97 protein-coding genes, 1 tRNA gene, 1 other RNA gene and 1 riboswitch (1 of these 100 running past the window's edge) are annotated in these 113,017 nt (G+C 66.2%); of the genes, 58 read left to right on the forward strand and 41 right to left on the reverse strand.

Going from position 1 to position 113,017, the window contains the following annotated elements:
* The 8 genes from ACW17X_RS12210 to ACW17X_RS12245 all read left to right on the forward strand — a co-directional run.
* Positions 1-1,295, forward strand: the 3' portion of a protein-coding gene (locus tag ACW17X_RS12210) for a methyl-accepting chemotaxis protein (protein WP_492097723.1). It extends 709 nt beyond the left edge of the window; 1,295 of the gene's 2,004 nt are visible here — the last part of the coding sequence; the start codon falls outside the window, past its left edge; its stop codon occupies positions 1,293-1,295.
* 82 nt (positions 1,296-1,377) lie between these two features.
* Entirely contained in the window at positions 1,378-1,881 is a 504-nt protein-coding gene (locus ACW17X_RS12215) for a DUF1993 domain-containing protein (RefSeq protein WP_492097725.1), read from the forward strand.
* Between the two features lie 151 nt (positions 1,882-2,032).
* Entirely contained in the window at positions 2,033-2,644 is a 612-nt protein-coding gene (gene rimP / locus ACW17X_RS12220; RefSeq protein WP_492097727.1) for a ribosome maturation factor RimP, read from the forward strand.
* Entirely contained in the window at positions 2,644-4,410 is a 1,767-nt protein-coding gene (gene nusA, locus ACW17X_RS12225) for a transcription termination factor NusA (RefSeq protein WP_492097729.1), read from the forward strand. Before rimP ends, nusA begins: the two co-directional genes overlap by 1 nt.
* A gap of 18 nt (positions 4,411-4,428) precedes the next feature.
* On the forward strand, positions 4,429-5,103 hold the full coding sequence (locus ACW17X_RS12230; RefSeq protein ID WP_492097731.1) for an RNA-binding protein: 675 nt from the start codon (positions 4,429-4,431) through the stop codon (positions 5,101-5,103).
* Between the two features lie 105 nt (positions 5,104-5,208).
* On the forward strand, positions 5,209-8,268 hold the full coding sequence (infB, locus tag ACW17X_RS12235; RefSeq protein ID WP_492097733.1) for a translation initiation factor IF-2: 3,060 nt from the start codon (positions 5,209-5,211) through the stop codon (positions 8,266-8,268).
* 120 nt (positions 8,269-8,388) lie between these two features.
* Positions 8,389-9,198, forward strand: a complete 810-nt coding sequence (locus ACW17X_RS12240) for a helix-turn-helix domain-containing protein (RefSeq protein ID WP_492097734.1) — start codon at positions 8,389-8,391, stop codon at positions 9,196-9,198.
* A gap of 74 nt (positions 9,199-9,272) precedes the next feature.
* Positions 9,273-10,364, forward strand: a complete 1,092-nt coding sequence (locus ACW17X_RS12245) for a serine hydrolase domain-containing protein (protein WP_492097736.1) — start codon at positions 9,273-9,275, stop codon at positions 10,362-10,364.
* Between the two features lie 71 nt (positions 10,365-10,435).
* Here ACW17X_RS12245 and ACW17X_RS12250 read toward each other — a convergent pair whose 3' ends face one another.
* From ACW17X_RS12250 to ACW17X_RS12265, 4 genes are all read right to left on the reverse strand, one after another.
* Positions 10,436-11,014, reverse strand: a complete 579-nt coding sequence (locus ACW17X_RS12250; RefSeq protein WP_492097738.1) for a CC0125/CC1285 family lipoprotein — start codon at positions 11,012-11,014, stop codon at positions 10,436-10,438.
* A gap of 98 nt (positions 11,015-11,112) precedes the next feature.
* Positions 11,113-11,763: a LysE family translocator gene (locus tag ACW17X_RS12255; RefSeq protein ID WP_492097740.1), complete on the reverse strand. Its 651-nt coding sequence runs from the start codon at positions 11,761-11,763 to the stop codon at positions 11,113-11,115.
* A 263-nt stretch (positions 11,764-12,026) separates the two neighbouring features.
* The gene (locus ACW17X_RS12260) at positions 12,027-12,623 is read right to left on the reverse strand and encodes a hypothetical protein (RefSeq protein ID WP_492097742.1); all 597 of its coding nucleotides are present in this window, start codon (positions 12,621-12,623) and stop codon (positions 12,027-12,029) included.
* Between the two features lie 78 nt (positions 12,624-12,701).
* Entirely contained in the window at positions 12,702-13,118 is a 417-nt protein-coding gene (locus ACW17X_RS12265; RefSeq protein WP_492097744.1) for a translation initiation factor IF-2, read from the reverse strand.
* A gap of 175 nt (positions 13,119-13,293) precedes the next feature.
* Here ACW17X_RS12265 and ACW17X_RS12270 point away from each other — a divergent pair, with 175 nt between their 5' ends.
* A complete protein-coding gene (locus ACW17X_RS12270) occupies positions 13,294-15,414 on the forward strand; it encodes a hybrid sensor histidine kinase/response regulator (RefSeq protein WP_492097746.1) in 2,121 nt (706 codons plus the stop codon).
* A gap of 6 nt (positions 15,415-15,420) precedes the next feature.
* On the opposite strand, the gene ACW17X_RS12275 is transcribed toward ACW17X_RS12270, so the two are convergent.
* Together ACW17X_RS12275 and ACW17X_RS12280 are read right to left on the reverse strand one after the other, a co-directional pair.
* Positions 15,421-17,820, reverse strand: a complete 2,400-nt coding sequence (locus ACW17X_RS12275; protein WP_492097748.1) for a TonB-dependent receptor plug domain-containing protein — start codon at positions 17,818-17,820, stop codon at positions 15,421-15,423.
* A 701-nt stretch (positions 17,821-18,521) separates the two neighbouring features.
* A complete protein-coding gene (locus ACW17X_RS12280; RefSeq protein ID WP_492097750.1) occupies positions 18,522-19,178 on the reverse strand; it encodes a glutathione S-transferase family protein in 657 nt (218 codons plus the stop codon).
* Between the two features lie 270 nt (positions 19,179-19,448).
* Between ACW17X_RS12280 and ACW17X_RS12285 the strand changes: the two genes are divergently transcribed.
* Entirely contained in the window at positions 19,449-20,498 is a 1,050-nt protein-coding gene (locus ACW17X_RS12285) for a ribonucleotide-diphosphate reductase subunit beta (RefSeq protein WP_492097752.1), read from the forward strand.
* Positions 20,499-20,508: 10 nt separating this feature from the next.
* Here the strand turns inward: ACW17X_RS12285 and ACW17X_RS12290 are convergent, their stop codons facing one another.
* Complete coding sequence (locus tag ACW17X_RS12290) at positions 20,509-21,009, reverse strand: hypothetical protein (RefSeq protein WP_492097753.1); 501 nt, start codon at positions 21,007-21,009, stop codon at positions 20,509-20,511.
* Positions 21,010-21,163: 154 nt separating this feature from the next.
* Between ACW17X_RS12290 and ACW17X_RS12295 the strand changes: the two genes are divergently transcribed.
* A complete protein-coding gene (locus ACW17X_RS12295; protein ID WP_492097755.1) occupies positions 21,164-21,427 on the forward strand; it encodes a hypothetical protein in 264 nt (87 codons plus the stop codon).
* 3 nt (positions 21,428-21,430) lie between these two features.
* On the opposite strand, the gene ACW17X_RS12300 is transcribed toward ACW17X_RS12295, so the two are convergent.
* Positions 21,431-22,903: a sensor histidine kinase gene (locus ACW17X_RS12300; RefSeq protein WP_492097757.1), complete on the reverse strand. Its 1,473-nt coding sequence runs from the start codon at positions 22,901-22,903 to the stop codon at positions 21,431-21,433.
* Positions 22,900-23,649, reverse strand: coding sequence for a TVP38/TMEM64 family protein (locus ACW17X_RS12305; protein ID WP_492097759.1), 750 nt, complete (start codon positions 23,647-23,649; stop codon positions 22,900-22,902). The genes ACW17X_RS12300 and ACW17X_RS12305 overlap by 4 nt, the downstream gene beginning before the upstream one ends.
* A 126-nt stretch (positions 23,650-23,775) precedes the next feature.
* Here ACW17X_RS12305 and rpmH point away from each other — a divergent pair, with 126 nt between their 5' ends.
* Genes rpmH through yihA form a run of 4 tightly spaced genes read left to right on the forward strand, consistent with a single transcriptional unit; the run spans position 23,776 to position 26,790 of the window.
* Complete coding sequence (rpmH, locus tag ACW17X_RS12310) at positions 23,776-23,910, forward strand: 50S ribosomal protein L34 (RefSeq protein ID WP_003164000.1); 135 nt, start codon at positions 23,776-23,778, stop codon at positions 23,908-23,910.
* A 29-nt stretch (positions 23,911-23,939) separates the two neighbouring features.
* Positions 23,940-24,344: a ribonuclease P protein component gene (rnpA, locus tag ACW17X_RS12315; RefSeq protein ID WP_492088330.1), complete on the forward strand. Its 405-nt coding sequence runs from the start codon at positions 23,940-23,942 to the stop codon at positions 24,342-24,344.
* Complete coding sequence (yidC, locus tag ACW17X_RS12320) at positions 24,341-26,140, forward strand: membrane protein insertase YidC (protein WP_492097761.1); 1,800 nt, start codon at positions 24,341-24,343, stop codon at positions 26,138-26,140. Before rnpA ends, yidC begins: the two co-directional genes overlap by 4 nt.
* Positions 26,137-26,790 (forward strand): ribosome biogenesis GTP-binding protein YihA/YsxC, encoded by a 654-nt coding sequence (gene yihA, locus ACW17X_RS12325; protein WP_271165477.1) that lies wholly within the window; start codon positions 26,137-26,139, stop codon positions 26,788-26,790. The genes yidC and yihA overlap by 4 nt, the downstream gene beginning before the upstream one ends.
* 80 nt (positions 26,791-26,870) lie before the next feature.
* Here yihA and ACW17X_RS12330 read toward each other — a convergent pair whose 3' ends face one another.
* Complete coding sequence (locus ACW17X_RS12330) at positions 26,871-29,720, reverse strand: M16 family metallopeptidase (protein WP_492097763.1); 2,850 nt, start codon at positions 29,718-29,720, stop codon at positions 26,871-26,873.
* Positions 29,721-29,917: 197 nt separating this feature from the next.
* Between ACW17X_RS12330 and ACW17X_RS12335 the strand changes: the two genes are divergently transcribed.
* Entirely contained in the window at positions 29,918-31,156 is a 1,239-nt protein-coding gene (locus ACW17X_RS12335) for an argininosuccinate synthase (RefSeq protein ID WP_492097765.1), read from the forward strand.
* A 23-nt stretch (positions 31,157-31,179) separates the two neighbouring features.
* Positions 31,180-31,761, forward strand: a complete 582-nt coding sequence (locus ACW17X_RS12340; RefSeq protein WP_492097767.1) for a GDP-mannose pyrophosphatase — start codon at positions 31,180-31,182, stop codon at positions 31,759-31,761.
* Positions 31,762-31,765: 4 nt separating this feature from the next.
* Here the strand turns inward: ACW17X_RS12340 and ACW17X_RS12345 are convergent, their stop codons facing one another.
* The 3 genes from ACW17X_RS12345 to ACW17X_RS12355 form a co-directional block, all read right to left on the reverse strand.
* On the reverse strand, positions 31,766-32,329 hold the full coding sequence (locus tag ACW17X_RS12345) for a TMEM165/GDT1 family protein (protein ID WP_492097769.1): 564 nt from the start codon (positions 32,327-32,329) through the stop codon (positions 31,766-31,768).
* A 79-nt stretch (positions 32,330-32,408) separates the two neighbouring features.
* Positions 32,409-32,545, reverse strand: a riboswitch (yybP-ykoY riboswitch).
* A gap of 69 nt (positions 32,546-32,614) precedes the next feature.
* Entirely contained in the window at positions 32,615-33,934 is a 1,320-nt protein-coding gene (locus ACW17X_RS12350; RefSeq protein ID WP_492097771.1) for an acetyl-CoA hydrolase/transferase family protein, read from the reverse strand.
* Positions 33,935-34,020: 86 nt separating this feature from the next.
* Complete coding sequence (locus ACW17X_RS12355) at positions 34,021-34,818, reverse strand: phosphatase PAP2 family protein (protein ID WP_492097773.1); 798 nt, start codon at positions 34,816-34,818, stop codon at positions 34,021-34,023.
* Positions 34,819-35,092: 274 nt separating this feature from the next.
* Between ACW17X_RS12355 and ACW17X_RS12360 the strand changes: the two genes are divergently transcribed.
* Together ACW17X_RS12360 and ACW17X_RS12365 are read left to right on the forward strand one after the other, a co-directional pair.
* Positions 35,093-36,982, forward strand: coding sequence for a ribonucleoside-diphosphate reductase subunit alpha (locus tag ACW17X_RS12360; protein WP_492097775.1), 1,890 nt, complete (start codon positions 35,093-35,095; stop codon positions 36,980-36,982).
* Between the two features lie 173 nt (positions 36,983-37,155).
* Positions 37,156-38,019 (forward strand): lipid A-modifier LpxR family protein, encoded by an 864-nt coding sequence (locus tag ACW17X_RS12365; protein ID WP_492097777.1) that lies wholly within the window; start codon positions 37,156-37,158, stop codon positions 38,017-38,019.
* Between the two features lie 22 nt (positions 38,020-38,041).
* On the opposite strand, the gene ACW17X_RS12370 is transcribed toward ACW17X_RS12365, so the two are convergent.
* On the reverse strand, positions 38,042-39,811 hold the full coding sequence (locus ACW17X_RS12370) for a gamma-glutamyltransferase family protein (protein ID WP_492097779.1): 1,770 nt from the start codon (positions 39,809-39,811) through the stop codon (positions 38,042-38,044).
* 147 nt (positions 39,812-39,958) lie between these two features.
* Between ACW17X_RS12370 and ACW17X_RS12375 the strand changes: the two genes are divergently transcribed.
* Positions 39,959-40,035, forward strand: a tRNA-Arg gene (locus tag ACW17X_RS12375).
* 26 nt (positions 40,036-40,061) lie between these two features.
* Here the strand turns inward: ACW17X_RS12375 and ACW17X_RS12380 are convergent.
* The 3 genes from ACW17X_RS12380 to ACW17X_RS12390 all read right to left on the reverse strand — a co-directional run bounded on the left by ACW17X_RS12380 (position 40,062) and on the right by ACW17X_RS12390 (position 42,415).
* The gene (locus tag ACW17X_RS12380) at positions 40,062-41,180 is read right to left on the reverse strand and encodes a tyrosine-type recombinase/integrase (protein WP_492097781.1); all 1,119 of its coding nucleotides are present in this window, start codon (positions 41,178-41,180) and stop codon (positions 40,062-40,064) included.
* Positions 41,164-41,361 carry a hypothetical protein gene (locus ACW17X_RS12385; protein WP_492097783.1) on the reverse strand — a complete coding sequence of 66 codons (198 nt, stop codon included), beginning with the start codon at positions 41,359-41,361 and terminating at the stop codon, positions 41,164-41,166. Before ACW17X_RS12385 ends, ACW17X_RS12380 begins: the two co-directional genes overlap by 17 nt.
* Before the next feature lie 238 nt (positions 41,362-41,599).
* Complete coding sequence (locus ACW17X_RS12390; protein ID WP_492097785.1) at positions 41,600-42,415, reverse strand: hypothetical protein; 816 nt, start codon at positions 42,413-42,415, stop codon at positions 41,600-41,602.
* 136 nt (positions 42,416-42,551) lie between these two features.
* Here ACW17X_RS12390 and ACW17X_RS12395 point away from each other — a divergent pair, with 136 nt between their 5' ends.
* The 9 genes from ACW17X_RS12395 to ACW17X_RS12435 all read left to right on the forward strand — a co-directional run bounded on the left by ACW17X_RS12395 (position 42,552) and on the right by ACW17X_RS12435 (position 52,748).
* On the forward strand, positions 42,552-42,920 hold the full coding sequence (locus ACW17X_RS12395; RefSeq protein ID WP_492097786.1) for a hypothetical protein: 369 nt from the start codon (positions 42,552-42,554) through the stop codon (positions 42,918-42,920).
* A gap of 232 nt (positions 42,921-43,152) precedes the next feature.
* A complete protein-coding gene (locus ACW17X_RS12400) occupies positions 43,153-43,527 on the forward strand; it encodes a hypothetical protein (protein ID WP_492097788.1) in 375 nt (124 codons plus the stop codon).
* Positions 43,528-44,281: 754 nt separating this feature from the next.
* A complete protein-coding gene (gmd, locus tag ACW17X_RS12405; protein ID WP_492097790.1) occupies positions 44,282-45,358 on the forward strand; it encodes a GDP-mannose 4,6-dehydratase in 1,077 nt (358 codons plus the stop codon).
* Complete coding sequence (gene fcl, locus ACW17X_RS12410; protein WP_492097791.1) at positions 45,348-46,295, forward strand: GDP-L-fucose synthase; 948 nt, start codon at positions 45,348-45,350, stop codon at positions 46,293-46,295. Before gmd ends, fcl begins: the two co-directional genes overlap by 11 nt.
* Positions 46,292-47,650, forward strand: a complete 1,359-nt coding sequence (locus tag ACW17X_RS12415; RefSeq protein WP_492097793.1) for a polysaccharide biosynthesis protein — start codon at positions 46,292-46,294, stop codon at positions 47,648-47,650. The genes fcl and ACW17X_RS12415 overlap by 4 nt, the downstream gene beginning before the upstream one ends.
* Positions 47,651-47,783: 133 nt before the next feature.
* Positions 47,784-49,427: a hypothetical protein gene (locus ACW17X_RS12420; RefSeq protein WP_492097795.1), complete on the forward strand. Its 1,644-nt coding sequence runs from the start codon at positions 47,784-47,786 to the stop codon at positions 49,425-49,427.
* Positions 49,424-50,461: a CgeB family protein gene (locus ACW17X_RS12425; protein ID WP_492097797.1), complete on the forward strand. Its 1,038-nt coding sequence runs from the start codon at positions 49,424-49,426 to the stop codon at positions 50,459-50,461. The genes ACW17X_RS12420 and ACW17X_RS12425 overlap by 4 nt, the downstream gene beginning before the upstream one ends.
* Positions 50,458-51,552 (forward strand): glycosyltransferase family 4 protein, encoded by a 1,095-nt coding sequence (locus tag ACW17X_RS12430; RefSeq protein ID WP_492097799.1) that lies wholly within the window; start codon positions 50,458-50,460, stop codon positions 51,550-51,552. Before ACW17X_RS12425 ends, ACW17X_RS12430 begins: the two co-directional genes overlap by 4 nt.
* Complete coding sequence (locus ACW17X_RS12435) at positions 51,549-52,748, forward strand: glycosyltransferase (protein ID WP_492097801.1); 1,200 nt, start codon at positions 51,549-51,551, stop codon at positions 52,746-52,748. Before ACW17X_RS12430 ends, ACW17X_RS12435 begins: the two co-directional genes overlap by 4 nt.
* Here the strand turns inward: ACW17X_RS12435 and ACW17X_RS12440 are convergent.
* The 3 genes from ACW17X_RS12440 to ACW17X_RS12450 are packed head-to-tail and all read right to left on the reverse strand — an operon-like array spanning position 52,720 to position 55,987.
* Entirely contained in the window at positions 52,720-53,316 is a 597-nt protein-coding gene (locus ACW17X_RS12440; protein WP_492097803.1) for a putative colanic acid biosynthesis acetyltransferase, read from the reverse strand. The genes ACW17X_RS12435 and ACW17X_RS12440 overlap by 29 nt on opposite strands.
* A complete protein-coding gene (locus tag ACW17X_RS12445) occupies positions 53,313-54,665 on the reverse strand; it encodes a WcaI family glycosyltransferase (protein WP_492097805.1) in 1,353 nt (450 codons plus the stop codon). Before ACW17X_RS12445 ends, ACW17X_RS12440 begins: the two co-directional genes overlap by 4 nt.
* Complete coding sequence (locus ACW17X_RS12450) at positions 54,665-55,987, reverse strand: UDP-glucose dehydrogenase family protein (RefSeq protein WP_492097807.1); 1,323 nt, start codon at positions 55,985-55,987, stop codon at positions 54,665-54,667. Before ACW17X_RS12450 ends, ACW17X_RS12445 begins: the two co-directional genes overlap by 1 nt.
* Before the next feature lie 145 nt (positions 55,988-56,132).
* Here ACW17X_RS12450 and ACW17X_RS12455 point away from each other — a divergent pair, with 145 nt between their 5' ends.
* The 7 genes from ACW17X_RS12455 (at position 56,133) to galE (ending at position 64,547) form a co-directional block, all read left to right on the forward strand.
* Positions 56,133-57,632, forward strand: a complete 1,500-nt coding sequence (locus tag ACW17X_RS12455) for a phosphomannomutase/phosphoglucomutase (RefSeq protein ID WP_492097809.1) — start codon at positions 56,133-56,135, stop codon at positions 57,630-57,632.
* Positions 57,633-57,710: 78 nt separating this feature from the next.
* Positions 57,711-59,921 (forward strand): AGE family epimerase/isomerase, encoded by a 2,211-nt coding sequence (locus ACW17X_RS12460; RefSeq protein WP_492097810.1) that lies wholly within the window; start codon positions 57,711-57,713, stop codon positions 59,919-59,921.
* 138 nt (positions 59,922-60,059) lie between these two features.
* Positions 60,060-60,656, forward strand: a complete 597-nt coding sequence (rfbC, locus tag ACW17X_RS12465; protein WP_492097812.1) for a dTDP-4-dehydrorhamnose 3,5-epimerase — start codon at positions 60,060-60,062, stop codon at positions 60,654-60,656.
* Complete coding sequence (gene rfbB, locus ACW17X_RS12470; protein ID WP_492097814.1) at positions 60,656-61,711, forward strand: dTDP-glucose 4,6-dehydratase; 1,056 nt, start codon at positions 60,656-60,658, stop codon at positions 61,709-61,711. Before rfbC ends, rfbB begins: the two co-directional genes overlap by 1 nt.
* Positions 61,704-62,606, forward strand: a complete 903-nt coding sequence (gene rfbD / locus ACW17X_RS12475) for a dTDP-4-dehydrorhamnose reductase (protein WP_492097816.1) — start codon at positions 61,704-61,706, stop codon at positions 62,604-62,606. Before rfbB ends, rfbD begins: the two co-directional genes overlap by 8 nt.
* Positions 62,603-63,466 (forward strand): glucose-1-phosphate thymidylyltransferase RfbA, encoded by an 864-nt coding sequence (rfbA, locus tag ACW17X_RS12480; protein ID WP_492097818.1) that lies wholly within the window; start codon positions 62,603-62,605, stop codon positions 63,464-63,466. Before rfbD ends, rfbA begins: the two co-directional genes overlap by 4 nt.
* A gap of 91 nt (positions 63,467-63,557) precedes the next feature.
* Positions 63,558-64,547, forward strand: a complete 990-nt coding sequence (gene galE, locus ACW17X_RS12485) for a UDP-glucose 4-epimerase GalE (protein ID WP_492097820.1) — start codon at positions 63,558-63,560, stop codon at positions 64,545-64,547.
* A 43-nt stretch (positions 64,548-64,590) separates the two neighbouring features.
* On the opposite strand, the gene ACW17X_RS12490 is transcribed toward galE, so the two are convergent.
* The 5 genes from ACW17X_RS12490 to ACW17X_RS12510 all read right to left on the reverse strand — a co-directional run bounded on the left by ACW17X_RS12490 (position 64,591) and on the right by ACW17X_RS12510 (position 68,095).
* Positions 64,591-64,935, reverse strand: coding sequence for a DUF4143 domain-containing protein (locus ACW17X_RS12490; protein ID WP_492097822.1), 345 nt, complete (start codon positions 64,933-64,935; stop codon positions 64,591-64,593).
* 314 nt (positions 64,936-65,249) lie between these two features.
* The gene (locus ACW17X_RS12495; RefSeq protein WP_492097824.1) at positions 65,250-66,548 is read right to left on the reverse strand and encodes a type II toxin-antitoxin system HipA family toxin; all 1,299 of its coding nucleotides are present in this window, start codon (positions 66,546-66,548) and stop codon (positions 65,250-65,252) included.
* Positions 66,536-66,763 (reverse strand): type II toxin-antitoxin system Y4mF family antitoxin, encoded by a 228-nt coding sequence (locus ACW17X_RS12500; RefSeq protein ID WP_492097825.1) that lies wholly within the window; start codon positions 66,761-66,763, stop codon positions 66,536-66,538. Before ACW17X_RS12500 ends, ACW17X_RS12495 begins: the two co-directional genes overlap by 13 nt.
* Positions 66,764-66,965: 202 nt before the next feature.
* The gene (locus ACW17X_RS12505; RefSeq protein WP_492097827.1) at positions 66,966-67,124 is read right to left on the reverse strand and encodes a hypothetical protein; all 159 of its coding nucleotides are present in this window, start codon (positions 67,122-67,124) and stop codon (positions 66,966-66,968) included.
* A gap of 107 nt (positions 67,125-67,231) precedes the next feature.
* Positions 67,232-68,095, reverse strand: coding sequence for a helix-turn-helix domain-containing protein (locus tag ACW17X_RS12510; protein ID WP_492097829.1), 864 nt, complete (start codon positions 68,093-68,095; stop codon positions 67,232-67,234).
* A gap of 480 nt (positions 68,096-68,575) precedes the next feature.
* On the opposite strand from ACW17X_RS12510, the gene ACW17X_RS12515 reads away from it, so the two are divergent.
* Both ACW17X_RS12515 and ACW17X_RS12520 read left to right on the forward strand, forming a co-directional pair.
* Positions 68,576-69,481 (forward strand): AraC family transcriptional regulator, encoded by a 906-nt coding sequence (locus tag ACW17X_RS12515; RefSeq protein ID WP_492097831.1) that lies wholly within the window; start codon positions 68,576-68,578, stop codon positions 69,479-69,481.
* 656 nt (positions 69,482-70,137) lie between these two features.
* Positions 70,138-70,284, forward strand: a complete 147-nt coding sequence (locus tag ACW17X_RS12520; RefSeq protein WP_492097833.1) for a CPBP family glutamic-type intramembrane protease — start codon at positions 70,138-70,140, stop codon at positions 70,282-70,284.
* A gap of 365 nt (positions 70,285-70,649) precedes the next feature.
* On the opposite strand, the gene ACW17X_RS12525 is transcribed toward ACW17X_RS12520, so the two are convergent.
* The 4 genes from ACW17X_RS12525 to ACW17X_RS12540 are packed head-to-tail and all read right to left on the reverse strand — an operon-like array spanning position 70,650 to position 76,702.
* Complete coding sequence (locus ACW17X_RS12525; protein WP_492097835.1) at positions 70,650-73,877, reverse strand: efflux RND transporter permease subunit; 3,228 nt, start codon at positions 73,875-73,877, stop codon at positions 70,650-70,652.
* A gap of 2 nt (positions 73,878-73,879) precedes the next feature.
* Positions 73,880-75,064, reverse strand: coding sequence for an efflux RND transporter periplasmic adaptor subunit (locus ACW17X_RS12530; RefSeq protein WP_492097837.1), 1,185 nt, complete (start codon positions 75,062-75,064; stop codon positions 73,880-73,882).
* Entirely contained in the window at positions 75,061-76,314 is a 1,254-nt protein-coding gene (locus ACW17X_RS12535; RefSeq protein ID WP_492097839.1) for a TolC family protein, read from the reverse strand. Before ACW17X_RS12535 ends, ACW17X_RS12530 begins: the two co-directional genes overlap by 4 nt.
* 55 nt (positions 76,315-76,369) lie before the next feature.
* Positions 76,370-76,702, reverse strand: coding sequence for a hypothetical protein (locus ACW17X_RS12540; protein WP_492097841.1), 333 nt, complete (start codon positions 76,700-76,702; stop codon positions 76,370-76,372).
* Between the two features lie 494 nt (positions 76,703-77,196).
* Between ACW17X_RS12540 and ACW17X_RS12545 the strand changes: the two genes are divergently transcribed.
* The 3 genes from ACW17X_RS12545 to ACW17X_RS12555 all read left to right on the forward strand — a co-directional run bounded on the left by ACW17X_RS12545 (position 77,197) and on the right by ACW17X_RS12555 (position 84,383).
* Complete coding sequence (locus tag ACW17X_RS12545; RefSeq protein ID WP_492097842.1) at positions 77,197-78,228, forward strand: helix-turn-helix domain-containing protein; 1,032 nt, start codon at positions 77,197-77,199, stop codon at positions 78,226-78,228.
* Positions 78,229-78,582: 354 nt separating this feature from the next.
* On the forward strand, positions 78,583-80,235 hold the full coding sequence (locus tag ACW17X_RS12550; RefSeq protein ID WP_492097844.1) for a ShlB/FhaC/HecB family hemolysin secretion/activation protein: 1,653 nt from the start codon (positions 78,583-78,585) through the stop codon (positions 80,233-80,235).
* An 11-nt stretch (positions 80,236-80,246) separates the two neighbouring features.
* Positions 80,247-84,383 (forward strand): beta strand repeat-containing protein, encoded by a 4,137-nt coding sequence (locus ACW17X_RS12555; RefSeq protein WP_492097846.1) that lies wholly within the window; start codon positions 80,247-80,249, stop codon positions 84,381-84,383.
* Between the two features lie 230 nt (positions 84,384-84,613).
* Here ACW17X_RS12555 and ACW17X_RS12560 read toward each other — a convergent pair whose 3' ends face one another.
* Both ACW17X_RS12560 and ACW17X_RS12565 read right to left on the reverse strand, forming a co-directional pair.
* Positions 84,614-86,515: a sensor histidine kinase gene (locus tag ACW17X_RS12560; RefSeq protein ID WP_492097848.1), complete on the reverse strand. Its 1,902-nt coding sequence runs from the start codon at positions 86,513-86,515 to the stop codon at positions 84,614-84,616.
* Between the two features lie 2 nt (positions 86,516-86,517).
* Positions 86,518-87,171 carry a response regulator gene (locus ACW17X_RS12565; RefSeq protein ID WP_492097850.1) on the reverse strand — a complete coding sequence of 218 codons (654 nt, stop codon included), beginning with the start codon at positions 87,169-87,171 and terminating at the stop codon, positions 86,518-86,520.
* A 187-nt stretch (positions 87,172-87,358) separates the two neighbouring features.
* Between ACW17X_RS12565 and ACW17X_RS12570 the strand changes: the two genes are divergently transcribed.
* From ACW17X_RS12570 to ACW17X_RS12580, 3 genes are read left to right on the forward strand one after another with little or no spacing between them, the layout of a single operon-like run.
* Complete coding sequence (locus ACW17X_RS12570; protein WP_492097852.1) at positions 87,359-87,814, forward strand: peptidase S1; 456 nt, start codon at positions 87,359-87,361, stop codon at positions 87,812-87,814.
* 52 nt (positions 87,815-87,866) lie between these two features.
* Entirely contained in the window at positions 87,867-88,760 is an 894-nt protein-coding gene (locus ACW17X_RS12575) for a peptidase (RefSeq protein WP_492097854.1), read from the forward strand.
* Between the two features lie 8 nt (positions 88,761-88,768).
* Positions 88,769-89,938, forward strand: coding sequence for a TMEM43 family protein (locus ACW17X_RS12580; protein ID WP_492097856.1), 1,170 nt, complete (start codon positions 88,769-88,771; stop codon positions 89,936-89,938).
* A 284-nt stretch (positions 89,939-90,222) separates the two neighbouring features.
* On the opposite strand, the gene ACW17X_RS12585 is transcribed toward ACW17X_RS12580, so the two are convergent.
* The 5 genes from ACW17X_RS12585 to ACW17X_RS12605 all read right to left on the reverse strand — a co-directional run bounded on the left by ACW17X_RS12585 (position 90,223) and on the right by ACW17X_RS12605 (position 96,116).
* Positions 90,223-90,960, reverse strand: coding sequence for an energy transducer TonB family protein (locus tag ACW17X_RS12585; RefSeq protein ID WP_492097858.1), 738 nt, complete (start codon positions 90,958-90,960; stop codon positions 90,223-90,225).
* Positions 90,957-91,565, reverse strand: coding sequence for a biliverdin-producing heme oxygenase (locus ACW17X_RS12590; protein ID WP_492097860.1), 609 nt, complete (start codon positions 91,563-91,565; stop codon positions 90,957-90,959). The genes ACW17X_RS12585 and ACW17X_RS12590 overlap by 4 nt, the downstream gene beginning before the upstream one ends.
* Positions 91,566-91,572: 7 nt before the next feature.
* Positions 91,573-94,491 (reverse strand): TonB-dependent receptor, encoded by a 2,919-nt coding sequence (locus tag ACW17X_RS12595; protein WP_492097862.1) that lies wholly within the window; start codon positions 94,489-94,491, stop codon positions 91,573-91,575.
* Positions 94,492-94,626: 135 nt separating this feature from the next.
* Positions 94,627-95,589: a FecR family protein gene (locus ACW17X_RS12600; protein WP_492097864.1), complete on the reverse strand. Its 963-nt coding sequence runs from the start codon at positions 95,587-95,589 to the stop codon at positions 94,627-94,629.
* The gene (locus ACW17X_RS12605; RefSeq protein ID WP_492097866.1) at positions 95,589-96,116 is read right to left on the reverse strand and encodes an RNA polymerase sigma factor; all 528 of its coding nucleotides are present in this window, start codon (positions 96,114-96,116) and stop codon (positions 95,589-95,591) included. The genes ACW17X_RS12600 and ACW17X_RS12605 overlap by 1 nt, the downstream gene beginning before the upstream one ends.
* Before the next feature lie 487 nt (positions 96,117-96,603).
* Between ACW17X_RS12605 and ACW17X_RS12610 the strand changes: the two genes are divergently transcribed.
* The 5 genes from ACW17X_RS12610 to ACW17X_RS12630 all read left to right on the forward strand — a co-directional run bounded on the left by ACW17X_RS12610 (position 96,604) and on the right by ACW17X_RS12630 (position 101,564).
* Positions 96,604-98,286 carry a methyl-accepting chemotaxis protein gene (locus tag ACW17X_RS12610; protein ID WP_492097868.1) on the forward strand — a complete coding sequence of 561 codons (1,683 nt, stop codon included), beginning with the start codon at positions 96,604-96,606 and terminating at the stop codon, positions 98,284-98,286.
* On the forward strand, positions 98,286-98,780 hold the full coding sequence (locus ACW17X_RS12615) for a chemotaxis protein CheW (protein ID WP_492097870.1): 495 nt from the start codon (positions 98,286-98,288) through the stop codon (positions 98,778-98,780). The genes ACW17X_RS12610 and ACW17X_RS12615 overlap by 1 nt, the downstream gene beginning before the upstream one ends.
* Positions 98,781-98,914: 134 nt before the next feature.
* On the forward strand, positions 98,915-99,511 hold the full coding sequence (gene folE / locus ACW17X_RS12620; RefSeq protein ID WP_492088276.1) for a GTP cyclohydrolase I FolE: 597 nt from the start codon (positions 98,915-98,917) through the stop codon (positions 99,509-99,511).
* Positions 99,512-99,562: 51 nt separating this feature from the next.
* The gene (locus ACW17X_RS12625; RefSeq protein WP_492097872.1) at positions 99,563-100,720 is read left to right on the forward strand and encodes an acyltransferase family protein; all 1,158 of its coding nucleotides are present in this window, start codon (positions 99,563-99,565) and stop codon (positions 100,718-100,720) included.
* 148 nt (positions 100,721-100,868) lie between these two features.
* On the forward strand, positions 100,869-101,564 hold the full coding sequence (locus ACW17X_RS12630) for a sugar transferase (protein ID WP_492097873.1): 696 nt from the start codon (positions 100,869-100,871) through the stop codon (positions 101,562-101,564).
* Between the two features lie 50 nt (positions 101,565-101,614).
* On the opposite strand, the gene ACW17X_RS12635 is transcribed toward ACW17X_RS12630, so the two are convergent.
* The 3 genes from ACW17X_RS12635 to ffs all read right to left on the reverse strand — a co-directional run bounded on the left by ACW17X_RS12635 (position 101,615) and on the right by ffs (position 104,880).
* Positions 101,615-103,459, reverse strand: a complete 1,845-nt coding sequence (locus ACW17X_RS12635; RefSeq protein ID WP_492097875.1) for a DNA polymerase III subunit gamma/tau — start codon at positions 103,457-103,459, stop codon at positions 101,615-101,617.
* Positions 103,460-103,505: 46 nt separating this feature from the next.
* Positions 103,506-104,573, reverse strand: a complete 1,068-nt coding sequence (locus tag ACW17X_RS12640; protein WP_492097877.1) for an alpha/beta fold hydrolase — start codon at positions 104,571-104,573, stop codon at positions 103,506-103,508.
* 211 nt (positions 104,574-104,784) lie between these two features.
* Positions 104,785-104,880, reverse strand: an RNA gene (gene ffs / locus ACW17X_RS12645) — signal recognition particle sRNA small type.
* A gap of 49 nt (positions 104,881-104,929) precedes the next feature.
* On the opposite strand from ffs, the gene nudC reads away from it, so the two are divergent.
* Complete coding sequence (gene nudC, locus ACW17X_RS12650) at positions 104,930-105,850, forward strand: NAD(+) diphosphatase (RefSeq protein WP_492097879.1); 921 nt, start codon at positions 104,930-104,932, stop codon at positions 105,848-105,850.
* Between the two features lie 139 nt (positions 105,851-105,989).
* Here nudC and ACW17X_RS12655 read toward each other — a convergent pair whose 3' ends face one another.
* The gene (locus ACW17X_RS12655) at positions 105,990-106,712 is read right to left on the reverse strand and encodes a 3-deoxy-manno-octulosonate cytidylyltransferase (protein ID WP_492097881.1); all 723 of its coding nucleotides are present in this window, start codon (positions 106,710-106,712) and stop codon (positions 105,990-105,992) included.
* Positions 106,713-106,871: 159 nt separating this feature from the next.
* On the opposite strand from ACW17X_RS12655, the gene ACW17X_RS12660 reads away from it, so the two are divergent.
* On the forward strand, positions 106,872-107,588 hold the full coding sequence (locus tag ACW17X_RS12660) for a c-type cytochrome (protein ID WP_492097883.1): 717 nt from the start codon (positions 106,872-106,874) through the stop codon (positions 107,586-107,588).
* A gap of 75 nt (positions 107,589-107,663) precedes the next feature.
* On the opposite strand, the gene ACW17X_RS12665 is transcribed toward ACW17X_RS12660, so the two are convergent.
* Positions 107,664-108,278, reverse strand: coding sequence for a malonic semialdehyde reductase (locus ACW17X_RS12665; protein WP_492097884.1), 615 nt, complete (start codon positions 108,276-108,278; stop codon positions 107,664-107,666).
* Positions 108,279-108,443: 165 nt separating this feature from the next.
* Between ACW17X_RS12665 and ACW17X_RS12670 the strand changes: the two genes are divergently transcribed.
* The 7 genes from ACW17X_RS12670 (at position 108,444) to ACW17X_RS12700 (ending at position 113,009) form a co-directional block, all read left to right on the forward strand.
* Complete coding sequence (locus tag ACW17X_RS12670) at positions 108,444-108,773, forward strand: YbaB/EbfC family nucleoid-associated protein (RefSeq protein ID WP_008260925.1); 330 nt, start codon at positions 108,444-108,446, stop codon at positions 108,771-108,773.
* Positions 108,773-109,390 carry a recombination mediator RecR gene (gene recR, locus ACW17X_RS12675; protein ID WP_492097886.1) on the forward strand — a complete coding sequence of 206 codons (618 nt, stop codon included), beginning with the start codon at positions 108,773-108,775 and terminating at the stop codon, positions 109,388-109,390. Before ACW17X_RS12670 ends, recR begins: the two co-directional genes overlap by 1 nt.
* Before the next feature lie 51 nt (positions 109,391-109,441).
* Positions 109,442-110,656, forward strand: coding sequence for a DNA recombination protein RmuC (locus ACW17X_RS12680; protein WP_492097888.1), 1,215 nt, complete (start codon positions 109,442-109,444; stop codon positions 110,654-110,656).
* An 81-nt stretch (positions 110,657-110,737) separates the two neighbouring features.
* A complete protein-coding gene (locus tag ACW17X_RS12685; RefSeq protein WP_292149685.1) occupies positions 110,738-111,208 on the forward strand; it encodes a hypothetical protein in 471 nt (156 codons plus the stop codon).
* Between the two features lie 10 nt (positions 111,209-111,218).
* A complete protein-coding gene (locus ACW17X_RS12690) occupies positions 111,219-111,410 on the forward strand; it encodes a helix-turn-helix transcriptional regulator (RefSeq protein WP_271165110.1) in 192 nt (63 codons plus the stop codon).
* A gap of 2 nt (positions 111,411-111,412) precedes the next feature.
* Complete coding sequence (locus tag ACW17X_RS12695) at positions 111,413-111,997, forward strand: hypothetical protein (protein WP_492097890.1); 585 nt, start codon at positions 111,413-111,415, stop codon at positions 111,995-111,997.
* Between the two features lie 40 nt (positions 111,998-112,037).
* Positions 112,038-113,009, forward strand: coding sequence for a TraB/GumN family protein (locus tag ACW17X_RS12700; RefSeq protein WP_492097892.1), 972 nt, complete (start codon positions 112,038-112,040; stop codon positions 113,007-113,009).
* Positions 113,010-113,017: the final 8 nt, after the last annotated feature.

The raw sequence follows: 113,017 nt of genomic DNA on the forward strand, positions 1-113,017 counted from the left end.
TGGGCCGCCGCGATGAACTGGGCGAGATGGCCGCCGCCCTCGTGGTCTTCCGCGACGCCGCGGAGGCCAAGCGCAAGGCTGACAACGACCTGATCGACGCGCGGGCCGCAGCGGAGCAGGAACGCCAGGCCGCCGGCGAGCTGGTCGAGCGGGAACAGCAGGCGCTGGTGGTTCGGTCCTTCGGCGTGGGCCTGTCCAAGCTGGCGGACGGAGAGCTGACCTATCGCATCCGTTGCGACCTGCCGCCGGAGTACGCCCAGCTGCGCGACGACTTCAACCGGGCCATGGACCAGTTGCAACACGCCATCGGCGTGGTGCTGGGCAATGTGGCCGGCCTTCGTTCGGGCGCGGGGGAAATCACCCAGGCCTCGGACGATCTGGCGCGGCGCACCGAACAACAGGCCGCGTCGCTGGAAGAGACGGCGGCGGCGCTGGACGAGATTACGGTCAACATCAACAAGACCGCCTCGGGCGCGCGCCAGGCCTCGGACGTGGTCCAGGCGGCCAAGGGCGACGCCGAGACCTCGGGCGTCATCGTGCGGGATGCGGTCGAGGCCATGCAGGCCATCGAGGGCTCGTCCAACGAGATCAGCCAGATTATCGGCGTGATCGACGAGATCGCCTTCCAGACCAATCTGCTGGCCCTGAACGCCGGGGTCGAGGCGGCCCGCGCGGGCGAGGCCGGTCGCGGCTTCGCCGTGGTGGCGTCGGAAGTGCGAGCCCTGGCGCAACGTTCGGCCGATGCGGCCAAGGAGATCAAGACCCTGATCTCCACCTCGACGGCCCAGGTCGATTCCGGCGTCAAACTGGTCGGCCAGACCGGCGAGGCCCTGCAACGGATCGTGGACCGGGTGGCCGAGATCGACGGCCTGGTCGCCGACATCGCCGCCTCGGCCCAGGACCAGGCCGTGGGCCTGGCCCAGGTCAATACCGCCGTCAGCCAGATGGACCAGGTCACCCAGCAAAACGCCGCCATGGTCGAGCAATCGACCGCCGCCAGCCATGCCCTGGCCCAGGACGCCCAGTCGCTTCAGGCCTCGGTCGCCCAGTTCAAGGTCGGCGATGCGGTCCCCGCCCAGGCTCCCCCCCAGGCTCCCCCCCAGGCTCCCCCCCAATCTTCCGCTGAGACTTCGGCTGAAGCCGCCCGCGTCGCGTCCAGGTCGGCGGCTAAGGCGCCCGCGCGCTCGGCCCATATGGCCGCCGCCCTGAAGACCATCGGTCGCGGCGGCGTCGCGCCTGTGTCCCAGGCTGCCGTTCAGCCCGGACCCGCGGCCGACGGTTGGGAAGAATTCTAGATTCGGCGTGGCGGGACTGGCGTGGCGGCGATCAACCGCCCAGCTATGGCCTCCTCACCAAAGCCCTGGCCGGAACCCTGGAATGACCCTCTCGATCTACGACGTCGCCGCCCCTGTCCTCGTGCGCGGCCTGACCAATCTGTCCGGTTTTCTGGACAAGGCCTTGGCGGAGGGGTTTGACGAAGCCGTCCTGATCCAGGCCCGGCTCCACGAGGACATGCGGCCTCTGCCTGCCCAGGTTCAGCTGGCGTCGGACTCGGCCAAGGGCGCCGTGGCGCGGCTGGCCGGCGTCGACAACCCGGCCATGGCCGATACGGAGACGAGTTTCGCCGAATTGAAGGACCGGATCGTCCGCACCATCGCCTTCATCGACAGCGTGGACCCCGCCGCCTTCGCCGGGGCCGAGACCCGGCCGGTGACGCTGAAGACGCCCAGCCGTGAGATGAATTTCGACGGCCTGGGCTATCTGACCAGCTTCGTCCTGCCGAACTTCCATTTCCACGTCACGACCGCCTACGCCATCCTGCGCAAGGAAGGCGTGCCGCTGAGCAAGATGGATTATCTGGGGCGGCTGGCGCTGATCTGAGGCGGACGCCCACCGCCCCCGAAACAAAGAGGGCTGACAAGCGAATGTGAAACGCCTATACGGCCCTCCACATCGTTAGACCGGCGTCCAACGGCGTCGTTCCAAGCGGCGGCCCGGACGGACCGCCGCTTTTGTTTTGGATAATCGCCGCTTGCGCGCAAGAACCGCCCAGGACCGCCAACTGCTCGAGCTGATCGACCCCATTGCGGAGTCGCTGGGCCTCGAGGTCGTGCGCGTCCGCCTGATGACCGGCTCCAAACGCCAGCGTCTGCAGATCATGGCCGAACGCCCGTCCGACCGCGACATCTCGGTCGAGCAGTGCGCCAAGCTGAGCCGCGCCGTGTCGGAGGTGTTCGACGCCGCCGACCCCATCGCCGGCGAATATATGCTGGAGGTCTCGTCGCCCGGCATCGACCGCCCCCTGACCCGGCCCATCGACTTCGACCTGTTCGAGGGCGAGGAGGCGCGGCTGGAGACGGACCGGATGATCGAGGGCCGCAAGCGGTTCAAGGGCGTGCTGGCCGGCTATGAGGACGGCAATGTCCTGGTCGACCTGGACGGCGAGGAAGAGACCGCCCTGATCCCCTTCGACTGGTTGAGCGATGCGAAACTGGTCCTGACCGACGCCCTGATGAAACGGGGCGCCGCCATTCGCGCCGCGCGGGGCGAACCTGAAGACGACGGCCTGCCCGAAGGCACTCCCGAGGACGGGGCCGCCGAAGACACAACCGACACCACGACCCCTTCTGAGGACAACGCCTGATGGCCGTCACCGGTATTTCCGCCAACCGCCTCGAACTGCTGCAGATCGCCGAGGCCGTGGCCCGCGAAAAGAACATCGAGCGCGAAGTCGTCATCGAGGCGATTGAAGAAGCGATCCAGAAGGGCGCCAAGTCGCGTTACGGCGCCCATCACGACATCCGCGCCAAGATCGACCACAAGACCGGCGAACTGGCCCTGACCCGTCACGTCACCATCGTCGAGGACGACTGGCAGCCGGAAGACGAGTTGGAAGAGTTCAACGACAGCGCCATGGTGCGCCTGACCGACGCCTCCAAGCGCGATCCGGAAGCCGTCGTCGGCAAGGAATATGTCGAGACCCTGCCGCCGTTCGAGTTCGGCCGCGTCCAGACCCAGATGGCCCGCCAGGTCGTGACCGGAAAGGTCCGCGAGGCCGAGCGCGCCAACCAGTACGAAGAGTTCAAGGATCGCGTCGGCGAGATCGTCAACGGCACGGTCAAGCGCGTCGAATACGGCAACACCATCGTCGATCTGGGCCGGGGCGAGGGCGTCATGCGCCGCGACCAGTCCATCCCGCGCGAAGTGTTCAACATCGGCGACCGGATCCGCACCTACATCTACGACGTCCGGCCCGAGGCCAAGGGCCCGCAGGTCATGCTGTCGCGCGCCCATCCGGGCTTCATGGCCAAGCTGTTCGCCCAGGAAGTGCCGGAAGTCTATGACGGCGTGATCGAGATCCGCGCCGCAGCCCGTGACTCGGGCTCGCGCGCCAAGATGGCCGTCCTGTCGAACGACAGCTCCATCGATCCCGTCGGCGCCTGCGTCGGCATGCGCGGCTCGCGCGTTCAGGCGGTCGTCGCCGAACTGCAGGGCGAGAAGATCGACATCATCCAGTGGAACCCGGACGAGCCGACCTTCATCGTCAACGCCCTGGCCCCGGCCGAAGTCTCCAAGGTCGTGCTCGACGAAGAAGCCGGCCGCGTGGAAGTCGTGGTGCCCGACGAACAGCTGTCGCTGGCCATCGGCCGTCGCGGCCAGAACGTGCGCCTGGCCAGCCAGCTGACCGGCTGGCAGATCGACATCATCACCGAGTCCCAGGACTCTGAGCGTCGCCAGCGCGAGTTCAGCGAGCGCACCGGCCTGTTCCAGGAAGCCCTGGACGTGGACGAGGTCATCGCCCAGCTGCTGGTCACCGAAGGCTTCGCCACGGTGGAAGACCTGGCCTATGTCGATCCGTATGAGGTCTCGGAAATCGAAGGCTTCGACGAAGAGACCGCTGAGGAGCTGCAGGCCCGCGCCCGCGACTTCCTGGACCGCAAGGCCGCCGAGCTGGACGCCAAGCGCGTCGAACTGGGCGTCGAGGACGGCGTGCTGCAGGTGCCGGGCGTGACCCTGGCCATGGCCGTCGCCCTGGGTCAGGGCGGGGTCAAGACCGTCGAGGACCTGGCCGACCTGGCCACCGACGAAATCCGCGGCGGCTATGAAGTGAAGAACGGCGAACGGGTGAAGGTCCCCGGCGTGCTGGAAAGCTTCAACCTGGCCCAGGAAGACGCCGAAATGCTGATCCTCCAGGCCCGTGTGGCCGCCGGCTGGATCGACGCCTCGGAACTGCCGCAGCCTGCGCCGGAAGAGGCCGAGGAAGACTTCGCCGACGGCGAATACGACCCGGACCAGGTGTTCGGCGACGCGCCGGCTGAAACCGAAGCCGACGCCGACGGTTCCGAAGACGCAACTTCCGACGATACGGAGGTCCTCGCCGAGGACGACTCCGAACCGTCGAACGCGTGATGGGAGACCTGGCCACATATGAGCTTGCGCGACGCAACGATTGATCGGGAACGCCGGGACCTCGTCTCTCACGAGGTCATGGACGAATCTCGCCTGATCCGTTTCGTCGCCGGGCCCGATGGCCAGGTGGTTCCCGACCTGGGCAGGAAACTGCCCGGACGCGGCCTGTGGGTCGAAGCCAGCCGCGCCTCGGTCGAGACGGCGGTCAAGAAGAACGGCTTCACCCGCTCGGCCAAAACCAAGCTGACCGCCCCGGCCGACCTGGCCGATGTCGTCGAACGGCTGCTGTTCCGGCGCTGTCTCGACCAGCTGGGTCTTGCCCGGCGCGAAGGCGTGCTTATCTCTGGCTTCGAAAAATCCGCCGCCAATCTGCGGGCCGGCAAGGTCGCCTGGGTGATCGAGGCCGCCGACGGCTCGGCTGACGGGCGTGGCAAAATCCTCGCCCTGGCCCGCCATCAGACCGCGAAAATCTGCGGCGCGTTCACTGTGGACGATTTGAGTTTGGCCCTTGGGCTGGAAAATGCGATACACGCCGTCCTGCTTGCGGGCGGACGGGCCGATCGGTGGACCATGGAGGTCGAACGATTGGCTGGATTTCGGCCGCTTCGCCCTCCTCACTGGGAGATTTCCGGTGTCGAAGGCGGATCGGCGGGAGCAACCCCGACTGACCTTGATAAAGGTGGGGCGAGCTAAGGATTTTGGCGGCCGAGGGCCTGTCTCCAAGGGCGGAGACGGGCTCACGGTCGTTCATGTGCATTGAGACGACGGCGGGATTTTCCGCCCTATTAAAGCGACCGTATGAGCGACGAAAACGACAAGACCAACCAAGGCCAGGGTTCGGGCCAGGGCACTCCGGGCGGCACGCCGTCCCAGACGGGGCCGCGCGCGCCGCTGAGCCTGAAGCCGCGCGTTGTGGGATCGGTCCCGACCGGAACCGTGAAGCAGAGCTTCAGCCACGGGCGGTCCAAGACGGTGGTGGTCGAGACCAAGCGCCGACCCGGCGCCGGCGGGCCGCAACGCCCGCAGGGCTTCGACGTCGCGCGCCCGCAACAGGCCGCTTCGCAGAACCGGCCCCAGGGCCAGCGTTCGTCGCAACCGGCCGGCGGCGCCCTGTCGCCTGAAGAGCAGGAAGCGCGTCGCCGCGCCATCGCCATGGCCACCCAGGCCAACGCCGCCAAGGCTGCAGCCGACGCCGCCGCCAAGGCCGCGGCTGAAGCCGCTGCGCGCGAACAGGCCGCCGCCACCGAACGCGCCGCCCAGGCTGCGCGCGACGAGGCCGCCGCCGCCAAGGCCGCCGCCGAAGCCGCCCGCGCCGAGGCCGCCAAGCTGACCGCCGCCGCGCCCGCCGCTCCGGCCAAGCCCGCGCCCAAGCCGGCCGCGCCCGTCGCCGCCGCGCCGACGCCGGCTCCGGCTCCGGCCGCCCCCACGCCGGCCCCGACGCCCGCGGCGCCCGCCGCTCCGGCCCGTCCGGCGGCTCCGGCCCGTCCGGTCGTCAACTTTGGCCAGCGCGTGCCCAAGCCGGGCAATCCGCAACGCGCGGCGCCCGAGCGTCCCGCCTTCGGCGGCCGTTCGGCCCGTGAACAGGCCATGGGCGGCGGCGAACGGTCCTATACGGATCGTCCGCAGACGGATCGTCCGCAAGCCGACCGTCCCCAGGGCGCCCGTCCGGGCCCCGGCGGCGCCGGCCGTCCGCAAGGCGCCAAGCCTGCTGAACCCGTCCGTTACTCGGCCCTGAACCCGCGTCCGGCCCCGGGCGCCGCCCGTCCCGGCGGTCCGCGCAACGGCCCTGGCGGCCGTCCGACCCCGAACGCACCCCCGGCCGAGGCCAATGTTCTGCGTCCGGCCCGTGCGCCCGGCGCGGGCTTCGGCCGTCCGGTCGGTCGCGACGACGATCGCGAGAAGCGCTTCTCCGACGCCGGCAAGGCGGTCAGCCGCACGCGCGGCGAGCCGAAGCGCCGCGAAGGCCGCATGACCATTCAGTCCGTGGTCGGCGACGGCGACGCCGCCGAGCGCATGCGCTCGCTGGCCTCGGTCCGCCGCGCCCGCGAACGCGAGAAGGAAAAGCGTAAAGGCGGCTCGACCGACGCGCCCAACCGTCCGCGCGAAGTGGTCATCCCTGACGTCATCACCGTGCAGGAGCTGTCCAACCGGATGGCCGTGCGCGGCGTCGACATCATCAAGTTCCTGATGAAACAGGGCCTGATGATGAAGATCAACGACGTGATCGATTCCGACACCGCCGAACTGGTGGCCGAGGAGTTCGGCATGGCGGTGAAGCGCGTCTCTGAATCCGACATCGAGTTCGGCTTCCTGGGCGACGCCGACGACGCCGAAGCGGCCGAAGTCCGCGCCCCCGTCGTGGCCATCATGGGCCACGTCGACCACGGCAAGACCTCGCTGCTGGACGCCCTGCGCACCACCGACGTCGCCGGCGGCGAAGCCGGCGGCATCACCCAGCATATCGGCGCCTATCAGGTGCGCCTGGACAACGACCAGAAGGTCACCTTCCTGGACACCCCGGGCCACGCCGCCTTCTCGGCCATGCGGGCGCGCGGCGCCAATGTGACCGACATCGTGGTCTTGGTCGTGGCCGCCGACGACGGCGTCATGCCTCAGACCATCGAGGCCATCCAGCACGCCAAGGCGGCCGGGGCTCCCCTGATCGTCGCGGTCAACAAGATGGACAAGCCGGGGGCGACGTCTCAGAAGGTCGTCAACGAGCTGCTGCAGCACGAAGTCATCGCCGAAAACCTGGGCGGCGAGACCCAGATCATCGAGGTCTCGGCCAAGGAGCGGATGAACCTCGACGGCCTGCTGGAAGCCATCCTGGTCCAGGCCGAGGTCATGGACCTGCGCGCCAACGCCGATCGCTCGGCCGAGGGCGTGGTCATCGAGGCCAAGCTGGACAAGGGCCGCGGCCCCGTCGGCACCGTCCTGGTCAAGCGCGGCACGCTGAAGCGCGGCGACATCGTCGTGGCCGGCGGATCGTGGGGCAAGGTTCGCGCCCTGCTGAACGAACGCAACGAGCAGCTGACCGAAGCCGGTCCGTCCGTCCCGGTCGAGATCCTGGGTCTGGACGAGGCCCCGTCTCCGGGCGACGTTTTCGCCGTGGTGGAATCCGAAGCCCGCGCTCGCGAGCTGACCGAATACCGTCAGCGGGTGAAGCGCGAAAAGGCCCAGGTCTCGGGCGGCTCGGTCTCGCTGGTCGACATGATGGCCAAGCTGGGGTCCAAGAAGGCCTCGGAACTGCCGGTCATCATCAAGGCCGACGTCCAGGGCTCCGCCGAAGCCATCATGGGTTCGCTGGACAAGATGAGCACCGACGAGGTGCGCGCCCGCACGGTCTATTCCGGCGCCGGCGGCATCACCGAGAGCGACGTCAACCTGGCCAAGTCGGCCGGGGCCCCGATCCTCGGCTTCAACGTCCGCGCCTCGAAACAGGCGCGCGATCTGGCCGAGCGCGAGGGCGTCGAGATCCGCTACTATTCGATCATCTACGACCTGCTCGACGATATTAAGGGCGTGCTGTCCGGCATGCTGGCGCCGCTGCAACGGGAAACCTTCCTGGGCAACGCCGCCGTGCTGCAGGTGTTCGACATCTCCAAGATCGGCAAGATCGCCGGTTGCCGGGTGTCGGAAGGCGTGGTCCGCAAGGGCGCCCGCGTCCGTATCGTCCGCGACGACGTGGTCGTGCTCGAACTGGGCACGCTCAACACGCTCAAACGCTTCAAGGACGAGGTCAACGAAGTCACGGCCGGCCAGGAATGCGGCATGCAGTTCCAGGGCTTCCAGGACATCAAGGAAGGCGACTACATCGAGTGCTTCACGGTCGAAGAGATCAAGCGCACCCTGGACTAGTCCGGGGTACGCAGGCGCCGACAGAGACAGGCCCGGAACCCAGGTTCCGGGCCTTTTTCTTTGCGTCAGTCCCGCGCATGATGCCAAGCGTGGCGGGAGACGCCGCGTGGGGATCGGTTCATGGCCAGACCACATCTGTCGTCCGGCGACTTCTTCGGCGCCGCCTCGCGGACGGTCGAGGCCGGTGGGTTTCGCGTCGGCCTGTGGATCGCCGACCGTCCGCCCGAGAGCGTCGTGTTTCACGCCCATGACGACGCCCATTTCATCCTGGCGCTCGACAACGGCTATTGCAGCCTGGCGCATGACCCCCTGACGCCCAAGGGCGCCGCCTTCGGCCCCGGCGCCCTGGTGTGGAATCCGCCGGGCGTGGAACACCGCGACTGTTTCACCGACGCCGGCGGCCGCTTCCTGTCGATCAGCTTCGATCCGCCGAAGAGCGCCAGGCGCGGCGACCCGATGCGGTTGCGCGGAGCCCTGGCTGAAGGCGCGGCGCGACGTCTGATCGGGGTGGCCGGCCGGTTCGCGGCGGGCGACGCCGTGGCGATGGAGGGGCTGACCCTGGATCTGGCGGCGGCGGTGCTGACCCCCGGCGACCTGAACGAGGACCCGGCGCCCGAATGGCTGCTGCGGGCCCATGAGGTTCTGCACGACCTGGCCGACCAGCCGGGGCTGGAGGTGGCGACCGTGGCCCGCATCGTCGGCGTCCACGCCGTCTCGCTGGCGCGCCGCTATCGTCGCCATTTCGGCCGCTCGCCGGCGGCCGCCATTCGCCAGGCGCGGGCCGATCGCGCCGCCGGACGACTGGCCCGGGGCGTGGATCTGGCCGAACTGGCCGCGCTCGGCGGCTATGCCGATCAAAGCCATCTGACCCGCGAGTTCGGGCATATCTACGGCCTGACGCCCGGCCGCTATCGCGCCCTGTTCGCCTGAGCCGGTTTCACCTGTTCAAGACCCGGCGCGCGCCGTCTGCGACACGTCGGGTCTCGCCTCTCTCAAGGATTGTCATGCGTTCTCTGCTTGTCGCGGCCCTCGGGCTCGCTCTCGTCTCGTCCCCCGTCGCGGCCGAACCGGCCTGGCCCGTCGCCGCGCCTGAAAGCCAGGGGGTCTCGGCCGAGGGGCTGGCGGCCATGGACGCCGCCGTCCGCGCCGGGACCTTCCAGAAGATCACCAGCGTCCTGATCGCCCGCCACGGCCGGCTGGTGCACGAGGTCTATTTCGATGAAGCGGGCCGCGAGAGCCGGCGCAACACCCGGTCCGTGACCAAGACCGTCACCGCCATGCTGGTCGGCGCCGCCGTCGCGCGCGGCGACATCGCCAGCGTGGACGCCCCGATCCTGCCGTTCGTCGCCGACCATGGGCCGTTCGACAATCCCGACCCGCGCAAGGCCGCGATCACGGTCGAGGACCTGCTGACCATGAGTTCGCTGCTGGAATGCGACGACGACAACTCCTTCTCGCGCGGCAACGAGGAGCGGATGTATCTGATCGAGGACTGGGTGAAGTTCGCCCTGGACCTGCCGATCCGGGGCTTCCCCGCCTGGATCCCCAAACCGGCGGACCAGCCCTATGGCCGGGCCTTCAGCTATTGCACCGCCGGCGTGACCTCCCTGGGCGCCGTGGTCCAGTCGGCGACGGGCGAACCGCTTCAGGCCTTTGCGCGCGACGCCCTGTTCGGCCCGCTGGGGATCGAGGGCGAGCAGTGGCAGACCTCGCCCCTGGGTCTGGCCCAGGGCGGCGGCGGCCTGGGCTTGCGCAGCCGCGACCTGCTGACCCTGGGCCAGCTGTTGCTGAACCAGGGCCGCTGGGACGGGCGCCAAGTCCTGCCGGAGGCCTTTACGAAGGCCATGACCGCCCCCCATTCCACGGTCGATCCCGAACGGGGCGATTACGGCTATCTGATCTGGCTGCCGACCTATCAGGTCAACGGCGTGGCCCACCCGGCCTGGGCGATGGCCGGGACCGGCGGCAACAAGGTGGTGATCGTTCCGGACCTGGACACGGTCGTGGTGGTGACGACCGAGAACTACAATGTCCGCAATCCGCACGGTCTGGCGGACGCCCTAATCGCCGGCCACGCCCTAGCGGCCATGAAATAGGCGGGCGCGCCCTGAAACGACAAAGGCCCGGAACCGCAGTTCCGGGCCTTTCCTTTTTGCTTACACGGCGCTCAGCGCACCGGGGGGCGGGTGACGCGCGAGGAGAGGTTCTGGACCACTTCGCGGGCGTCGAAGGCGTTGGGGTCGCCGGCGGGCTTGGGACCGCGGCCCATGATGATCTCGGCGTTGGCCTCGTAGCGGTCGATCTGCCGGGTGTCGAAGTCGTTGTCCCAGCTGTCCCACGGGCTCCAGAAACCGCCGCGGTAGTAGCGCCACGACGGACCCCAGTAGGGGCCGTAGAAGCTGTTGTAGCGGCTGTAGAAGGGGTCCGGGGTCGTGACGTAGCGGGTGTCGCGGTCGGTGGCGCGATTGACGGTGGCGAACCAGTCAAAGCCGTTCTCGACCGTCAGTTCGGCCGAGCGCAGCAGCAGGCCCATCTCGACCTGTTCGCGCGAGGTCACCGAATTGCCGGCGAAGCTGACGCGGAAGCGGTTCGACTCGACCCGCTGTTCGGCATAGCCGCCGCGCTGGCCGTTGAAGCCGGCGGGCTGATAGGGGGTGGCGGTGGCGCAGGCGGCCAGGGCCAGGCCCGCGACGGCGGTCAGGGCCAGGGCCCGGAGCGTCGTTCTGTTTCTGGGTAGGGCTTTCATGAAATCAACTCCTTGATCGCCCATTCGGGCGCGCTGGCGGCTGAACGGCGCATGAACGGCCATGTTCCCCGTCAATCTAGGAGGAAGCTCGACTGCGTCTAGAGCCTTAATACAATCAGTACGGCCGCCGTCAGCAAAAGGATCCCGACGAACAGGCCGAAGCCGCGCCGGAACCGGGGCTGTTGCATGCGCTGCGACAGGGCGGCTCCGGACAGGGCGTAGGCGCTCATCGACATCATATCCATGCCGATCACGGCCAGGGCGAACAGGGCCAGCTGCGGCGCCACGGGCCGGTCGACGTCCAGAAACGGCGGCAGGACGGCGGTGAAGAACAATATGGCCTTGGGGTTGGCGATCTGGACCGCGAACCCGTCGACGAAGGCGCTGCGGCCCTTGCGCACCGCGACGGCGTGATCGGGCTGCTGGGGGTCGGTCGGGGCGGTGTTCTGTACGGCGCCGCGCAGGGCCTTGATCCCCAGCCAGGCGACATAGAGGGCGCCGAGGATCGCGATCAGGTGGAAGGCGTCGGGAAAGGCCTTGACCAGGGCGCCTAGGCCCAGGGCCGCGGCGGCGAACCAGACCAGGGTGGCGCAATTCATGCCGACCACCCCGACCAGAGCCGAGGCCCGGCCCTTCTCCACCCCGGTCGCGACCGCGAACAGATTGGCGGGACCCGGGGTGATGGCCATCACCACCATGACCCCCAGGAAGGTCGAATAGAGGTGCGGATCGACGGGGAGGGCGGCCATGCGGCGTCGTGTCGCTGTGATCGCGCGCGCGGTCAAGGAGAGGCGTTGCTTCTTCTCTCACCTCCCCGTTCGCGAAGGCGAACGGGGAGGACCGGCGGGAGCGTCAGCGAGCGCCAGGTGGGGGCGACCAGGCGTCAGACGCTCTTGAGGTCGTCACCACTGTCGGAGTCGCCCCCGCCTGGTCGCAAGCGCGACCTGTCCTCCCCCCGCGCCTTCGCGCGCGGAGAGGTGACGCCCCCTCTTTCGTTATTTAGGGCGCACCGTCAGGCGCGCGGCGTCTCGGGCGCTTCCGGCGCTTCGGGCGCCTCCGGGGCCTCCGGCGCCTCGTCTTCGGACTCGAGGGAGTCGCTCGCCTGATCCAGGGCGTACTGGGCGATCAGGCCGTAGGTTTCGAGCTGTTCGGGATCGGGATTGGTCCAGGCGCTGTTGCGGGCGATGCCGGTTCCGGCGGCTATGCCTTGCTGGAGCCCTTCCTCCATCGCCTGCTGAACCTCGGGGTCGTTCAGGGCCTGTTCGACCAGGGCGTCGACGTCGATGTCCTTCAGGGCTTCGGCGGCCAGTTCCGAGGCGTGTTTGGTGGCCTCGGCGGTGAAGGCGGCGACGTCGGGGGCATAGTCGGACCAGAGGGCGGCGATCCGCTGGCCGCGCTCGCTCTCGCTCAGGCTCGCGTCTTCGGAAATGGCCTCGGCCCGTTTGCCAAAGGCTTCCATCCGCTTCTCGAAGGCGTCGGCGGCGGATTCCAGCCGGGCCTCGGCGGACTCGGGGCTGGCGGCGGCGGACGATGTTTTGCCGTCCTGCGCCAGGGCGGAGGACAGGGGCAGGAGCGCCAGGGCGGCGGTCAGGCTGAGAGCGCGGATCATGGGTGGCTTCCCCGTTGACGACCCGATCAAACTCCGCCCAAGGCCGCCCGGCCTCAAGTGAAATCGCGGTAAGGCGACCTATTGCGGCGCGGCGGGCGCCGGCGCAGCGGCGGCGGCCTCGATCTGAGCGCGGACCATGGCGGGGATCGCCTTGATCTGCGTCTCCGCCGCTGCGAGCTGATCCGCCGGCGCCCCCTGGGCGCTGGCGAAGGCCTGAACATCGGCGGAGAAGGCGTCGACCTGGGGCTGATAGCGCGCCTGCAGGGCGTCAAGGTCGGTCTTGGCCTTGGCCTTGTCCGTCTGGGCCGCAGCAGCCTGCATCTCGGTCGCCATCGTCTCCATCGTCTTGCCGAAGGCCTCGGCGCGCGCCTCGAAGGCGGCTTCATCGGGGCCCGGCGCCGGCGCCGACGGGGCGGCGGGCGCGGTCTGGGCGGCGGCGAAGCTGGGAGCGGCGGCCAGGATCAGGGCGGCGGCGGCGCAGGACAGAAGACGCATGGGCGGACACTCCAAAAGAGCGGCCGGTCGCCGCCAAATCCGTAGCCTCATCGTACGGTCGGTCGGGCGGGTTGAGCAAGACGAACCGCCTATGCGGAATTCTACCTATTTCTGAAAGAACGGGATTCTTACGCAATCTCCGTCAATTGAGCGGTATGGACGGGAGCAGAAGATCTTGAGACGGGGGCGCTGGCGATTTTTCCGGCATGACGCCGGTCGCGAGGCGGGGCCGCCGCCCTGGCTCTATGTCCTGCTGTTCGTCACCGCCCTGGCGCTGGGGCAGTGGAGCATGGCGGCGCTGGACGTCACCGTCATGTGGCCCGCCAACGCCGTCCTGCTGGCCGCCGTGCTGCAACTGCCCCGCGACAAGGCCCGGGGCGTCCTGATCGGCGCCGTCCTGCTCAATCTGGCCAACAATATCGTCCGCGGCGATCCGACGGTCTTCGCGGTCGCCAATGTCGCCTTGAACCTGTTGCAGGTGATGGTTGCGGCCCTGCTGGCCCGGCGCCTGTGCGGCGCGGCCCTGGACATGAGACGGCCCAAACGCCTGTTTCGTTTCGCCGTCGGCGCCGCCATCCCGGCCGTGGCCCTGACCACCTCGCTGGCGGGCGTCATTCTTCTGGTCACCGGGCGGCTGCCGCTGGAGGTGATCAATTTCCGCCTGCACCATCTGTTCGACATGGAGCTGCTGGCGATGATGATCGTCACCCCGGCCCTGCTGCTGGTGGCGCGTCGGCATCGGTTCCACCATGACGCCCAGGCCTCGCGGGTCGAGGTGGGGGTGTTGATGGGGCTGATGTGCGCCGCCGCCCTGTTTGCCTTCGGCCAGACGACGGCGCCGATCCTGTTCATCATCTTCCCGCCACTGATCCTGCTGGCCTTCCGCCTGTCCCCGCCGTGGACGGCCGGCGCGGTCGGCCTCATCTCCGTCATCGCCGTGGGGGCGACCCTGATCGGCAGCGGCCCCGTGGGGCTGACCCGGCTGAGCCAGGATCCGGCCCTCGCCTCCATTCCGGCGGTAATGCGCCAGATGAATGTGCTCCACCTCTTCCTGCTGACGGTCGTGGCGACGGCCCTGCCGATCACCACCCTGTCGACGGAGCGCCGACGCCTGTTCGCCCGTCTGCGCGACCGGACCGAGACCGCGCTCGCCGCCCTTCAGCGCGCCGAGAAGTCTGACGCCGCCAAGTCCCGCTTCCTGGCCATGATGAGCCACGAGATGCGCACCCCCCTGACCGGGATCACCGGCTACGCCGACCTGCTGTCGCGCCATCCCGAACTGGACGCCGAGGGCCGGCGTCAGGTCGAGGCCGTGCACCAGTGCGGCGAGGCCATGCTGCGGCTGATCGAGGACCTGCTGGAGGTGTCGAGCGGCGGTGGTGAGGTGGCCTCCAAACCCGTGGACGTGCACGCCCTGGTGGACGAGGCGGTGCGGCCGGCGCGCGAATGGGCGACCATCCGCGGTCTGGACTTCGTCATCGACTACCTGCCCGGCACCGACGGCCCTGCCCTGACCGACGGCCGGCGCCTGCGTCAGATTCTGCACCATCTGGGCAGCAACGCCGTCAAGTTCACCGGCCGGGGCGGGGTGCGCATCCAGGTCGAGCGGCGCGACGACCGGCTGCGGTTCGAAATCCACGACACCGGCTGCGGCATGACCGAAGACGTCCTGGCCGGCGTCTTCAGCCTGTTCGAACAGGGCGACGCCTCGACCCGCCGCGCCCATGAGGGCGCCGGCGTCGGCCTGGCCCTGGCCAAGACCCATATCGACCGTATGGGCGGCGCCGTCTGGGTCGAGAGCGCCCCGGCGATGGGCACCACCTTCACCGTCGAGATCCCCGCCCCCGCCGTGGAGGTCGCCGCGACCCCCGACGCCCTGCCGGTTCAGGACCGGCGCATGCGGGTCCTGATCGTCGACGACCATCCCTCCAACCGCGACCTGATGCGGATCATGCTGGAGGCCGCCGACTGCGAGACCGCCGAGGCCGGCGACGGCCGCGAGGCGGTCGAGGCGGTGCGGGCCGGCGCCTTCGACCTGGTGCTGATGGATGTGCGCATGCCGGTGATGGACGGGGTCGCCGCCACCCGCGCCATCCGCGCCCTGGACGGGCCGGCGGCCGAGATCGCCGTCCTGGCCGTCACCGCCGAGGCCATGCCCGAGGATGTGGCCCGCTGCCTGAACGCCGGCATGGACGCCCATCTGGCCAAGCCCATCACCCAGGCCAAGCTCTACGCCGCCATGGATCAGGCCATGGACGCCGCCGAACACCGGATCGACGACGTCCAGGCTGCATAAGGCCGCCTACCAGGTCAGGTTGACCCGCGCATAGACGAACCGCCCGTTGAAGCCGAACGGCGAGTTGTAGGGATAGCCCAGCACCCCGTTCGAGTTCAGCGAGGCCGGGGTCGCGTCCGGATATTCGTCGAAGACATTGTCCGCCCCGACCGCCAGCCCGACCCGGTCGGTCAGCTGATACCGGCCCTCCAGATCGATCACCGTCTTCTCACCCGTGCGATAGTCGTTGGCCGCGACCGACCCCGGTTGCAGCACGTCGCCGTAATAGGTGGCCCGCAGGGTCGCGCCCCACTTCTGCAGCCGCCAGTCGGCCCCGGCCGAGACTTTCACGTCCGGCGTGCCCTCTTCGATGGTCAGGATGCGTTGGCGGCCGAACAGGGTGGTCGACAGGTCGGTGTCCAGCGAGACGTCGTTGAAGTTGGCGGCCACGGTGAAGTCGAAGTCGCCCGCGCTGTCGGTCGGCAGGCGATAGCGGCCCACCACGTCCACACCCTCCGTCGTGGTCGAGACCCCGTTCAGGAAGAAGCGCGCGGCCTGAACCCCCAGCGGGGTCAGCAGGGTCGGATTGCGGATCAGCTCGGACAGGACGATCTGGTCCTCGATCTCGATCTTGTAGGCGTCCACCGTCAGGTCGAAGGCCCCCAGCCGCACCACGGCGCCCAGCGAATAGTTGGTCGAGGTCTCGGGCTTCAGCGGCCGTCCGCCCAGGGCCGTCCCCACCGCGCTGACCGACGGGAAGGTGCCGGTCTCCACCACCGCCCCGTCCTGGATCACCGACGAGGTCGAGGTGAAATAGGACTGTTGCAGCGACGGGGCGCGGAAGCCGGTCGAGACCGAGCCGCGCAGGGCGAAGTTGGGCGTGAAGTCATACCGGCCCGACAGCTTGCCCGTCTGGGTGTCGCCAAAGTCGGAATAGTCCTCGAACCGCACCGCCCCGGCCAGGGTCAGTTTCTCGGTGATCGGCAGTTCGATGTCGGCATAGGCGGCGAAATTGTCGCGATCCACGTCCACTGCGTTCGACGGCTGGAAGCCGGGGAAGCCCTGGGCCCCGCCCGACAGGGCCGTGTTCGACCCCAGCGGCCCGCGGTTGTAGCTTTCCGGCTGGCCCGCCTCGATCTGATAATTCTCCCAGCGTTGCTCCAGGCCCCAGGCCAGGTTCAGCGGCCCGCCTGACAGGCCGGCCTCGAACTGGCGGCTGAAGTCGGCGCCCAGCACCAGCTGGTCATAGATCAGGCTGCCGGAATCGAAACGGGTCAGCGACGCGGCGCCATAGGTCGAGTTCAGCGAATCCTCGGTGCGGAAATCGAGCGCATTGCGGCCATAGACCAGGCTGACGTCGGCGTCCCATCCGGCGATCACGCCGCGTAGGCCCCCGGCCAGGGATGCGTCCTGCGAATTGACCGCCACCTTGGGCAGGAAGCCGTTCGGATAGACGCTTGTGACGTTGTTGACGTTGTCCGACAGGCGCGGGAAGGCGGCGCCGGAGCTGTCGCGGTCCTGATAACCGGCCCAGCCATAGGCCTCCCAGCCATTGCCCAGACCCTTGCCGGCGTTGGCGAAGACGGTCCACTGCTCGACGTCCGGATCGCCGAACCGGGCGGTGACGGCGCCGTTGGCGGCCGCGCGGGGATCATAGTCGGAGCGGTTGGTCGACTCGCGGTTCAGATATTCCGCCGACAGGGTCAGGAAGCCGTCGTCGCCCAGGGCGAACCCTTGCCAGGCCGAGGCGGTGGTCGTGGCGCCGTCCTCCTCGTCGCGCTCGCCGCGCGCGGTCTTAACCGTGGTCAGATACTGGCCATAGGTGACGCTGGCGCCGCCGCCGCTGGAGGCTTCCTTCAGCCGCAGGTTCACCACCCCGGCGATGGCGTCCGAGCCGTACTGGGCCGAGGCCCCGTCGCGCAGCACCTCGACCCGGTCCAGGGCCGCGGTCGGAATGGCGTTCAGATCCACGGCGGCCGAGCCGCGGCCGACGACGCCGTTGGTGTTGACCAGGGCCGAGGCGTGGCGGCGCGTGCCGTTGACCAGGACCAGGGTCTGGTCGGGCGACAGGCCGCGCAGGGTCGCCGGGCGGATCGAGTCGCTGCCGTCATTGGCCGAGGGGCGCGGGAAGGTCAGGGACGGCACGGACTGGGCCAGGGCCGTCGCGAACTCGGTCGTGCCCCGGTTCTGCAGGCTCTGGGCCGTGACCACATCAACGGGCGCCAGGGTGTCGAGACGCGAGCGATTGGCCACGCGGGTGCCGGTGACGACGATCTCGTCCACGGTCGCGGCCTCATCCGGGGCCTGGGGGGCGGCGGCGTCTTGAGCGAAGGCGGGGGCCGCGCTCAGCAGGGCGACGGCGGAGACGGTTGCGAGAAGAGCGGGGGCGAGAAGGACGGGCGAGGCCGTCCGCAGGGCGGTGCGCATTGAGAGATTTCCTGATGATTGTTTCTTGGCGCGTGTAGGCGCGCGGAACCGGCGTCTTCGACGTCCGGCCGATGGGGTTGGATGTGACGGATTGGGCGGCTTCAGCCGCTACATCGTCCGCCGCGCCGATAAGGGCCGGCCTGTGTCAGGACTTTGAACATCGTCGTCTCCGACCGCGCGGTCAGGGGGAGCGCCTCGCGGTCATGGCCATATCAGGGCGGAGATGCGGCGGGTCAATGCGCGGTAGGGGCCATGTTTGCTGGGGACAGGGCGCAGAAAATCTACAGACTGTAACGCCCTGCTAAAGGGACAGACCGGCATCACCTCCCCGCGCGCGAAGGCGCGCGGGGAGGACAGGTCGCGCTTGCGACCAGGCGGGGGCGACTCCGCCGGTGGGGGTGACCGACCCAGCTTTAGACACCGAGTCGCCCCCTCCTGGCGTTCGCTGACGCTCCCGCCTGTCCTCCCCGCCGGCCTTCGCCGACGGGGAGGTGAGCGAGAGGGCGACTGTAATGGCCAAAGAAGGGGCGCGTTCAAGAACCCCTCCGTCTCTCCGCTGCGCTCCGAGCCACCTCCCCACCTTGTGGGGAGGAGACAGGCCGTTCCGTCGCACCGTCTCCTCCCCGCTTCGCGGGGAGGGGGACCGCCGCGCCTCTTTGCGCGGTGGTGGAGGGGCTCTTCGCCGCGGACTCGACCCTCGATCAGCCGGTCTCAAACGGAAACCGCTCCGCCCAGAACCCCCTGAGTTCCGGCAGTTCATCCACCCGCTTCACCACCGCCGCCATCTTCGGCGCGACCTCATAGAAACGCGCGCGGCGCGGCGTCCACCGGCTGGCCACGGCCACATAGAGGTCCAGCACCGTCAGGCTCTCGCCCAGCAGGAACCGCCCCGGTTCGATCTGGCGGTCCATGATCCCCCAGCACTCCGCGATCCGGTCCTCGGTACGTTGCAGGATGCGCGCCTGATCCTCCGCATCGTCGCCCGCCAGCCGCTCGGGCACGTCCCGCACCCAGTACATCGAATAGATGGCGGCCGGCACGAAGCTCATCCAGCGCAGGAACTGTCCGCGCCGGGCGTCGTCCGGCCCGGGCGCCAACCCCGCCCCGGCACGGCTGGCGGGATGATGACGGTCCGCCAGCCAGATCAGTATGGCGGCGCTCTCGGTCAGGATCTCGCCATCGGGCGTGACCAGGACCGGCAACTGCCGCATCGGATTGACCGGCGCCACCTTGTCCCGCTCGGCCTCCCCCTCCCAGGTCGGCGCCTCGACCACAGTGTAATCCAGGCCCAGCAGGGTCAGGGCCGCCTCGACCGGAACCGATCCGGACCCGGCGGCGCCATAGACGGTGAAACTCATCGCGGCGTTCCCTTGATCTCGATCTTCAACGCTCAGTCCGTCAGATGCTGTCTCCAGCGGGGTCTGCGATCAAGGTCCGGTGTTTGACCGGCCAAGCTTGATCTCTCCGGACCATCCCCAGGCCCGTCCCCAGTTTCCTCAATCCAAACCACAAGATGTAGCGGGTAGGACAATTTGTGATCACCAAATAGGTGATTTCCGACTTGGCGCCGGGCGTGCGGAGTCGCATGGTGAACCCCTCTCCGGAATCGCTTTCTCAGGTCCAGTTCGATGAACGCCATCACCCCGATCATCCGCCCCGACCGCGCCGGTCTTCTGACCCCGTCCGCCGCCTACAAGCCGTTCCGCTATCCGTGGGCGTTCGACATGTGGAAGAAGCAGCAGCAGGTCCACTGGATGCCGGAAGAGGTGCCGCTGGGCGAGGACGTCAAGGACTGGGCCTCGACCCTGAACGACAATGAACGCAGCCTGCTGACCCAGATCTTCCGCTTCTTCACCCAGGCGGACATCGAGGTTCAGGACAACTATATGGAACGCTACGGTCGGGTGTTCAAACCGACCGAGGTCAAGATGATGCTGGCCGCCTTCGGCAATATGGAGACCATCCATATCGCGGCCTACGCCCTGCTGCTCGAGACCATCGGCATGCCCGAGAGCGAGTTCGGCGCCTTCATGGAATACGAGGCCATGCGGGACAAGCACGACTATATGGGCCAGTTCGGCGTGGATTCAGACGCCGACATCTGCCGGACGCTGGCCATGTTCGGCGGCTTCTCCGAAGGGGTTCAGCTGTTCGCCTCGTTCGCGATGCTGATGAACTTCCCGCGCCAGAACAAGATGAAGGGCATGGGCCAGATCGTGTCTTGGTCGGTGCGCGACGAGAGCCTGCACTGCGAGGGCATCATCAAGCTGTACCACGCCTTCAACAAGGAGACGGGGGCCGTCACCAAGACTGTGGCCGACGACATCGTCGACTGCTGCAAGACGGTGGTGAGCATGGAGGACAAGTTCATCGACCTGGCCTTCGAAATGGGCTCGGTCCAGGGCATGACCCCCGAGGACATCAAGCAATATATCCGCTTCATCGCCGACTGGCGCCTGCGCCAGCTGAAGCTGCCGGAAGTCTATGGGGTGACGGAAAACCCGCTGCCCTGGCTGCAGTCCCTGCTGTCGGGCGTCGAGCACGCCAACTTCTTCGAGGCCCGCGCCACCGAATATTCGAAGGCCGCGACTCAAGGGAACTGGCACGGCGCCGACGGCGTCTGGACCGAGTTCGACCGGATGATGGCCCGCCGCGACATGAGCCTGGTCGCGGGCTGAGCCGACCGGCCTACTGCGGCCTGACCCAGGCGGGTCGGGCCGTGCAGGCCTCGCGGAAGCCGGACTGGCACAGCCGCACCTGTTCGCGCCAGGCGGCGTAGTCGCGGTCGTACTGGTCCTGCGCCGCCCGGGTCGCCTCGGCCGCCGCCCGGGCCTGGTCCTCGATCCGGCGGACCTCGATCTGATGCCGGGCCACGGCCGCATCATACTCCAGCCGGGCCGCCTCGTCGGCCCGGTCGGCCAGGCTGTTCTGGGCCGCGATCTCGGCGTTCAGGGCCCGGGTCAGCCGCAGCTCTTCCTCGGTCTGCTTGGAGTCGTCGGCCCGGTGATAGGCCTCGCCCCGCGCCCGCTCCATCGCCTCGCGCGCCGCCGGGTCGTTGGGATCGGGCAGGGCGCGCTGGTCGCGGTAGGGGTCAGGGGCCGCATAGGGATCGGTCGCCGTCTGGGCCAGGGCCGACCCCGCAACGGTCGCCGCCAGCAGGGCGCAGATCAGGGGTGTTCGGATGATCATGGACATCTCCTGGGTTCGGACCCTCGCGACCAACCTTGGCCTTTAAGAAGATCCGTCGCAACAACGCCCTCGTGACGAAAAGGTGGCGCCCGGCCCAGCTTCGCGTCATGGTCGAGGTCCTCTCTGACGCCACCCCCGCCACCGAGCCCAAGCCATGATCCTCAGCACCTCGTCCGGAGACTTCCCCATCCCCGCCGAAGTGGCGCGCCAGCTGCCCAACGTCCCGGCCCTGCCCGATCCCGCCGCGCCCAACGCCAGGCTGCAGATCGAGGATTTCCGCCACTGGCTGGACGCCTCGCCCGAACACGCCATCGACTACGAGCGGCTGCGCCGCTGGCATCTGGTGCAGAACGAGCTGGCCGCCGAGGCCAAGGCCGCCAACCGGGCCTTCGTCGTCTCCGACGACGGGCTGGAATAGGGATCAGGCGGGCAGCCGCAGCTCGAACACAGCCCCGCCGCCTTCGCTGGGGACCAGCCGCAGTTCGCCGCCGTGCAGGGCCGCCAGCTCACGCGATATGGTCAGGCCCAGGCCCGAGCCGTCCGAGCTCTTGGAACTGACGAAGGGTTCGAACAGCCGCTCGGCCAGGCGCGGCGGAATGCCCGGCCCGTCGTCGGCGATGCGGATGACGCACAGCCGGTCCTCGCCAAAGGCGCTGACGGTGATCGCCCCCTTGCCCCGCCGCTCGGCCGGCCGCCCCGCATCGGCCTCGATGGCCTGCCGCGCATTGCGCATCAGATTGACCAGGATGCGATACAGCTGATCCGGATCGGCCTCGACCGCGAACCGGGCCGGCAGTTGCTTGACCAGCCGCACCCCCTCCGGCTCCAGCCCCGCATCCTCCGCCGCCAGGGTCAGGGCCTTGGTCAGGACCACGCGGGTCTTCTGGGGTGCCGGCTCCTCGCTGCGGCCATACTCCAGCACATTGCGCGACAGGCTTGCGGCCCGGCTCAGCGCCCGCTCCAGCCGCGGCAGGGCCTTGGCCACCTGGGGGTCGGCCGAGGTCGCCAGCCGCTCCGACGCCATCTGGGCCGAGGTCAGCATGTTGCGCAGGTCGTGATTGATTTTGGCCACCGCCTCGCCCAGGGCGACCAGGCGCGCGCGCGAACGCAGCGATTGACGGACCTCCTCCTGCATCCGCGACAGCTCACGCTCGACCCGGCCGATCTCGTCATGCCGGTCCGACGGCGCCTCGGCCTCGCTCTCGGGGTCGGCGGCGAACCGCTCCATCGACCGGGTGACGCGCCGCAGGGGCCGCAGCACCAGCAGGGCCAGACCGCCGTAGAGCAGGGCGCCGGCCGTCAGGGACACCAGAAGGGACACCAGCAGGCTATTCAGCAGGAAGGCCTTCAGTTCGAGCTTCAGCGGCTGGGCCGGGGTGACGATCTCGATGAAGTCGCCCGAGCGATAGCGCGGCTTGGCCTGGACCCGCAGCGACCGGTCCGGATGGCCGAACAGGGTGCGCCAGGGGTCGGTCAGCCGCGCCCAGCTGTTCTGCTGGCGCAGGTCGATCAGTTCGGGCGCGCGGGGCAGATTGGGCGCCTGGAGCAGCAGGCGCCGCACGCCCTGTTCCGTCAGGGCCACGGCCTGGACCCCGCCGATCCGCATCAGCTCGGCCGCCGTATCGTCCTCGACCGCGCTATAGGGCAGGGCCTCGACCCCGACGGAGGCCAGTTCGGCCGCCTGCAGCCGGTCGCGCAGCCAGCGCTCGTGGAAGGCGGCCAGGTTCGGCCCCATGATCAGGGCCTCGACCGCCAGGGTGAAGGCCACGGTCAGCAGCAGCAGCCGCGCCGACAGGCCGTCTGGCGCGCGGGGGCGCAGCCGCTCGCGCCAGGTCTCCGCCGCCTCGGGCGACAGTTTCAGCGCCGCCGCCGCCTTGTCGAACAGCGCGCTCATGCCGGGGCGGCCTCCGCGCGTCGGGCGCGGATCATCTGAACCAGCTTGATGCCGATGGGCAGCAGCAGGGACAGGAAGACCACCCCCATCAGCGGCCAGAAGAACTGGCGCAGCAGCATCGGCAGGTCCGGCCGCACCCCGGCCCGCAGCAGGTCGCCCAACTGCGATCCGATCCAGGTGTAGATAAAGGTGGAGGGCAGCAGGCCGATGAAGGTGGCGATCACATAGGGCCGCAGCGGCACCGCCATCATGCCCGCCGTGGCGTTGACCAGGACGAAGGGCACGCTGGGGATGACGCGCAGGGTGAACAGGGTGGTGAAGGCGTTGCGGTCGATCCCCTTGGCCACCCGATCCATGAAGCCGGCGTCCGCCTCGAACTTGGCCCGCAGCCAGGTGCCGATCGAGGTGCGATAGACGGAATAGATGACGACCGAGCCGATGGTGGCGCCGCTGGCCTGGGCCAGGGCGCCGACATAGGGGCCGAACATCATCCCGCCCAGCAGGGTCAGGAAGACCGGGCCGGGGATGGTGGAGGCGGTGGCGAGGGCGTAGACGGCGATGAAGGCGACCAAGGCGATCCACCAATGGGTCTGGGCGTAGGCCTGGAGATTCAGCCCGTGCTCGCGGATAAGATCCATCGACAGATAGCGGTTCCAGCCCAGGGCGAAGAAGGCGACCACCAGGCTGGCGATGACCGCCAGCGGCAGCAGTCGCAGGCCCCATTCCTTCGCCGTTCGTTTCGCCATACGCTCTTCATTCCCGAAATGCCGTCCGAGCGTTGACTCACGCGGACATGCGACTTATACGCCCGCCCTTCCTGCGACGGACGCCTCTTGCCCCGTCGCCCAACCTTTTAACGTCAGGAGCCGACCGTGAAGCGGACCTATCAGCCGTCGCGACTCGTGCGCAAGCGCCGTCACGGCTTCCGCAGCCGGATGGCCACCAAGAACGGCCAGAAGATTGTTGCGCGCCGTCGCGCCAAGGGCCGCAAGCGCCTGACGGCGTAAGCGGCTCTCGCGTCCGGAGCCAAGGACGCATGAGCGACCCTTTACAGATCAAACGTCTGTTGCGGCGGCCCCAGTTCCTGGCGGCCGCCAAAGGCGTTTCCGAAGCGCGCGGCGGCGTGGTGATCCAGAGGCTGGAACGCGGCGACGGTTCGCCGCACATCGGCCTGGGCTTCACCGCCACCCGCAAGATCGGCGGGGCCGTGGTGCGCAACCGCGCCAAACGCCGTCTGCGCGAGGCTGCACGGGCCATGTTGCCCCTCCACGGCGTGCCCGGCAGCGACTATGTCTTCATCGCCCGCATGGGCACGACCGAGCGTGCGTGGGACCGTCTGCTTGACGACGTGAAATCGACGCTTACAAGGCTGGCGACACCGAAGGCCGACCGGCCTTCGCCCGCCCGCGCCCCATCCGGCCAGGACCGCCCGAATCCATGAAAAACGAGAACTCGCGCAACACGATCATCTTCATCGTGTGCTCGGCCCTGATCCTGGGAATTTACTGGTTCACCGTGCTGCGTCCGCAGGCCGAACGCCGCGCCGTCCAGCAGCAGGCCCAGGCCGAACAGTCGCAGACGGCCGAGAACGCCGCCCGCACGGCCTTGAGCCCCCAGGGACCGACCTTCGTCACCGACCGCAGCCAGGCGCTGAGCACCGCCGCGCGCGTGCCGATCCAGTCGGGCACGCTGAAGGGGTCGCTGTCGCTGCAGGGCGGGCGGATCGACGACCTGTTCCTGACCGATTACAAAGAGACGCAGGACAAGCCTGAGCCGGTCGAACTGTTCCGCCCGCAGGGCATGCAGAACGCCTATTTCGCCCAGTTCGGCTGGACCGGCCCCAATGTGGTCGGCGGCGTGCCCGGTCCGAACACCGTCTGGCGCCTGACCGCCGGTTCGACCCTGACCCCGACCAGCCCGATCACCCTGACTTGGGACAATGGCCAGGGCCTGCGCTTCACCCGTTTGGTGTCGGTCGATGATCGCTATGTCTTCTCGGTCAAAGACACGGTCCAGAACCTGGGAACCCAGGCCATCACCATCGCCCCCTATGGCAGCGTCCAGCGCCAGGGCGTGCCGCCGCTGGCCGGTTCGTCCCACATCGTCCACGAGGGCGCCATCGGCACCTTCGGCAAGCCGGGTGCCTATCGCACCGAGCAGAAGAAGTACAAGGACTGGCTGAAAGAGCCGCGGATCGAGAACGCCTCGACCGGCGGCTGGCTGGGCATCACCGACAAATACTGGCTGGCGGCCCTGCTGCCCCAGCAGGACGAGGCGGTCGAAACCGAATTCCGCGTCCGCGACGTCAACGGCGGTCAGCAGCTGGAAGCCAATATCCTGGGCGCGACCCGCACCATCCAGCCGGGCGCGACCGCGACCGAGACCCAGCGCCTGTTCGCCGGCGTCAAGCGTGCCGAGGTTCTGAAAACCTATGAAGAGAACCTAGGCCTGCCGCGCTTCGTCTATGCGATCGACTGGGGCATGTTCTGGTTCCTGACGCGTCCGATCTTCTGGATCCTGGAGAACGTCTATGGCCTGGTCGGCAGCTTCGGCGTCGCCATTCTGGCCCTGACCGTCATCGTCAAGCTGGTCATGTTCCCGCTGGCCAATAACGCCTACGCCAGCATGTCCAAGATGCGGAACCTCCAGCCCAAGATGGAGGAGATCAAGAAGAAGTTCAAAGACGATCCGCAGAAGCAGCAGCAGGAGACGATGGCCCTGTACCAGAAGGAGAAGATCAATCCGGTCGCCGGCTGTCTTCCGCTTCTGCTGCAGATCCCGGTCTTCTACGCCCTGTACAAGGTGCTGACCGTCACCATCGAAATGCGGCACCAGCCCTTCCTGGGCTTCATCAACGACCTGTCGGCGCGCGATCCGTCAGTGGTGTGGAACCTGTTCGGCCTGATCCCGTGGGATCCGGCGACCCTGCCCCTGCTGGGCGGGCTGCTGGTCGGGCCGCTGGGCATCGGTCTGCTGGCGGTGGCCTATGGCCTGACCATGTGGCTGCAGACGGCGATGAACCCGCCGGCGGCCGATCCGGTCCAGCGCCAGATCTTCCAGTTCATGCCGCTAGTCTTCACCTTCATCATGGCCCCGTTCGCGGCGGGCCTGCTGGTCTACTGGGCCTGGTCCAACGTCCTGACCATCCTGCAGCAGTATTACATCATGCACCGCTACAAGGCGGAGAACCCGATCGACGACTTCATCGCCCGTATCCGGAAGACGAAGGCCGCGTGATCGACGAAACCGAGTTCACCCCTGAGGACATCGAGGCCGCGCGGATCCTGTTCGCGCGGCCGGCGACCTTCATCATGGGCGCCGCCAAGATCGAGCAATTGCCCGATCCCGACCTGCCGGAGATCGCCTTCGCCGGCCGGTCGAACGTCGGCAAGTCCAGCCTGATCAACGGCCTGGTCGGCATGCACAAGCTGGCCCGCGCCTCGAATGAGCCGGGCCGGACGCGCGAGGTCAATTTCTTCGATCTGGACGGCCGGATGCGGCTGGTCGACCTGCCCGGCTACGGCTGGGCCAAGGCGTCCAAGACCACGGTCAAGAAGTTCCAGGACCTGGGCCGCGACTATCTGCGTGGCCGGGTGACGCTGAAACGGGTCTATCTGCTGATCGACAGCCGCCATGGGCTGAAGAGCGTGGACAAGGAGGCGCTGGATGCGCTGGACTTGGCGGCCGTCAGCTATCAGATCGTCCTGACCAAGGCCGACAAGCTGAAGAAGGGCGAAGGCGAGGCCGTTCAAGAGGCCACGTTGAAGGCCATCTCCAAACGCCCCGCCGCCTTCCCGGTGGTGGCCCTGACCTCTTCCGAGAAAGGCCTGGGTCTGCCCGAGCTGCGCGCCGAGATCATGCGCACGACCGGGGCGACGCTGGACTGATCCAACCACGACGGAACGAACAATGAGAAAGGCCCGGAGATCGCTCTCCGGGCCTTCTTAGTTTCAGGCTGTGGCCCGCTCTACTGGGCGGCCGGCCCCGCCGAGCGGACCTCGACCGGCAGGCCCAGGGCGTCGAGTTGCGGCTTGACCACCGAGGCGTCGCCGACGACGACCCAGACGAAGCGCGACGGGTCGAGGGCGGCCCTGACCGCCGCATCCATCTGCGCCGCCGTCAGGGCGTTGGTGCGGGCGGCGACCGTCTCGGGGTAGTCGTCCGGGCGGCCCAGCATGTCGTTGCCTCGCATGGCGCCCAGAACCGCCCACGAGGTCTCGTAGCTGCCGGCCAGGCGACGGGTGTTGCCGTTGACGGTGCGTTCCAGCTCAGTGGGGGTCACGCCCTTGCCGCCCTTCAGGAAATCATTGAACTGGGCGTTCAGCGCGGCGATGGCCGGGCCGGTCTGGTCGGCCTGGACCGGGGCGGTGACCAGATAGGGCACGCGACCGACGAAGCCGGCGACCGAGGCGTTGACCCCATAGGACCAGCCCTTGGTTTCACGCAGATCCGAGTTGATGCGCGACAGGAAGTCGTTGCCCAGCACATTGTTGGCCGCGTTGAACACCAGCAGATCGTCCGTGCCCTGAGCCGCCAGAACCTCGCCGCCCAGGATGTAGGACTGGGGCGACTGCGGGCGGTCGATCAGCACGATCCGGGACGTGGTGGCGGGGATGGAGCCCGAGAAGTCCTTCATGCCCTTGGCGACCGCCGGGGCGGTCCAGCGGCCGAACTCGGCCTCCAGAACGGGGGTGATGTCCGACAGGGGCTTGTCCGAGACCACGAAGATCTTGGCGTTGTCGGGCCGGATCCATTCGGCGTAGTCGGCGCGGATGTCGGCCTCGGTGATCGCCTTGATGCTGGCCTCGTCGCCATTGCCGCTGAAGGGGCGGCCATAGGGGCTGGCTGCGCCGTAGATCAGTTCCGGCAAGGCGCGGTTGGCCAGGGCGGCCGGCTGGGTCCGTTCGGCGGCGATGCGCGACAGGCGGGTGGCGCGCAGACGCTCCAGCTCCGGCGCGGCGAAGGCCGGGTTCTTGACCACATCGGCCAGCAGGGCCACCGACGGCTGCAGGTTCGGCGTCACGGCGGAGAGCTGGACCACCGAACGGTCCATCGAGGCGCCGGTCGAGATGGTGGCGCCCAGGGTTTCCTGGGCCTCGGCCAGCTGGGTCGCATTCAGGGTGCGGGTGCCCTCGTCCATAAGGTCCAGCATCAGGCTTTGCAGACCCAGTTTCGACGCGTCGTCGGCGGCCAGGCCGGCGTCGAAGTCGATGGCGATCTTGGTCGCCGGCACCGCGTCACGCTGGGCGTAGACCACTTCGACGCCGTTCGACAGGCGCGTGCGCTGGACCGACGGGAAGTCGACGTTGGCGACGGCGGCGATCTCGGGCTTGGGCATGCGGGTCACGCGCTCGATCGGCGGGGCCGGGGTGTGGTTGGCCCCCGACGGCGCCTCGGCCGCCTCCTGATAGGCTTCGCGCTCGCCCGGCAGGGTCGTCAGCGTATAGGCCGGACGGGTCAGCCACTTCCGCATCGCCGCCTGGACCTGGGCCGGGGTCACCGCCGCATAGGCCTGGAGCTCTTTCTTGTAGTGCTCCGGATCGCCGGCGTAGAGCTGGCCCTCGGCCAGGGCGACGGCCTTGCCGCCGAAGCCGCCGACCTGTTCCAGGCCCTGGACGGTGCGCGAGACATACTGGGTCTTGACCCGTTCCACCTCGGCCGCGGTCGGGCCGTCAGCGATCAGGCCGTTCAGGATTTCACGGGTGCGGGCCTCGACGGCGGCCGGATCCTGGCCCGGTTTCACGTCGACGGTGATCTCGAACATGCCGACGCGGTGGAAGGCGCCGTTGGAGGCGCTGACCGAGACGGCGCTCTGCTCACCGCGCACCAGGGCGTTGTCGAGGCGCGAACTGGCCAGGCCGCCGAGGACGGAGGCGCCGACGCTGAGGGGCACGGCGTCCGCATCCAGCATGCCGGGCACGGCCCAGCTGATCTGGACCCGGGCGTTGGAAACGCGGTCCTGGGTGGTCTCGGCGATCGGGGCGGCCAGGGTCGGGACGGCGGCCTGGGCCGGGGTGTTGACCGGACCGCGCGGGATGGGGCCGAAATATTTCTGGGTCAGTTCACGCGCCTTGGCGGGCGTGATGTCGCCGGCCAGGACCAGCACGGAGTTGTTGGGCCCATAGTTGGAGCGGAACCAGTCGCGCACCGTCTCCATCGACGCCGCGTCCAGGTCGGCCATCGAACCGATGGTCGAGTGGCGATAGGGGTGGCCTTCGGGGAACAGGGCCTCCAGCTGCTTGTACTCGTTCAGGCCGTAGGGCTGGTTGTCGCCCTGGCGCTTCTCGTTCTGGACGACGCCGCGCTGCAGATCGAGAGTCTCCTGGGTGATGGCGCCCAGCATATAGCCCATGCGGTCGCTTTCCATGAACAGGGCCTGTTCCAGCGCCGGGGTCGGGACGGTCTCGAAATAGTTGGTGCGGTCGAACCAGGTGGTCCCGTTCATGTCCGTCGCGCCCATGTTGCGCATCGGGGTGAAATAGCTGCCCGGCGCATTCTCGGACCCGCCGAACATCAGGTGTTCGAACAGGTGGGCGAAGCCGGTCTTGCCGGCCGGCTCGTCCTTGGACCCGACATTGTACCAGACCGACACGGCCACGACCGGGGCCTTGTGGTCCTCGTGCACCAGCACGGTCAGGCCGTTGTCGAGGGTGAACCTAGTGTAGGGAATATCGACTTCGGCGACCAGTTCGGACACCGGCGCGGCCTGGATTGCGGGCGCGGCGGCCTGAACGGGCGCCGCGGGCGCCGAGGCCCAGACCGGAGTGGTGACCGCCAGAAGGGCGGCTGCAGCGACGAGGGAACCGGTACGGCGCATTGAATGACATCCTTTGGGTTACAGTTGGACCGGACCATAACGACGGTCGGTGCGCTGGCAACGCGACCCGATGAACATGAACAAAGCTTCATGTTCGCGCGCCTGAGCCCCGGAAAAGGTTGCATCGCCGGACCCCCGGTCTTATGCGCGCGTCAACTCCCCGATCCCTGCTGCCTGAGTTTACCGAAAGAGCCGCCATGTCCGCCCCCGCCGACAAGCCCGTGAAGAAAGTCGTTCTCGCCTATTCGGGCGGACTGGACACCTCGATTATCCTGAAGTGGCTGCAGACCGAATATAATGCCGAGGTCGTGACCTTCACCGCCGACCTGGGCCAGGGCGAGGAGCTTGGCCCTGCGCGTGAGAAGGCGCTGAAGCTGGGCATTAAGCCCGAGAACATCTTCATCGACGACCTGCGCGAAGAGTTCGTGCGCGACTTCGTCTTCCCGATGTTCCGCGCCAATGCGCAATACGAGGGCGACTATCTGCTGGGCACCTCCATCGCCCGTCCGCTGATCTCCAAGCGCCAGATCGAGATCGCCCGTCAGGTCGGCGCCGACGCCGTCTGTCACGGCGCGACCGGCAAGGGCAATGACCAGGTCCGGTTCGAGCTGGGCTACTATGCCCTGGAGCCCGACATCCGCGTCATCGCCCCCTGGCGCGAGTGGGAGTTCCGCAGCCGCGAGGCCTTGCTGGACTTCGCCGAGAAGAACCAGATCCCGATCGCCAAGGACAAGCGCGGCGAGGCGCCCTTCTCGGTCGACGCCAACCTTCTCCACTCGTCGTCCGAGGGCAAGGTGCTGGAAGACCCGGCGGTCGAGGCGCCCGAGTTCGTCCACCAGCGCACCATCTCGCCCGAGGACGCGCCGGATGTGGCGACCGTCATCGAGATCGGTTTCGAGAAGGGCGACGCCGTCTCGATCAACGGCGAGGCCATGTCGCCGGCCACGATCCTGACCGCCCTGAACCAGTACGGCCACGACAACGGCATCGGCCGTCTGGACCTGGTCGAGAACCGTTTCGTCGGCATGAAGTCGCGCGGCGTCTATGAGACCCCTGGCGGGACCATCCTGATCGCGGCCCACCGCGGCATCGAAAGCATCACCCTGGACGGCGGCTCCATGCACCTGAAGGATCAGCTGATGCCGAAATACGCCGAGCTGATCTACAACGGCTTCTGGTTCTCGCCCGAGCGCGAGATGCTTCAGGCCGCCATCGACAAGAGCCAAGAAAACGTCTCGGGCGTGGTCAAGGTCAAGCTGTACAAGGGCAATGTCTCGGTCATCGGCCGCGAGAGCCCCAACAGCCTGTACGACCAGGATCTGGTGACCTTCGAAGAAGGCGTCCAGGCCTATGACCACAAGGACGCCGCCGGCTTCATCAAGCTGAATGCCTTGCGCCTGCGCGTCCTAGCCAAGCGCGACGCCCGCAAGGCCTAGCGATAGACTCCCGAGGGAAGCCGATGACCGTCAAGGACCGCGTCAGGATCCATGAGACCCGGCTTCTCTCGGACAACTGGTATGTGCTGAAGACCACCCGGTTCGACTGGAAACGGCGCGACGGCGTCTGGCAGACCCAGGACCGGGAACACTATGACCGGGGCAATGGGGCGGTGCTGCTGCCCTATAATCCGGCGGCGCGAACCGTGCTGCTGGTGCGGCAGTTCCGGCTGCCGGCCTATTTGAACGGCTATGACGACCTGCTGATCGAGGCGGCGGCCGGCCTGCTGGACGACGCCGAGCCCGAGGTGCGGATCCGCGCCGAGGTCGAGGAAGAGCTGGGCTATCGTCTCGGCGCGGTGCGCAAGGTGTTCGAGGCCTTCATGAGCCCCGGCTCCGTCACCGAAATCCTGCACTTCTTCGTCGCCGAGTACGATCCGTCGATGCGGATCGGCGACGGCGGCGGCCATCCGGACGAGGGTGAGGACATCGAGGTGCTGGAGCCCACGCTGGACGAAGCCCTGGCCATGATCGCCGACGGCCGCATCCGCGACGCCAAGACCATCATGCTGTTGCAGCACCTGGCCCTTACGGTCTTCCGATAAGGGATCAGGGCGCCAGCAGGATCCACAGTCCCGTCGCGGCGAAGCCCGCCGCAGCAGCCAGCCGGATCCATCTCAGCGGCAGTTTCTTCGCCGCCGTCTCCCCCAGCAGGACGGCGGGGCCGTTGACCAGCATCATGCCCAGGGTCGATCCGGCCACGACCAGGGGCAGGTTCTCGAAGCGGGCGGCCAGCATGGCGGTGGCGACCTGGGTCTTGTCGCCCATCTCGATCAGGAAGAAGGCCGAGGCGGTGGTCCAGAAGATGGCCCAGAAGCCGCGCTGAACCTCGCCCCTCTGTTCGTCCAGGGTGTCGGGGATCAGGGCCCAGGCGGCGAAGCCCAGGAAGGCCACGCCGACGATCCAGCGCATCCATTCGCCGGTGATGAAATGGGCCAGAACCGTGCCGGCCAGGGCGGCGAAGGCGTGGTTCAGCAGGGTGGCGGCCAGAATGCCCAGGATTATGGGGGTCGGCCGTCGCCAGGTCGCCGCCATGACGATGGACAGCAACATGGTCTTGTCCCCGATCTCCGCGATGGAGACCAGGCCGGTCGAGATCAGAAAGGCTTCCAAGAAGGAACCTGTGTGCGCGGGAGCCTCGGCGGACGGACCTGTGGCGTTCGCAGCCGGGCCCCGCGTGGACATCCCTGCGAAAGCCGCCGGTCTTGCCGTGATCCGGACCCCAAAAGGGCCTCGGACCGTTCCCGCACCATCCTCTCCGGGAGAGGAAGTATGTTGATGCGAGCCCCGCTGATCGTTGCGGGCGGCTACTCCCCGATGACGAGCCGGGGTTTAGGCCGTGACGTCGGAAATGAAAAGTCGATAACGACTCGCAAACTTGGGTCAGAAAGGCTGGGTTCAGATCAATCTCTGCCGTCCCGCCTCCGCCGTCAGGTCGTCGCGGAACTGGGGCGCGGCCAAGGCGATCAGGGCGCGGGCCCTTTCGCTGGTCGACTTGCCTTTCAGGTTGGTCCAGCCGTATTCGGTGACGACGAGGTGGACGTCATTGCGGGGCGTGGTGACCGGACCGTCCAGCCGGGCGACGATGCGCGAACAGGTCCCCTTGGCCGCCGTCGCATGGCAGGCGATGATCGACTTGCCGCCCTCGGAGCCATAGGCGCCGCGTACGAAGTCCAGCTGTCCGCCCGAGGCGGTGAACTGGCGCCCGTTCAGGAACTCGGAACAGCAGGCGCCGCTCAGGTCGATCTGAAGCGTGGCGTTGACCGAGACCATCTTGGCGTTGCGCGCGATCACGGCCGGATCGTTCACATAGGAGACCGGACGAGCCTCAAGCCCGCGATTGCCGTCCAGAAAGTCATAGGTGTTCTGGTCGCCCATCGAGAAGGCGAAGACCCCGACGCCGGGGTGCAGGGTCTTGCGGGCGTGGTTGGCCACCCCGGCCTGCATCAGTTCGACCAGGCCCGGCGTCAGCATTTCTGTATGGACGCCCAGGTCGCGGTGGTCCTTCAGGGCGTCGCAGACGGCGTTGGGCAGGGCGCCGATCCCCATTTGCAGCGTCGCCCCGTCCTCGACCAGGTCGGCGATGATCCGGCCGATGGCGAGGTCGGCCGGCTGGGGCTCGGCCCTGGGCACGACCAGCAGGGGGGCGGGGTGTTCGACAATGCCGGCGATCCTGGACACATGAACGGTGCAGTCGCCGAACACGCGCGGCATGTGCGGATTGACCTCGACCACGATGGTCCGCGCCGTCTCCGACACCGGCTTGGCGTAGTCCGTGTTCGTCCCGAACGAGAAGAATCCGTCGGCGTCCATCGGCGAGACGGTGCAGACCAGGGCGTCCACCCCGACTTCGTCGCATAGCAGGCGCGGCGACTGCTGGAAGCCGGTCGGGATGAACTGAACCGGATTGGGCCGCCCCTCCTCGAAGGCGCGCTGTTCCAGCCGGCGTTCGACGGCGCTGTGGAACAGGCTCCACGGCCGGATCCGGTCCATCAGCTCGTAGCGCAGCACCGTGTCGCCGGCGATGGCGGTGGAGAGCAGATAATAGAGGTTCACCTCCTCGACCTCGCCCCGCTCGGCCCGCTCGGCCAGGGCCTTCAGCAGGGCGGGGGGCTGGGAAACGCCCACGCCCATCGCGACCTTGGCGCCCGACCGGATCAGGGCGGCCGCCTGGTCCGGCGTCTTCAGCCGTTCGGCATAGAGGGCGGCATGGTCCATGGCGTATCTCCCGTCTGCGCGCCGCCCTGTTCAGATCGAGGCGGCGTCGTAGGGCAGACTACCCTGCGTCCAACGCGAAAACGGGTCTAGACTTTGGTCGGATCGTCCATGGTTTCCGGCTCTGGTGTCTCGGCTTCCATCGGCGACGGCTCGTCCTGCAGGGGCGCCCGGTGACGCTTCTGCCAACGCGCGACCCCATAGGCGACCAGCCACAGAACCATTGCCCAGGCCGATCCCACCGCCCAGCCGGCGAAGACGTCCGTCGCCCAGTGGGCCCCTAGATAGATGCGGGTCAGCCCCACCAGCAGGGCCATGACCATGCCGACGCCCAGGACGAAGATCTTGAACCTCTGACGCGGAAAGGCCCGCGTCAGCATGACGGCGACGCTGAGATAGAAGACCGTCGCCAGCAGGGCATGGCCGGAGGGGAAGCTGGCGTTGATCGTCTCGACCGCCTGCAGGGCCTGGGGCGGGCGTTCGCGCTCGAACACCGCCTTCAGCCCCTCGCTGAGCATCACGCCGCCGATCAGGCCCAGGGCCAGCAGGACGGACGACAGCCATTTCCTCTGGCTCAAAAGGAAGACGATGACGATCAGGGCGAACAGGCCCAGCACCGATATGCCGCCCAGCGAGGTGATGTCGGCCGCCGCCTCCTTCAGCCACCACGGCCCCCGGGGCCGGCCGGGGTCGTCGGCATAGGGGCGCAGCAGGGCCAGAACCTGATGGTCGAAGGCCTGGCCGTCGGCCTCCGTCATGTCGTCGGCGATCTCGACGAAGGTCATGACGCCGATCGCGGCGACGAACAGGGCCGTCAAAGCGGCGATCTCTGTTCGCGCAACCGTCAGGGCGCGTATCAAAAAGGGACGGAAATCTGAAACGGTCATGGACGGGCCAAACGGCCAAGCTCGCCCTATGTTCCGATCACGCGTTCGTGATATCGCAACTGCGAACGCCCATGAGGGGTTTGCTGGCTTGCTCGCTGGATTTTCCCCAGGCGTGGACGACTTGTCCGACCGATTCGCCGACAAAGCGAGCGTCAAGACGTTGACGGGTTATTAGGCATGTGCGCCCTATATGTGGGCTCAGGGAGCGCGGAAGCCACTAGATGATGTGGTGGCGACGCAGGTGGCTCTAGGCTGTTTATTGTTCAGGACGCAGATGACCATGGCTGGCGGCGAGGCTTTGAAGACGACGGAATTCCAAGGTGTTGTGACGAACGCGACCCCTGAGAAGCCGCATCTGACTGTCGTGAAATCGGTCCAGGTGGATCGTTCGCGCGACGCCCTGCTGACCGACTTCGGCAAGAAGACGCTGGAAGACCGCTACCTGCTGGCGGGCGAAAGCTATCAGGACATGTTCGCCCGCGTCTCGACCGCCTTCTCGGACGATCCCGAACACGCCCAGCGCCTGTATGACTATATGAGCCGCCTGTGGTTCATGCCGGCGACCCCGGTCCTGTCGAACGGCGGCGCGGATCGCGGCCTTCCGATTTCCTGCTTCCTCAATGCGGTCAGCGACAGCCTGGACGGCATCCAGAACGTCTGGAACGAGAATGTCTCGCTGGCCTCGAACGGCGGCGGCATCGGCACCTACTGGGGCGGCGTCCGCTCCATCGGCGAGAAGGTCAAGGGCGCGGGCAAGACCTCGGGCATCATCCCCTTCATCCGCGTGATGGACTCGCTGACCCTGGCCATCAGCCAGGGCTCGCTGCGCCGCGGCTCGGCCGCCGTCTATCTGGACATCCATCATCCCGAGATCGAGGAATTCCTCGAGATCCGCAAACCCTCGGGCGACTTCAATCGCAAGTCCCTGAACCTGCACCACGGCGTGAACGTCACGGACGAATTCATGGAGGCGGTGAAGGCCGGCGCCACCTTCGACCTGAAGTCGCCCAAGGACGGCGCGGTCATCAAGACCGTCGACGCCCGCTCGCTGTGGACCAAGCTGCTCGACATCCGGATGCAGACCGGCGAGCCCTATATGATCTTCGCCGACACGGTGAACCGCCAGATGGCGCCGCACCAGCGCGAGCTGGGCCTGAAGGTCAAACAGTCGAACCTGTGCGCCGAAATCATGCTGCACACCGGCCGCGACCACCTGGGCGTGGACCGGACCGCCGTCTGCTGCCTGTCGTCGGTCAATGCCGAGACCTTCCTGGAATGGCGCGAAGAGCCCAAGTTCATCGAAGACATCATGCGCTTCCTGGACAATGTGCTGGAGGACTTCATCCGCCGCGCACCGGAGGAAATGAAGGCCGCCGTCTATTCGGCCAAGCGCGAGCGTTCGGTCGGCCTGGGCCTGATGGGCTTCCACTCCTTCCTGCAGGGCCAAGGCGTCGCCTTCGAAAGCGCCATGGCCAAGTCGTGGAACATGCGCCTGTTCAAGCACCTGCGTCGCGAGGCCGACAAGGCCAGCCGCGTCCTGGCCGAAGAAAAGGGCCCCTGCCTCGACGCCGAGGAGCGCGGCGTGATGGAGCGGTTCAGCCACAAGCTGGCCATCGCCCCGACCGCCTCGATCTCGATCATCTGCGGCGGTACGTCCGCCGGCATCGAGCCGATCCCGGCCAACATCTACACCCACAAGACCCTGTCGGGCTCGTTCGCGGTCAAGAACCCCTATCTGGAGCGTCTGCTCGACGAGAAGGGGATCAACACCGAGGCGGTCTGGAACTCGATCCTCGAGCACGAGGGCTCGGTCCAGCACCTGGACGCCCTGAATGAGGACGAGAAGGGCATCTACAAGACCGCCTTCGAACTGGACCAGCGCTGGGTGGTGGAACTGGCCGCCGACCGCGCCCCGGAAATCTGCCAGGCGCAATCGCTGAACCTGTTCATCCCCGGCGACGTCAACAAATGGGACCTGCACATGCTGCACTGGTCCGCCTGGGAACGCGGCGTGAAGTCACTGTATTATCTGCGCTCCAAGTCGGTGCAGCGCGCCGCCTTCGCCGGCGCCGAGGACAAGGCCGAGGCGGTCATCGACCCCAACCAGCCCGACCTCTTCTCCATGCCCAAGACCGACTACGACGAGTGCCTCGCCTGCCAGTAGGCGGTTGGATGTCAGACCTGAAAGGGCTCCGCGCAGGCGGGGCCCTTTTTCACGCCTGGAACCCCCGCGCGGCGGCGTCGTTCAAAAGGGACCAAAGAGTGTCGTGAAAATGTCTGTTGGACTCTGGTTGTATCTGGTGCAAGCTGGGTAACAGCGGACGGTGGGGAGACCGAATGCGCGTAGCGGTGTGGAGCGTTGGAGTAGGGATTGTCCTGGCGTCAGTCGGTTTCGCCGACGTGCGCGCCCAGGCCTCGGTTCCTGACGCCTTCGACCGCGCCCCCGAAACCCCCCAGGCGCTGACGGCGCATCTCAACGAGCAGGGTGGGTTCCGCGTTACACCCGACGCCCGTTTCGGATCCGAGATCGAGATGAGCGCGCCCTTGCGGCCGGCCGAAACCGAAGGTCTGGCCGCCACCAGCCGCAATGACATCTGGATCGACCGCAAGGCCTTCACCGACCGGGTCACTCTGGAAACCGCCGGGCGGCTGCGTCGCGCCGACGGGTCGCCCCTGCCGGTCACGCCGATCGACCGGGCCGAGCTGGACGCGGAAGCCTATGACCTGCGCTATGTTCGCGGCTTCCGCGGCGCCGTGGGGCACACCGCCTCCGGCCTGGAAGTCAGTCTGACGCCCCACGCCGGTTTCGGCCTGGGCAGCGACGGCGGATCGGCGGAGGCCGGGGCCACCCTGAAGATCGGCGAAGGCCTGGATCGTCTCGCCCCCGACGGAACCGCGCGCTTCGGCGAGCGTCCCCGGTGGTATCTCTACGCCGCCGGGTCCGGCCGGGCGGTCGGCTATAATTTCGCCCGCACCCGCGACGGCGACTACGCCCGCTCCGGCTATACCCAGGATCGCGGCGGTTTCCTGGGCGACGCCTCGGTCGGCGTGGCCTATCGACGGGGCGACGTACAGACCTCGGTCGGCCTGGTCTATCGCGAGATTGACGCCGGCAAGGGTCTGCGCGGCATGAACGGCCTGGATACCGATGTGGACGAGGGCATGATCGCCTTCCAGCTGTCGATCAAGCCGCGCCGCTGATCCGCAGTCGAGTCGCCGAACGTCAGCGAACCTCCGACACCGCCACGCCTTCTCGCCTCGGATCGGCGCCTCCGTCCCACCGGCCGTCGCGCCACATCGCCCCGTGCAGGCCCGAGGTCTCGGTCGTATTGGGCCGCAGGCTGATCCCCGCCTCCGCCAGGGCGTCGCGGATGTCCGGCGCGATCAGGGCGGTGTCGGCGCCGACCATCTCGCCCCGCACCACCAGATTGGGCAGGTTGATCGCCGCCTGCACAGGCAGACCCCAGTCGATGATCCCCACCAGGGCCTTGGCCACATAGGCCAGGATGCTGGACCCGCCCGGCGAGCCGATGGCCCCGACCAGACGGCCCTGGCGATCCAGGATCAACACCGGCGTCATCGACGACCGGGGCCGCTTGCCCGCCGCCACCGAATTGGCCGCCGGATGGCCGTTCTCCATCGGCGTGAAGGAGAAGTCGGTCAGCTGGTTGTTCAGGAAGAAGCCCTCGACCATCCGGCCGTTGCCGAAGATGCTCTCGACCGTGGTCGTCATGCTGACCGCGTTCCCCTCTGCGTCGACGATGACCATGTGCGAGGTGCCGCCCGGCTCGGCCGTCCGGTCCTCGCCGCGCGGGGGCGAGCCCGTCGGGGCTCCGGCCGTCGCGGGACCGTTCAGGGTGGGAACCAGGGCGGCGCGCGATGCGACATAGTCCGGATCCAGCAGGCCGGCGATCGGCACCCCGACGAAGTCCGCATCCCCCACATAGCGGTCGCGGTCGGCGTACATCAGGCGCTGCAACCGGCCGAAGGCGACCCAGGCCGCAGGATTTTCGGCGCCCTTCTGCAGATCCGGCGTCTGTTCGGCCATCTCCAGAAACTGCAACAGGGCCACGCCGCTGGACGGCGGCGGGGGCGTGCAGACGACATAGATCCGATAGGGCCGGCACAGGGCGTCACGTCGCAAGGGGCGATAGGCGGCGATGTCCGCCTCGGTCAGGCCGCCGGGGCGCGGTCCTTCCGCCACCGTCCGGGCGATCTCCTGACCGATACGGCCGCCATAGAACAGGCCAGGCCCCTCCTCGGCCAGGGCCGCCACTGTCCGGGCGTAGGCGGGGTTCTTCAGGACGTCGCCGGCCTGATACCGCTCGCCGTCCGCCTTGGTGAAATAGGCCTGCGCCCACCGGCTGCGCGCCTGGGGCACGGGGCCGTTGATCATGCCGGCCAGGCGCGGGCTGACCTCGAAACCGTCGCGCGCCAGCCGTTCGGCCTCACCGAGCAGATCGCGCCACGCCAGCTTGCCGTGATCCTTCTGCGCCATGGCCAGCATGGCCACCGCGCCCGGCGCTCCGGTCGAACGCCCTGACAACAGGGCGTCGATGAAGCTCAGCGGCTTGCCGTTTTCGTAGAACAGCTCCGGCGTGGCCGAGGCCGGCGCCGTCTCGCGGCCGTCATAGGCCGTCACATGTCCCGTGGCCGCCTCATAGCTCATCAGGAAGGCCCCGCCGCCCAGGCCCGACGACTGCGGCTCCACCAGGCCCAGCACCGCCTGGACGGCCACCGCCGCATCCACCGCCGACCCGCCCCGCCGCAGCACCTTCATCCCCGCCTCGACCGCCAGCGGATTGGCCGCCGCAACGAAGGGGCCGCGCGCCGGGGCGTCCGCCAGTGTCTGGGCTTGTGTCTGGTCCTGTCTCGGGGCCTGAACCGGCGCGCTCGCTTCGGCCGCGCTCCGTGTCGCGAGCACGCCGGTCTGACACCCGGCGATCAAGACAGGAATCAGCAGGGCGGCGAGGCGACGGCGGAAGAAATACATGGCGTTGTCCGGACGAGGGAGGGCGTCGCCTTCCGACCTAGGCCGTCCCGACCCCCGCGCCAACCGTCGACCGCGCATAAACTGCACTCCCCCGCTTGCGCCCGCCGATTTCTACCGCTAAAGACCCGCCCTCGCCGCAAGGCAGCCGCACCCGTAGCTCAGCTGGATAGAGCACCAGACTACGAATCTGGGGGTCGGGCGTTCGAATCGCTCCGGGTGCGCCATCTCTTCTCATTGAAATCATTATATTTCATCCTTGAGGTGAACGGCCGCTGGCGCGTTTTGGCGCGGCGGTTTGCAGCCGGTTTGCAGAATTGGTTGCCGAGGCGTTCTCGAACTGGGCGATGGCCTGGTTGGCGAGGTGACGCGTCCGGGACATGTAGACGTCGAGGATCCGGGTCGCGGTCGCCAGCGAGTGCTGGGTGATGGAGACGATCTGGGGGATGCTGCACCCGGCCTCGGCCAGCATGGTGATCGCCGTGCCGCGCAGGTCGTGGAAGTGCAGCGGCGAACCCTCCATCCCCGCCGCCTTCATCGCTTGCCGCCACTGGCTCCCGAAATGGCGCTTGGTGTAGGGGCGGCCGGTCGTGGTGGTCAGGATCACCGCCTGGGTGCGCTCCATCCCGTCCAGCATGGTCCGCAGGGACTGGGTGCAGGGAATGGCGACCGGGCGCGCCTTGAGGCCGCCGCGTCCGTTCTTGCCGATGCTGAGCGTCAGGCTTTCACCGTCGTAGTTGGTCCAGCACAGTTTCAGGATGTCGCCCTGCCGGAGTCCGGTGTGGAGCGCCAGGATCAGGGCGCGTTGCATCTCCAGCGGCGCGTTCGCCATGAAGGCTTCGATGTCGGCGGCCTGCCAGATCACATCCGCCCGGTCCGAGCGGTAGAGGCGCTTGAAGCCCTTGATGTAGTTCATGTCGATCTGGCCGTTCTGCACGGCCCAGCTCAACATCGCCGACGTGACCGACAGGCGGTAGTCCGCCTCACGCAGCCCCGACTCCTCGGCGACCCGGTTGCGCCATTCCATGAAGGGCGCGCGGACGCGGGGATTGTTCAGCGCCGCGACCGGCATGTCGCCGAACTCTTCCTCGATGGCCCAGAGCTTGCGCTTGTATTCTCGCTGGGTGGTCTCCGCGAGCTGGGTGCGAAACTCCGGCGACCGCGTGTAGTAGCGTACCAGACCGGCGATGAAGCCGCGCGTATTGCCGTCGCGGATCTGCTGTTCGGCTCGCGCATAGGAGGCGAGGAATTCCGGCGTCCCCGGCTCTCCCTCCAGCTTGGCGCCGGTGGCGCGGAAATAATGATAGCGGGCGACGCTGCCGTCACTGAGCCGCTTCTTGACGGTGTTGACGCCTTTAAGCTTGACGCGCATGGCGCTTGCGTTCCCAGGCGGCCAGGGGATCCTGCTCTGCCTCGGCGGAGACGATGCCGCTCAACCGGTCCATCGTCTTTTCCAGCAGGACACGGTCTATCCGGCCGCCGGGGAGGGTGGGCTTGGGGTATTCGCCTTTGGCGCGGGCCACGGCGAAACGACCTTCGCTGAGGCCAGCCAACTCCGCCGCCTCAGCCAGGGTGAGGCCGCGGCGGGTGATGTTTGTGGGGAGCGCAAATCGAGGTTTTGCCTTGCCAACACCTCTATTTGAAACTCGGGGTGATGATCTCATCGAATGTGCAGATGATGGCGCCGGCGTATTGGCTTCCGAACCTGCTGTAGACCCTTCGTGGCATGAACTTTGGGTCTGGGCCCAATTGACGCTTATGTCTTGAAGTTCGGATGTGGACGTAAACGAACTAATCTTCATCATCCCACACGCGATCGCTCGACAACTCGCTGTTTACTTGAATTAGGTACTGGTAATCCTCGTCGTTGATATCCCAAGCCACGCCGATGGCTGTGAGGGCTTCTTGAGCCGCGATGTCCCCTTGCCCCGCCAGATTTTGCGCCATAGTGACCTCGTCAGGGCAAGGGCCAGGGCTGACATACCAAAGCGGCTCGTCTGCCCGCTCGACTATCGCCAATCCGAGCGCTTTCAGATCAATCACTGCGATGCCTACAGAAATATCGGCGTCATTGTCGCCAAGAACCGCGGCGAGTTCTTGGGAGCTGGCGGCAAGCTTCAGTTCAAGCCCCTTGGTCCACGGGGTTTTGGTCCAAGCGTAACGATATTTGGGTGTGCCCAGAAACTGTGAGGCAGGGTGTAGAATTGGATCTATGCCCTCGCCGTAACCTGTCGAGTCCGGGTGAGATGCAGCCCAGGATCTGGTGGCCACCATGGCAGCGCTCAAGTCAATGTCTGGGTCCAGGTGCGGCAATCCCAACTGGGACATCGCTTCTCTGAGAGCCATTTCGATGATTTCGCTCGCGGAATGGCGCGCCCACCCATCGGTTTCGGGGAGAAGGCCGCGGCGCCGCCAGTCTCGCTGAACCGGCCCCTTGATATTTGTCATCCTCTCGGCGGCTGATGACGTGAAGTCCAAAAACCAGAGGTGGGGATCCTGGAAATATTTTGTCATGAATCGGTGGTAGCGCGTCGGCGTCCTTTCGTAAAGCGAAAGCGTGATGGCGTACGCGTTTTTTAATTTGATCGACCGACGCGTCGTTGCCAAAGTTTGATTGTAGATGCGTACAGGAAATGACGCTGATCTAAGGGGGTTCGCAAAATTGCGTCCAAATAGGTCGTTAAGTGGTTGTCGAAGTTCCTGAATCTGCTGGTATGTTGGATTATTTTGGGAGGTCGGCGAGATGGCTGGCTACGCGATCTTCATCGGAACGCTCGTTGTTATGTCAGGGGTGGTTTACTTCTTCCGAAACTTGATTTTCGGATATCCGGCGGCACCGTCGCCCCGGGAGCCGATCACCGACTTCCGCAGCGAAGTCGCGCGTTATGGCGAAGCGCTCGGGGTGCCGGTTGGAGATGAGCGGATCGACCGCCTTCTCGACAAGGTCGCTCGCGATTCCCAGGATGTCTTCGGCTCGACCGAAGCGGCGATGAGGTTTCTGTCCGAAGGATCCATGGACGGAGGACTGACCGCCAGGGAAGTTCTGAGGCTTCACGGACTCAGCCCCGTCCTTCGTCGAATCGACAATATTAGATTTGGGGTGTTCTCGTGACGGCGGCGAGCTCGAGGTGGCGCGCCGACTCGACATGGTCACGCCTGGCGGGCGGGTTCATGTGGACAGGATTTCCAGGGCGTGACGCCCCTGGCGCCTAGGGAAATCATCCAGGGCGGGGCCGAGGTTCAGGCGATTTCCTCGCCTTAGCGCCCCAGGAACAATCCAACTTCCTCAATTTGTAAGTTTTTTCGTCAGTCACAGCTTCCAGCCTCTCGGAGGAAACCTCTTCTTGGCCAGCAATCTTCCTCGCATTTCTCATCATGTTTCGGTCTCTGCGATGGCGCAATTTAAGACGCTTCAGGACCGCCTCGGCATGAGGCCCGCCGACCTTCTCACCTATCTGATCAATCAGGAGTTCGAGCACGCGGATCGTTATGTTCAGGCCCAGGTCGGGCATCAGTCGGTTCTGGCTCTGGCCTTGACTACGGCGATTGCCCGCAAGGAGCTGGACTCCAAGGAAATCGAACATGTTCGTGGTCTGGCAAGCGAAGCCGCCACGCTTTTGTTCGGTCCGGTTCCGGAGAGGCCGTACAGCTTCAGAACGATCGGATCGCCGACGGATTCGCGGTTGTGGGCGCTTTGCGACGCGTTGCTGAAGGCTTGAGAGAAGAAGGCGAGAGGCCGCAATCAGGGTCAGAGCGCGGGCTGTCTTACGCTGACAAAGTGGGGAGGGCGTCGCTCCGATAGTTTGATCGGTCCGCTCGCTGCGCCGGCCCAGCGGCCTCGCTGACGTGGATTGCGCAATTCCATACGAGTGGTCGTCGCGTAACAGTGTTCCGTGCTGGTGTGCGGCTAGTCACCCACGATAACCCTTTGCTTTTGTTAAAGAAGCCAAAAAGTGTGCGACGAGTCACCCAAGGGGGGCAAAAATGTTTCACATTGTAAAACAACGACTTACGGCAAATCGCAGGTGTGCGTAGTGTGTGCCAGCCTCAGGGCTGTTTCACAGAGCGCGCCGACCAGGCGCTCCGAGCATACCGATCTGGGTTTATTCGGCGCGCGGGAGGGCACGCGACGCCTCTCGGGGCGGCCTTTCGGGCGAGAGCATGTGGCTCGTTTCGAACCGCTGGTTCGTGTCGGCGCGTCCACGTCGCAAGTTGAGCGTCCCTCATCAAGGAACGACGATAAGGGTCGAGGGAGGGAGGCTCGCGGTGACCAACTCGCTGATGGCCTTCCGCGAGCCGGTTTTTGCCGACGTTGGGTCGATTCACTGACCACTTGATCAACAGCGCCTAAACCCATTTCGGGTAACGCGGCGCCCCGGCTCTACTGCATTGCAGCAATTTGAATCGCCCTGTTGGCGAGACCTTGGTATACGAGGTCTTGCAGCCCAGGGGTTGGCTGCCGTCGGGGGATCCATGGCTATTGAATCGAACGGTAAAGTCGCGCTGATCACAGGCGTGACGGGGCAGGACGGCGCGTATCTGTCTGAGCTCCTTCTGGAAAAGGGCTATACCGTCCATGGCGTGAAGCGCCGGTCCTCTTCCTTCAATACGGGCCGGATCGACCACATCTACCAGGATCCGCACGAGCAGCATCCGCGCTTCGTCCTGCACTACGGCGACATGACGGATTCGACGAACCTGATCCGCATCGTCCAGCAGACCCAGCCTGACGAAATCTACAATCTGGCGGCCCAAAGCCACGTGCAGGTGTCGTTCGAGACGCCCGAATACACCGGAAACGCCGACGCTGTTGGCACGCTGCGCCTGCTGGAGGCGATCCGCATCCTGGGGCTGGAGAAGAAGACCCGCTTCTATCAGGCCTCGACCTCGGAGCTGTACGGCAAGGTGCAGGAAGTGCCGCAGTCGGAAACGACGCCCTTCTATCCCCGCAGCCCCTACGCCGCCGCCAAACTGTACGGCTACTGGATCGTGGTGAACTACCGCGAGGCCTATGGCATTCACGCTTCAAACGGCATTCTGTTCAACCACGAGAGCCCGCTGCGGGGCGAGACCTTCGTGACGCGCAAGATCACGCGCGCCGCCGCCGCTATCAAGTTGGGCTATCAGGACAAGCTCTATCTGGGCAATATCGACGCCAAGCGCGACTGGGGTCACGCCCGTGAATATGTGCGCGGCATGTGGCTGATGCTGCAGCAGGACGAGCCGGACGACTATGTCCTGGCCACCGGCGAGACCACCATCATCCGCGACTTCGTCACCGAGGCCTTCAAGCAGATCGACATCACCCTGCGCTGGGAAGGCGAGGGCGTCGATGAAAAGGGCATCTGCGCCGATACCGGCCGGGTCTATATTGAGATCGATCCGCGCTACTTCCGGCCCACCGAGGTCGAACTGCTGATCGGCGACCCGACCAAGGCCAAGAACAAGCTAGGCTGGGTCCACGAGACCAAGTGGCAGGCCCTGTGCGCCGAAATGGTCGCCGCCGATCTGATCGCCGTCGCTAAGGAGCAACGGCGCAATGCCGAGTGAAATCCTGTTCTCCCTGGCGGGCAAGCGCGTCTGGGTCGCCGGCCATCGCGGGATGGTCGGCTCAGCTATCGTGCGCCGACTGGCCAGCGAGAATTGCGAGGTCGTCACCGCCACCCGCTCTGAGGTCGATCTGAAGAACCCGGCTCAGGTCCAGGCCTTCGTCGCCGACAAGACGCCCGACGCCATCTTCATGGCGGCGGCCAAGGTCGGCGGCATCCTGGCCAACGACACCTATCCGGCCGACTTCCTGTACGACAATCTGATGATTGCGGCGAACATCACCGAGGCGGCCTATCGCAACGGGGTCGGCAAGATGCTGTTCCTGGGCTCCAGCTGCATCTACCCCAAGCTGGCGCCCCAGCCGATCCCGGAAGACGCCCTGCTGACCGGTCCGCTTGAGCCGACCAACGAATGGTATGCGATCGCCAAGATCGCCGGCATCAAACTGGCCCAGGCCTATCGCAAACAGCACGGCTGCGACTTCATCAGCGCCATGCCGACTAACCTGTACGGCCCCGGCGACAATTTCGACCTGAACACCAGCCACGTCCTGCCCGCCCTGATCCGCAAGGCGCACGAGGCCAAGGTCGCCGGCGCCGATCACATCACCATCTGGGGCACGGGCGCGCCCCGGCGCGAGTTCCTGCACGCCGACGACTGCGCTGACGCCTGCGTCTTCCTGATGAAACACTATTCGGACTTCGAGCACGTCAACGTCGGCTCGGGCGAAGACATTGCCATTGTCGACCTGGCCAAGCTGGTCTGCGAGGTTGTGGGCTTTGAAGGCGAAATCCGCACCGACCCGACCAAGCCGGACGGCACTATGCGCAAGCTGATGAGCGGAGAGAAGCTGAAGGCGATGGGGTGGGCTCCGGGGGTCCGGCTGATTGACGGAGTTGCTTCAGTATACAGCAACTTCCAGCGCACGATGCGATGATGTCAGTAGCGCGGTTCGGGCAACTCCTGCGCTCCCCCGTTTTGCAGCGACTGGGGCGTGGCATCGCGGCGCAGGGGTACGGGCATGTTGTCGCCATCGGCTTGCAGCTCGCGACCGTGCCTATCCTGCTGTCTGTCTGGGGCGAAGCACGCTACGGATCTTGGCTTTTACTGTCGGCGTTAACGACCTATCTGACTCTGAGCGATCTCGGTTTTGCCCAAGCGGCTACAAACGACATGACCGTCAGCATGGGGAACGGTCAGGCGGAACGTGCACAGCAAACGTTCCACAGCCTGCTCGCTCTTTGCTTCAGCGTAGGTGGAGTGGTGGTTCTGATCAGCCTCGCTCTTGCTGGCTTTTTTTCTCTGACAGAGCTGCTCAACCTCACGGGTGTTTCCGAAGTTGAGGCGAAGACCGTCACGGCGGTGCTTGGGCTCCAAGTGGCCCTCAACATTCTCAATGGCGGCCTTACCGGAGCGTTGCGTGCAGAGGGTCGATTTGCCACGATGGCTGTTATGCGCAACACAGCGCGCCTGTGCGAAGGAGCGGGTGCCCTTCTCGTTGCTGTGGCTGGCGGTGGCGTCGTCGGCGCGGCGGTCGCAATGCTGTTGGTGCGTGCGGTCAGTGTGGGCGCAGTTGGCGTCATGCTGTTGCGCGGACCTAGGGTCTTCCGTCCCGGTTTCGGACAGGCGAAACTCGAAGAGTTGCGCCGCTTGGCACTCCCGTCGATTAGCTACCTTGCTTTTCCACTAGGTAACGCGCTGATGATCCAGGGTGCGCTAACGTTGGTAGGGCTGCGGCTTCCTGCAGCTGTGGTTATGTTTGCTACCTCACGCACACTAACCCGTATCGGCACCACAGTTCTGGGATCGGTCAATCATGTGTTTTTGTTTGACTACGGACGAACAATTGGCAGTCGGAACGTGTCTGAATTCTTGCGCCTCTTTAAGGTCAATGGGGTAATCGTTGTTTCTGGTCTCGCTGTTTATATTGTAGCCACGTCTATTTTTGGCGGCGTAGTATATTCTTATTGGACCCAAGGAAATATAGCCCTTCCAATCAGCGTTCTGGGCTCACTGCTTGTTTTGTGCAGCTGTGAGGCAATCTGGGTTTATTTTCAAACACCCCTGATATCAGTCAATGCTCACATAAAGGTGACGCTCGCCTATCTGGTTGGGTCAGGTTTGAGTATTTTTGTTGGCGCGCTAGCGTTAGGTCGAGGCCTCAGCTTGGAGGGGTTTCTTTGTGTTCAGTCTGGCGTCTATCTGGCTTTGACCGTCATGAATGTTATTGCTTTACGTTCGCGCTTGAGGACTGATTCTGCCTCAGCTTTGAGGGAAGCAGCTGTCCAATGACGCTATATTTATTAACGCCTTATCTTAGCGCGCGATTCGTCCGTGCCCGGGTAGCCTATAATAATGGGTTCGGGTGGCTAGTCGGCTCGGGGCTGCGACCAATCGTGTGTCTCCACTCAAGGGGGGGGTGAACATGACGGCTGTGAACCTGCAACGCCAACGAGCTGGCGCGCCCTCTGCCGCTCCGTTGGCTGCCACGCGAGCGGTGATCATTGTGGCGGTCTGTACCAGCGTTCTCGCTCAGGCGGTGATCGCGCCTTCGCAGGCCAATTTAGCCACGGCTTTCATTGCAGGTGCATCGTCGATCTTGACAGCCGTGTATGTTTTCCGTCCGGCGGTCATGGGGGGCACGCCAATCTCCGCTTTGATTGTGTTCGGCCTCAGCTTCACGCTGTTGTCGGGGCCCCTGATTTTTCAGAGCCTCGACGGGCGGGCGATCACGTTCAATCTTGATGTGCCGATTAAGGCTGCTGCCCTTGCCGCGTTTGCCAGCCTATTGGCCTGCTTCACCCATATGGTCTACCGCGCATTCCCCCCCTTTCGTCAAAGTAGCGCGGGCCTTGGCCGCACGGTTAACTCCGCGTTGTTTGCTTTTCGGGCTCCGACAAACGGCCAGCTCTGGTTGATGGGGTTCATCGGCTTGGCCGCAACTGTGACCAGCAGAACCAGCGAAGCGGCCGCCGCCATTGAGTACGGCGACGCTGCGGGAAAATTTCTTCAGGCCTTCACGCCGTTCGTATTGGCTCCTGCACTCATCGCGGCCGCACCTTACCTGTTCCGGAACCAAGAGCGGCGCGCGCAGCAGTGGCTTCCGCTTTTGGCCTATTTCGGCCTCGTGCTGCTGGTCGCTTTCGCGCGGAATAGTCGCGGCGCGTTTGCCGTCGTCGTGTTTGTCTTGGTTCTATGTCTGGCGGTCGCCGTCTTGACCGGTCGGCTTAGGCTGGGTCGACCTGTTGCCATCGGCGCGATAGTTGCGTTGCTGGTAGGCTTGCCGGCCATGAACGTTCTTTCTGACCTTTCCACTGCCATGCTGATCACCCGGGCGGACCGCTCCGAGGTCTCTGCGGCAACCTTGATACAAAAGACGCTGGAGACCGCAGGCGATCGGTCAGCGCTTGAGAACTACCGAACGCAAAAGGCAGTGGTCGATAACCGGTACAACGAGGTCTATCTCCGCAACGATTTCTTCCAACGCCTCACCCTTCTAAAATTTCTTGATCTAAATTTGCGCCACACAGAAGGGATCACAGCGCCTCAGCGGGACTACGCCCGTCATATATTCGGCCAGCGTCTTGTCGCGACGCTTCCCACCCCGGTCATTACCCTGTTGGGGCTAAAAGTAGACAAGGCGTCCTTGCAGTTCAGCGGCGGAGACGTCTACCGCTTCCTCGCCGCCCGCGGATCGCTGGGGGGGTACGTGACCGGTTCGGCCCTCGTGGATGGCCTGGTTATCATGGGGCCATTGTTCTGGCCGTTTCTGATGGGTATCGCTTTGATTTCCTTCATCATTTATGATAGCTTTACTCGCTCGGTCGCCGGTATGGGACTATTCGTGTCGCCGGCCGTCCTGTTCCAGCTTGATCGCCTGTTCATGTTCGGCCTGAACGGTGACAACTTAGCTGGCATGATCGGCGGGCTGCTGCGGGGCTACCCCCAGACCTTGATTCTGTACGCCAGCCTGTTCCTGCTCACTGCCATTATTACAGGTCCCTTCTCACGCAATCGGTCGCTTCTCGCGCGGCCTGCAGCAACCTATCGTCCCGGGCCGCGCCGATGAAAATCCTATATCTGGGGAGCACCGCTGCGGGCACCACGGCGCGCCATCGTGCGGAAGCCCTTCGTCGGGTTGGCCATGGGGTCGATGCGCTGGATTTGACCAAAGCCATGGGCTCGGTGCTTCGCAGCAGACTGATGTCCCACGCCCACTATCTCACGGGATATCGACTGTTGCAGCCGCAGGTGTTGGAGGTACTTCGCGCCAACATCGCGCGGATCGGCAGCAGCGATGTCGTCTGGGTCGACAGCGGCGAGTTGATCGGCCCGAAGGCCCTGGAGTACATTCGGGGTCTTGGGCCGAAAATTGTGCTGTTCAATGCTGACGATCCCACGGGCGGGCGCGATGGGCGGCGCTTCGACAGTTTGGTCGCCGCCCTTCCGCTCTATGATCTTTGCGTGACGGTGCGGGATGAGACGCTGGCTGAGTATCGGCAGCGAGGCGCGCGCGCGATGAAAAGCTGGCGAGGCGTCGATGAGGTATTGCACGCGCCCCGGTCACGTGAAGAGGAGGCCGATGCCGTTCGGGTCGATGAAATCGTGTTCGTGGGCACCTGGATCCGGGGGGAGAATCGCGACGCCGTTCTCGCGCATCTGGCTGAGTCAGGCGTGCCGTTCAGCATCTGGGGGGATCGTTGGCAGCGATCCAGTCGCTGGTCGGTCCTTAAGCCGCATTGGAAAGGCGGAGCGCTACATGATCGGGAGTATACTCTGGCACTATCCGGAGCATCTGGTTGCCTAGGCTTTCTATCACAGGGCAACCGCGACCTGCACACGCGCCGCTCGCTCGAAGTTCCCTATACCGGCGGCGTCCTGATTGCCCAGCGCACCTCCGACCATCTGGCTATGTATAATGAAGGCGAGGAGGCCCTGTTCTGGGATGACGCCGAAGAGTGTGTGCAGCAATGCCGGCGGGTGCTCGAAGACCCGGCCCTTGCGGCACGGCTGCGCTTGGCTGGAATGGCGCGCGCGCGTGCGCTTGGTATCGGCAATGAAAAGGTAGTCTCGGCCATCCTTGAGGCCGTGATCTCGACATGACGGCTCCGTCCGTCCTTTTTGTCGGCCTGTCCACTTACAGTAGGGTCGGCGGGCTGCAGAACTTCAATCGCAGACAGATCGCCAATCTGGTCAGGCTCGAAGCTGAAGGCGTCGTCGCGTCGGTGCGTGTGCACCTTGCCGATGATCTGCCGCAGGATTTGCCACACGGATCCTCCGGCCTGTTCGCCTTCGGCACGGACCGCCTGAAGTTTATCGCACAGACCCTGCGTCAAAGCCGCAGCTGCGATCAGATGCTGATCGGCCATATCAATCTGCTGCCGGTGGCCTGGCTTGCGAAACGGCTCAACCCCCGCCTCAGGCTGATCCTGTTCGTGCACGGGGACGATGTCTGGAACAGCGTTGCGCGCGCCAAACGTCCCTATGAGCCGAGGATGTTGCGCGCCGTCGATAGGATCGCCTCTGTCAGCCAATATACCGCAGGCGTAATGGCCGAGGAGTACGGCGTCCCACCGGAGCGGTTTACCGTCTTTCCAAACGCCGTCGATCCCGTCGCCGAGGTCGGTCACGCAACCTCCAGGCCCGGCGATATCGTTCTGGCCGTCAGTCGCATCGGACCGGGGGACAGACGCAAGAACGTCGATCAGCTGATCCGGGCCATGGCCCTGTTGAAAGACAAGGGCCGACCCGGGCGGCTCGAGGTCATCGGCGACGGCGCTTTACGAACCGAACTGGAGGCCCTCGCGGCGAGTGAAGGGGTGGACGACCGCGTGACTTTCCTGGGTCGTGTCGATGACGCCGCCCTTGCCGAAGCCTATCGTCGCGCCTCGGTTTTTGCCCTTCCGTCGTCAAAGGAAGGCTTCGGCATCGTCTATCTGGAGGCCTGGTTGCGCGGCCTGCCGGTGATCTGCGGAAAGCTCGGCGCTGCGCACGAGGTCGTGTCTCATGAAGCAGACGGCCTCGTGATAGACGAAAGCTCCGTCCCACAACTAGCGGATGCGATCAGTGTACTGCTGGCCGATCCGAGGCGGGCGGCCGCCATGGGACGTTCTGGACTGGCGAAGGTCGAGAGCCAGTATCTGAATGCCTCCGCTCAGCTAAATTTGTTGAACCTTTTGAGGCATAGCGCATGAACCTACTTCATCTGATCGCCTCAGTAGATCCTGCGTACGGCGGCCCCGTTGAAGGGCTGTTGCGGCAGAACGATGCGTGTGGAGGGTACGACGGTCCGGTGAAGCGTGAGGTCGCGACCCTCGACGCGGCGGATAGCCCGTTTTTGGCAACAGTGCCCTTTCCGGTTCATGCTCTTGGGCGGCCAAGGACGAGATCCAAGGCCCCCATTCGTCGGGCGCTCGAGCACTACGGCTATTCACCTGACTATGAAGAATGGCTAAGAGCCAATCATCGGCGTTTCGACGCTGTGATTGTGCACGGTCTTTGGAACTACGCTCCATTCGCTGCGTCACGCGTTCTTCCGAATGGAGGTACACCCTATTTCGTCTTCCCTCACGGGATGATGGATCCCTGGTTCCGGCGCACCTATCCCTTGAAACACTTCGCGAAGCTGGCGTTCTGGCTGGCGGGAGAGGGGCGATTGCTCGCGGGAGCGGAGGCGGTGTTTTTCACCAGTGAGGAGGAGCGACGGCAATCGCTAGGAGAGTTCCCACTTTACAGGTTTAACCCGGTGGTGGTGGGCTATGGCGCAAGCGCGCCCCCCTCTTTGACCGAAGGGATCGAATCGGCGTTCAGGCACGCTGTCCCCGAAGTGAACGGCCGACGCTATCTCCTATTTTTAAGTCGTATCCATGAGAAGAAGGGGTGTGACCTCCTGGTCGATGCCTTCTGTAAGGCCGCGACGGATCATCCCGATTTGGACTTGGTTGTCGCTGGGCCGGATCAGACCGGATTGGTCAAGGTGCTCAGGCAGCGCGTCGAAAATGCTGGTCTTGCTGATAGGGTACATTTTCCGGGTCCTCTCTATGGGGCCGCCAAATGGGGCGCGCTTTACGGCGCGGACGCTTTTGTGCTTCCCTCACACCAGGAGAACTTCGGTATAGCCGTTGCTGAAGCGCTGGGCGCAGGCACCCCCGTCCTCATTTCTGACAAGGTGAACATTTGGCGTGAAATCCAAGATGCCGGGGCTGGCGTAATCGACGCCGACACGGCGGAGGGATGCGAAGCTGCGATACGCAGGTGGCTCGCGCTGACGGACGCCCAAGCGACAGAAACAAGAAAAGCCGCTAAAGAACTCTTCAACGAGAATTTCAATGTGGAGCGAACGGGCCCCGCTCTTATCGCAACTATTCAAGCGTTTCTTCAACAGCCGTAGGAAGTTTTTTGGAGGAGCGTCTGTCGCGGACAAGGTTAAGCGGTTCGCCCACGTAGACGCCGTAAGGCTCAGTGTTTCGTCTAACAACGGAGCGCGCGCCGACGACCGAGCCTCGCCCGATGGTCACGCCAGGATGTATGAAAACGCCTGCCGCGACCCAGGCTTCATCTTCAATGGTGACGGAGTGGGAAGAGATGTCAAACGCCGCCGACGACATGTCGTGAGAACCGGTGCAAAGGTAGCAATACTGGGACACGACAGCATTTCGCCCAATCTGGATTGGGCCGAGCGTATATAGTTCAGCGAAGTCACCAATCCAGCTGTGATCGCCAATTTCCAGTTTCCAAGGGTATGTGACCCTGACGCTAGGTCGGATTAGCACGTTCTTGCCAATCTTGGCGCCGAATAGCCGAAGCAGCCAGTTGCGCCAGCCGTACATGAACTGGGGCGAACAGGCGAAAAGGGTTCCCTGAACTAGCCACCAAAGCTGGACCACCACGGCTGACCGCCCACGGAAGCCGACAGGCATTCTGAACCGTGACAATTCCTGAACCGGTGTCTCAGTCACAAGTCCTGTCCTCCAACCGTCGCCGCCATCTCCGCCTCAAACCCGTCGATGATGGCGCTCTTTTTCCACCGCGTCTCTGCACGCTGGCGACCGGCGGCGCCCAAGGTGCGGCGCAGGTCGGGATCGGCGCCCAGGCGCAGGAGGCCGGCGGTCATTGCCGGGGCGGTCGGTTCAACGGCCAGGCCGCAGCCCTCGACCTCGGCGGCCAGTCCGGAACCGGGGGCGGCCATGGCGACGACTGGCCGTCCCGAGGCCAGCATGCCCGTCAGCTTGGACGGCAGGACCAGATCCGCCGCCTCGGGCCGCTGGGGCAGCAGGTGGATGTCGGCCGTGCCCAGCAGTTCGCCGAGCCGCTCCATCGGCTGAAGCGGCAGGAAACGCACCGTGTCCATGCCCTGGCAGGCCGTCTCCAGCGCCGCCCGGGCCGGGCCGTCGCCGCACAGCAGCAGGGTGACCGGCGCCTGGGCCGCCCGCAGCTCGGCCGCGACCTGACCCAGGGCTTCCAGCCCCTGTTTGCCGGCCATATTGCCCGAATACAGGGCGACGATCCGCTCGGGACCGATGTTCAGTTCGCGCCGATAGTCCGTGTTTGTGGAGGCGAACACCGGGACGGCGTCGACATCGACCCAGTTGCGGAACTCGACCGTCCGTTCGGCCGCCACGCCCTTTGCACCCAGACGCTGAACCATGGCGGGCGAGATGCTGGACACCCGGCTGAACCGACGCAACAGTCCGGCCTCCAGGCCCAGGGCGGCGCGCCGCGCGAACCGGTTGCTGAGCAGGCCCAGGTCAAAGGCGGCGTCCACCTCGAAATCCTGGATGTGCAGCCAGCTGGCCGCGCCGGCGACCTTGGCGGCGATCAAGGCCGTTGCGGCGGCGGTCAGGGTGGGGGCGACGGCGAAGACCAGATCCGGTTTGAAACGACGCGCCACGCCGATCGCGGCCGGAGCGGCGGCCGCCGCGAACGACGCCAGATGGGCGACCCGCTTCAGGCCCGAGGGCTCAGGCGGCACATAGAGGGGCGTGCGATGGATCGCCACGCCGTTCAGCGTCTCACGTGTCCAGCGTGCGCCGGAATAGCCGGGCGCGACCTTCCAGGCCGGATAATAGGGCGGCCCGGTCACGACCTCGACCGCATGGCCGCGCGCCACCAGATCTTCAGCCAGTTCGGTCGTGTATTTCGCGCAGCCGACCAGTTCGGGGGCGTAGTTTAGGGCGATGATCAGAATACGGAGGATGGGCAGGGCGGTCCCTGTGTCGGCACGCTCGCCGTCGGACGGCAAGTGATCGGTCCCCGACTGGGGCGTGTCAGCTATAGCTGCACCGTTGTCGAGGACCGCCGTTTCCATCAGCTCCGTCCGATGCCGCTGTACTTGAACCCGCGATTGATCACGTCTTCGGCGCGATAGACATTCCTCAGATCCACCAGCACCGGCTGTTTCATCAGACCCTTGACCCGGTCCAGGTCCAGCGCCCGGAACTGGTCCCATTCGGTGATGATGACCACGGCGTCGGCGCCTTCGACCGCGTCATAGGCGTTGGCCTTCATCTCGACGCCGGGCAGCAGCTTGCCGGCCTCGTGCATGCCCTCGGGATCGAAGGCCTGGACCCTGGCGCCGGCGGCGATCAGGGCGGGGGCGATGTCCAGCGAGGGGGCGTCGCGCATGTCGTCGGTGTTGGGCTTGAAGGTCAGGCCCAGGAGGGCGACGGTCTTGCCGGAAACGCTCTCGCCCAGGGTCGTCTCGACCCGGCCGGCCATGGCCTTCTTGCGGGCGTCGTTGACCTCGACCGTGGTCTCGATCAGCTTGACCGGCGCCCCATACTGTTGGGCGGTACGCACCAGGGCGATGGTGTCCTTGGGGAAGCAGGACCCGCCATAGCCGGGGCCGGCGTGCAGGAACTTGGACCCGATCCGCTTGTCCAGGCCGATGCCGCGGGCCACCTGCTGTACGTCGGCGCCGACGGCCTCGCAGAGGTCCGCCATCTCGTTGATGAAGGTGATCTTCATCGCCAGGAAGGCGTTGGCGGCGTATTTGATCAGTTCCGAGGTGCGCCGGCCGACGAACTGCAGCGGGCTCTCGTTCAGGTTTAGCGGCCGGTACAGTTCGCTCATCACGGCCTTGGCGCGCGCGCCGGTGTCGCTGTCGATGTCGTTGACGCCGATCACCACCCGGTCGGGGCGTTTGAAGTCGCCGATGGCGGCGCCTTCACGCAGGAACTCGGGATTGGAGACCACGGCGAAGTCGGCGTTCGGATTGGCCTTGCGGATAATGGCCTCGACCTCGTCGCCGGTGCCGACAGGCACGGTGGACTTGGTCACCACCACGGTGAAGCCGTCGATGAGGCCGGCGATCTCTTCCGCCGCCGCATAGACATAGGAGAGGTCCGCATGGCCGTCGCCACGACGTGTCGGGGTGCCGACGGCGATGAAGACGGCGTCCGCGTTACGGATGGCCTCTGCGCCCTCGAGCGTGAAGAACAGTCGACCTTCCTTGACGTTGGTCGCGACCAGGTCGTCCAGGCCCGGCTCGAAGATCGGGATCTCGCCCTTCTCCAACCGCTCGATCTTCGACGGGTCCTTGTCGATGCAAGTGACCACATGGCCGAAATCGGCGAAACAGGCCCCAGACACCAAGCCGACGTAGCCGGTGCCGATCATCGTGACGCGCATAGTACCATCCCCGCAGTTCTAGGCTGACATTGCATATTGCATTGCAGCATATCAATGTGTTTCTAACCAAGTCGCAGTTGTAGGCGCGCCCAGATTGGGCGGTGCAATAGCTTGATTGCGAGCCTTATCATACTAGGGGACATGCATGCTCAAGCCACGCGCAGACCTGAAGCCGAACACGGCGGCCTTTGAGACCCAGGCCTTGGTCAAGCCGACGGGGTTCCGGGAATACGACGCCCGCTGGATCCTGGAGAAGGAGATCAATCTTCTCGGCATCCAGGCCCTGGGTCTGGGCCTGGCCACCTATGTCCACGAGATCGGCGTCGCGCCCAAGATCGTCACCGGCCATGATTTCCGCAGCTACAGCCTCAGCGTCAAACAGGCCCTGATCCTGGGGTTGCTGGAAGGCGGGATGGAGGTGCTGGACGTCGGTCTGGCCCTGTCGCCCATGGCCTATTTCGGCCAGTTCGAGCTGGACGCGCCCTGCGTGGCAATGGTCACGGCCAGCCATAACGAGAACGGCTGGACCGGCGTGAAGATGGGAGCGAACAAGCCCCTGACCTTCGGGCCCGAGGAGATGGGCCGGCTGAAGCAGATCGTGCTGAACGGCGAGGGCGTGGCCCGGCCGGGCGGGAAACTGGTCCGGGTCGAGGGCTTCCGCGAGACCTATGTGGCCGACGTCGCCTCCAAGGTGCAGATCAAACGCCCGCTGAAGGTGGTCTGCGCCTGCGGCAACGGCACGGCCGGCGCCTTCGCCCCGGACGCCCTGCGTCGGATGGGCGTCGAGGTGATCGAGATGGACACCGACCTCGACTACACCTTCCCGAAGTACAATCCGAACCCGGAAGATCACGCCATGCTGGTGCAGATGGCCCAGCGGGTGCGCGAGACGGGCGCCGACCTGGCCCTGGGCTTCGACGGCGACGGCGACCGTTGCGGGGTGGTGGACGATACGGGCGAGGAGATCTTCGCCGACAAGATCGGCCTGATGCTGGCCCGCGACCTGTCCAAGGTCTATCCGGACAGCACCTTCGTGGTCGATGTGAAATCGACCGGCCTCTACAAGACCGACGAGATCCTCAAGGCCAATGGCGCCGAGGTGGTCTATTGGAAGACGGGCCACTCCTACATCAAGCGCAAGACCGCCGAACTGGGCGCCCTGGCCGGGTTCGAGAAGTCAGGCCATTTCTTCATGGCCGGCGATCTGGGGCATGGGTACGACGACGGCCTGGTCGCGGCCGGGGCGGTTCTCGCCATGCTGGACCGCAATCCCGGCAAGAGACTTTCCGAACTGAAGGCCGCCCTGCCGGACGCCTGGACCAGCCTGACCATGTCGCCCCATTGCGACGACGAGCTGAAATACGGGGTGCTGGAGCGGATCGTGAAGGAATACTCCGACCTGGCCGAGGCCGGCGGCGAGATCCTGGGCCGCAAGATCCTTGAGGCCATCACCGTCAACGGCGTGCGGGTGCACCTGGAGGACGGCTCCTGGGTCCTGGTCCGCGCCTCGTCGAACAAGCCCGAACTGGTCGTGGTGGTCGAGAGCATGCGATCCGAGGACGACATGCGCGACCTGTTCCGCAAGGAGATCAAGCCGCGCCTGGCCGCCTATCCTGAGATCGGCGCCTTCAATCAGGAAATCTGATGCCGGCGACTGACGTCCCGTCATCTTGGCGTGGTTGAGTGAAGACGGCTTGCGCCTGCGGAATGCCTTGGGGGAACGATGAATCTCTATCCGGTGATTATGTGCGGCGGCGCCGGCACCCGGCTTTGGCCAGCATCGCGGCCGTCGCGGCCCAAGCAGTTTATTCCGCTGTCGGGCAACCGATCGCTGTTTCAGGAAACAGTGCTGCGGGTGGCGCCCCTGGCGGACACGGGCGGACGCCTGATCGTCGTCGGGGGCGTGGCGCACCGTGAGGCCATCCTCGCGCAGCTGACTGAGCTGGGCGTCACCGCCCAGATCCTGCTGGAGCCCGAGGCGCGGGACTCGGCCGCAGCCATGGCCGTCGCAGCGGCCTGGACCGCGCGGCGTGATCCGAACGGCGTCAACGTCTTCGTCGCATCGGATCACCACATTCCGGATCATGAAGCCTTCCGCCTGGCGGCTGAGCGGGCCGCAGAGGCGGCGCAGGACGGCTTGATCGTGACCCTGGGCGTCGCGCCGACCGAACCGTCGTCCGCCTACGGCTATATCGCGGCGGAGGGCGAAGGCCTGTCCGCCGTCAAGGCCTTCGTTGAAAAGCCGGATCGGGAGACCGCCGAACGCTATATCGCCGACGGCTATCTGTGGAACAGCGGCAACTTCATCGTCTCGGCCGCCACCCTGCTGGGGGAGCTGCAGTCTGCGGCTCCTGCGGTGGAGGCCGCCGCGCGGGAGTCTCTGCCGAACGAAGGCGATGGCGATCTGGCGGTGCTGGGTGCGGCGTTCCGGAGCGCGCCCAAGATCTCGATCGACTACGCCGTCATGGAAAAGACCAAACGCGCCTCGGTCCTGGCCGTGGATTTCGAATGGTCTGATCTGGGCGCCTGGGACTCCGTCGCGGCGACCGGGGAGGGCGACCTCGGCAGTTTTGTCTTTGAGGACGCCGAAGGCTGTATGGCGCGGGCGCCGGAAGGCATGGTGGTCGCCGCGATTGGCGTGCGCAACCTGGCCATCATCGCCGAACGCGACGCCGTGCTGGTTTGCGATCTGAGCCGTAGCCAGGACGTGAAGAAGGTGGTGGAGCGGCTCAAGCTGTCGTCGCCGCAGCACCTCGACTTCGCGCGACCTGCACCGGAATCCTTGCTGGACGGCGGCGCGAGGTTCACGCGGTGGCTGAACATGCGCGCCCTGCCGATCTGGAGCTCGCTGGGACAGGCTTCTGAAGGCGCCTTTGCGGAATTGCTGAGCCTCGACGGACGGCAGGTCGAAAGCCAGAGGCGCGCCCGTGTTCAGGCGCGGCAGGTTCAGGTGTTCGCCGATGCGGGCCGGATGGGCTGGCGGGGACCGTGGCGCGAAGTCGTGCAAAGCGGTCTGGCTCGGATTGAGGCGGCCTATCTCCGGCCTGACGGCTTGATGCGGACCCTGCTGGCCGCCGATGGATCGCCGCTCGACGAGACGCCGATGCTGTATGATCAGGCCTTCCATCTCTTCGCGCTCGCCGCCGCCGTGCAGGCGGGCCTGGAGGGCGGGCATGAAACGCGGGCCAAGGCGATCCGAGACCGTCTCCTCGCCGATGCTCCGCCCGCGGGCGGGTTGATCGAGAACGGCGCCTATCCCTTCCAGTCCAACTGTCACATGCACCTGCTCGAAGCCGCCCTGGCCTGGGAGAGCGTCAGCAAAGATGCTGGCTGGAGCGCCCTCAGCGACCGGATCGTCGCCTTGGCGCGACAGCACTTCATCGACCCCGAAAGCGGCTTCCTGCGCGAGTTCTTCGCCGAAGACTGGTCGCCGGCGGCGGGCGATGACGGCCGACTGGTCGAGCCTGGCCACCAGTTCGAGTGGGCCTGGTTGCTGGCCCGCTACGGCCACGCGCGTGGAGACGGGTCCGCCATCGACGCCGCGCGCAAACTCTACGCCTTCGGCCTGCGCGGCGTCGGCCCGCGCCGTCAGGTCGCCGTCGACGCGATGGACCAGGACGGCGCCATTCTCAGCCGCCGCGCTCGCCTTTGGCCGCAGACGGAGTGGATGAAGGCCTCGCTGATCCTGGCGGAACTTTCCGACGACGGCGAGCGGGTTGGGTTGCTCGAACAGGCCGCCATGGCGCAACGGGCCCTATGGCGCTACCTGACCGACGATGGCCTGTGGCGAGACAAGCTGCTGGAAAACGACCAGTTCATCGACGAGCCCGCGCCCGCCAGCTCCCTCTACCATATCATGGCGGCCTGGGTTCAGCTCCGCTCCACTGCTGAGGCCATAGGTTTGCAAGGACAAGACGCGCTCAAGATCGGTTAACTGCCGCCACCGAATAGCGTGTGATACTCGCGCTTGGGCCATGCGGTCTTCTTGATCAGTACGTCACTTGCTGGCCCCGTAAGCCCTTGTCCGATAACAAGGCGTTGTTGTTGAACAGCGGGACGGGGCTGTCGAAATATGTCGAGTGCGCAGCCTGCTGCCGTAACCCTCCTGCGCCCACGCCGTTTCGGCGATGCGCGCGGCTGGTTCATGGAGACCTATTCGGAGGCGGCCGCCATGGCGGCCGGCATCGATGTGCGGTTCGTGCAGGACAACCAGTCGTTCTCGGCCTTTGAGGGCACGATCCGGGGGCTTCACTATCAGCGGCCGCCGCACGCCCAGGCGAAGCTGGTGCGGTGTGTACGCGGCTCGATCATGGACTATGTGGTCGATATTCGCCGCGGCTCGCCGACCTATGGGCGGCATGTGGCGGTCGGACTGACCGCCGAGGGCGGGGAGCAGCTGTTTATACCGGTCGGGTTCGCCCATGGCTTCGTGACGCTCGAGCCCGATGTCGAGGTCGCGTACAAGGTTAGCGATGTCTATGCGCCGGATTGCGACGGCGGCATCCTCTGGAACGATCCGACGATCGGCATCGACTGGCCCCTGCCGACGACGGGCCCGGTCCTGTCGGACAGGGACAAGATCTTGCCGACCCTTGCCGCGTTCGACAGCCCGTTCGTCTACGACGGCCGACCGCTCGAGCCCTTGCAAACGCCGGGGGAGGAGGCCTGATGCGGATTCTGGTCACCGGCGGCGCCGGCTTCATCGGCTCGGCCTTGGTGCGGCGGCTGATCGAGCACACGGACCATGAGGTCCTGGTCTATGACAAGCTGACCTATGCCGGCGGGCTGAGCTCGCTGGAGCCTGTGGCGTCCAGCAACCGCTACAGCTTCGTCCAGGCCGACATCTGCGACGCCGAGGCCGTGTCCAAGGCCCTGCGGGAGTTCAAGCCCGACGTGGTCGCCCATCTGGCGGCCGAGAGCCATGTCGATCGCTCGATCGACGGGCCGGGTGAGTTCATCCAGACCAATATGGTCGGCACCTTCGTCATGCTGAACCAGGCCCTGGGCTACTGGCGCGGACTGGACGAGGCCGCCAAGGCGGCCTTCCGCTTCCACCATATCTCGACCGACGAGGTGTTCGGCTCGCTGGGCGAGGACGGGTTCTTCACCGAGACCACCCCCTATGATCCGCGCTCGCCCTATTCGGCGTCCAAGGCGGGATCGGACCATCTGGTGAGGGCGTGGGGCCACACCTACGGCTTGCCGGTGCTGGTGACCAACTGCTCCAACAACTATGGCCCTTATCATTTCCCCGAGAAGCTGATCCCGCTGATCATCATCCGGGCCCTGAACGGCGAGCCCCTGCCGGTCTATGGCGACGGGTCGAACGTGCGCGACTGGCTGTTCGTCGACGACCACGCCCGCGCGCTCCAGGCCGTGTTCGAGACCGGCACGCCGGGCGAGACTTATAATGTCGGCGGCAATGCCGAGCGGAAGAACATCGAGGTGGTCACGGCCATCTGTTCGATCCTGGACCGGCTGCGGCCCAAGGCCGAGGGGCAATACGCCGATCAGATCACCTATGTGACCGACCGGCCGGGCCACGACCATCGGTACGCCATCGACGCGTCGAAGATCCGCTCCGATCTGGACTGGACGCCGTCGGTGACCTTCGAACAGGGCATTGAACAGACGGTGACCTGGTATCTCGAGAACCAGTCCTGGTGGCAGGACATTCTCGACGCCCGCTATTCGACCCAACGTCTGGGCGTAGCCAATGGCTGATCCCGTCCACATCCTGATCACGGGCGGGGCTGGTCAGGTGGGACTGGAGCTCCAGGCCGCCGCCTGGCCGGAGGGCGTCGTGCTGCACACCCCGACGCGGGCCGAGCTGGACCTGGGCGACGCCGCCTCGGTCCGGGCCGCATTCGCCGCCACCCCCTTCGCCGCCGTGATCAACTCCGGCGCCCATACGGCGGTGGACAAGGCCGAGACCGAGGTCGCCGCCGCCTTCGCCGCCAACGCGATGGGGCCGGCAGTCCTCGCCGACGCCACGCGCGAGGCCGGGATCCCGCTGATCCAGGTCTCGACCGACTATGTGTTCGACGGGTCCAAGGACGGTCTCTATGTCGAGACCGATCCGGTCGGGCCGCTGGGCGTCTATGGCGCCTCCAAGCTGGCGGGCGAACTGGCGGTGCGCGCCGGCAATCCCCGCTCGGTCGTGCTGAGGACCGCCTGGGTGCTGAGCGTCCACCGCGCCAACTTCCTCAAGACCATGCTGCGCCTCGCCGCCGACCGGCCCGCCCTGCGGGTGGTGGGCGACCAGCACGGATGCCCGACCTCGGCGCGCGACATCGCTCAAACGCTCCAGACCATCGCCCTGACGATGATCGCCGACCCAGACGCCCCGACCGGCGTCTATCAGTTCGTCAACGCCGGGGAGACCACCTGGGCCGGGCTGGCCAGCGAGATCTTCGCCCTCAGCGCCGCCGCCGGCGGCCCGTCCGCCACGGTCGAGGCCATCCCCGCGTCCGAATACCCGACCCCGGCCCGGCGTCCGCCGAACTCCCGCCTGTCCACCGAGAAACTGACCCGGGACTTCGGGATCGCGCCTCGCCCCTGGCAGGCCGCCGTCGCCGAGATCGTCCACGAACTCCACGCCGAAAGGACCCTCCCATGAAGGGCATCATCCTGGCCGGAGGATCGGGCACCCGCCTGCATCCGATGACCCTGGTCACCTCGAAACAGCTTATGCCGGTCTACGACAAGCCGATGATCTATTATCCGCTGTCGACCCTGATGTTGGCCGGCATTCGCGAGGTGCTGATCATCTCCACCCCGCGCGACGTCCCCAACTTCCAGGCCCTGCTGGGTGACGGGTCGCAGTGGGGCATGGAGATCAAGTATGCTGTTCAGCCCAGCCCCGACGGCCTGGCCCAAGCCTACATCATCGGCGCCGACTTCGTCGGCGACAGCCCCTCGGCCCTGATCCTGGGCGACAACATCTACTACGGCCAGGGCATTACCGCTCTTTTCACCTCGGCCATGAGCCGGCCCGAGGGGGCGACCGTCTTCGCCTATCACGTCAATGATCCGGAACGGTACGGCGTGGTCGCCTTCGACCAGGACATGCGCGCCCTGTCGATCGAGGAGAAGCCCAAGGCGCCCAAGTCCAACTGGGCTGTCACGGGCCTCTACTTCTACGACAAGGACGTGGTCGAGATCGCCCGCGACCTGAAGCCCTCCGCCCGGGGAGAGCTGGAGATCACCGACGTAAACCGCATCTATCTGGAGCGCGGCAAGCTGTCGGTCGAGATCATGGGCCGGGGCTACGCCTGGCTCGACACCGGCACGCCGGACGCGATGATGGATGCCGCCCAGTTCGTCCGCGTGTTGGAGCAGCGCCAGGGGTTCAAGATTGCGTGCCCTGAGGAGGTCGCTTTCAAGATGGGCTTTATAGACGTGGCGGACCTGAGCCGCCTGTCCAGCCGACTGGGAGATAATGCTTACGGGCATTATGTCCGTCGCTTGGTTCTATAGCGGCCTTTGTTGTCTAAATTTCGCGCGAAATCTGTATAGCTGCCGCAGCAATCTGCGCGTGGTGACGTGGCGCGACACCTGGGGGAATGGGATGAACCACACGGTCTTGGTCGCCGGCGGAGCCGGCTACGTCGGCTCGCATGTCTGTCTGGCCCTGTCGCAGGCGGGGTTCCGGCCGGTCGTCTATGACAATCTGTCGAATGGTCACGCCGCCTTCGTCCAGTGGGGCGAGCTGGAGACCGGCGACATCCGCGACAGCGCCCGCCTGGACGCGGTCATCGCCAAACACAAACCCGTCGCCGTCCTGCATTTCGCCGCCCTGATCGAGGTCGGGGAATCGGTCAAGGAGCCGGGCCGCTTCTACGAGAACAATGTCGCTGGGGCGATCACCCTGATCGAGGCGGCGCGGCGCGGCGGGATCGAGGTCATGGTCTTCTCCTCGACCTGCGCCACCTACGGCGACCCGGTGCGGCTGCCGATGGACGAGACCCATCCCCAGGCGCCGCTGAACCCCTATGGCCGGACCAAGCTGATGGTCGAGCAGGCGCTTGCCGACTATTCGACCTATGCCGGATTCCGCTCGGTCTGCCTGCGCTATTTCAACGCCGCCGGCGCGGACGAAGAAGGCCGGATCGGCGAGCGCCACCACCCGGAAACCCACGCCATCCCCCTGGCCTTGCAGACGGCTCTCGGCCAGCGTCAGGGCTTCAAACTGTTCGGCGACGACTACGACACCCGCGACGGCACGGCGGTGCGCGACTACGTCCACGTCATGGACCTGGCCGACGCCCACGTGCGGGCGCTGAAGTATCTGCTCGACGGCGGCGAGACGACGGTCTTCAACCTGGGCACCGGCACGGGCACGACGGTCAAGGAGCTGATCGACACCATCCGCCGCACCACCAACCAGCCCTTCCCGGTCGAGAGCGCGCCCCGCCGCCCCGGCGACGCCCCCTGTCTGGTGGCGAACAACAGCCGGGCCCGCGAGGTGCTGGGCTGGGCCCCGACCCGGACCCTGGACGACATCGTCCGCACCGCCTGGCGCTGGCATGCGGCGGAACGGGACCGGCAACCGACCTGATCGCGCTTTGGGGCAGTGCCATTTCGCGATTTGCTGCCGCCGATCAGACTCGATCCTGCTCCAGGAGCCGGCGCCCAAGGGCGGGCAAGCCGATTACTTGGATGTCGTCCTTGAGCGGATAGGCCTCGTCACCCGGATAGACGACGAACTGCTGCTCCGGGGCCAGGTCCTCGCAGGCGGAGTGGAAACCCCGTTCCACCTTGGGGGTGAGGCTGCGCTTGATCTCAATCGCCCAGCGCCGACCGCCGGGCAGGGTGAGAACCAGATCGATCTCTGCGCCGGCCGAGGTGCGATAGAAGTTCGCCCGGCTCCCTTCGAGCGCCGCCGCGATCAAGGTCTCGATTACGAAGCCCTCCCAGCTCGCCCCGGCGACCGGGTGCCCGAGCACATCCTCTAGGGTCGCCAACGAGCAGGGTATGCGTCAGACGGCTGTCGCGAACATAGACTCTCCACGAGAGCTTCGAGTTCAGAGGCAATGCGGCGTCAAATCATCCTCACATTTGTGGAAATTCATTCCTGTTTTGCAAGGTTGATGGTTTGTCGATTTTCCGATCGGATATTTTCTCGCAAACGAAACAGAAGGCTGTGTGAGGTGGCGCCGTTTGTTCGGACAGTTTGGCGGCTTGGCTAAGGTTGGTTCGGGTTCAGTTTATGTCGCCATTTTTGCTCGGGTTTAGCCCTATCTGGGGCTCGCCCTAGTCATCATTGAAGCGGCCCAGAAACCTGCCCGTTCGATAGTTCTGTGATCGCCTGCAGCGCCGCGCTGCGTTTCGTGATCAAGTTCATCAAATCGGGAACGATTGCCGTGGCCGCCCCACTCTCGGGCAGTTGCCGCGCCGCTTTTTCCAGCGCCTGAGGAATGCGCTTTGCGAGGTCGAAAGCACGACGCCGGACATAGGGCGAGGCCACGCCCGCCTGCCGCGCGAACTCCCCCAGGGTGTCAGGAGTGAACTCTTCGAGCATCGCCGCGCCGCCCATGCGCATCGCCATCTTGGCGTGCACCTCGGGATAGATGGCCGTGCAGATCAGGTCGTAGAGGGGGGCAAGCCGCAGTCCGTCCGGTGCGTACAGAAGGCTGAAGTTCTTCGCATGCGCGTCGGCGTTGCCGATGATCAGGTTGAAGAGGGCCGCATCGACCAGCGCCAGAACAGCTTTTGCGGGCACCCTGACCGTGCGCCTAAGAAGTTCGAAACTGGCCGGGAAATTCGGGCCGCCCTCCGCCGCATACTTGTGCTCGGGCATGATGCCGAGGGCTTGGCAGAAATCTTCCTGATGCAACCGCCCCAGTACACCGTCTTCCCGAACGGCGCGGTCATAGCGTTCAACCCTCAGATAAACCTGATCCTCTGCCCTTCCAAGCGCGATCCGAGCGACCGGAAGACCCAACTCTGCGGCCAGCCGCATGCACAGGGCCTCATTCGCGGGAAAGGTCGGATACTCTTTCGGCGCCGGCTTGAGGATGTGGGTGGTCGGTTGGCCGGGCGCGGGCAGGGCTATGGCGTCGTCCACGAGAACGACCGGAACCTTTGGCTGCGCTCCGGCCAGCGACAGACGTATGCCGTGATCGCCCGCCAGCAGAGGGCGCCGTGGAAGCTCTTGCAGAAGGGCCGCTACGGCGCTTTCATCCAGAACACGATGCGGCTCGGAGGCGTCGTAGCGGGGCGGTGTCTCTCCTGCGTTCCAGAGCATCAGCGCCCCGGCGACGTCGCCGCCCAGGCCCTCCAGAAGACCGAAGTCGTTTTGGCGCGAGACGCCCAGTGCGCGCGCGGCGGCTTCCCGGGGCTTCTCCTCCGGCAAGAGGCCGGCGAAGAACGGCCGGGTTTCCGCGCGGGTGAACGGCTCACTCTGTTTGGGGAGCGAGATCGACACTCCAGGCGCACGGGGGGCTTCCAGCCAGGCTTGGGCGTAGCGAAAGGTCATGTTGCCGTGCGCGTTGAGCGCGAGTTCACCGACCTCGGCGCCCTCCCACCAGACGGTGAGAGCCCGCCTCACGACGGCCACCGATCCGCTTCTTCGCTGACGGGGAGCACCGCGATGCGCAGGCCCAGGGCGGTCAAGACCCGCAGGATCTTGTCGAGCTGAGCGGTCTGCTTGCCGCGCTCCAGTTCGACTAGGAAACGTAGGCCTACGCCGGCGCTCGCAGCGAGTTGGTCCTGTCTCAGGCCCGTCGCCTTGCGCGCGTTCCGCACCGCTTCTCCAATATTGGCATGGGTCATAGCAAATTTCCCGTTCGGGAAAACATAACGCCAATTTGCCGACTTTCAACCTATCTTTCCCGATCGGGGCATTTCTCAAGCCAAGAACCCAAAAGGTCTACAAATTTCCCGAACGGGAAAAATTGACGCTCCTTCTACTTGGAGTCGCATGACATCATCCGCGCCGTCAGGGTTCACGCTGCATGGAGGGCGCCCTAGCGTATCACTCCCCGGTGCGGTGCGCCTTCTCGATCCGCGCGATACGCTCAGGCATCAGACGCGCGACGAGAGCGCCGAAAATCTTGCTGACGACAGTTCCGCCGACGAGAGCAAGACCGCTCATGCCCAGCATCGTGAGAAATCTCAGTCCAATGTCATCCATGGCCAGGATCCTTTTCAACGCCGCTTCAGGATATAACGCTGAACTCGTCGAGCCGCACCATGAATGCGACGGACAAGATGGCGAAGAGAGGCATCTGCCAGTCCATCTCACGCCGCATGGAGAACGCCAGGGTCGGCCGGCGCCAGGTGGCAGATGGAGACGCCGAGCCTGGCGAGCTGGGGGCCGACGCGTTGGCGGAGCATGTCGGCGGCGAACCGCAGGCGGCAGACCACGGTGCGGTCCGAGGGGCGCCAGCCGCTGGGGTCGAGGTAGCTGCGGGCCCCGGCGTCGCCGATCCAGTTCACCACGGCGGCTCGGACGGCGGCCTCCGGGAAGGCGGGCAGGGCGATGGGGCGGGGGGACGGTTTCTGGTCGCCCGGTCCGCTGTTTCGACGAGAGCGGGTGCGGGCCGGCGGCTCAACCGAGCCGGCCCGTTTCCGATCCGCCGGTTTGGGGGGAGGGGGGGAATAGGGTTCTATAAGGGTTGGGGTGGCGCGGCTGTCCGCCTTTTCCGTCTCCGCTGTCCGCCTTTCCGGCTCCGTTTCGGACATTGATGTCCCGTCTTCGGCGCTTGAGGACGGGGGCGTCCGCTCATTGACAGTATTGGCCGGGTCTAGGCCGGACGGTTGCGACGGCTCGGGCGGAGAGGCCGGAGGGGTTGGGCCGGTCCCGGTCTTCAGCAGCGGACGATAGATGTTGGCCCGGCCGCGACCACGCGAGGTCTCCAGTGCGAGGTGGCCGTGTTTCTCGAGATCGACGAAGGCGCGGCGGATGGTGCGCACATCGACCTTGAGCCGTTCGGCCAGGAAGGGCTGGGAGGTCCATCCGCCGCCCTGGACGTCGTCGAGATAGTGCATGAGGAAGGCGCCGAGCGTCTTGGCGAAGGCGTTCAGTTCGGGATCGGCCAGCACCTGGTGCTGCCAGCACAGCTTCTCGGCATGGAAGCGCCGGGCGTCGAGGAAACGGCTCATGCGCCGGCCTCCGAATCACTCGAGACGGCCGATTTCCGGTTTGCAGAGGCGGAAAAAAGCTTCGAAAAATCAACGACCCGCAAATGGGGCGGTTTGCAACCTAATCCAGCGAATTCAACGTCTCCGCTTCGCCTACGAATCTGGGGGTCGGGCGTTCGAATCGCTCCGGGTGCACCTTCGCTAGAGCTAGCCAAGGCACGAAAATCCGCTCAATTGAACGACCGGGTCTGGCGCAGAGCAGCAATGGGCAGCTTGCCATTGCCATTTGGTGATCTTGGAGCCCGGGAGTACAGCGCGCGCTGTTCTCCGTCAGGCGAAGGGGAGGGGCTTGCAGCAGTTCGACGTCATCGTCCGCGTCGCGGGCGCCACTCTTCTGATCGTGGCCGCAGTCGCGCTATGGCGGCGAGGGCGGCGAACTGATCATATTGGTTTGCGCCCTTCGCGATCTGCCTGTGTGGTTACCTCGCCGGGAACACGACGGTGGACGCGCTCCAACTGGGGGGCCTTGCGGGACGCATCGCGGTTCTACTGGCCGGCTTTACCGCCGTCTTCCTGTGGTGGTTCTGCCTATCCTTGTTCGACTGGACCTTCAGGCCGCGCGGCGGCGTTCTGGCGCTCGGCCTGGCGTGGATTGTATTCGCCGCCGTTGATCGGGGCACGTTCGGGGCCGGACTGGCGGGGCATGGGCTGTCTTGGCTGCTCATAGCCATCGGCTTTGCTATGATGGCCCATCTGGCGTGGCGGCTCTACCGGGACCGGAGCGGCGACCTGCTTGCTCGCCGACGGCGGGCGCGTCTAGCGATGGCGGCGTGGCTTGCGGTCCTTCTGGTCGTCGACCTGATCGTCGATGTCGTGCTGGGCCTGGATTGGAGCGCGCAGGCCTACGCAATTGCCCAGAACCTAGCCTGTCTGAGCTTCGCGGCCTGGCTGCTCAGCCTTATGGCGGCGCCGGGAGGGCGGCATGGCGGATCGGCCAGTCCGGATTCGTCGCCTGCGCCGTCCGACATGGACGGTCTCGGCGCACGGCTGCGTCAGTTGGTGGAAGTCGAGAAAGTCCATCTGGATCTGGATCTTGATCTGGCGACCTTCGTCCGGCGGATGGGCGCGTCAGAACGCGCGGTACGTCGGCTGATCAATCACCAACTCGGCTACGACCACTTCCGCACCTTCCTTAACGCCCAGCGGCTGGCGGAGGCGCGCCGGATGCTCGCCGATCCCGACCGGCGGGACGACAAGATGATCGCGGTCGCCATGGACAGCGGGTTCGCCTCCCTTCCGTCGTTTAACCGTGTGTTCCAGGCGGCCGAAGGCATGCCTCCCAGCGCATGGCGGCGGGCGGCGCTCACCGGAGCAGCGGCCTCCGGAGATCGAATCGCCGTGTTTTGAGAGACGTTTCGCCGTCTTTCGAGAAGCCGGCAGGTCGCCTGTCATCGCAAGATCCGCTCCATCGCAACCAGAGGAGCGCGGCGTGGACGGCTTTATCGGAATCCTGGGCGTCATTGCCTTGATGCTCGGCGCGGGCGTCGCCCTGGGACTGCTTCTCCCAGGGAGAATGTCGCTCCTCTGGCTTCTCGTCGCGGCTGGGCTCGTACTGCTCAACGACGCAATGCTTACTAACGGCCATGGCCTGTTCCCAGACGTCCTGCCCGAGACAGCGACTGGAACTGGCAAGGCAAGCTTCTCGCCTTCGCCGCCTCCTTTGCGGTCGTTGTCTCGCCTAGCTTCGGCCGACGCGAGGTCGGGTTAACCCTGGTTCAGGCACCCGGCACCCTGAAGACCGCTTTACCCGTCGCCGGGCCATATGTCGCCCTGTTCGTCGGCTTGGCCTTGCTGTTCCCAAACGACCGGGCCTCCAGTGAAACGCTTGCTTTCCAGCTGACGATGCCGGGCCTGGAGGAGGAACTCTTCTATCGTGGGGTCCTCCTCGCCGCCCCTGGGTCGGGCCTTTGTCGGCCGGGTACGACTGCTCGGCGTAGACTGGGGGCTCGGAGCGCTGCTGTCGTGCGCTCTTTTTGGTCTGGCGCACGCCTTCGGTTTCAGCGATGGGCGCCTTTTCTCTTGATCCGTTGACCCTGGCTTTGACCGCACTCCCATCGCTGATCGCCGTCTGGCTGACGCTGAAGACCCGCAGCCTTCTGCTGCCGATCCTGCTGCACAATTTCGGCAATGCGATCATGATCCTGCTCTGACCGCAGGTCGAAGGGCGGATTCGCACACGGGATCACCTAACGTCGGGCTTGTGGCAGCGATCCAATGTCCGCTGTTGATGCTGTCGACGGCTCCAACCCACCGGCAGCATCAGCTTGCCGACCTACGCGGCCCATCCGACGATAGCTGAATCGTTCTCAGGATCATCCACGGCGGCGCGCCATTTCTTCTTCTTATTCAGTATGCTGTTGGGCTAGCGACTGGGTCGGCTGTCGCGTGTGACTGTAATCGGCCATCTCAGATTTCGATAAGTCATTGATTTCATTTTTCACTTCTCATCCAGTTCAGTCTGGGGCTCACTCAGGTGCTCTTAGGCGTGGATATGCGAACCTCGTTGACTCAAAGGCTAGGCTTGATGGTCAATGCCTTCGGCCGATCGATAGCTGACGGCCCTGGCCGCGAAGGTCGGCAGCACCAGAAGCGTCAGCACGGTCGCCGTCAGCAAGCCGCCGATGACGACGGTGGCCAGGGGTTTCTGCACCTCCGCCCCCGCGCCATGGGCCACGGCCATGGGGATGAAGCCGACGATGGCGACGAGCGCCGTGGTCAGCACCGCACGAAGGCGGCTGAACGCCCCCTCCCTCGCCGCCTCACGAGGGTCCAGCCCGCTCTGGAGTCGCTCCCGGATGGCCTGCATCAACACCAGCCCGTTCAGCGTCGCGACCCCGGACACGGCGATGAAGCCCACCGCCGCCGAGACCGAGAAGGGCATGCCGCGCAACAGCAGGGCCAGCACCCCGCCGATCAGGGCCAAAGGCACGCAGACGAACACTAGGCCGGCCTCCACGAACGAGCCCAGGGCCATGAACAGCAGCACCCCGATCAGGACGAAGACGATCGGGATGACCAAACCCAGGCGCTGCTCGGCCCGCTTCAGGTTTTCGAACTGGCCGCCCCAGTCGAGGCGGACACCCGGCGGCAGGGCGATCTCCCCGACCTTGTTCTGCGCATCGGTGACGAACCCGCCCAGATCGCGGCCCCGGACGTTGGCCTGAACCACTATCCGCCGGGAGCCGTCGTTGCGGCTGATCTGGTTGGGACCTTCGGCGGTTTCGATCCGCGCCACGGAAGACAGGGGCACGACGGTTCCGTTCGATGACATGATCGGCAGGGCCGCCAGGCTCGCCGGATCGTTGCGCGCCGCGTCAGGCAGTCGCACGACGACGTCGAACCGACGGTCGCCCTCGAAGATGCGGCCTGCTTCCGCCCCCCCGACGGCGGCCGAGACCGTCTCCGAAATGTCGGCGGCGGACAGGCCGTAATTGGCCGCCGCGAACCGGTCGACGCTGATGGTCAAGGTCGGTAGGCCCGACGCCTGTTCGACCCGAACGTCGGCCGAACCCGCTGTCTCGCGAAGGGCGGCCGCCACCTGATCCGCCACCCTTTGAACGGTGTCGAAGTCGTCGCCGTAGACCAGCACGGCCAGGTCGGTGCGGACTCCCGAGATCAGTTCGTTGAAACGCAGTTCGATCGGCTGGCTGAACTCGAAATTATTGCCGATCTGCTGGCCGGCGACCTCTTCCAGCCGTTCGAGCAGGACTTCCTTCTCCAGCTTTGGATCGGGCCAGTCCTTGCGGTCCTTCAGCACGATGACGCTGTCGGAGATATTGGGCGGCATGGGATCGACCGCCGCCTCCGCCGTCCCGGTCCGCGAGAACATGGTCTCCACCTCGGGCTGGGCCGAGATCGCCCGTTCCAGGTTCATCTGCATGATCAGGGACTGCTCCAGTGAAGCCGAGGGAACCCTCAGCGCCTGCATGGCGATGTCGCCCTCATCCAGGGTTGGGATGAACTCCCGTCCCAGGGTGGTGAAGGCGACGCCACCGACGACCAGAGCCGCCACGACCGAGACGATGACGATACGGGCATTGCCGACCGCCGCGCGGATGGCCGGTTCGATCCAGCGCCTTGCGAACCTCAGGATGAAGGTTTCATGCGCCTCGGCGTGACCCTTCTCGTCCACATGGGCAGACTTCGGATCACGGACGAGGAGCGCCGTCATCGCCGGCACGAAGGTGAACGAGAAGATGAACGCGCCGACCAGGGCCAGCATGACCGTCGCCCCCATGGGCACGAAGGTCTTGCCCTCGACTCCTTCGAGCATCAGCAGCGGAGTGAAGACGAGCAGGATGATCAGCTGGCCGAAGGCCGCCGGCTTGACCATTTGGCGCGCCGACTGGACCGCGACGTTGAGACGTTCACGGCGGGTCAACATCCGACCGAGCGACGCCCGCCGCTGGGTCAGCAGCAGCAGGGTGTTCTCGATCACCACGACCCCGCCGTCGACCATCAGGCCGAAGTCGAGGGCGCCGAGGCTCATCAGGTTTCCGCTGATGCCGAACCGATTCATGCCGATGACGGCAAACAGGAAGCTGAGCGGGATCATCAGGGCGGTGATGGAGGCGGCGCGGATGTTCCCGAGCAACAGGAACAGCACGACAATAACCAGAAGGGCTCCCTCGATCAGGTTGCGGGCCACTGTCTGTATGGTCGAGTTGACCAGGGCGCTGCGGTCCAAAACCGTCTCCGCCTCGATGCCCGCCGGCAGGGTCGAGCGGATTTCGTCCAGACGCTCACCCGCCGCCTGAGCGACCGTGCGGCTGTTGCCGCCGGCGATCATCAGGGCGGTGCCGAGCACGGCTTCGTGCCCGTCTCGGCTCGCGCCGCCGAGACGCGGCGACTGGCCGACCTCGACGGTCGCCACGTCCGCGACCCGGACGACCAGACCGCCGCGATTGACCACCGGCGCCTGGGCCAGGTCCTCAATGGTCGCGGCCAGGGCGTCGGTACGCACGGTCAGGGCTTCACCGGCCCGCTGGACATAGCCGGCGCCGGCCTGGGTGTTGGCTCTGTCCAGCGCCTGGATAAGGTCACCGAGGCTCAAGCCATAGGCCGAAAGCCGGGAGACGTCAGGCCGGACGGCGTATTCCTTCACATAGCCGCCGACCGTGTCGACGCCGGCCAGACCCGGCGCCGTCCGCATCTGCGGCGCGACAATCCAGTCCTGAACGGTGCGCAGGTAGGTGGCGCGCGTCTGGGGCGTGGTCAGCAGATCGCCTTCAGGGGTCAGATAGGCGCCGCCGGTCTGCCATCCCGGCTGACCGGGTTTGGCGAGGTTGGCGGCTGTGAACGGCTTGTAGTCGATCGTCCACATCAGGACTTCGCCGAGGCCCGTGGTGATCGGCGACAGGTTGGGCTCGACGCCTTCGGGAAGGCTTTCGCGCGCCTGGGCCATCCGCTCGGCCACCTGCTGGCGGGCGAAGTAGATGTCGGTCTGGTCGGTGAAGATGACGGTGATCTGGCTGAAGCCGTTGCGGCTCAAGGACCGGGTCGAGGTCAGACCGGGAATGCCCGCCATCGCCGTCTCAAGAGGATAGGTGACCTGCCTTTCGATTTGTTCGGGCGCGAGGGCTGGGGCCACGGTGGTGATCTGGACCTGCCGGTTGGTGATGTCCGGCACGGCGTCGATCGGAAGCCTCGTCAGTTCGAACAGACCCAGGGCGGCGACGAGCGCCGTGACCAGGACCACGAACCAGCGGAAGCGGACGGAGGTTTCAATCAGGGCTTTGAACATGATCAGTGACCGTGCTCTGCTTCGCCCTTGGCGAGTTCGGCCTTGAGCAGGAAGGCGTTCGATCCGGCGACCCGATCGCTCGCGGTCAAGCCGCTCAAGATTTCCGTTCGTCCGGCGGCCTGACGACCGACGAGGACCGGCGCGGCGCGGAAGCCCGTGGCCGTGCGGACGAACACGACATTGGCGCCTTCGACAGTCTGCACCGCCTCGGACGGAACGGTCATGCCGCTGACGGCTTCGCCTGTGACTACGGCGCCCGTGACCGCCGAGCCTGCCGGAGGAAGGCGTGATCCGGTCGGATGGGCGCGGAAGACCGCCGCTCCGCCCTCGGCCCCCGCGCCGGCGGCGACGCCGGTGACCTGGGCTTCGAACTCACCGGCCGGTCCCTGGACCCGCATCGTCGAGCCTGCCCGGACCTGGGCTGCGAGGGCAGGAGGCGCCTTGAACACGATCTCGACCCGCGCCGGGTTGGTCACCTCGGCGATGACGCCGCCCTGGGCCGCGAAGCCTCCCGGTCCGACCAGCACACTGGTGACGACCCCGGCGATCGGGCTGGAGACGTTGACGCGGCCGGAAGCATTGGGCGCGCCCGCCGCCGAGGCGCGCGCGCGCGCCGCGCCCGCCGCCGCTTCGGCGCCGAGGGCCTGGGCATGAGCGACCTCGGCGTCGCGACGAGCGACCACGCCCTGGTCGGCGAGGCTCTCCTCGCGCGCATGGGCCTGTTGGGCCGCGACGGCATTGGCCTGGGCAGCGTCGGCATCGGCGCGAAGGCTGGCGGCGTCGCCGCTGACCAAAACGGCCAGGGCCTGACCGGCGCGAACCGACTGACCGGGGGCGACCAGCACACGTTCGACCCGACCGCCTACCACGGCGGATACGGCGGCGCGCGCGTCGATCATGGGCTCGACCCGGCCGGACAGCAGCGTCTCACCACCGCCTCCACCCAAGATCGAGACGACCCCGATCCCAGCCGCGCTGATCTGGGCGTCGCTCAAAGCGACCGTTCCCTCGGGCGCCCCTGGTTCCTCTTCGGCATGGTCGCCTTCGGCGGGCTCGGCGGGCTCGGCGGGCTCGGCGGCCGGCGATGGGGCTCTACTGACGGCGAACCAGGCGCCGCCTGCGGCGATGACCACGACAGAGGCGCCGGCCATCAGCCAGCTTCTGTTGAGTTTCGAGGGGCGCTTCATTGTGACGTTCCAAACACGGCGCGGCCTTGCAGGCGCGCGAGGTCGATTTCAGCCCGGACCCGCGCAAGGCGGGCGTCCACGGCGGCGTTGCGGGCGGAGATGAGGGCGGCGCGGGACGACCGCAGCTCCAGTTGGGAGATGCGCCCGGCCTCGAAGCCGATGCGCGAAAGCCGATAAGCCTCCTCGCCGGCGGTGACCCCGGCGTCGGCGGCCGAGACCCGACTGGCCGAGGCCCGAAGACGCGCCTGGGCCGCATTGCGCTCCGCCTCAGCGTCCTGGCGAGCGCTCATCAGCCGGGCGCTGGCGGCCCGGAAGTCGGCCTGGGCCGCCTCGATGTTCCCCCGGTTCCTGTCGAACAGCGGCAGGGGCAGGCTCAACCCGAACGTCAGAGCCGTTGCGTCCTCCGCCTCGTATCGACGGACTCCGACGGAAGCCGTGACGTCCGGCGCGGCGCGCACCCGCTCGACAGCGATGCGGCTCTCCGCCTCCGCGCGTTCTGCCTCCGCGACCCGCACCTGCGGTGTCGCCGACGCCGGTGTCTCGGCTTCCGTCGGCGTGCGGTCGATCAAGCTGGCCTCGATCGAGGTCAGCGGCGTGATCGACATGGCGACGGCGGTCAGACGGGCGAAGGCGGCATCGCGTTCGGCCCCGGCTTCGTCGCGGGCGGCGCGGGCGGCGGCGGCCTCCGTTTCTCCCTGGATGCCCCGGAGCATTGGCTCGCGACCCTCCTCAACCAAGATGAGGGCAGCGCGCGCGTCGGCGATCGTGACGGCAAGCGCCTCTTCCGCGAGATCGTAGCGGCGTTGCGCGGCTTCGGCCTCGGCGTAGACAAGCGCAAGACGCGCGGCGGCTTCGACCGTCGCCTGGTCTCGTCGGAGAGACGCCGTGGCGGCGTCGGCGCGCGCCGCACCGACGCGGGCGCTGCGACGGCCCCACAGTTCTAGGTCTTGACTGAACGACAGGGTCGTCTCGGCCTTGTCGTAGCCGCTGAAGGGGCTGCTGCCGAAAGCGTTCTCGGCTTCAAGGCCGAACGTCGGATTAGGTCGCACCCGCGCTTGGCGGACGCGCGCCTCGGCCGCGTCCAACAGGGCGTCGGCTTCGACGGCGGAGGGCGTAAGCCCGATCTGGGCGAGCAAGGTTTCGAACGCGGGAGCGGGGTCAGCCCAGGCCCGGCCGGCGAGAAGGGCCGCAAAGGCGGCCCACGCGCAGCCTACCGCGAAACGCGGCGGCCAGCGATGAAGGGATGTCATGTTTCATTTTCCAGAGAGAGGACGAGGGCGTGCGCTGGTCAGCGCGAGCGTCGCGTCAGCCTCTGGGAGGGCGTTCCAGACCGTCTGGCGCGTAGGACACGCGCAGGTCATCCAGCGGGAAGGCGTGGTCGGCACGAAGATCGGCGGTCTTGGTCGCCGTCGTCAGGTCGGGCGTGACGACGTAGCCGGAGTGATGGCAGTGACCATGCGAGCAAGCGCCGTGCATCGGTTGCTGGCCTTGATCGCGATTGTCATCGACGTCACCCGCCAGGATCTGGTGTGCGGACGGCAGTTCGACGCCGCACTCGGCGGCCTCGACGATCGGCGCCAGAGCGAACATGGCGACGATCAGCGCGAAGACCGCCGCTATCCACCGGGTTCTCGTCATCACGGACGCCATCATCGCCGCCTAGCAGATTTCACTGTCTATCGCCATAAGGCAGTCAAATTGACCGACCCTTGGGGTCGATCGCAGCGCCAGATACTCAAGGGCTGCCGCTCAAACAGGGGCCTGAGCGACCAAGATTCATGCTCAGAGGGTTGGGGGGCGCAGACCCCTATTGTGTGCGCTTCTGTCACGGCGACGGTCTCACAGGTCGGTAGGCATTCGTTTTTACAACGGTCAGGGATCAAGTCACTGACAATAAAAGAATTTTCTCCGGACTGCTAACCTGATCGACACCATCCGCCGCACGACCAACCAGCCCCTGGGCTGGGCCCCGACCCGGACCCTGGACGACATTGTCCGCACCGCCTGGCGCTGGCATGCGGCCGAGCGGGATCGTCCGCCCACCTGATCGCGCCCGAGCTTATGCCGCAGGGCGTCCCAGGCGCCCGTCTTTTCTACTGGACACGGCAAAGCTTTGGGAGTGAGACGCGGGAATGACGCAGCTGGGCGCAGACGCGAGGGTGCAAGCCTCCTTCTTCGACGCGGGCCATGGGCCGGATCACGCCGCTGTGGCCGGTTGGACCGAGGCCATGAGCGTCATGTTCGACGTTAAGGTCGCTGCCGTAGGCCATGGCGCCTTTCATGGGCGTGCGGGCGGCTATGCCTTCGGGGAGCTTCTGGTCGGGCATAGCCGCTCCACCGCCCAGACCTTCAGCCGCTCGCGTTACCGCACGGCCCGGGACGGGCTCTCGCATTATCTCGTTCAGTTCTATCCCGAGGGGGCGTGCGGCCCCCGAGATGCGACGTCGGACGCCTGGACCCGTCCCGGCGATCTGCTGATCGTCGATCTGGCGCAGCCGCTCGACACGGCGGCGACAGACTTCGAGAATATGAATCTCATCGTTCCCCGGCGCCTGCTCGCTCCGCTGATCAGACAGCCGGACGACGTCCACCTCAAGATCGTGCCTCGCGAAGATCCTCTCGTCAGTCTTCTGCGAGGGCATTTATCCATGTTGACGGAGCTGGCGCCTGCGCTCGGGCGCGACCAGGCGGCGCTCCTGGTCGAGCCGACGGTGGCGTTGGCTGCAGCCGCGATCAACGGACATCTGAACGAGACGTCGCGCCCGGCGGCGAACGAGAGTCTGGTCGAGCAAATCTGCCGTAGAATAGAGACGCGGCTCGCAGATCCGACCCTGAGCGCCGCCGAGACGGCTGCGGCCTTCGCCATGTCCGAACGCAAGCTCTACTATCTGTTTCAGCCGCTTGGCGGCTTCTCCGCCTATGTCCAGCAGAGGCGGTTGCGGGCGGTTCGGGATCAACTGATCGACCCTCGCGCACGGGAGAAGGGGATCGGCGCCATAGCTGCGGCTTTCGGCTTCAGCCACAGGTCAAACTTCGTCGCGGCGTTCCGCAATCTTTACGGCATGACCCCGCGCGAGCTTCGCGGCCTCGCGGCCTCAAAGGGGGCGTCCGAAGCCCTGCGAGGGGAAGAGGACTGGCGAAGCTGGATCGTCAATCTGAGCTAGTCTGCGCTGAGAGGCTCAATTTCCCGGCCTGGAATGCGCCTTGCGGCACATTGGCGCGACGGACGCCGCAAGCGCTTTTCATCTCTCTCCGGGGCAGGTTTACGGCCGCGATCTGATGCTCCGAGCTTGTGCTTGTGGGGCGTTGGATCGGCGGATCTTCATCCAGAACAACGGAGTCGATTTGTGCGGCTGGAACGGCGTCGCGCGCGACGGCTATGGGCCTCTCGTCGCCGACCCGAGTGATGGCGTTCATCAGTTGCGCTGTCGGTTCCAAGATGTGCGTTCGTCTAAGATAGAAAATGTCGTGCCTCGGCGCGGCGCGTAGGGAGCGGGGGCTCGTAACCGGTGTATAAAGTGGCGTTTGTCGCAGCTGTGTTTGGGCTGTGCGCTGAACATGTGGAGGCCTTGCCGGCCGCCGCGACGACGCAGGTGTCCAGCGATCCTGGCGGCGAGCAATCCACGCTGATTTCGGGCGTGCGGGTCGTCGGCGTGTCCGGGCATCCGGGCACAGGAATTTCAGCATCGTCCATACACCGTGTGGCGTCGGACGCGCTGGCGAGCCAGATCGCCTCGGCGAACGGGACGTCTCGCCTGACCTTCGATCAGATGTCGCAGATCGCCGATGCGATCACGGCCACCTATCGTCAGGCCGGCTTCTTAGCGGCGACGGCGATCGTCCCCCCGCAGCGTATCGGTGACGATCATGTCCTGACGATCGAGGTCGTCGAGGGGCGCGTGGGGCAGGTTCGTGTCGTCGCCAATGGGCGGCTTAGAGAGGCGGCCGTGCGGGCGCCGTACCGGGATTTGATCGGCCGCCCGCTCCAGTCGGAAACCCTGGGACAGGCCATCCGGTACGGACGGGACCTGCCGGCGGCCAAGGTTTCGACCGTTTTGGAGGGGGGCGCCAAGGCCGGCGAAACCGATATTGTCGTGACGGCGGAGGACGAGGGCCGCCCTTACGCCGTGAGGTTTGGCGTCAGCAACCACGGAACCGAGACCTCGGGCCGATATCGCCTCGAAGCCGGCGCAAGCCTGTACAGCCCGCTGGGGCTGGGCGACGTTCTGTCGGCAAGTTACGGCTATGCCCTGGATCCCAGCGACAGCTGGACCGGATCGGCGTCCTATAGGCTGCCGCTGGCCATGACGCCTGGCCTCAGCGCCGTCGCCTCGATCAGCCGGAGCCAGTTGGACCTGAGCACGGGTCCGTTTGCGGCATTGCAAATCAGCGGCCCGACCACGCAGGGCGTTTTCGGATTCGAGTGGAAGTTCGCGAATACGCCGTTCTTCCAGGCGCAGGCTACAGGGACCTATATCTACGAGACGTCCAAGCTGGACGGCCTCGGTCTGCGGCTGTCGGACCATGCCTTCGATGTCGTCGAAGCCGGCCTGGCTTTTCGTCAGGATCAACCGTCAAGCCGAGGCGTGAACTTCGGCCAGGTGACGCTGAGGAAATCCTTCAACGATCGATCCGCCTCGCAGAACTTCATATATGGCGAGCACGACAGCGACTTCCTGATCACGCGCCTGTCGCTGTCGCGGATCCAGGGCTTGGCGCCCGATCAGAGGATTCTCGTCCGGGGTTCCGGCCAGTTTACCGAGGCGGCCCTTCCGCCGCTCGAACAATTCGCCATCGGCGGACCTGACAGCGTCAGGGCTGCGCCTCTGTCCGCCGCGCTGAGCGACCGCGGTCTTCAACTGACCGCAGAATACCAGGTCGATGCGCCGGGCTTTGGCGGGGTTGCGTCTCCGTTCAAGGGCCGGCCCTGGTCGGACATCGTCACCTTCAAAGCCTTCTACGACTGGGGGCGGGTGTCCCCCACGGCCGACAATCGTCGCCTGGGCGTCAGGCCCGAACGTTACGACGGCGTCGGCGTGGGGGTCGATGTCAACCTCCCCTACCAACGGGGGCTGCAACTGACGCTCACCGCCTCCACGCCGCTTACAGACAATCCGTCGGCCCAGACCGGCGACGTGCAAGTCTGGGCCGCGCTCGGATTCAGCTTCTAAGGGACTGCGCCATGACACCCCTGCATAGCCTCAAGTCATCGTTCAACGGACGTCGCGTTCGGGCGCGGTTGAAACGCGCCGTGTCGCCTTTGGCGCTGGCGACCGGCCTGATCGCCGCCTTCACGCCCCACTATGCGACCGCCCAGGTCGCCTCGACCCAGTTGCCCACCGGCGGCAGCATCGCCGGTGGAACAGGGACGATCAATGCGCCAAGCGGCGCATCCCTGACGATCGACCAGACCTCGGCACGGATGGCGATCAATTGGTCCAATTTCGACATCGGATCCGCCGCGACCGTCACCTTCAATCAATCCAGCTCGTCCTCGGTCGTTCTCAACCGGGTCTTGGACGGCAATCCCACCCAAATCTTCGGTCGGCTGAACTCAAACGGCCAAGTGTTCCTGGTGAACAGATATGGCATGATCTTTGGCAGCACAGCGCAGATCAACGTCGGCGGGCTGGTGGCGAGTACGCTGAACCAGACGCCTTCCGACTTCATGAGCGGCGTGGACGTCATGGACGCCGGCGCCGGCACCGTCGCGCTGATGTCCAACAGCGGAACGATCACTGCGGCCGCTGGGGGGGTGACGCTTCTGGGCGGAAAGGTCGTCAACAGCGGGACGATCACAGCGACCGTCGGTTCGATCAATTTGGCCGCCGCTGACAAGGTGACGTTGACCTTCGAAAGCAGCGGTTTTGGCGTCGTGGTCGACAAGGCGCTGCCATTTCAACTTGACACCCTTGCTATCGACAACTCGGGCAGTCTGATCGCGCCCGGCGGTGTGATCAGACTGCAGGCCAGCGCCGTTCAGGGCGCGTTCAACCAGTTGATCAACAACAGCGGAACGATCAGCGCCGCTTCCATCAGCAGCGGACCGGACGGCTCGGTATCGCTGGTGGCGAACGGGGCCAGTCAGATCGGGATCGGGGGGAATGGCTCGATCGATGTGGGCGAGGGATCTATTTCCATCAGCACGAATGCGGCTGTCCAGCAGGGGGGCGTCTATACCGCCGGCGCCTTGGAGGGCAGCATCGGCGGCTATGCCAATTTTACGGGCGCCAATCGTATTTCGGAGCTGGGCTCCCTGAGCGTAGGCGGCGGGCTAAACCTCACCAATACGACCGACCTGACGCAAAGCGGCGCACTGTCAGTCGGCGGAGCCAGCAGTTTTTCCATGGCGGGTCAAAGGCTTATGCTTGAAAACGCCGGCAACACATTTGGCGGCGCCGTGGGGGCGACGGCCAGCGGCGTCAAAATCGTCGCTTCGGGCGATCTATCGATGGGCGCATTGACCCTTGGCGCCGACAGCGAGCTGTCGCTGATCGCCGCTGGCGCTTTGACCTTGCCTTCAACCGCGATCAACACCGGAAGCGCCGATCTCAGATTGAGCAGCGGCGGAACATTGACCACGCTCGCCGCGCTTTCCGGGGCGAATCTGGCCTTGTCGGGCGCGACCGGGATCGCGATCGGCCATGATATCAACGCCTCCGGCACGCTTGGGCTGTCCAGCACCAACAGCGCGATCACTCAGACGGCTGGAAGGATCGCGGCGGTGGGCGTCAGCACGGTTCAAGCCGGCTCCGGCGCGATCACCCTGAACCAGGCGAACAACGATTTTGACCAGGCGGTCAATCTGACAGGCGGGACCACCCAGATCGCCGCAAGCGGGGCGTTGACCCTTGGAACCCTGGCGACAGGCGGTCTGACGGCGACCAGCGCCGGCGCCTTGAACCTGGGCGGCGGTACGGTGGCGGGCGCGCTGACGGCCCACAGCAACGGCGGGGCGATCACCCAATCGACGACCACCGCCCTGACCGTGACAGGCGCGAGCGCTCTGGATGCGGGCGCAGGGGCCATCACCCTGACGACCACTGGCAATCATTTTGGCCAGGCGGTTTCGTTGACGGGCGGAACGACGCAAATCGCCGACAGTGGAGCCCTGACGCTGGGAACGCTGGCGACCGGCGCGTTGACGCTGAACAGCAGCGGCGCCCTGAACCTGGGGCGCGGCACGGTGACCGGGGCGCTTGTCGCGACCAGCAACGGCGGGGCCATCAGCCAGTCCACGACGAATGGTCTGAGCGTCACCGGGACGACCGGGCTCAACGCCGGATCGGGCGCCATCACCCTGACCACGGCGGACAATGATTTCGGCCAGGCCGTCACGCTGACCGGCGGGACCACATCGATCGCCGATGGCGGAAACCTCATTCTGGGCGCGGCCGACGTCGGCGCCTTGACTGCGTCAGGCGCAACAGGCTTGCGCCTGACGGGCGTCCTCAACGCAAGCGATGTCCGACTGGCCGCAGGCGACGCCTTCATCAACGACGTGGGCGCCGGCGCGATCAACCTCTCCAGCGGACGCTGGCTGATCTACCTCGACTCGCCAAACGATCCTCACCAGTTCAACGGTCTCGACAGCCATGCGTCCGCCCTCTGGAATACGGCCGCTCTGGGAACGGTGGCGGGCACGGGCAATCGCTATGTCTTCGCCTACATACCCCTGCTTCATGTGACGTCGCTGAACGCGTCGAAGATCTACGGTCAGGCACCTGATCTCTCGAACAACTATACGATCACCGGCCTTATGAGCGGCGCCGCCGGGGCCTATGAGGCCGATACGCTCGCCTCCGTTTTGACCGGCGCGCCCACGATCAGTTCGCTGGGCGCAAGTGCGAACGCCTCGGTCGCCGACGGCCCTTATGCGATCACCGTTGGCCAAGGCACGTTGGACACGTCTCAATCGGGCTACGGCCTGAGCCTGGACAGCACAGGCGTTCTGGTTGTGGACAAGGCCGGTCTTACCGTCACGGCCAACAGCGGAACCAAGGCCTATGGTCAGGCCTCGACCCTTGGCTACAGCGTCAGCGGCCTGGTGGGCGGCGACAGCGTGACGTCGGTGGATCTGGCGAGTGCGGGGGCGGCTTCGACGGCGACCTTGGGCGACTATACGATCACGGCGTCAAATGCGGCCGGCACGGGCCTGTCCAACTACAATATCACCTACGTCGGCGGTGTGCTGACGGTCGGCAAGGCCGGTCTGACAATCACCGCGAACAGTGCTGCCAAGACTTATGGCCAGGGCTCGGCCCTGGCCGGTTACAGCGTCAGCGGCCTGGTAAACGGCGACAGGGTCACCTCGGTCGATTTGTCCAGCACGGGATCGGCGGCGACCGCGACCGTCGGCGACTATACGATCACAGCGTCCAACGCCGGCGGCGCGGGCCTGTCGAACTATGACATCACCTATGTCGGCGGCGTGCTGACGGTGGGGAAGGCCGGGCTGACGATCAGGGCGAACAATGCGGCCAAGACCTATGGCCAGGGCTCGACCTTGGCGGGCTATGGCGTCAGCGGCCTGGTGAACGACGACATCGTCACATCGGTCGATCTGGCCAGTGCGGGATCGGCGACGACGGCCAGTGTCGGCGACTATACGATCACGGCGTCCAACGCCGGCGGCGCGGGCCTGTCGAACTATGACATCACCTATGTCGGCGGCGTGCTGACGGTGGGCAAGGCCGGGCTGACGATCACGGCGAACAACGCGGCCAAGACCTATGGCCAGGGCTCGACCTTGGCAGGCTATGGCGTCAGCGGCCTGGTGAACGGCGACGCCGTCACTTCGGTCGATCTGGCCAGCGCGGGATCGGCGACGACGGCCAGTGTCGGCGACTATACGATCACGGCGTCCAACGCCGGCGGCGCGGGCCTGTCAAACTACGACATCACCTATGTCGGCGGGGTGCTGACGGTCGGCAAGGCCGGGCTGACGATCACGGCCGGCGACCAGACGAAGCGTGTCGGAGAGACGGCGCTTCTGAACGATTATTCCGTCGCTGGACTGGTGAATGGCGACACCGTGTCGTCCGTGTCGCTGACCAGCGAAGGCGCCGCGGCCTCCGCCGCTCCGGGCGACTATGTTATCGATGTCGATGGGGCCGGGGGGACGGGCTTGTCCAACTACGACATCCTCTATGTGGATGGAGTGTTGAAGGTCGAGGCCGCCGTCTTGGCTTCGGACGCGCGGCGGATCGCCTCGGCCGTAAGCGCCGTAACCTTGCAAGCGCCGCCTGCTGCTGCGCCCACAGAGAGCGAAGACGCGTCGGACGACGACTCTCCCCCACTGGCGCTGCCTGATCAGTGAGCGCCAGTCGGCGCTGATAGGCTCAATTTCTCGGGCCGGAATGCGCCTCGCCGCACATCGGCGCGACGGACGCCGTAAGCGCTTTTTCATCGCTCTTCGGACAGCTTTTACGGGCGCAGCGCGAGCAGCGCCCAACACTGATCCGGCTGCCGCTCGGTCCGATGGGGCGTGGTCCGATCACCGCACTCACATCGATGCTGACTGAAGCCCTGAACGGACAACTAATGTCCTTAGCGGTTCCCCTGCCGGTCGTGAGGCAGGCGGAGCCGCACCGAAAGCCCCGGATCCAGCGAGACCAGTTGGAGGACGCCGCCGATCCGCGCCGCGCGCCGACGCATGTTCTGCAGTCCCTTGCCCGGGCTGCGATTATCCGTCGGCAATCCGGTTCCGTTATCAGACACGGAGACCACCAGCCCCCCCTCGTCGCGATCCAGCCGGATATCGACCCGCGACGCCTGGGCGTGCTTGACCGCGTTGGTGATCGCCTCCTGAAGAATGCGGTAGATGTTGATCTTACCCTCCGGACCGAAGCCTTCGACAGGCGCGCCCTGCGCGGCGGTCCAGGTCAGCTCAATACCCGCCAGCCGCAGGCGCGGCGCCGTGCGCTCGTGGAAGATGGCGATGGCCACCTCCAGCGAATCGTCCACGCCGTCCATGGAATCGATGATCAGCCGCAGATCGTCGATGGCGACCTGCACGCCCTCGCGCAGGGTTTCGACGTCGGGCGTATCGCCTCTTAACTGGGCCAGCAGCGAGACCAGGTGGCCGCCCACGCCGTCGTGCATGTCGCGCACCAGGCGCTGGCGCTCCTCGTTGATGGCGAGCATCCGCTCCTGCTCTCTGAGGCGCAGATAGGTGGAGCGGATTTCGGCCTCCTTGAGCTGCACCTGTTCCGCCAGGCTGTCGCGCGCCATGGCGGCACTGCGATACAGGTCGATGCCTCTGGTGATGATCTCCCAGGCGATGGCCCCGATGAGAACAAAGGGGAAGTAGAGGCCTGCCGTCGTCCACCTAGGCAGATCCAAAAGGGCGACGACCAGATCATAGAGGGTTGCGGTCAGGGCGACCGACAGAAAGGCGAAGGTCCGCGCCGCCACGGCCGGCCGCGACCGGGCCAGCGAAATCATCCGCCACAGGAAATAGAGGCTGCACAACACGACCCCCGCGGTGTCGGTGATCGCCGGAACCCAGACCACCTTGGCCGCCCAGCCGCACCAGAGCGCAATGACGCCGGCGGCGCACAGGCCGTAGATGACGACCAGATGCCGCAACGGCGCCTGGGTCCAGCGATTGAGGAAGAAGGCGGCGTTCGCCATCGCAATCGCCGAAATCGAAAAACCCGCGACGTCCCTCAGGGCCAGGTCGATGTCGGTGTCGAACCAGATGAAGAACCAGCCGCGGACGGCCAGCGAAATCATGAAGACCGCGAGACTGACGAACACGCCGCTGTAGCCGCTGAGCGGCAACAGGAAGACGGCTGTCAGGGCCAGGGTCAGGGACGCCACGACTGTAACGAAGGGCAGAACCAGTCTGGTCAGCTTTTCCTGCTGCTCAAGCCGCCGCAGGGCGTCTTCGGGCCCGACATAGATCCGACCGAACTTCGGAAGACAGCCATTGGCCGTGGCCACGATTTCGAGCCGGTTCTTGCCCGGCTGGATCAGTTCGGGCGTCAGGCCCAGGGTTTGAGGCTCGTTTCCTTCCCGGGTGGGCTGAGAGAAGAAACGTCCTCGCGGCGTGGCCACCATTCGGCCGTTCAGCCAGACGCCGTAGTTGTCCTTGATCCTGCTGATGTAGACGCCGTAGATGACGTCCGGGTCGGGAAGGCTGACATCGACGCTCAGCTGATAGGCTGGGAAACGCGCGCCGCGGGTGCAGGCGGAAATGTCGCCCTGGCTCGTGTTGAAGGGCAGTCGCTTCAGGGTCTTGAGAGACCGCTCGATCGGCTCCGGTTCAAGGCCGGGCGTCGGCGCCACATAGGCCTTGGAGATCTGATAGGCGGCGAGTTGGGCCGGCGGCAGCGGGGGGCGGCTGGCCGCGAAGACGACGGCCCAGAAGACAGCCTGGATGATCCCCGCCAGGATCAGACCGCCGACGACGGGCCGGCGTTCGAGATCCAGGGTGAACAGGGGCATGGTCAAAGCTGGATGAGGCCCGTCTGGACCGCCTCGAACACCGCTTCGGATCGGGAGTTCACCGCCAGCTTGCGATAGATGGCCTTCACGTGGGCGCCTACCGTATGGTGGGAGATGGACAGGGTCGAGGCGACCTCGCGATAGCTGAGCCCGCGCGCCAGAAGATTGAGCAGTTCGACCTCGCGCGGGGTGACGGCGGCGGCGCTCTCGCACGGTTCGGGCTGGATCGGTTGCGGCGCGCGGCGCATGCGCCGCAGCAGATAGGCCGCGACCGAGGCCGATATGGGAGAACCGCCGTTCAGGGTCTCCAGAATATCGGCGCAGAGGGTCTCGTCGGCGCTGTCCTTTAACAGATAGCCGTCCGCGCCGGCGCCGACCGCCTCGACCACGCTGGTCTCGTCGCCGAAGACGGTCAGAACCAGCAGGCGCGGCGGGACCGGCAGGGCGGCCGCCGTACGAATGACCTCCAGGCCGGAACCGTCGGGCAGCCCCAGATCGACGATGATCAGGTCGGCGCCCATGGCGGCGAGCGCCAGTCCGGCCGAGACGCCGCCGGCCTCGCCGATCAGCTGCAGCTTGGGATGGGCTTCGATCAGGCGCGCCAGGTGGCGACGGACGAAGGGATCGTCCTCGACGACGGCGATGCGGTGGGGCACGGCCCTCTCCTGATGAACGACCGCAAAGCATAGCGGGAAGGGGCCGAACCGCATCCCATGATCATGGGAGGCGGCCCGCGCGCCCATGGTATTTCAAGCGTCTCCCCCAACGGTCAAGCTTTCTGTCGAACCGCCCCCCCGACCGGCTCCGGTCTGGACGGCGGGCCCATTTGGAAGGACCACGAACTTGAAACTCCGTCTTCTGGCCGCCGCCTTGCTGGCCGCCGCCGCACCGAGCGTCTCGCTTGCCCAGGACGCCAGCCTCACCGCCAACTTCGGCGAGGTTTCGCTCAGCACCGGCTTCACGCCCGACCCCTACCTCGTCAGCGTCCAGGCGGGCGGATCGGTGGACGGTGCGCGTCTGCCGGGCGCCTGCACCGGCAAGATCAGCCAAGCCCCGGACTTTGAGGTGACCTATCAGGCGGGATCCCTGCCGCTGGTGTTCCGCACGGTCTCGTCGGAAGACACGACCCTGATCATCAACGGCCCGGACGGACGCTGGCACTGCGACGACGACTCGTACGGCGACGGCGACGCCATGGTGCGCTTCAACCGGCCGCAGAGCGGAACCTATGATGTCTGGGTGGGGACCTTCAGCGGCGGCACGACCAGCGCCACCCTGCAGATCACCGAAGCCCCCTAATGGGTGAGGCGCGGCCTGGATCGATCCGGGCCGCGCCGAACGGTTCAGTCCTATGGTTTTTCGCCCCATTCTCATTGGCTTCGGCCTGTTTTTCGCCGCCGGTCAGGTCTCGGCCCAGGCCTTTCAGCACAGGCCCGACGTCCAGATCGTTGAGCTGGAATCCGGCTTCCTGCCGGATCCCGAGGTCGTGCAGCTCCGCGCCGGCGGCGCCCGGTCGGCCGCGTCCCTGTCGCCGGGATGCGTCGGCATGGTGGCCCGTCGCGCCAATATCGAGCTTCGCTACGAAGCCGGCGCCTCGCCCCTTGTCCTGACCAGCGACAGCCCCGCCGACACCAGCCTGGTCGTCCAGGGGCCGGACGGGCGTTGGCGTTGCGACGATGACGGCCTCGACGGCCGGAACGCGCGCGTCGTCTTTTCCCGTCCGCGCTCGGGCACCTACCGCATCTGGCTGGGCGCCTTCGGCCAGCCCCGGCCGATCGGCGAGGTGCTGATTTCGGAAATCCTGAGCGGCGGCCATGACGACGCCGAGGCGGACGACGCCGCCTGGGAAGATCCCGATCCCGCCGCGCCGGCCGCCTATGGCTCGCGTCGGCTCCGCGCGGGCTTCACGCCTGATCCCTTCCGCCGCGCCGTGACGGCTGGAGGCACCGTCGACGCCTCTCGTGTCGAAAACGGCTGTTCCGGCTTCACCGCAATCGCGCCCAGTTTCGAACTGACCTACGACGCCGGCGGCATGCCGCTGGCGATCCGCGCGAACGCTGACCGCGACGTCACCCTGATGGTCAATACGCCGGACGGCGAGTGGCTGTGCGACGACGACGGCGGCGACGGCACGAACGCAGAGATCCGCCTGAACGCGCCGCGCAGCGGCGTCTACGACATCTGGGTCGGCGTCTTCGGCGGCGGCACGGCGCCGGCGGTCCTGCAAATCACTGAAACCCCATGAGGCCGGACATGAGCCAAGATCCTATCGTCGTGACGACCCAAACCTCCTGGCTGCAACGGCTGGGCGGCGCCCTGGCGGGCATGGCGGTCGGCGTCATCCTCGTGCTCGGAGGCGTGACGGTTCTGTTCGGCAACGAAGGCCGCGCGGTGCGCGCGTCCCAGACGCTGAACGAGGGCGGACGACTGGCGACCTCTGCCTCGCCCGACCGGATCGATCCGGCCCAGGAGGGTCGGCCCGTTCACGTCGTCGGCATGGCCCAGGCCTCCGGGCCGTTGAGCGACGACCGCACAGGCCTCAGAATTTCCGGGCTCAGGCTGGTCCGGAAGGTTGAGTTCTATCAGTGGGTTGAAACGGTTCGCACCGAGACGCGTACGCGGTTGGGCGGCGGCGAGGAGACGGTCGCCACTTATGACTACCGGCAGGAATGGTCGTCGCTTCCGGTGGATTCCGACGGGTTCAAGCAGCCGCAGGGACACGTCAATCCCGAACCGATCCTGAAGGATCAGGACTTTTCGACGCCGCAGATCAGGCTGGGGCAGCGGCGGCTTGGGCCTGAGGCGGCCGGGGGGCTGCCGGCGACGGAACCCGTCGCCCTTCTGGCCGGCGACGCTCAGGAGGCGGAGCGGCGCCTGGGGCGCAAGGCCGTCGTCAGCGGCGACGCCCTCTATGTGGGCGCCGACCCGGCCATGCCCGCCGTCGGCGACACGCGCATCCGTTATATGGCGGCTCCCTTGGGCGCGATCAGCGTCATCGCCGGCCAGCAGGGCGCCAATCTGGTTCCCTATGCGACACGCCACGGACGCCTGTACGAGGTGCGGGCCGGACGGATGGACGCCAAGACGATGCTGCAGGACGCCAAGGCCGCCAATCAGCTCATGACCTGGCTTGTGCGGCTCGGCGGCGCGGTCGCGATCATCATGGGCCTCTCCATGATCCTCAATCCGGCCAAGGTGGCGGCCGACGTCTTCCCGCCGGCGGGCGCGATCGTCGGGTTCGGCGTCGTCGCCCTCGCCTTCATCTTCGGCGCAACCCTGTCGGCCCTGACGATCGCGACGGCCTGGCTGGTCGTTCGCCCCCTGCTCTCCGCCGGCATCCTGGCCCTCGGCGCGCTCGTCGCCTTAGGGATATGGAGGCTCAAAGCCGCACGGGGGAACGTCCGCGTCGACGCCGAGAGCTGAAGTTCGCCCTTGCCTGCGACGCCCAATTGGCGTCGCAGGCTGCACGACTGCGGAGTCCGCTGCTGACCAGCCTGGCCGTCACCAAGCGGCCAGCTTTCTGGCTTGCTTTAGGGAAAGGGCGGGCCGCCGCGCCTACCAGCGGGGGCTAATCTCTTCTGATCGTGCAGGCATGCGGGCGGCAGTCTGTCTATCAGGCGACGAAACGGATCGTTTCGTCGAGTCTTGGTCAGGACGCGCCGGTTCGCAGTATCATCCCAAGTCAGGTCTCCCCGTTCGCGTATTCCTCAACGCGACAGGAAAAACTCGACCGGGGTCGTCAGCTCGATCGTGGCGCCGGCGATTTCGGGCGGAGGCACGGGCAGGGGCTGGGCCCGTTGCAACATGGCCAGGGCTTCGCGGTCGAGCAAAGGGCGGCCGGAGCTGGCTTCTATCCTCGAGGACAGGACGCGGCCGGCGCGATCCATGGTAAAACGCAAATGGACCACGCCCTCCTGGCGCAGGCGTTGTGCGCTGGGCGGATAGCGTTTCTTGCTGTCCAGATGAGCCTGGAGCCGGGCTTTCCAGTCTTGAGGGGCGGTCGAGGCGTTCGGCGACGGCGGCGCGGGGCGTGAGAGGGGCGCTGTGGTGGCGGGCGCCGGCGTCTGGCGCTCGGCCGCGCGGGGAAGGGGGGGCGCGACCGGGATGTTTACGGCTTCGGGCGCCTCGGCCTGGATGCGCAACGGGAGGGGCGGGCGCGGGATGGGACGGCTGGCTGCGGCCTGAATCTGCTTGGGGCCATCGACCTGTTCCGATGGGGGGCGGGGCGGGGCGGCGTTGCTGCGAACCAGCGCCACGACGATCACGGGCTGTTCCTCCAGCGGTATGGGCGCCGGGACGACGAAATGGATCAAGAGCGCCAGGGGCGCGGCGTGAAGGGCCAGGGCTACGGCCAGAGCCAGGGCTCGACGCCCACGCGCCTTGGGACGTCGGGAGGCAAGCCCCCCGACGTCGTTCAGGATCGTGGTGTGCGGCGCGGCTGTCATGCCGCGTCGGCGGCTCCATGCCGAAACCCGGCGTCCACCAGGCCGCGCACGCGGGTGAAGGCGGCCGAGGCGCCGGCCATGACGCGGGCCTCTTCCGCGTCCGTCATGTCAGGGCCGTCGAGCACGGCGGTGAAGCTGCGCCAGTGGTTGGCGCGCCCCTCGGGCGAGGCGGCCAGATGGCGGGCGCCGAATGTGGCCGAAAGGCCCAGCGCCGCCGCCGCCTTGATCAGGAAGGCGGCGCCCAGGTTCGACCCTTCGGCGACATAGAGCCAGCCCAGCGCGGTCGGCAGATCCACCGTTTCGCCCGCAACGAAGCGCGGGTCGGTCGTTTCATCGGCCGGGGCAGCCTTCAGGTCGGCGAGATCGGCCAGGATCTGTTCGTAGCGGCGGCGTTCGGACAGATCCGGGAACAGGGCCGCCAGTTCCGGCGCCGCATACAGGGCGGCGATGTCGCGGTGGAACATCTGTTGGATACGCAGGAACACGGCATAGGTGTCGCGGCTGCTGAACGGTTTGGCGGCCATGATGGCGTTGTCCAGACCTTCGTGGACGCCATGGCTGGCGGCCTTCAGTCGTTTCGAGCGGCTTGTTTCGACTTGGATCATGACGGCCTCAGTACCGGTAGGTCAGGGCGAGGCGGACGGTGCGGCCGGGCGCGGGCATGACGCCCAGAGCCAGGGGGTCGAGGTAGTATTCGTCCATTACATTGTCGATGTTGAGGTCCAGCGCCGTCTGGTCCGTCACCTTCAGGCTGGCGAAGGCGTCATAGACGGTCGCCTCAAGATACAGTTGCTGGATCGCCGACAGGCCCACGTTCCAGGCCTTGTCCAGCTTGCTGATCGGACCCGAGTTGTGGACCGCCCGACCGCCGAGGGTCAGGCGATCATCGAACAGGCGGGCGCCCAGGGTCAGGTTCAGATTGAAGCGCGGCGGGTTCTGGGTGTTGGTGTAGGCCCCGACGAAGCCGCCGTCGACGCAGTCGGGCGTGGCCATCAGTTCGGCGTTGTTGCGGCTGGCGCCATAGGCGCGGCGTTCGGCGGCGATGTCGGGGGCGCAGGTCTTGGCCTCGAAATAGTAGTGGGCCGACAGGTCGCCGAAGACGACGCCGTTGTCATAGTTGGACTGAAGCTCGACGCCCGACACCTTGAATTCGTCGATGTTGCGGATCAGGCCCGCCGACAGGGTGCGATAGTCGCGGGTGATCAGGTCGTCGATCACGGTGTTGAAATAGGCCAGCTTGAACGCCGCGCGATCGCCGCCCGCGAGCAGGTCGCGGCGGATGGTGCTGGCGCCGACTTCCCAGGTGCGGGCGCGTTCGGGCTTCATGCCCTCGGTCGGACGCGCGGCGCTGAACAGGCCCAGAGTGGTCTCGAACAGGCTGGGCAGTTTCACGCCCTCGGCGTATTTCACATAGACGAGGGTGTCCTCGTCGAAGTGATAGGTGGCGCTGCCTGTCGGCATGAAGGCGTCGTCGGTGCGGCGGATGGGATCGGACCAGGTCCAGGTGGCCGGGACCTCGAGGTCTTCGGGTGCGTCGGCGTCGTAGAAGCTCCAGCCGACGATGTCGGCCACTGTGCCGTGTTCATAGGGCGAGGCCAACAGCGAGGCCTCGGTGAACTGGCCGTTGGCGTCGGGATACCAGTTCAGCAGGGCGATGCGGGTCGCCAGGTACGAAGGGCGGCTCGGGTCGCCGTTCAGCAGCTCAGTATAGCGATACTGGCCGATCACCTCATAGGTCTCGGGGGTGGCCAGACGATTGCGGTCCTTGACCTCGACATGGTTGAAGCGCCCTCCGACCATCAGCTCCCAATGGGCGTCGGGCTTCCACTTCACCGAGGCGACGGCGCTGTACTCCTGGCGTTCGGCGTTGCGAAGGAAGCGGTTGTTGACCAGGTCGTCGTGCATGATCGGCGAGTTCGGACCAGGAGCGATGTCCTCGTCGCTGAAGGACAGGCCGTAGTTCAGGGTGAACTTGCCCACGCCGGTGAACAGGAGCGAGGTATTGGTGATGTCGCCGCCGAACCGTTTCTGGGTCAGCTCGTTGCGATAGGCTTCCTTGTAACCGGGGTCGGTGTTGAAGGAGGGGCCGTCGTACCATTCAGTGCGACGGTCATAGTACCAGGGGGTGATGCCGGTCAGGCCATTGTACATCAGGCTGTCGGCGTGGGTGTGCCAAGCGTTGACTTTGAGATCGATCAGGTCGCCCTGGGGCTTGTAGCGGTAGCGCAGACTATAGGCGTCCATATCGACGGTCCCCAGGTCCCATTGCGGGACCTGGTCGCGATCTACGCGGATGATCTGGGAGGCCATGATCTCGCCCTGCTCGCCCTGATAGCGGCGATAGCCGGCCTCCAGCGTCTGCGCGTCGGTGATGCGCCAGGTTCCCTTCAGCAGCAGGGATTCCGATTGGGACGAGGTGTTGAAAACCTCAGCGTTCGTGGGGTTCAGCGTCGCCAGGACCCGCCGGCCTTGGGGGAAGTCGTTGTAGTTCCGGTGGCCCGAGAAATAGTTGCCTGTGTCGCGCCAGGCGTAGGCGGCGACCAGGTCGAACCGATCCCAGCGTCCCGCGCCGGCGATGTTGAAGAACTGGCCGCCCGGGCGGGTCAGGTCGCCCCGATCGGTCCGCGACTTGTCGCTATAGGCCGGCTGGCTGCGGGCGCTGGCGTCGGACACGCCGGTGCGGACGCGCAGGCCCAGATCGTGGCCTTCTGTCAGGACGTCGTCGACGTTCAGCGTTTCCATCACGACCACGCCGCCGATGCCGCCAGAGGCGTTGGCCTCGAGAGTGGGGCCCTTGTTGATGGTGATGCTGGAGATCAGATCGGGATCCAGATAGGTTCGCTGCGACTGACCGGCATAGCCGCGATAAGTGTCCATAGTCGACTGGCCGCCGTCGATGATGATCGGCACCCGGCTCTGGCCCTGAATGCCGCGGATATTGACGTCCAGAGCATTGGCGACGCGCGGGTCGCCGGCGGTGACGCCCGCCACGCCCTTGATGATGTCGGCGGTCGAGGCGCCGCGAAACCGTTCGATGGTGTCCTGCGCGATATAGGCGCTGGATCCGCTCGTGCGGTAGGGCGCTTCCACTGGATCGCCCGCCTCGCCGGCGCCGTTGGCGCTGAGCCGGCCTGGGCCGCCTTCAGCCGCGCCCTGCACCCTGATCGGACCCAAGGCGAGGGATCCGTCAGAGACGGCGGGGGCGGCGGACAGGGTCGCCGTGCGGCCCGACAGGCGGTAGGTCACGCCGGCGCCGGACAGCAGACGCGACAGACCCTCTGATGTCCCGTAACGCCCCTGCAGCCCTCGAGTGGAAAGGCCGCGCGTCAGGCCCGCGTCGTAGGCCATTTCAATATTGGCCTGGCGGGCGAAGGCGGCCAGGGCTGGCGACAGGGGGCCGGCCGGAATGTCGAACTGCGTCGCGGCAGATTTCGCCTGGGCGGCGGGTGCGAGGAAGAGGGTTGGAACGACGGCGGCCGTCGCCATGAGGAAGAGACGCAGGGCCCCCAGTTCGTGTCTAACCTTAGTCAATGTCGCCTCTCGTGGCGCGCTTCGCGCCGGTCCAAATGGTTCTCAAATTGTGCGAATGAGAATGGTTCTCTTTAGATAGACGCGCGGGGCGGCCGAAGCGGGACTATCCGGATTCAGAAAATCTCGGAGATGCGCTCAGCCGTGAATGATTACCGCGCCGCCCGGCAGGCGCGTGGCGCGAACACCCAGGGTCTGTTCCAATCGCGCGAGGGTGCGGGACGGCTGATCGATCCGGAAGGCGCCGCTGACGCGACGGTTTCGAACGGCGCGTCCAAACACTGTGATCGGCGTTGGCGAGTAGCGGGCGATCTCCTCGACCACCTCGGCCAGGGGGCGATCTTCGAACACCAGCCAGCCCTCGGTCCAGGCGTCGACATCCGGCGAGGACGGCCTGGGGGCGGACGGCGCCTGACGCGGCCCATAGGTCGAGGTCATGTTCTCGGACGTCGTCACCGATCCCGGGCGGGTCACGACCCGGACCGCGTGTTCGGTCACCGAGACCTGGGTCAGATCGCCGCGACGTCGAACGACGAAGCGCGTGCCCAGGGCTGTGGTGGAGCCGCCGCCGGCCTCGACCTTAAAGGGCCTTCGGGCGTCCGGCGCGACGGTGAACGCGGCCTCGCCGCGCAGCAGTCGGACCGTGCGACGGTCGGGCGTATAGGCCAGCGCGATGGCGCTGTCGGTGTTCATCTGCACGACCGAGCCGTCGCCCAGCCTTACCGTCCTTTGCTCGCCCGGCCGGGTGAGCACGTCGGCGTTCAGGCGGGTCGGAATGTCCAGCATCATGCAGGCCATAACCAGAGCCGCCGCCAGCCCGGCGGCGATCGATAGTCTCGACCGGCCGATGCGCGAGGGCGGCGTGTGTCGCGCACGTCGTTCCGACCTCACGGTCCAGGCTGGCAAGGCCGGGCGGGCCGCTTGGCCCATGTCCCGCCAGAGGGATTGCGCACGCGTAAAGGCGTGAGCGTTCGCGGGCGTTTCCAGCCAGATCTTCAGCCGCGCCTCTCCGGCGGCGTCCAGCAGGCCGCCTTCCTGGTCCGCCAACCAGCGTGCGGCCTCGCGGTCCAGGCGGGCGACGTCTCGGGGCGCTCTCGACATCATCCAGCCTCCCGTTCTGTCAGCCGCGTCTGGCAATGATGCAAGGCGTGGCGGACGTGTTTGGCTACGGCGTTCGGCGTTATGCCCAGCCGCTCGGCGACCTCGGCCGGCGACAGCCCCTCGACGCGCCGCAGCAGGAAGACTTCTCGGCAACGTGGCGGCAGCTCGTCGATGGCCTCCGCCAAGAGGTCTAGCCTTTGCCGATGCATGATCCGGGCCTCGGTCGTGGGGGCGGCGTCGATCATGCTGGGGTCCTCGATCTGGCTGTCGAAGAGGGCCGCGCCACGCTTGCGGCTGCGCATCTGGTCCGAGGTGAGGTTGAGCGCCAACCGATAGAGATAAGCCCGCTTATCCTTGATCGCTGCAGGATCGGCGATGCGCTGTACACGCAGCCACAGGGTCTGGGCGATGTCCTCGGCCAAGCTGGCGTCGCCCAGAATTCGCCGTGCCAGTCGCACCAGCGACGGACGTTCGATCATCAGCAATTGCGAAAAGCTCTGCCCGGGCTGTGAGTTTGACTGAGCCATAATGTCTTTCGCTACACGGGTTGCGAACTGCTCGCAACAAATGGCCTGGATTTATGTCGGTCGAGAGCGTGGCCATCGTCAGTGAGTCATGGCCTCAGCCCTTGGCGACAGTCTCTCGTTGAAGAGCGATATGGGGGTTTGAGTCTTGAAGCGTACAGACCAGGGGATGTGTCGGCGGAGAGCGCCCGACCTTCGTTGGATCCGGTAGTGCACGAGAATTTTAAGGCTTTCTCTAGGTACAGTTGCGTATTTGGGGCTTGAGGCCGGTTTAACCGTCCTCAGTAATGATGAGCGTCGGTTGTGAGGCGATCCGCCTCTCAGATAGGACCGACGCCATGATGTGCTGTCGAATGGAGAAGCCAGCGGTTCGCCCCGTCGTCGCTCCACGTCCCTACTCGAACTCTACGCTCTTTGCTGTCGCGCCCATGACGTCGTCCCGTCGGTCGCTTCAGCCTTTCGTCATCGATATTTGCTCGGGGAGATAGACATGCGTTTCACCATCAAGGCCAAGTTGATCGTGACCTTTGGTTTGCTGATCGTGGCGATCGCCGTGTTGGTCGGGGTGTCTCTCACCCACTTGTCGTCGTTGAATACGGGAATCCATCATGTGCTGGCCGGCCCGGTCGCTCAGTTGAGCCGCGCCCAAAGTATAGAGACCGAGTTCAGCGGCTATGTGCGACGCCAACGCGGCATGCTGTTGAGTGAAGATCCGAACGTCGTGCGTGAAATGTCGAACGAAAACAACCAGGCGCGCACCGAGCTGGATCAACTGCTGGCCCAGGGTCAGGCGGCCGCGTCTGAACAGGCCAAGGCCGAATGGGTCGCGCTTGCGCAGGCTTGGTCCGTATACAAGCCGATCGGTGAGGAAATTGACCGGCGCGCCGTCGCGGGCGACCGGGTCGGCGCTACAGGGTTGATGATGAATGAGGCGCGCGCCAGCCTCGGTGCGATCGAGGAAGCGGCGGAACGTATCGTCAAAACCGACAAGGCGCTGATGGCTGAGGCGGATGAGGAAGCGACGGCGGTGTTCGAGGAGGCCCGGAACAGCCTGATCATCGCCGCGGTCATTGCCTTGCTGGGTGCGATCGCCGGCTGCATCGGGATTCTCATGGTGGTCTGCAAGGGCCTGACCCGCGCCTGCGAAGCGGTTCGCATTGTCGCCGAGGGCGATCTGACCAAGAACGTCGCGGTGACCAGTCGAGACGAGATCGGCGACATGTTGACCGACCTGAACCGAATGATCGAACGCCTTCGCGGGGTCATTAGCGACGCCCTGTCGGCCGCCGACAATGTCTCGGCGGGCAGCCAGGAACTGTCGTCCTCCTCGGAACAGATGAGCCAGGGCGCGACCGAACAGGCCGCCGCCGCCGAACAGGCCTCGGCCTCGATGGAAGAGATGGCCGCCAACATCAAACAGAACGCCGACAACGCGGCCCAGACCGAGAAGATTTCGCGCCAGTCGTCCAAGGATGCGGAAATCAGCGGCGAGGCCGTGCACCGGGCCGTCGACGCCATGCGCACTATCGCCGACAAGATCGGCATTGTGCAGGAAATCGCCCGCCAGACCGATCTGCTGGCCCTGAACGCAGCGGTCGAGGCCGCCCGCGCCGGGGAACACGGCAAGGGCTTCGCCGTCGTCGCCTCGGAAGTGCGCAAGCTGGCCGAACGCAGCCAGACGGCCGCCGCCGAAATCGGCGCGGTGTCGGGGCACACGGTCAAGGCCGCTCAGGAAGCCGGCGAAATGCTGCAACGCCTGGTGCCGGACATCCGCAAGACCGCCGAGCTGGTGTCGGAGATCAGCGCCGCCTGCCGTGAGCAAGATGTCGGCGCGGCCCAGATCAATGACGCCATCCAGCAACTGGACAAGGTGATTCAGCAGAACGCCGGCGCGGCCGAGGAAATGTCGGCCACCTCCGAGGAACTGGCGGCCCAGGCCGAGGAGCTGCAGACCTCGATCGCCTTCTTCCGCACCGAGGCGCCAGGAGCGCCTGCTCGGGCTCCGGCTCGGGTGCGCGCGCGTCCTACGGCCTTCAAGGCTGCGCGGCCGGCGTCTCCCCAGATCGCGAGGCCGAATGTCCATGCTCAGCAGGCTAGGGCTCAGGGCTTTGCTCTCGACATGACCACCGGCGGCGCGGACGCCGAGGACATGGACTTCCGGGAGAGCGCCTGATGGCTGAAGCCGCCGAGGGTCAATATGTCAGCTTCGGCCTGGGCGACGAGGTCTTCGCCGCCCCGGTCGGTCTGGTGCGGGAAATCCTGACCTATCAGGCTCCCTCGCGCATGCCGAACGGCCCCGACTATCTGCTGGGCCTGACGGACGTGCGGGGTCGGGGCGTGCCGACGGCGGATCTGCGGATCCGCCTGGGCATGGCGCCGGTCGAGCCGACGCTGAACACCCGTATCCTGGTGTTGGACATTCCACTGGAGGATCGGGTGCTGAGCCTGGGCCTGGTCGCTGACCGGGTGTTCGAGGTCACCGCCTTCACCGCCGACCAGATCGAGCCGTCGCCCGACATCGGCGTCAAATGGCGCTCGGACTATATCTCGGGCGTCGTACGGCGTGACGACGGCTTCGTGGTGCTGATTGACCTCGTGCGCCTTCTGTCGACGACCGAGGTCGCCGCCCTGGAGTCCGTCTCGCGCGAGGACGCGCGCGCGGCCTGAACGGCCGGCTCCTGTCCTGGGCGTTGAAAGTGCGGGATTGCGGCTTGGGGACCCGCGTCTGAATCGCTCGCTGCGACGTAAATGAGGGGCGGAAGGCTTTCCCTTCTCCGCCTCGCATCGCTATTAGGCCCGCAATGACCGACGCTCCCCCTACCGCCCCCGCCGCCCGATTGACCCAGGCCGACGCAGAGGCCGCTGTCCGCACCCTGATCGAATGGGCGGGCGATAATCCTGACCGCGAGGGCTTGCTGGAGACGCCGGCGCGGGTTGCGCGCAGCTATCGCGAGCTCTTTTCCGGCTATGAGACCGATCCGCTTTCCTATCTCGAAAAGACTTTTGAGGAGACGGGCGGCTACGACCAGCTGGTGGTGCTGAAGGACATCCGCTTCGTCAGCTTCTGCGAGCATCATATGTTGCCGGTCGTGGGGCGGGCGCATGTGGCCTATCTGCCGACCGACCGCGTCGTCGGCATTTCCAAGCTGGCGCGGGTGGTGCGCGGCTTCGCCCGACGCCTGCAGATCCAGGAGAAGATGACGGCCGAGATCGCCGAGGCCATCCAGACCGTGTTGAAGCCCCAGGGCGTCGGGGTGGTGATCGAGGCCGAGCACAGCTGCATGACCCTGCGTGGGGTCAACGCCCCCGGCGCCAGTCTGACGACCAGTCATCTGATCGGCGTGGTCCGCGACGATCCACGCACACGCGAGGAGTTTCTGCGCCTCGTGCGCGGCTGAGCTTCTTCCGGCCCGGCTCTTGCGAGGTCGGGGTCTTAGGAGGCGTTTTCCGTGCCCTGGACCCTGATTTCGACCCGAAACGAAACAACTCCGATCGCGCGTGGCGGCTGGTTGGACGCCCTGCGTTTCATCGTGGCCTTCCTGATCATCCTGCACCACTATCAGGCGGCCGGGCCGGTTCCGCTGGCTGAAGCCGTGCATCCCGTGTTCCAACGGGGCGGGTTCCTGCTGACCAACTTCTTCCTGATCGATTCCGGCTATGTGCTGATGCGGGTCTATGGCGCGGCGGTGGGGCAGGGGCGGATGTCGGCGGGCGACTTCTTCCTGAAACGGTTCCTGCGCGTGGTTCCGGCCCATCTGATCCTGGGTTTGTCGTTGGTGGTCCTGGTTTTGCTGGGCTCGGCGGTCGGCGCCTTGCCGCGGAATCCGGAATGGTTCCGCTGGGATCAGCTGCCGGCCCAGCTGTTGCTGCTCCAGGCCTATGGGGTGCATGGCGGCCTGGGCTGGAACGCGCCCACCTGGTCGATCTCGGCCCTGATCGGCTGCTATCTGTGCTTCCCCTGGATCCTGCGCGGTCTGACGCGGCTGGGGGCCTGGGGCGCTCTCGGTCTGGGGGTTGGAGCCTATCTGGTCGCCAATCAGCTGTGCTGGAGCCTGCTGGGCCATCCGGTCTATCAGATGCCCATGGGCTATGGCTTTGTTCGCGCCTTGCCGTTGTTCTTCCTGGGCATGACCCTGGCCTGGTTCGCCCAGAAGGTCTGGATCGCGCCTCGTTTCGCCGGCTGGGCCGGCGTCGCCGCCTTCTGTGGTCTGGCGATCGCTCAGGCCTTTGACAAGAACGCCCTGATCTCTCTGGCGATGATTTCGATCATCATTTTAGCTGCAGGGGCCGTGCCCGTGCGCCGTCCGTCGAAATGGGTCGAGACCGCCGCCATGGTCTCCTTTTCGATGTTCATTTCGAACGAGGTGGTTCGCATCGCCTGGTTCGGCGTTTCCAATGTCGCGGTGGCCCGGTTCGCTCTGTCAGAGCCGGTTCAGTGGGCCCTGTGGGGCGGCGGCGTACTGGCGGCGGTCGCCTTCGCCTTTGCCTTCCACTTCGTGATCGATGACAAGATGCAATCGCGGATTCGGACCTGGCTCAGGCGGCGCCAGGCGTCGATCACCGCATCGGCGCCCAAAGTGGGGCCTGTCATGCCGCTCCAAGGCTAGGCGGTGAGCGTCGGCTTCATTAAGCTAGGAATGGATGTTGCCCTTGGGTAACAGAACGATGTTCAGTTGGCTGTCACGGCAATTTATCTTGCGTCGCAACATTACTCGTCGCTTAACTATCTTGGGCGTGGCGAGGGAGGGGGAAACAATGTTCGATAGTTTGTCCGGCCCATCGTTGGCTGCGGCTCCGGCGATCTCGACACCTGCCAAGCCGGTCGAAAAGGTCTGGTCTCCCACTTTCCGCCGCGGTTCGGGCTCCGCCGCTTGCAAACGCGCCATGGACCTGATTTTGGCCGGCGGCGCCCTGCTTGTTCTTCTGCCTGCTCTCTTGATTATCGCTTTGGCGGTTGTCGTCGAAAGCCGAGGCCCGATTCTGTTCCGTCAGCGCCGCACAGGTCGCGACGGCAAGATTTTCACCATCCTCAAGTTCCGCAGCATGACGGTGACCGAGGACGGGGACAAGATCGCCCACGCGTCCAAGAACGACAAGCGCGTCACCCGCGTCGGCGCCTTCATCCGCGCCACCAGCCTGGACGAACTGCCGCAACTGCTGAACGTGGTGATGGGCGACATGTCCTTGGTCGGACCGCGCCCCCACGCCCTGGCGCACGACAATCACTACGGCGCCCTGCTGCCGCGCTATGCGGACCGCTTCGCCGTGCGTCCCGGCCTGACCGGCCTGGCCCAGATCCTGGGCCTGCGGGGCGAAATCCATCAGCTCAGCTGCATGGCGCGCCGGGTCGAGGCCGATGTGGAATACGCCGCAGGCTGGACCTTCCGCGACGACCTGCTGATCATCTGGCGCACGGTTCCGATGATCCTGAAGCGCGTCAACGCCTACTGACGCCGAAACGGGCGGATTTAAGCCGCCCGCATTTCCGAACGACCAATCCCTCAGTCCTCGTCGTCGTCCTCGGACGGCTCCGGGATTTCCGGCGTGATCACGGTGGGGGCGATGGTCTTGATCTCGCCCAGCTTGGCGCCGGGGAAGGCCAGCAGCACCGCCTTGATGAAGGGGTCGGCCTCAACCTTCTCGCGCTCGGCGGCGCGCTCCTTCTTCTGGCGTTCGATCAGGGTCTCGCCGCCCCCCTGGCCGTTGGCGGCGATCAGCCAGGTGCGGCCGGTCCATTCCCGCAGTCGGCCGGCCAGGCGCCGGGCCAGTTCAACCGGCGCGCCTTCAACGCTTTCATAGACGATGGCGCCGGGCTTGAACGAGACGGGTTTGACGAACCGTTCGACGTCCATCTGCAAGCCGACTTCGCGTTTCTCGCCGATCAGGGCGACCACCTGTTCGAAGCTCTGCGGATCGGGCAGGGCGGGGGCCATGACGGGGCGGGCGGCCAACTGAGCCGAGGCGCCGCCGCCTCCACCAGAGCCTCCGCCGCGCGGGGCCGAACCGCCGCCAAAGGGTTCGCCCGACTGAAGCCGCTTCAACGCCTCCTCCGGTCCCGGCAGGTCGGCGGCGTAGGCCAGGCGGACGATGGCCATTTCCACGGCGTCGGCCGGATTGGGGGCGCGTCTCACCTCGTCCAGGGCCTTCAGCAGCATCTGCCAGGTGCGCGACAGGGTGGCGGCGGGGATGGCGGCGCCCAGGGCGGCCAGCTTCTGCGCCTGGTCATTGGGCAGGCGGGTCGCGTTCGGGCCCAGCATCTTGGCGACCGAGGCGGCGTGGCAGTGTTCCAGCAGATCGTTGGTCACCTGCACCGGATCGGCGCCGAAGCCGTAAAGCGTGCGGAAATTTTCCAGCGCCTCGGGCGTGCGGCCGGCCATGACGCTCTCGAACAGGGCGATGGTCTGGCTGCGGTCCGCCAGGCCCAGCATGTCGCGCACCGTCTCGGTCTTGACCATCTGACCGCGCTCGGCCTGGACCAGGGCCTGATCCAGCAGGGACAGGCCGTCGCGCACCGAGCCTTCGGCGGCGCGAGAAATCAAGGCCAGGGCGTCCTGCTCGATCTTCATCCCCTCGCGTTCGGCGATCCGGCCCAGGTGATCGATCAGGATCTCGGGCTCGACCCGGCGCAGGTCGAATCTCTGGCAGCGGCTCAGGATCGTCACCGGCACCTTGCGGATCTCGGTGGTGGCGAAGATGAATTTGGCGTGGGGCGGGGGCTCCTCCAGCGTCTTCAGCAGGGCGTTGAACGCCTGCGTCGACAGCATGTGGACCTCGTCCAGCACATAGACCTTATAGCGCGCCTCGACCGGGGCGTAGCGGACGCTCTCCAGAATGTCGCGGATGTCGTTGACGCCGGTGTGGGAGGCGGCGTCCATCTCCATCACGTCCATATGCTGGCCGGCCATGATGGCGGCGTCGTGCCGGCCGTGGGCGGTCAGGGTCAGGGACGGACGGTCGATGGTCTCCGTCTCGTTGTTCAGGGCGCGGGCCAGCAGGCGGGCGGTGGTCGTCTTGCCGACCCCGCGAACCCCGGTCAGCATGAAGGCGTGAGCAATCCGGCCGGTCGAGAAGGCGTTGGTCAGTGTACGGACCATCGCCTCCTGGCCGATCAGATCCTCGAAGGTGCGCGGCCGGTATTTGCGCGCCAGCACCTGATAGGCGGACCCGTCATCGACATGGGCTTCGACTTCGGCAGGGGCGGGGGCAGGCTTGGCGGCGACAGGCGCCGCAACCGGCTCAGGCGCCGGCGTAGGTGCGCCGAACATGTCGTCGGTGTTCTCGTCGCGCGCGACGACGTCGTCCTCTTCCCAGGGCGGGCCGTCGAGATTCGGGTCGTTGTCCGTCATGGGCGAAGTCTTACAGCCAGCAGCCGCCGTGGCGAAGCCGTTTTACTCAGCGCATGTCCGTCGTTACGGCGTCTGCGCGCGCCCTTATCAAGGCCTCGTATTGCGCATCGATCATTATGCGATTCGGGTCGTGTCCCGTTCGAGCCAACGATACAAAAGTCTTCTGCGGGGCGGAAAGCTCATCGAAATAGGCGCGGGAGACCTGTGTCGGCGTGACCAAATCCTCCTCACCCTGCAGCATGTAGACAGGCATGGCGAAATCCATTCCTAGCGCGCGCAGGTCGATCCCTGGGCCCATGCCATTATTGGCGGGACCGACGAAGGCGAAGAAGGAGTAGTCCTCACCCGCCGTATAGTCGGCCTCGTAGGCGGGCGTGTCGTACCCCGGGCCAAAGGTGAACCAGCCAGCCGGCGGCGGTTCGCTGACCAGGGCTTCGTATCTGCGCGATATCCGCCGCAGAACTCCGAATGCACGCGGATTGGTCCACGGCGGCGCGCCCAAGGCCTCTAGCCTGGCCATGGCCTCGCTGTCGCTGGCGGCCGTCGCCAGGGCAAGGGTGCGCGTATAGCTGACCTTCAGATCGTCCTGATAGTTTACCAACTGGCCGGTTCCCACATAGGCGTGGAACAGGTCTGGGGCCGCCATCGCCATATGGGTCGCCAGGGCCGAGCCCCAGGATCCGCCCATCAGGATGACCTTGCGCTTGCCGAAGCGCTGAATCGCATAACGCGTCACCTCGACCCCGTCCGCCGTGAGCGCCTGCAGGGTCAGGGGTTCGTCCTCTGCGGGCCGGTTGGCGCCATAGGTCTTACCCGAGCCCCGCTGGTCCCATTGAACGATGGTGAAGTCGTTTTCCCAGTCGGCGAAGATATTGCGGGCGAAGGGCGTGTTGGGATTGCCCGGTCCGCCGTGCACGATCACCACGACCGGGTTGCGGCAGTCCGCGCCATCGACGACCACCCATTGCTCGATGCCGCCGATTGAGACGAAGCCAGCCTCATGAATCGCTTGTCCAGCTGTCTGGCAAGCAGGGCTCAGATCGGACGCGCCCGCCTGCTTGACGCCGCCAATGCACAGCATCAGGCCCGCCGCAATCAAACCCCAAATTCTCATGCCGCCCCTCGGTCAAATGTCGGCGTCTTATAAACCAGGCGTCTCGTCGAGGAACACTGCTCAGATGGTGCGGCGTCAGACGCCCCAGACAGCAAGCGATACGCGCAAACGCGCTCAAGCCGCGAGCCGTCGCGCGGCGAGCGATAGCGCAAAAAGCCGCGCTCAAGCCGCGAGCGACCGCGTCGCGAGTGTAGCGCCATAAAAATGTGATGAGGTAGAGACCGCGCGACCCGAAGGGGAATTCGTTGTGGCTGCTGCCTTCCGGCCCTGACCAGATTGGCGAAACCTTCGCCCGCGCGATCTCCGAGAGGGGATATGACGGGTGCGGCGAACGGAATCAAGGGTTACAAGGCCGGATGGCTCATCAGAATATCTTCGCCGGCAATCCGCTCGACCGCGCCGGCGACCTGCGCAACGATCCGGAATGGCTGGCCGCGCAGGAGGCCAACCCCGAAGCCCAGGCCCTGGTCCTGTGGGAGGGACGGCCCCTGGTCGAGGAAACGGCAGACGGACCGCGCCTGGCTTGGCTGTCGCTGAAACATGCGCGCGACATCGTGCCGGATCGCGACGTCTTCCTGGGTTTGTGGAAGGACGCGCCGGTCTTCGCCATCGAGTTCGAGGGCTCGATCGACCCGACCGAGGGGGCGCTCAAGGGGGTGGGCGTCTTTCACGAAATGCGCAGCGCCGCGGCCATTCTGCCGGCCCAGGACGCGGCCATGGCGGGCGGGGCCAAGAGCCTGTTCGACTGGCGGCGCAAACACGGCTTCTGCGCCAACTGCGGCACGCTGAGCGAGACGACCTCGGGCGGGTGGAAACGGCGTTGCCCGGCCTGCGGGACCGAACATTTCCCGCGCGTCGATCCGGTCACCATCATGCTGCCGGTCTACAAGGGCGGGGCCGAGCCGGTCTGTCTGCTGGGACGCCAGGCGGCCTGGCCAGCGGGGCGGATGTCGGCCCTGGCCGGCTTCCTGGAGCCCGGCGAGTCGATCGAGGAGGCCTGCGCCCGCGAGGTCAAGGAAGAGGCGGGCCTGACGGTGGTCGACGCCGTCTATCACTCCAGCCAGCCCTGGCCCTTCCCGTCGCAGCTGATGATCGGCCTGATCGCCGAGGTGTCGGATGATCAGGCCCGGCCCGATCAGACCGAGCTGGAATCGGTGGCCTGGCTGACGCGGGCCGAGGCGAGGGCGGTGTTGGCGGGCGAACACCCGACCATCCAGGCTCCGCCGTCTTTCGCCATCGCCCACAGCCTGATCAAGGCGTGGGCGGAGGAAGCCTAATCTCCCTCCCCTTCATGGGGAGGGGCGATCGCGTAGCGATCGGGGTGGGACCCGAAAGGGCGTGAGCGGATAGCCTGACGGCCCCACCCGGGCTCGGCTCCGCCTCGCCGTCCCTCCCCATGAAGGGGAGGGAGATTCGTTACGCCAGCGCCCGCGCCGCCTCCAGGTCGGCGGGATTGTCGACGGACAGGGGGGCTTCGTCGATGACGGCGGCCCAGATCTGCATCCCCATTTCCAGGGCGCGCAACTGTTCCAGCTTCTCGCGCTTCTCCAGCGGCGATTGGGGCGCGGCGCAGAAGCGGTTCAGGGCCGCGCGGCGATAGCCGTAGACGCCGATGTGACGCCAGATCGGCGCGTCGCCGTAAAGGGTCGAGCGCGTGAAATAGAGGGCGCGGGCCTGGCGCTCGTCTTCGGCCAGGGCCAGGACCGCCTTGACGACATCGGGATTGGTCCGGTCCGACAGATCGGCCTCGGCGGCGACCAGGGTGGCGATGTCGCAGCTCGGTTCGCCGTGCAGAATGGCGGCGCAGGCCGTGGCCAGGCCCGGATCGGCGAAGGGCATGTCGCCTTGGACATTGATCACGGCGTCGAAATCGCCTTGCGGGTCGATGGCGTCCACGGCGGCGCGGATCCGGTCCGAGCCCGACGGCAGGTCGGGATCGGTCAGAATGGCCCGGCCGCCGATGGCCTCTATGGCGGCGACGATCTCGGGATCGCCGGCGGCGACGGCGACCGGCAGGCCCGAGGCTTCGGCCTGCTGATAGGCCCGCACGATCATGGGTTTGCCGCCGATATCGGCCAGCGGCTTGTTCGGTAGACGGGTCGCCGCCATGCGAGCGGGTATCAATATCAACGGATTCATGAGTCTAGTCGGAGCCTGCCTGGATCAGCCGCCGCTCTTGGAACGTTTGCGCCGGTTGCGAACCCCGCGCTACCGTGCCAGACGTGAACAGGCAAGGAAGGCTTCGCTGCGTAAGACGGCGAAGTTGGGAAACCTCTGGGACGGGATGAGACGACGCGCATGAGCGGCGATCTGAAATGGAACAAGATTTTCGGTGCGGCCCTGGGGACGGCGTTCGTCATCCTGGTCGTGCAACAGGCGTCGGGCCTGATCTATCATTCCGAGCCGCCGGAAAAGATGGGCTATTTCGTCGACGCGCCGGACGAGGCCGCCGGCGCTGAAGAGGCTGAGTTGCCGCCCGACTGGGGCACGGTCCTGCCCGCCGCCGATCTGGCCGCCGGCGAGGCCGCCTTCGCGCGCTGCCAGGCCTGCCATAACGCGGCGCAGGGTGGGGCCAACGGCATCGGTCCGAACTTGTACGGGGTGGTGGGCGGACCGGTCCTGCACAGCGCGGGCTTCGCCTATTCGGACGCCATGACCCAGCACAAGGCCGAGGCGCCGAACTGGGGCTATGATGAGTTGGACAAATTCATCACCGCTCCCGCCCGCTATGTGCCCGGCACCAAGATGTCCTTCGCCGGCATTCGCGACACCCAGACCCGGATCAATCTGATCGCCTGGCTGCGGAACCAGGGCTCGGGCGGCTTCGCCATCCCAGCGCCCGATCCGGCCCGCCAGCCCGGCGCTGCGGCTCCGGCCGAAGGAGAAGCGCCTGCTGAAGGCGCGCCCGCGACCGAGGCGACCGGCGAAACCCCGGCTGTCGGTGCGGCCCCCCCGATCCAGCAGACTCCAGCGGCCCCGCCAGCCTCCACCAGTCTGGCGCCGCCGAACACCTGAGATCGACTTTGGTCTTGAATTGAAGCGGGGCGGCCTTTGCAGGCCGCCCCGTTGTCTTTTGGCGGATCGCGCGGCTCAGAGGATCTGCGCCGCCTGGTCGAACGACAGGCGCGGCGAGCGCGGGAACAGGTTTTCGTCCGTGCCGTAACCCAGGTTGAGGATGTAGTTCGGTTCGACATTGCTGTCGGGGAAGAACTCGGCCTTCACGGCGGCGGCGTCGAAGCCGGACATGGGGCCGACGTCCAGGCCCAGGGCCCGGGCGGCGATGGTCAGATATCCGCCCTGAAGCGAGGCGTTGCGGAAGGCGCTCTCGCGACGTCCGGCCTCATCGGCGAACCAGGCCTTGGCTCCCGGCGCATGGGGGAACAGGGCGTCCAGATGCTCGTGGAAGTCGATGTCCTGGGCGATGATCAGGTTCACCGGCGCCTGCTGGGTCTTGGCGCGATTGCCCTCGCTCATCAGCGGGATCAGCCGCGCCTTGGCCTCGGGCGAGGTGACGAAGACGAACCGGGCGGGGCTGGCGTTGACGGCCGTGGGGCCGAACTTGGTCAGGTCGTAGAGTTTGTGCAGCAGTTCCGGCGCGACCGGGCGGTCGCTCCAGGCGTTGCGGGTGCGCGCCTCGGTGAAGAGTTGCGACAGGGCGGCGTCCGACAGCGGGGCGTCGCGTTGGGTGGCGGCATCATAGGCCATGGGAAGGCGTCCTGATCATGAAAAGCAACAAGTGCAGGTGCTGATCTAGTCGCTTCAGCAACTGTTTCAAGTGCAAATCAGGCAATCCATCGTTTCCAAGGGGACGCACGTCATCCGGGCGAAACACCCCTGTCGCACCGGCCGGCTTCGTCTTATCTAGGGGGCATGAAAGACCTTACCCAACTGATGCAGCAGGCCCAGGCGATGCAGCAAAAGCTGCAGGACGCCCAGGCGAAGATGGCCGAAACCTCCGCCGAGGGCTCCTCGGGCGGCGGCCTTGTGACCGTGGCCCTGAAGGGCGCCGGCGAGATCACCGCGATCAAGATCGACGACAGCCTGCTGTCGCCCGGCGAGGGCGAGATCCTGGCCGACCTGATCGTGGCCGCCCACGCCGACGCCAAGCGCAAGCTGGACGAGGTCAACAACGCCCTGATGCGGGAAGCCGCAGGTCCGATGGCCGGGATGAATATTCCCGGAATGCCGAAACTGTTCTGATGGCCGCTTCCGCCGGGCCGGAGATCGAGCGGCTGATCTCCCTTCTCGCCAAACTGCCAGGGCTCGGCCCGCGCTCGGCCCGGCGTGCGGCCCTGGCCCTGCTGAAGCGGCGCGAGCAATTGCTTGTGCCGCTGGCGGCGTCCCTGGCCGAGACGGCCGAGAAGGTGGTGTCTTGCTCGGTCTGCGGCGCGCCCGACACGCGCGACCCCTGCGCCATCTGTTCGGACGGATCGCGCGACAACGGCCTGATCTGCGTGGTCGAGGAGGCCGGCGCCCTGTGGGCCATGGAGCGGTCCGGCGCCTTCGGCGGCAAATATCATGTGCTGGGCGGCCTGCTGTCGGCCCTCGACGGGGTCGGCCCCGAACATCTGCGCATCGCCGAACTGGTCGGCCGGGTCAGACACCAGAACGAGGGGGGCGGCGCGGTGCGCGAGGTCGTCCTGGCCCTGCCCGCCACCGTCGACGGCCAGACCACCGCCCATTATGTCGCCGAACGCATCTCGAGCTCCGACGTCCAGGTCACCTCCCTGGCGCGCGGCGTGCCGGTGGGCGGCGAGTTGGACTGGCTGGACGACGGCACCATTGTTCAAGCCATGCGGGCGCGAAGGCCGGCGTAAAGACGCCGCTGGCGGCTTTTCCGGGAAGGCGACTCCCGCTAGGAACGGAGCATGAACATGCTCGCGCTGATCCTCGCCGTCCTCGCCGCCGCCTTGGGGGGCGGTTTCCTGTGGGCCTTCATGGGGTGGCAAAAAGCACAGGGGGCGCTGTCGGCGGCCCTGGCGCGGATCGATCTGGTCGAGGAAAGCCGGGTCACCATGGGCGAGCTGCTGAAGGCCCAGGCGGCCCAGTCGGCCCAGGTAGTGGCGGACCAGATGGTCAGTCGCGCGACCGAGACCTTCCGCGCCCAGGACCAGCTGGCGCGTGAGCGGATGGCGGCCCAGCTGAAGCCGGTGGCCGACACCCTGACGAAGTTTCAGGAACATGTGGCGGCGCTGGAGAAGACCCGGGCCGAGGAGACCGGGGGGCTCAAGGAGCAGCTGACCCAGCTGATGGCCGCCTCGTCGGCGACGCGGGACGAGGCGCGCAAACTGACCGAGGCCCTGCGCGGCAACACCGGCCGGCGCGGCCGCTGGGGCGAACAGACCTGCCGCAATGTGCTGGAGGCCGCGGGCATGGCGGGCCGGTTCGATTTCACCGAACAGACCTCCAGCGCCGACGACGACGGGCGTCAGAACCGGCCCGACTTCCTGGTGCGTCTGCCGGGCGGCGGCCTGTTCGTCATCGACGCCAAGGTGCCCCTGGCTTTCGATGACGAGGAGGGCGACGAGGAGGCGCGCGCCCGCTCGGTCGGCCTGCGCATCGCCGCCAGCCTGAAGACCCATGTGCGTCAGCTGTCGTCCAAGGCCTATCAGGACCAGTTCAAGCCCAGCCCGGATTTCGTCGTCCTGTTCGTGCCGGGCGACAGTTTCCTGGCCACCGCCCTGGACCATGCGCCGGACCTGTTGTCCGACGCGATGGAGTCGCGAGTCGTCATCGCCACTCCGTCCACCCTGTTCGCCCTGTGCAAGGCCGTCGCTTACGGCTGGCGGGCCGAGGAACAGGCGGCCAACGCCGACAAGGTCGCCGCCCTGGGGCGCGAACTCTACAAGCGGCTGTCGGTCATGGGCGGCCACGCCTCGGCGGTGGGGCGGGCGCTGGATCAGGCGGTGGGCAAGTACAACCAGTTCGTCGGCTCGCTGGAGAGCCAGGTCATGGTCTCCGCCCGCCGGTTCGAGGATCTGCAGGTGGACCACGAGGGCAAGGAAATTCCTGCGCTTGCTCAGGTCGAAACCCAGCCCCGCACCATCACCCGGCCTGAGCTGACGGGACCTGCAGACAACTGAGCTTGTCTCTTTGACAAGGGTGCTTGACATCCTTGGGTCGCGAGGTAAAGTGTCCTTGTCATAAAGACAAGGAGGCGTTCCATGCCGCGGACTGTGGTGAAAATCTTGATCGGCTCGGCTGTAGCCATGGTCGCTCTGATCATCCTCTCCGGCGTCGCTGGATACGCGGTCGGCTATTTCTTCGCCGACGACCCTGACGCCATGGCCCGGTTTGAGGCGGCGGTCGCGCCAGTCGTGCTCGGCGTGTTGGGTGTCGGGCTTATGTCCGCCGCCCTATGGACGGCCGTGCTGTGGATGCGTTCGATCGATGAGGCGGCGCGCGAGGCTCACAAGTCGGCCTGGTTCTGGGGCGGCTCGACGGGCATGATGCTGGGCGGCATCGCGATTATTCTGTCCTTCCTGCCCCAGGCGTCGGAATGGCGTCTTCCCTTCACCTTCTTCGACCGGGATGACCCCGCCATCCATGCGGCCATCGGCGCCTATGCGATGATTTTGCTGATGCTGCTCGGCTACGGCCTCGCCTGGGCCTGGTGGTGGTGGAAGCGCCGTTGAGGGCTGAACCATGAACAACCGCCTCAAGGTGCTGCGGGCCGAACGCGACTGGTCCCAGGCCCATCTCGCCGAACTGCTGGGCGTGTCGCGTCAGACGGTCAATGCGCTGGAGACAGGTCGCTACGACCCCTCCCTGCCGCTGGCCTTCAAGATCGCCCGCGTCTTCGATCAACCGATCGAATCCATCTTCTCGGAGGACTGACAATGTCGAGCGTTGAAGAGATCAAGATGTCCTGGCCGCTGCGTATCGGCGGCCTCGTGTTCCTCGCCCTGGTTGGCGCCGGCGTCGGCTATCTGGTCGGCGGTCAGCTGGCGATCGAAGACCTGAGCTGGGACGACGCCCTGGCCCTGGTCATCGCTGCCCTGCTGCTGGCGACCGGGATGGTGATGGCGGTGATGGTCGCCCTGCGTTCCCCAAAGCTGCCCGGCGGGTGCGGCGTGCTGCAGGCTGTGGTCATGATGATCGCCGGCGTGCTGATGCTGGCCCCGATGTGGGGTCCCGCCGTGATCGAACCTGACCTGGTCTTCGTCGGCCTGGTGGTGCTGTCCGTCGTCCAGTCGGTCGCCAATCTGCAGCTTTGGCGCCGTGCGGACGAGATGCTGCGACGGGTGATGGTCGAGACCAGCGCCCTGGCCTTCTGGGCCTCGCAGATGGCCCTGTTCCTCTATGCGGCGGCCGAGCGTCTGGGCCTGACCGGCGGCGTGTCCGCCTGGGGCATGCTGGGCGTGTTGATGACGATCTACCTTCTGGCCTCCACCGTCGCCTCGATGCGGCGCGGCCTTCACTGAACTTCCAAACCCAGTAAACTCTCAACCAAGGACCAAGATCATGACCCTTTCCAAACGCCTCAAGTCTTCCGTTTCCACCCTCACCCAGGGCGTCGTCGGCGTCGCCGCAGGCCTGGCTCTGGTCTTCGCCATCGCCGGGGCCCCGGCTCAGGCCATCGCTCAGGCCGCTCCGGCTCCAGCCGCTGCCGCGACGCCCGCCATTCAGGGCCAGGGGCCGGCCCTGTGGGTGGTCAAGGATGCGGACTCGACCCTGTATCTGTTCGGCTCCATCCACGTCCTGCGCCCGACCACCGGCTGGGCCAGCCCGCGCGTCAACGCCGCCTTCGACAGCGCCTCGGACATCTGGTTCGAGATCACCAATCCGGATGACCAGGCGGCCATGATGCCCCTGATCCAGCAATATGGCCTGTCGCCCCAGGCTCCTCTGTCCAGCCGCCTCACGGCCGACGAACTGGCCCAGCTGGACACCGCCGCCAAGACCATCGGCGCCTCGGCCGCGCAGCTCGATCCGCTGAAACCCTGGCTGGCCGCGCTCTCCCTCTCGGTCGCTCCCCTGGTCAAGGCGGGTTATGATCCTCAGTCGGGGGTCGAACTGGCCCTGAAGACGCGCGCCGAAGCCGCCGGCAAGACCATTCACGGCTTCGAGACCCTTGAAGACCAGATCGGCATGCTGGCCACCCTGCCCGACGACGTCCAACTGGAGTTCCTGCGCGAGACCCTGAAGGATTTCGATCAGGCGGTGGTCGTGCTCGACTCCATGGTCGAGGCCTGGGCCAAGGGCGACGTCGAAGCTCTGGACGAGATCGTGATCGAGGACATGAAAGCCGAGGCGCCGGAACTGTACAAGGTGCTGTTGGTTGATCGGAACACCGACTGGGCCGACCAGATTCAGACCCAGCTCCAGGGTTCCGGCACCGCCTTCATCGCCGTGGGCGCCGCCCACCTGACCGGCGACGACAGCGTCCAGTCGATCCTGAAGTCTCGCGGCGTCGCGGTCGAAAGCGTCGAGTAAGAATAGAC

The organism is Brevundimonas sp. FV1ye4L, assembly GCF_058681255.1.

Excerpts from the sequence above, each read along its gene's own strand:
- nusA (WP_492097729.1), top strand. The coding sequence starts at position 2,644 with ATGGCCGTCACCGGTATTTCCGCCAACCGCCTCGAACTGCTGCAGATC.
- ACW17X_RS12660 (WP_492097883.1), top strand. The coding sequence starts at position 106,872 with ATGAGCGGCGATCTGAAATGGAACAAGATTTTCGGTGCGGCCCTGGGG.
- ACW17X_RS12700 (WP_492097892.1), top strand. The coding sequence starts at position 112,038 with ATGACCCTTTCCAAACGCCTCAAGTCTTCCGTTTCCACCCTCACCCAG.
- rfbA (WP_492097818.1), top strand. The coding sequence starts at position 62,603 with ATGAAGGGCATCATCCTGGCCGGAGGATCGGGCACCCGCCTGCATCCG.
- ACW17X_RS12590 (WP_492097860.1), bottom strand. The coding sequence starts at position 91,565 with ATGATCCAAGTCGAAACAAGCCGCTCGAAACGACTGAAGGCCGCCAGC.
- ACW17X_RS12630 (WP_492097873.1), top strand. The coding sequence starts at position 100,869 with ATGTTCGATAGTTTGTCCGGCCCATCGTTGGCTGCGGCTCCGGCGATC.
- ACW17X_RS12230 (WP_492097731.1), top strand. The coding sequence starts at position 4,429 with ATGAGCTTGCGCGACGCAACGATTGATCGGGAACGCCGGGACCTCGTC.
- ACW17X_RS12560 (WP_492097848.1), bottom strand. The coding sequence starts at position 86,515 with ATGCCCCTGTTCACCCTGGATCTCGAACGCCGGCCCGTCGTCGGCGGT.
- ACW17X_RS12425 (WP_492097797.1), top strand. The coding sequence starts at position 49,424 with ATGAAAATCCTATATCTGGGGAGCACCGCTGCGGGCACCACGGCGCGC.
- rnpA (WP_492088330.1), top strand. The coding sequence starts at position 23,940 with ATGAGCGACCCTTTACAGATCAAACGTCTGTTGCGGCGGCCCCAGTTC.
- ACW17X_RS12640 (WP_492097877.1), bottom strand. The coding sequence starts at position 104,573 with ATGAGAATTTGGGGTTTGATTGCGGCGGGCCTGATGCTGTGCATTGGC.
- ACW17X_RS12500 (WP_492097825.1), bottom strand. The coding sequence starts at position 66,763 with ATGACCCATGCCAATATTGGAGAAGCGGTGCGGAACGCGCGCAAGGCG.
- ACW17X_RS12305 (WP_492097759.1), bottom strand. The coding sequence starts at position 23,649 with ATGGCGAAACGAACGGCGAAGGAATGGGGCCTGCGACTGCTGCCGCTG.
- ACW17X_RS12505 (WP_492097827.1), bottom strand. The coding sequence starts at position 67,124 with ATGGATGACATTGGACTGAGATTTCTCACGATGCTGGGCATGAGCGGT.
- nudC (WP_492097879.1), top strand. The coding sequence starts at position 104,930 with ATGGCTCATCAGAATATCTTCGCCGGCAATCCGCTCGACCGCGCCGGC.
- ACW17X_RS12665 (WP_492097884.1), bottom strand. The coding sequence starts at position 108,278 with ATGGCCTATGATGCCGCCACCCAACGCGACGCCCCGCTGTCGGACGCC.
- ACW17X_RS12545 (WP_492097842.1), top strand. The coding sequence starts at position 77,197 with ATGACGCAGCTGGGCGCAGACGCGAGGGTGCAAGCCTCCTTCTTCGAC.
- ACW17X_RS12365 (WP_492097777.1), top strand. The coding sequence starts at position 37,156 with ATGCGCGTAGCGGTGTGGAGCGTTGGAGTAGGGATTGTCCTGGCGTCA.
- ACW17X_RS12610 (WP_492097868.1), top strand. The coding sequence starts at position 96,604 with ATGCGTTTCACCATCAAGGCCAAGTTGATCGTGACCTTTGGTTTGCTG.
- recR (WP_492097886.1), top strand. The coding sequence starts at position 108,773 with ATGGCCGCTTCCGCCGGGCCGGAGATCGAGCGGCTGATCTCCCTTCTC.
- ACW17X_RS12265 (WP_492097744.1), bottom strand. The coding sequence starts at position 13,118 with ATGCGTCTTCTGTCCTGCGCCGCCGCCGCCCTGATCCTGGCCGCCGCT.
- ACW17X_RS12300 (WP_492097757.1), bottom strand. The coding sequence starts at position 22,903 with ATGAGCGCGCTGTTCGACAAGGCGGCGGCGGCGCTGAAACTGTCGCCC.
- ACW17X_RS12275 (WP_492097748.1), bottom strand. The coding sequence starts at position 17,820 with ATGCGCACCGCCCTGCGGACGGCCTCGCCCGTCCTTCTCGCCCCCGCT.
- rfbC (WP_492097812.1), top strand. The coding sequence starts at position 60,060 with ATGTCGAGTGCGCAGCCTGCTGCCGTAACCCTCCTGCGCCCACGCCGT.
- ACW17X_RS12525 (WP_492097835.1), bottom strand. The coding sequence starts at position 73,877 with ATGTTCAAAGCCCTGATTGAAACCTCCGTCCGCTTCCGCTGGTTCGTG.
- ACW17X_RS12540 (WP_492097841.1), bottom strand. The coding sequence starts at position 76,702 with ATGACGAGAACCCGGTGGATAGCGGCGGTCTTCGCGCTGATCGTCGCC.
- ACW17X_RS12285 (WP_492097752.1), top strand. The coding sequence starts at position 19,449 with ATGAACGCCATCACCCCGATCATCCGCCCCGACCGCGCCGGTCTTCTG.
- ACW17X_RS12245 (WP_492097736.1), top strand. The coding sequence starts at position 9,273 with ATGCGTTCTCTGCTTGTCGCGGCCCTCGGGCTCGCTCTCGTCTCGTCC.
- ACW17X_RS12335 (WP_492097765.1), top strand. The coding sequence starts at position 29,918 with ATGTCCGCCCCCGCCGACAAGCCCGTGAAGAAAGTCGTTCTCGCCTAT.
- ACW17X_RS12250 (WP_492097738.1), bottom strand. The coding sequence starts at position 11,014 with ATGAAAGCCCTACCCAGAAACAGAACGACGCTCCGGGCCCTGGCCCTG.
- ACW17X_RS12340 (WP_492097767.1), top strand. The coding sequence starts at position 31,180 with ATGACCGTCAAGGACCGCGTCAGGATCCATGAGACCCGGCTTCTCTCG.
- ACW17X_RS12670 (WP_008260925.1), top strand. The coding sequence starts at position 108,444 with ATGAAAGACCTTACCCAACTGATGCAGCAGGCCCAGGCGATGCAGCAA.
- gmd (WP_492097790.1), top strand. The coding sequence starts at position 44,282 with ATGGCTATTGAATCGAACGGTAAAGTCGCGCTGATCACAGGCGTGACG.
- ACW17X_RS12435 (WP_492097801.1), top strand. The coding sequence starts at position 51,549 with ATGAACCTACTTCATCTGATCGCCTCAGTAGATCCTGCGTACGGCGGC.
- ACW17X_RS12240 (WP_492097734.1), top strand. The coding sequence starts at position 8,389 with ATGGCCAGACCACATCTGTCGTCCGGCGACTTCTTCGGCGCCGCCTCG.
- ACW17X_RS12350 (WP_492097771.1), bottom strand. The coding sequence starts at position 33,934 with ATGGACCATGCCGCCCTCTATGCCGAACGGCTGAAGACGCCGGACCAG.
- ACW17X_RS12295 (WP_492097755.1), top strand. The coding sequence starts at position 21,164 with ATGATCCTCAGCACCTCGTCCGGAGACTTCCCCATCCCCGCCGAAGTG.
- rfbB (WP_492097814.1), top strand. The coding sequence starts at position 60,656 with ATGCGGATTCTGGTCACCGGCGGCGCCGGCTTCATCGGCTCGGCCTTG.
- ACW17X_RS12450 (WP_492097807.1), bottom strand. The coding sequence starts at position 55,987 with ATGCGCGTCACGATGATCGGCACCGGCTACGTCGGCTTGGTGTCTGGG.
- ACW17X_RS12535 (WP_492097839.1), bottom strand. The coding sequence starts at position 76,314 with ATGACATCCCTTCATCGCTGGCCGCCGCGTTTCGCGGTAGGCTGCGCG.
- ACW17X_RS12690 (WP_271165110.1), top strand. The coding sequence starts at position 111,219 with ATGAACAACCGCCTCAAGGTGCTGCGGGCCGAACGCGACTGGTCCCAG.
- ACW17X_RS12685 (WP_292149685.1), top strand. The coding sequence starts at position 110,738 with ATGCCGCGGACTGTGGTGAAAATCTTGATCGGCTCGGCTGTAGCCATG.
- ACW17X_RS12655 (WP_492097881.1), bottom strand. The coding sequence starts at position 106,712 with ATGAATCCGTTGATATTGATACCCGCTCGCATGGCGGCGACCCGTCTA.
- ACW17X_RS12445 (WP_492097805.1), bottom strand. The coding sequence starts at position 54,665 with ATGGAAACGGCGGTCCTCGACAACGGTGCAGCTATAGCTGACACGCCC.
- ACW17X_RS12585 (WP_492097858.1), bottom strand. The coding sequence starts at position 90,960 with ATGACAGCCGCGCCGCACACCACGATCCTGAACGACGTCGGGGGGCTT.
- galE (WP_492097820.1), top strand. The coding sequence starts at position 63,558 with ATGAACCACACGGTCTTGGTCGCCGGCGGAGCCGGCTACGTCGGCTCG.
- ACW17X_RS12370 (WP_492097779.1), bottom strand. The coding sequence starts at position 39,811 with ATGTATTTCTTCCGCCGTCGCCTCGCCGCCCTGCTGATTCCTGTCTTG.
- ACW17X_RS12575 (WP_492097854.1), top strand. The coding sequence starts at position 87,867 with ATGGTTTTTCGCCCCATTCTCATTGGCTTCGGCCTGTTTTTCGCCGCC.
- ACW17X_RS12290 (WP_492097753.1), bottom strand. The coding sequence starts at position 21,009 with ATGATCATCCGAACACCCCTGATCTGCGCCCTGCTGGCGGCGACCGTT.
- ACW17X_RS12460 (WP_492097810.1), top strand. The coding sequence starts at position 57,711 with ATGAATCTCTATCCGGTGATTATGTGCGGCGGCGCCGGCACCCGGCTT.
- ACW17X_RS12615 (WP_492097870.1), top strand. The coding sequence starts at position 98,286 with ATGGCTGAAGCCGCCGAGGGTCAATATGTCAGCTTCGGCCTGGGCGAC.
- ACW17X_RS12430 (WP_492097799.1), top strand. The coding sequence starts at position 50,458 with ATGACGGCTCCGTCCGTCCTTTTTGTCGGCCTGTCCACTTACAGTAGG.
- rfbD (WP_492097816.1), top strand. The coding sequence starts at position 61,704 with ATGGCTGATCCCGTCCACATCCTGATCACGGGCGGGGCTGGTCAGGTG.
- fcl (WP_492097791.1), top strand. The coding sequence starts at position 45,348 with ATGCCGAGTGAAATCCTGTTCTCCCTGGCGGGCAAGCGCGTCTGGGTC.
- ACW17X_RS12215 (WP_492097725.1), top strand. The coding sequence starts at position 1,378 with ATGACCCTCTCGATCTACGACGTCGCCGCCCCTGTCCTCGTGCGCGGC.
- ACW17X_RS12280 (WP_492097750.1), bottom strand. The coding sequence starts at position 19,178 with ATGAGTTTCACCGTCTATGGCGCCGCCGGGTCCGGATCGGTTCCGGTC.
- ACW17X_RS12555 (WP_492097846.1), top strand. The coding sequence starts at position 80,247 with ATGACACCCCTGCATAGCCTCAAGTCATCGTTCAACGGACGTCGCGTT.
- ACW17X_RS12510 (WP_492097829.1), bottom strand. The coding sequence starts at position 68,095 with ATGAGCCGTTTCCTCGACGCCCGGCGCTTCCATGCCGAGAAGCTGTGC.
- ACW17X_RS12415 (WP_492097793.1), top strand. The coding sequence starts at position 46,292 with ATGATGTCAGTAGCGCGGTTCGGGCAACTCCTGCGCTCCCCCGTTTTG.
- folE (WP_492088276.1), top strand. The coding sequence starts at position 98,915 with ATGACCGACGCTCCCCCTACCGCCCCCGCCGCCCGATTGACCCAGGCC.
- ACW17X_RS12395 (WP_492097786.1), top strand. The coding sequence starts at position 42,552 with ATGGCTGGCTACGCGATCTTCATCGGAACGCTCGTTGTTATGTCAGGG.
- ACW17X_RS12355 (WP_492097773.1), bottom strand. The coding sequence starts at position 34,818 with ATGACCGTTTCAGATTTCCGTCCCTTTTTGATACGCGCCCTGACGGTT.
- ACW17X_RS12455 (WP_492097809.1), top strand. The coding sequence starts at position 56,133 with ATGCTCAAGCCACGCGCAGACCTGAAGCCGAACACGGCGGCCTTTGAG.
- ACW17X_RS12380 (WP_492097781.1), bottom strand. The coding sequence starts at position 41,180 with ATGCGCGTCAAGCTTAAAGGCGTCAACACCGTCAAGAAGCGGCTCAGT.
- ACW17X_RS12330 (WP_492097763.1), bottom strand. The coding sequence starts at position 29,720 with ATGCGCCGTACCGGTTCCCTCGTCGCTGCAGCCGCCCTTCTGGCGGTC.
- ACW17X_RS12360 (WP_492097775.1), top strand. The coding sequence starts at position 35,093 with ATGACCATGGCTGGCGGCGAGGCTTTGAAGACGACGGAATTCCAAGGT.
- ACW17X_RS12605 (WP_492097866.1), bottom strand. The coding sequence starts at position 96,116 with ATGGCTCAGTCAAACTCACAGCCCGGGCAGAGCTTTTCGCAATTGCTG.
- yidC (WP_492097761.1), top strand. The coding sequence starts at position 24,341 with ATGAAAAACGAGAACTCGCGCAACACGATCATCTTCATCGTGTGCTCG.
- ACW17X_RS12680 (WP_492097888.1), top strand. The coding sequence starts at position 109,442 with ATGAACATGCTCGCGCTGATCCTCGCCGTCCTCGCCGCCGCCTTGGGG.
- ACW17X_RS12635 (WP_492097875.1), bottom strand. The coding sequence starts at position 103,459 with ATGACGGACAACGACCCGAATCTCGACGGCCCGCCCTGGGAAGAGGAC.
- infB (WP_492097733.1), top strand. The coding sequence starts at position 5,209 with ATGAGCGACGAAAACGACAAGACCAACCAAGGCCAGGGTTCGGGCCAG.
- ACW17X_RS12600 (WP_492097864.1), bottom strand. The coding sequence starts at position 95,589 with ATGTCGAGAGCGCCCCGAGACGTCGCCCGCCTGGACCGCGAGGCCGCA.
- ACW17X_RS12695 (WP_492097890.1), top strand. The coding sequence starts at position 111,413 with ATGTCGAGCGTTGAAGAGATCAAGATGTCCTGGCCGCTGCGTATCGGC.
- ACW17X_RS12520 (WP_492097833.1), top strand. The coding sequence starts at position 70,138 with ATGGGCGCCTTTTCTCTTGATCCGTTGACCCTGGCTTTGACCGCACTC.
- ACW17X_RS12255 (WP_492097740.1), bottom strand. The coding sequence starts at position 11,763 with ATGGCCGCCCTCCCCGTCGATCCGCACCTCTATTCGACCTTCCTGGGG.
- ACW17X_RS12420 (WP_492097795.1), top strand. The coding sequence starts at position 47,784 with ATGACGGCTGTGAACCTGCAACGCCAACGAGCTGGCGCGCCCTCTGCC.
- ACW17X_RS12260 (WP_492097742.1), bottom strand. The coding sequence starts at position 12,623 with ATGATCCGCGCTCTCAGCCTGACCGCCGCCCTGGCGCTCCTGCCCCTG.
- ACW17X_RS12580 (WP_492097856.1), top strand. The coding sequence starts at position 88,769 with ATGAGCCAAGATCCTATCGTCGTGACGACCCAAACCTCCTGGCTGCAA.
- ACW17X_RS12530 (WP_492097837.1), bottom strand. The coding sequence starts at position 75,064 with ATGAAGCGCCCCTCGAAACTCAACAGAAGCTGGCTGATGGCCGGCGCC.